Annotated in this window: 90 protein-coding genes, 3 tRNA genes and 2 riboswitches (1 of these 95 cut by a window edge); of the genes, 28 read left to right on the top strand and 65 right to left on the bottom strand. The window is 67.3% G+C overall.

Translation table 11 applies throughout. The features are described 5' to 3' along the window. Positions 1 to 130 precede the first annotated feature (130 nt). From infB to rimP, 4 genes are all read right to left on the bottom strand, one after another. The gene (gene infB / locus ACFQ50_RS03925; protein WP_377994205.1) at positions 131 to 2,992 is read right to left on the bottom strand and encodes a translation initiation factor IF-2; all 2,862 of its coding nucleotides are present in this window, start codon (positions 2,990 to 2,992) and stop codon (positions 131 to 133) included. Positions 2,993 to 3,144: 152 nt separating this feature from the next. Beyond that, positions 3,145 to 3,477, bottom strand: a complete 333-nt coding sequence (locus ACFQ50_RS03920; RefSeq protein WP_377994211.1) for a YlxR family protein — start codon at positions 3,475 to 3,477, stop codon at positions 3,145 to 3,147. 248 nt (positions 3,478 to 3,725) lie between these two features. Further along, the gene (gene nusA, locus ACFQ50_RS03915) at positions 3,726 to 4,703 is read right to left on the bottom strand and encodes a transcription termination factor NusA (RefSeq protein ID WP_377994204.1); all 978 of its coding nucleotides are present in this window, start codon (positions 4,701 to 4,703) and stop codon (positions 3,726 to 3,728) included. Continuing rightward, positions 4,703 to 5,320 (bottom strand): ribosome maturation factor RimP, encoded by a 618-nt coding sequence (rimP, locus tag ACFQ50_RS03910; protein WP_377994203.1) that lies wholly within the window; start codon positions 5,318 to 5,320, stop codon positions 4,703 to 4,705. Before rimP ends, nusA begins: the two co-directional genes overlap by 1 nt. A gap of 87 nt (positions 5,321 to 5,407) precedes the next feature. Between rimP and ACFQ50_RS03905 the strand changes: the two genes are divergently transcribed. The 3 genes from ACFQ50_RS03905 (at position 5,408) to ACFQ50_RS03895 (ending at position 8,614) form a co-directional block, all read left to right on the top strand. Next, the gene (locus ACFQ50_RS03905) at positions 5,408 to 6,640 is read left to right on the top strand and encodes a ferritin-like domain-containing protein (protein ID WP_377994202.1); all 1,233 of its coding nucleotides are present in this window, start codon (positions 5,408 to 5,410) and stop codon (positions 6,638 to 6,640) included. A gap of 89 nt (positions 6,641 to 6,729) precedes the next feature. Continuing rightward, a complete protein-coding gene (locus ACFQ50_RS03900) occupies positions 6,730 to 7,473 on the top strand; it encodes a VIT family protein (protein WP_377994201.1) in 744 nt (247 codons plus the stop codon). A 64-nt stretch (positions 7,474 to 7,537) separates the two neighbouring features. Then, complete coding sequence (locus ACFQ50_RS03895) at positions 7,538 to 8,614, top strand: aminoglycoside phosphotransferase family protein (RefSeq protein ID WP_377994200.1); 1,077 nt, start codon at positions 7,538 to 7,540, stop codon at positions 8,612 to 8,614. A gap of 10 nt (positions 8,615 to 8,624) precedes the next feature. Here the strand turns inward: ACFQ50_RS03895 and ACFQ50_RS03890 are convergent, their stop codons facing one another. The 10 genes from ACFQ50_RS03890 to dxr all read right to left on the bottom strand — a co-directional run bounded on the left by ACFQ50_RS03890 (position 8,625) and on the right by dxr (position 19,305). Continuing rightward, on the bottom strand, positions 8,625 to 10,091 hold the full coding sequence (locus ACFQ50_RS03890) for a pyridoxal phosphate-dependent decarboxylase family protein (RefSeq protein ID WP_377994199.1): 1,467 nt from the start codon (positions 10,089 to 10,091) through the stop codon (positions 8,625 to 8,627). 48 nt (positions 10,092 to 10,139) lie between these two features. Beyond that, positions 10,140 to 10,934: a sulfite exporter TauE/SafE family protein gene (locus tag ACFQ50_RS03885; protein ID WP_377994198.1), complete on the bottom strand. Its 795-nt coding sequence runs from the start codon at positions 10,932 to 10,934 to the stop codon at positions 10,140 to 10,142. Between the two features lie 15 nt (positions 10,935 to 10,949). Beyond that, on the bottom strand, positions 10,950 to 12,761 hold the full coding sequence (locus tag ACFQ50_RS03880) for a proline--tRNA ligase (protein ID WP_377994197.1): 1,812 nt from the start codon (positions 12,759 to 12,761) through the stop codon (positions 10,950 to 10,952). A gap of 287 nt (positions 12,762 to 13,048) precedes the next feature. Next, entirely contained in the window at positions 13,049 to 13,936 is an 888-nt protein-coding gene (locus tag ACFQ50_RS03875) for a GNAT family N-acetyltransferase (RefSeq protein WP_377994210.1), read from the bottom strand. Further along, on the bottom strand, positions 13,899 to 15,065 hold the full coding sequence (gene ispG / locus ACFQ50_RS03870) for a flavodoxin-dependent (E)-4-hydroxy-3-methylbut-2-enyl-diphosphate synthase (RefSeq protein ID WP_377994196.1): 1,167 nt from the start codon (positions 15,063 to 15,065) through the stop codon (positions 13,899 to 13,901). Before ispG ends, ACFQ50_RS03875 begins: the two co-directional genes overlap by 38 nt. Before the next feature lie 39 nt (positions 15,066 to 15,104). After that, positions 15,105 to 15,398, bottom strand: coding sequence for a YciI family protein (locus tag ACFQ50_RS03865; RefSeq protein ID WP_377990890.1), 294 nt, complete (start codon positions 15,396 to 15,398; stop codon positions 15,105 to 15,107). A gap of 25 nt (positions 15,399 to 15,423) precedes the next feature. After that, complete coding sequence (locus ACFQ50_RS03860) at positions 15,424 to 15,945, bottom strand: hypothetical protein (RefSeq protein ID WP_377994195.1); 522 nt, start codon at positions 15,943 to 15,945, stop codon at positions 15,424 to 15,426. Then, the gene (locus ACFQ50_RS03855) at positions 15,942 to 16,652 is read right to left on the bottom strand and encodes a MarR family transcriptional regulator (protein ID WP_377994194.1); all 711 of its coding nucleotides are present in this window, start codon (positions 16,650 to 16,652) and stop codon (positions 15,942 to 15,944) included. Before ACFQ50_RS03855 ends, ACFQ50_RS03860 begins: the two co-directional genes overlap by 4 nt. A gap of 87 nt (positions 16,653 to 16,739) precedes the next feature. Continuing rightward, positions 16,740 to 18,071 (bottom strand): M50 family metallopeptidase, encoded by a 1,332-nt coding sequence (locus ACFQ50_RS03850; RefSeq protein WP_377994193.1) that lies wholly within the window; start codon positions 18,069 to 18,071, stop codon positions 16,740 to 16,742. Between the two features lie 19 nt (positions 18,072 to 18,090). Next, positions 18,091 to 19,305 (bottom strand): 1-deoxy-D-xylulose-5-phosphate reductoisomerase, encoded by a 1,215-nt coding sequence (gene dxr, locus ACFQ50_RS03845; RefSeq protein ID WP_377994192.1) that lies wholly within the window; start codon positions 19,303 to 19,305, stop codon positions 18,091 to 18,093. Positions 19,306 to 19,536: 231 nt separating this feature from the next. Here dxr and ACFQ50_RS03840 point away from each other — a divergent pair, with 231 nt between their 5' ends. After that, the gene (locus ACFQ50_RS03840; protein ID WP_377994209.1) at positions 19,537 to 20,982 is read left to right on the top strand and encodes a lipase maturation factor family protein; all 1,446 of its coding nucleotides are present in this window, start codon (positions 19,537 to 19,539) and stop codon (positions 20,980 to 20,982) included. 81 nt (positions 20,983 to 21,063) lie between these two features. Here ACFQ50_RS03840 and ACFQ50_RS03835 read toward each other — a convergent pair whose 3' ends face one another. From ACFQ50_RS03835 to ACFQ50_RS03805, 7 genes are all read right to left on the bottom strand, one after another. After that, on the bottom strand, positions 21,064 to 21,894 hold the full coding sequence (locus ACFQ50_RS03835) for an HpcH/HpaI aldolase/citrate lyase family protein (protein ID WP_377994191.1): 831 nt from the start codon (positions 21,892 to 21,894) through the stop codon (positions 21,064 to 21,066). Between the two features lie 15 nt (positions 21,895 to 21,909). Further along, positions 21,910 to 22,437, bottom strand: a complete 528-nt coding sequence (locus ACFQ50_RS03830) for a MaoC family dehydratase (protein WP_377994190.1) — start codon at positions 22,435 to 22,437, stop codon at positions 21,910 to 21,912. Then, entirely contained in the window at positions 22,434 to 23,174 is a 741-nt protein-coding gene (locus ACFQ50_RS03825) for a CoA transferase subunit B (RefSeq protein WP_377994189.1), read from the bottom strand. Before ACFQ50_RS03825 ends, ACFQ50_RS03830 begins: the two co-directional genes overlap by 4 nt. A 2-nt stretch (positions 23,175 to 23,176) precedes the next feature. Continuing rightward, complete coding sequence (locus tag ACFQ50_RS03820; protein ID WP_377994188.1) at positions 23,177 to 24,019, bottom strand: CoA transferase subunit A; 843 nt, start codon at positions 24,017 to 24,019, stop codon at positions 23,177 to 23,179. Between the two features lie 72 nt (positions 24,020 to 24,091). Continuing rightward, a complete protein-coding gene (locus ACFQ50_RS03815; protein WP_377994187.1) occupies positions 24,092 to 25,267 on the bottom strand; it encodes an acyl-CoA dehydrogenase family protein in 1,176 nt (391 codons plus the stop codon). Between the two features lie 2 nt (positions 25,268 to 25,269). Then, positions 25,270 to 27,465: an acetyl/propionyl/methylcrotonyl-CoA carboxylase subunit alpha gene (locus ACFQ50_RS03810; RefSeq protein ID WP_377994186.1), complete on the bottom strand. Its 2,196-nt coding sequence runs from the start codon at positions 27,463 to 27,465 to the stop codon at positions 25,270 to 25,272. Positions 27,466 to 27,472: 7 nt separating this feature from the next. Next, the gene (locus tag ACFQ50_RS03805) at positions 27,473 to 29,080 is read right to left on the bottom strand and encodes a carboxyl transferase domain-containing protein (RefSeq protein WP_377994185.1); all 1,608 of its coding nucleotides are present in this window, start codon (positions 29,078 to 29,080) and stop codon (positions 27,473 to 27,475) included. A 144-nt stretch (positions 29,081 to 29,224) separates the two neighbouring features. Here ACFQ50_RS03805 and ACFQ50_RS03800 point away from each other — a divergent pair, with 144 nt between their 5' ends. Beyond that, on the top strand, positions 29,225 to 29,899 hold the full coding sequence (locus ACFQ50_RS03800) for a TetR/AcrR family transcriptional regulator (RefSeq protein ID WP_377994184.1): 675 nt from the start codon (positions 29,225 to 29,227) through the stop codon (positions 29,897 to 29,899). 90 nt (positions 29,900 to 29,989) lie between these two features. On the opposite strand, the gene ACFQ50_RS03795 is transcribed toward ACFQ50_RS03800, so the two are convergent. The 3 genes from ACFQ50_RS03795 to pdhA are packed head-to-tail and all read right to left on the bottom strand — an operon-like array spanning position 29,990 to position 33,584. Continuing rightward, positions 29,990 to 31,402, bottom strand: coding sequence for a dihydrolipoamide acetyltransferase family protein (locus ACFQ50_RS03795; RefSeq protein ID WP_377994183.1), 1,413 nt, complete (start codon positions 31,400 to 31,402; stop codon positions 29,990 to 29,992). Further along, the gene (locus ACFQ50_RS03790; RefSeq protein WP_377994182.1) at positions 31,399 to 32,409 is read right to left on the bottom strand and encodes an alpha-ketoacid dehydrogenase subunit beta; all 1,011 of its coding nucleotides are present in this window, start codon (positions 32,407 to 32,409) and stop codon (positions 31,399 to 31,401) included. The genes ACFQ50_RS03795 and ACFQ50_RS03790 overlap by 4 nt, the downstream gene beginning before the upstream one ends. After that, positions 32,409 to 33,584, bottom strand: coding sequence for a pyruvate dehydrogenase (acetyl-transferring) E1 component subunit alpha (gene pdhA / locus ACFQ50_RS03785; protein ID WP_377994181.1), 1,176 nt, complete (start codon positions 33,582 to 33,584; stop codon positions 32,409 to 32,411). The genes ACFQ50_RS03790 and pdhA overlap by 1 nt, the downstream gene beginning before the upstream one ends. Before the next feature lie 196 nt (positions 33,585 to 33,780). Between pdhA and ACFQ50_RS03780 the strand changes: the two genes are divergently transcribed. The 4 genes from ACFQ50_RS03780 (at position 33,781) to ACFQ50_RS03765 (ending at position 36,211) form a co-directional block, all read left to right on the top strand. Continuing rightward, positions 33,781 to 34,254, top strand: a complete 474-nt coding sequence (locus ACFQ50_RS03780; protein WP_377994180.1) for an Lrp/AsnC family transcriptional regulator — start codon at positions 33,781 to 33,783, stop codon at positions 34,252 to 34,254. A gap of 345 nt (positions 34,255 to 34,599) precedes the next feature. Further along, positions 34,600 to 35,049: a hypothetical protein gene (locus ACFQ50_RS03775; RefSeq protein ID WP_377994179.1), complete on the top strand. Its 450-nt coding sequence runs from the start codon at positions 34,600 to 34,602 to the stop codon at positions 35,047 to 35,049. A gap of 127 nt (positions 35,050 to 35,176) precedes the next feature. Beyond that, positions 35,177 to 35,581: a DUF4383 domain-containing protein gene (locus ACFQ50_RS03770; RefSeq protein WP_377994178.1), complete on the top strand. Its 405-nt coding sequence runs from the start codon at positions 35,177 to 35,179 to the stop codon at positions 35,579 to 35,581. Positions 35,582 to 35,599: 18 nt separating this feature from the next. After that, on the top strand, positions 35,600 to 36,211 hold the full coding sequence (locus tag ACFQ50_RS03765; protein WP_377994177.1) for a hypothetical protein: 612 nt from the start codon (positions 35,600 to 35,602) through the stop codon (positions 36,209 to 36,211). Positions 36,212 to 36,349: 138 nt separating this feature from the next. On the opposite strand, the gene ACFQ50_RS03760 is transcribed toward ACFQ50_RS03765, so the two are convergent. Together ACFQ50_RS03760 and ACFQ50_RS03755 are read right to left on the bottom strand one after the other, a co-directional pair. Beyond that, positions 36,350 to 37,966 carry a cation acetate symporter gene (locus ACFQ50_RS03760; RefSeq protein ID WP_377994176.1) on the bottom strand — a complete coding sequence of 539 codons (1,617 nt, stop codon included), beginning with the start codon at positions 37,964 to 37,966 and terminating at the stop codon, positions 36,350 to 36,352. After that, positions 37,963 to 38,358 (bottom strand): DUF485 domain-containing protein, encoded by a 396-nt coding sequence (locus tag ACFQ50_RS03755; protein WP_377994175.1) that lies wholly within the window; start codon positions 38,356 to 38,358, stop codon positions 37,963 to 37,965. The genes ACFQ50_RS03760 and ACFQ50_RS03755 overlap by 4 nt, the downstream gene beginning before the upstream one ends. A 164-nt stretch (positions 38,359 to 38,522) precedes the next feature. On the opposite strand from ACFQ50_RS03755, the gene ACFQ50_RS03750 reads away from it, so the two are divergent. From ACFQ50_RS03750 to ACFQ50_RS03735, 4 genes are read left to right on the top strand one after another with little or no spacing between them, the layout of a single operon-like run. Further along, on the top strand, positions 38,523 to 39,737 hold the full coding sequence (locus ACFQ50_RS03750) for a sensor histidine kinase (protein ID WP_377994174.1): 1,215 nt from the start codon (positions 38,523 to 38,525) through the stop codon (positions 39,735 to 39,737). Positions 39,738 to 39,752: 15 nt separating this feature from the next. Continuing rightward, positions 39,753 to 40,472: a LytR/AlgR family response regulator transcription factor gene (locus ACFQ50_RS03745; protein ID WP_377994173.1), complete on the top strand. Its 720-nt coding sequence runs from the start codon at positions 39,753 to 39,755 to the stop codon at positions 40,470 to 40,472. Beyond that, entirely contained in the window at positions 40,469 to 40,831 is a 363-nt protein-coding gene (locus ACFQ50_RS03740) for a hypothetical protein (RefSeq protein WP_377994172.1), read from the top strand. Before ACFQ50_RS03745 ends, ACFQ50_RS03740 begins: the two co-directional genes overlap by 4 nt. A 22-nt stretch (positions 40,832 to 40,853) precedes the next feature. After that, on the top strand, positions 40,854 to 42,320 hold the full coding sequence (locus ACFQ50_RS03735) for a cation acetate symporter (RefSeq protein ID WP_377994171.1): 1,467 nt from the start codon (positions 40,854 to 40,856) through the stop codon (positions 42,318 to 42,320). A 28-nt stretch (positions 42,321 to 42,348) separates the two neighbouring features. Here the strand turns inward: ACFQ50_RS03735 and ACFQ50_RS03730 are convergent, their stop codons facing one another. The 6 genes from ACFQ50_RS03730 to rpsB all read right to left on the bottom strand — a co-directional run bounded on the left by ACFQ50_RS03730 (position 42,349) and on the right by rpsB (position 47,287). Further along, positions 42,349 to 42,936 (bottom strand): DivIVA domain-containing protein, encoded by a 588-nt coding sequence (locus ACFQ50_RS03730; RefSeq protein WP_377994170.1) that lies wholly within the window; start codon positions 42,934 to 42,936, stop codon positions 42,349 to 42,351. A 63-nt stretch (positions 42,937 to 42,999) separates the two neighbouring features. Next, complete coding sequence (locus ACFQ50_RS03725; protein WP_377994169.1) at positions 43,000 to 43,923, bottom strand: phosphatidate cytidylyltransferase; 924 nt, start codon at positions 43,921 to 43,923, stop codon at positions 43,000 to 43,002. Then, positions 43,923 to 44,480: a ribosome recycling factor gene (frr, locus tag ACFQ50_RS03720; protein WP_377994168.1), complete on the bottom strand. Its 558-nt coding sequence runs from the start codon at positions 44,478 to 44,480 to the stop codon at positions 43,923 to 43,925. The genes ACFQ50_RS03725 and frr overlap by 1 nt, the downstream gene beginning before the upstream one ends. 97 nt (positions 44,481 to 44,577) lie before the next feature. After that, complete coding sequence (gene pyrH, locus ACFQ50_RS03715; protein ID WP_236807821.1) at positions 44,578 to 45,315, bottom strand: UMP kinase; 738 nt, start codon at positions 45,313 to 45,315, stop codon at positions 44,578 to 44,580. 124 nt (positions 45,316 to 45,439) lie between these two features. Continuing rightward, positions 45,440 to 46,276: a translation elongation factor Ts gene (tsf, locus tag ACFQ50_RS03710; RefSeq protein ID WP_377994167.1), complete on the bottom strand. Its 837-nt coding sequence runs from the start codon at positions 46,274 to 46,276 to the stop codon at positions 45,440 to 45,442. Between the two features lie 126 nt (positions 46,277 to 46,402). Next, positions 46,403 to 47,287 carry a 30S ribosomal protein S2 gene (gene rpsB, locus ACFQ50_RS03705; RefSeq protein WP_377994166.1) on the bottom strand — a complete coding sequence of 295 codons (885 nt, stop codon included), beginning with the start codon at positions 47,285 to 47,287 and terminating at the stop codon, positions 46,403 to 46,405. Positions 47,288 to 47,710: 423 nt separating this feature from the next. On the opposite strand from rpsB, the gene ACFQ50_RS03700 reads away from it, so the two are divergent. Further along, the gene (locus ACFQ50_RS03700) at positions 47,711 to 48,244 is read left to right on the top strand and encodes a M23 family metallopeptidase (protein ID WP_377994165.1); all 534 of its coding nucleotides are present in this window, start codon (positions 47,711 to 47,713) and stop codon (positions 48,242 to 48,244) included. Positions 48,245 to 48,275: 31 nt separating this feature from the next. Here ACFQ50_RS03700 and ACFQ50_RS03695 read toward each other — a convergent pair whose 3' ends face one another. From ACFQ50_RS03695 to ACFQ50_RS03665, 7 genes are all read right to left on the bottom strand, one after another. Continuing rightward, positions 48,276 to 49,466, bottom strand: coding sequence for an acyl-CoA dehydrogenase family protein (locus ACFQ50_RS03695; RefSeq protein ID WP_377994164.1), 1,191 nt, complete (start codon positions 49,464 to 49,466; stop codon positions 48,276 to 48,278). Between the two features lie 109 nt (positions 49,467 to 49,575). After that, a complete protein-coding gene (locus ACFQ50_RS03690) occupies positions 49,576 to 49,902 on the bottom strand; it encodes a hypothetical protein (protein ID WP_377994163.1) in 327 nt (108 codons plus the stop codon). A gap of 127 nt (positions 49,903 to 50,029) precedes the next feature. Next, positions 50,030 to 50,103, bottom strand: a tRNA-Ile gene (locus ACFQ50_RS03685). Positions 50,104 to 50,284: 181 nt separating this feature from the next. Beyond that, positions 50,285 to 51,481: a glycosyltransferase gene (locus ACFQ50_RS03680; protein WP_377994162.1), complete on the bottom strand. Its 1,197-nt coding sequence runs from the start codon at positions 51,479 to 51,481 to the stop codon at positions 50,285 to 50,287. 106 nt (positions 51,482 to 51,587) lie between these two features. Continuing rightward, a complete protein-coding gene (locus ACFQ50_RS03675; protein ID WP_377994161.1) occupies positions 51,588 to 52,496 on the bottom strand; it encodes a DMT family transporter in 909 nt (302 codons plus the stop codon). Continuing rightward, positions 52,496 to 53,119 (bottom strand): CDP-alcohol phosphatidyltransferase family protein, encoded by a 624-nt coding sequence (locus tag ACFQ50_RS03670; protein WP_377994160.1) that lies wholly within the window; start codon positions 53,117 to 53,119, stop codon positions 52,496 to 52,498. Before ACFQ50_RS03670 ends, ACFQ50_RS03675 begins: the two co-directional genes overlap by 1 nt. 55 nt (positions 53,120 to 53,174) lie before the next feature. Continuing rightward, positions 53,175 to 54,056, bottom strand: coding sequence for a phage holin family protein (locus ACFQ50_RS03665; protein WP_377994159.1), 882 nt, complete (start codon positions 54,054 to 54,056; stop codon positions 53,175 to 53,177). Between the two features lie 180 nt (positions 54,057 to 54,236). On the opposite strand from ACFQ50_RS03665, the gene ACFQ50_RS03660 reads away from it, so the two are divergent. From ACFQ50_RS03660 to ACFQ50_RS03650, 3 genes are all read left to right on the top strand, one after another. Beyond that, on the top strand, positions 54,237 to 55,457 hold the full coding sequence (locus tag ACFQ50_RS03660; RefSeq protein WP_377994158.1) for a multidrug effflux MFS transporter: 1,221 nt from the start codon (positions 54,237 to 54,239) through the stop codon (positions 55,455 to 55,457). A gap of 112 nt (positions 55,458 to 55,569) precedes the next feature. Beyond that, on the top strand, positions 55,570 to 55,749 hold the full coding sequence (locus ACFQ50_RS03655) for a hypothetical protein (RefSeq protein ID WP_377994157.1): 180 nt from the start codon (positions 55,570 to 55,572) through the stop codon (positions 55,747 to 55,749). Positions 55,750 to 55,845: 96 nt separating this feature from the next. Beyond that, positions 55,846 to 56,253, top strand: coding sequence for a hypothetical protein (locus tag ACFQ50_RS03650; RefSeq protein ID WP_377994156.1), 408 nt, complete (start codon positions 55,846 to 55,848; stop codon positions 56,251 to 56,253). A 111-nt stretch (positions 56,254 to 56,364) separates the two neighbouring features. Here the strand turns inward: ACFQ50_RS03650 and ACFQ50_RS03645 are convergent. From ACFQ50_RS03645 to ACFQ50_RS03620, 6 genes are all read right to left on the bottom strand, one after another. Then, positions 56,365 to 56,437, bottom strand: a tRNA-Asn gene (locus tag ACFQ50_RS03645). 125 nt (positions 56,438 to 56,562) lie between these two features. Continuing rightward, positions 56,563 to 56,635: transfer RNA gene (locus tag ACFQ50_RS03640), tRNA-Asn, on the bottom strand. Between the two features lie 56 nt (positions 56,636 to 56,691). Then, positions 56,692 to 58,758, bottom strand: coding sequence for a DNA primase (gene dnaG / locus ACFQ50_RS03635; protein WP_377994155.1), 2,067 nt, complete (start codon positions 58,756 to 58,758; stop codon positions 56,692 to 56,694). 72 nt (positions 58,759 to 58,830) lie between these two features. Further along, entirely contained in the window at positions 58,831 to 60,144 is a 1,314-nt protein-coding gene (locus tag ACFQ50_RS03630) for a deoxyguanosinetriphosphate triphosphohydrolase (protein WP_377994154.1), read from the bottom strand. Further along, positions 60,128 to 61,309, bottom strand: a complete 1,182-nt coding sequence (dusB, locus tag ACFQ50_RS03625) for a tRNA dihydrouridine synthase DusB (RefSeq protein ID WP_377994153.1) — start codon at positions 61,307 to 61,309, stop codon at positions 60,128 to 60,130. The genes ACFQ50_RS03630 and dusB overlap by 17 nt, the downstream gene beginning before the upstream one ends. Positions 61,310 to 61,433: 124 nt before the next feature. Next, positions 61,434 to 62,882: a YibE/F family protein gene (locus tag ACFQ50_RS03620; RefSeq protein ID WP_377994152.1), complete on the bottom strand. Its 1,449-nt coding sequence runs from the start codon at positions 62,880 to 62,882 to the stop codon at positions 61,434 to 61,436. Between the two features lie 110 nt (positions 62,883 to 62,992). Between ACFQ50_RS03620 and ACFQ50_RS03615 the strand changes: the two genes are divergently transcribed. The 3 genes from ACFQ50_RS03615 (at position 62,993) to ACFQ50_RS03605 (ending at position 65,473) form a co-directional block, all read left to right on the top strand. After that, positions 62,993 to 63,754, top strand: a complete 762-nt coding sequence (locus tag ACFQ50_RS03615; RefSeq protein ID WP_377994151.1) for an alpha/beta hydrolase — start codon at positions 62,993 to 62,995, stop codon at positions 63,752 to 63,754. A 69-nt stretch (positions 63,755 to 63,823) separates the two neighbouring features. Then, positions 63,824 to 64,639 carry a DUF1295 domain-containing protein gene (locus ACFQ50_RS03610; protein WP_377994150.1) on the top strand — a complete coding sequence of 272 codons (816 nt, stop codon included), beginning with the start codon at positions 63,824 to 63,826 and terminating at the stop codon, positions 64,637 to 64,639. 15 nt (positions 64,640 to 64,654) lie between these two features. After that, a complete protein-coding gene (locus ACFQ50_RS03605; protein WP_377994149.1) occupies positions 64,655 to 65,473 on the top strand; it encodes a lysophospholipid acyltransferase family protein in 819 nt (272 codons plus the stop codon). 69 nt (positions 65,474 to 65,542) lie between these two features. Here ACFQ50_RS03605 and ACFQ50_RS03600 read toward each other — a convergent pair whose 3' ends face one another. The 3 genes from ACFQ50_RS03600 to ACFQ50_RS03590 form a co-directional block, all read right to left on the bottom strand. Beyond that, on the bottom strand, positions 65,543 to 66,505 hold the full coding sequence (locus ACFQ50_RS03600) for a GNAT family N-acetyltransferase (RefSeq protein WP_377994148.1): 963 nt from the start codon (positions 66,503 to 66,505) through the stop codon (positions 65,543 to 65,545). A gap of 2 nt (positions 66,506 to 66,507) precedes the next feature. Next, entirely contained in the window at positions 66,508 to 67,893 is a 1,386-nt protein-coding gene (locus tag ACFQ50_RS03595; RefSeq protein WP_102970794.1) for a glycine--tRNA ligase, read from the bottom strand. A 192-nt stretch (positions 67,894 to 68,085) separates the two neighbouring features. Continuing rightward, a complete protein-coding gene (locus tag ACFQ50_RS03590; protein WP_377994147.1) occupies positions 68,086 to 69,093 on the bottom strand; it encodes a DMT family transporter in 1,008 nt (335 codons plus the stop codon). 33 nt (positions 69,094 to 69,126) lie between these two features. Here ACFQ50_RS03590 and ACFQ50_RS03585 point away from each other — a divergent pair, with 33 nt between their 5' ends. Beyond that, positions 69,127 to 69,360 (top strand): RNA-binding S4 domain-containing protein, encoded by a 234-nt coding sequence (locus ACFQ50_RS03585; protein ID WP_377949912.1) that lies wholly within the window; start codon positions 69,127 to 69,129, stop codon positions 69,358 to 69,360. Between the two features lie 6 nt (positions 69,361 to 69,366). On the opposite strand, the gene ACFQ50_RS03580 is transcribed toward ACFQ50_RS03585, so the two are convergent. Then, positions 69,367 to 70,017 (bottom strand): alpha/beta hydrolase, encoded by a 651-nt coding sequence (locus ACFQ50_RS03580; RefSeq protein WP_377994146.1) that lies wholly within the window; start codon positions 70,015 to 70,017, stop codon positions 69,367 to 69,369. A gap of 94 nt (positions 70,018 to 70,111) precedes the next feature. On the opposite strand from ACFQ50_RS03580, the gene ACFQ50_RS03575 reads away from it, so the two are divergent. The 3 genes from ACFQ50_RS03575 to ACFQ50_RS03565 all read left to right on the top strand — a co-directional run bounded on the left by ACFQ50_RS03575 (position 70,112) and on the right by ACFQ50_RS03565 (position 73,035). Then, a complete protein-coding gene (locus ACFQ50_RS03575) occupies positions 70,112 to 71,005 on the top strand; it encodes an SGNH/GDSL hydrolase family protein (RefSeq protein ID WP_377994145.1) in 894 nt (297 codons plus the stop codon). A 56-nt stretch (positions 71,006 to 71,061) separates the two neighbouring features. Then, complete coding sequence (locus tag ACFQ50_RS03570; protein ID WP_377994144.1) at positions 71,062 to 72,261, top strand: winged helix DNA-binding domain-containing protein; 1,200 nt, start codon at positions 71,062 to 71,064, stop codon at positions 72,259 to 72,261. Positions 72,262 to 72,372: 111 nt separating this feature from the next. Beyond that, on the top strand, positions 72,373 to 73,035 hold the full coding sequence (locus ACFQ50_RS03565) for a hypothetical protein (RefSeq protein ID WP_377994143.1): 663 nt from the start codon (positions 72,373 to 72,375) through the stop codon (positions 73,033 to 73,035). Positions 73,036 to 73,698: 663 nt separating this feature from the next. Here ACFQ50_RS03565 and ACFQ50_RS03560 read toward each other — a convergent pair. From ACFQ50_RS03560 to mmsB, 3 genes are all read right to left on the bottom strand, one after another. After that, positions 73,699 to 75,324, bottom strand: coding sequence for a DUF222 domain-containing protein (locus ACFQ50_RS03560; protein WP_377994142.1), 1,626 nt, complete (start codon positions 75,322 to 75,324; stop codon positions 73,699 to 73,701). 163 nt (positions 75,325 to 75,487) lie between these two features. Continuing rightward, positions 75,488 to 76,972 carry a CoA-acylating methylmalonate-semialdehyde dehydrogenase gene (locus ACFQ50_RS03555; RefSeq protein ID WP_377994141.1) on the bottom strand — a complete coding sequence of 495 codons (1,485 nt, stop codon included), beginning with the start codon at positions 76,970 to 76,972 and terminating at the stop codon, positions 75,488 to 75,490. Positions 76,973 to 77,035: 63 nt separating this feature from the next. Beyond that, positions 77,036 to 77,938, bottom strand: a complete 903-nt coding sequence (gene mmsB, locus ACFQ50_RS03550) for a 3-hydroxyisobutyrate dehydrogenase (protein ID WP_377994140.1) — start codon at positions 77,936 to 77,938, stop codon at positions 77,036 to 77,038. A 137-nt stretch (positions 77,939 to 78,075) separates the two neighbouring features. Here mmsB and ACFQ50_RS03545 point away from each other — a divergent pair, with 137 nt between their 5' ends. Further along, positions 78,076 to 78,984, top strand: a complete 909-nt coding sequence (locus tag ACFQ50_RS03545; protein ID WP_377994139.1) for a LysR family transcriptional regulator — start codon at positions 78,076 to 78,078, stop codon at positions 78,982 to 78,984. A 66-nt stretch (positions 78,985 to 79,050) separates the two neighbouring features. Here ACFQ50_RS03545 and ACFQ50_RS03540 read toward each other — a convergent pair whose 3' ends face one another. The 4 genes from ACFQ50_RS03540 to ACFQ50_RS03525 all read right to left on the bottom strand — a co-directional run bounded on the left by ACFQ50_RS03540 (position 79,051) and on the right by ACFQ50_RS03525 (position 84,541). Next, positions 79,051 to 80,187 carry an alcohol dehydrogenase catalytic domain-containing protein gene (locus ACFQ50_RS03540; RefSeq protein ID WP_377994138.1) on the bottom strand — a complete coding sequence of 379 codons (1,137 nt, stop codon included), beginning with the start codon at positions 80,185 to 80,187 and terminating at the stop codon, positions 79,051 to 79,053. Positions 80,188 to 80,200: 13 nt separating this feature from the next. Further along, positions 80,201 to 81,583: an MFS transporter gene (locus ACFQ50_RS03535; protein ID WP_377994137.1), complete on the bottom strand. Its 1,383-nt coding sequence runs from the start codon at positions 81,581 to 81,583 to the stop codon at positions 80,201 to 80,203. 214 nt (positions 81,584 to 81,797) lie between these two features. Next, positions 81,798 to 82,991 carry a homoserine O-acetyltransferase gene (locus ACFQ50_RS03530; protein WP_377994136.1) on the bottom strand — a complete coding sequence of 398 codons (1,194 nt, stop codon included), beginning with the start codon at positions 82,989 to 82,991 and terminating at the stop codon, positions 81,798 to 81,800. Between the two features lie 12 nt (positions 82,992 to 83,003). After that, a riboswitch (SAM riboswitch) is annotated at positions 83,004 to 83,119 on the bottom strand. 105 nt (positions 83,120 to 83,224) lie between these two features. After that, complete coding sequence (locus ACFQ50_RS03525; RefSeq protein ID WP_377994135.1) at positions 83,225 to 84,541, bottom strand: bifunctional o-acetylhomoserine/o-acetylserine sulfhydrylase; 1,317 nt, start codon at positions 84,539 to 84,541, stop codon at positions 83,225 to 83,227. A 41-nt stretch (positions 84,542 to 84,582) separates the two neighbouring features. Beyond that, positions 84,583 to 84,699, bottom strand: a riboswitch (SAM riboswitch). Positions 84,700 to 84,827: 128 nt separating this feature from the next. On the opposite strand from ACFQ50_RS03525, the gene ACFQ50_RS03520 reads away from it, so the two are divergent. Then, positions 84,828 to 85,466, top strand: coding sequence for a VOC family protein (locus ACFQ50_RS03520; RefSeq protein ID WP_003802054.1), 639 nt, complete (start codon positions 84,828 to 84,830; stop codon positions 85,464 to 85,466). A gap of 135 nt (positions 85,467 to 85,601) precedes the next feature. Here ACFQ50_RS03520 and ACFQ50_RS03515 read toward each other — a convergent pair whose 3' ends face one another. Continuing rightward, positions 85,602 to 86,381, bottom strand: a complete 780-nt coding sequence (locus ACFQ50_RS03515; protein ID WP_377994134.1) for a CPBP family intramembrane glutamic endopeptidase — start codon at positions 86,379 to 86,381, stop codon at positions 85,602 to 85,604. 113 nt (positions 86,382 to 86,494) lie between these two features. On the opposite strand from ACFQ50_RS03515, the gene ACFQ50_RS03510 reads away from it, so the two are divergent. Then, positions 86,495 to 87,175, top strand: a complete 681-nt coding sequence (locus ACFQ50_RS03510) for a histidine phosphatase family protein (RefSeq protein WP_377994133.1) — start codon at positions 86,495 to 86,497, stop codon at positions 87,173 to 87,175. A 24-nt stretch (positions 87,176 to 87,199) separates the two neighbouring features. On the opposite strand, the gene ACFQ50_RS03505 is transcribed toward ACFQ50_RS03510, so the two are convergent. The 5 genes from ACFQ50_RS03505 to tdh all read right to left on the bottom strand — a co-directional run bounded on the left by ACFQ50_RS03505 (position 87,200) and on the right by tdh (position 92,846). Then, complete coding sequence (locus ACFQ50_RS03505; protein WP_377994132.1) at positions 87,200 to 87,988, bottom strand: DeoR/GlpR family DNA-binding transcription regulator; 789 nt, start codon at positions 87,986 to 87,988, stop codon at positions 87,200 to 87,202. Between the two features lie 123 nt (positions 87,989 to 88,111). Continuing rightward, positions 88,112 to 89,323 carry an imidazolonepropionase gene (gene hutI / locus ACFQ50_RS03500; protein WP_377994131.1) on the bottom strand — a complete coding sequence of 404 codons (1,212 nt, stop codon included), beginning with the start codon at positions 89,321 to 89,323 and terminating at the stop codon, positions 88,112 to 88,114. Between the two features lie 11 nt (positions 89,324 to 89,334). Beyond that, a complete protein-coding gene (locus ACFQ50_RS03495) occupies positions 89,335 to 90,465 on the bottom strand; it encodes an NAD(P)/FAD-dependent oxidoreductase (RefSeq protein ID WP_377994130.1) in 1,131 nt (376 codons plus the stop codon). Between the two features lie 53 nt (positions 90,466 to 90,518). Beyond that, the gene (locus ACFQ50_RS03490; protein ID WP_377994129.1) at positions 90,519 to 91,724 is read right to left on the bottom strand and encodes a glycine C-acetyltransferase; all 1,206 of its coding nucleotides are present in this window, start codon (positions 91,722 to 91,724) and stop codon (positions 90,519 to 90,521) included. Between the two features lie 75 nt (positions 91,725 to 91,799). Continuing rightward, positions 91,800 to 92,846 (bottom strand): L-threonine 3-dehydrogenase, encoded by a 1,047-nt coding sequence (tdh, locus tag ACFQ50_RS03485; protein WP_377994128.1) that lies wholly within the window; start codon positions 92,844 to 92,846, stop codon positions 91,800 to 91,802. 138 nt (positions 92,847 to 92,984) lie between these two features. Here tdh and ACFQ50_RS03480 point away from each other — a divergent pair, with 138 nt between their 5' ends. After that, positions 92,985 to 93,893, top strand: a complete 909-nt coding sequence (locus tag ACFQ50_RS03480) for a LysR family transcriptional regulator (RefSeq protein ID WP_377994127.1) — start codon at positions 92,985 to 92,987, stop codon at positions 93,891 to 93,893. Positions 93,894 to 93,971: 78 nt separating this feature from the next. Here the strand turns inward: ACFQ50_RS03480 and gatB are convergent, their stop codons facing one another. The 3 genes in view from gatB to gatC are tightly spaced (at most 3 nt apart) and all read right to left on the bottom strand, a layout consistent with a single transcriptional unit that may run on beyond the window. Continuing rightward, entirely contained in the window at positions 93,972 to 95,480 is a 1,509-nt protein-coding gene (gene gatB / locus ACFQ50_RS03475; RefSeq protein WP_377994126.1) for an Asp-tRNA(Asn)/Glu-tRNA(Gln) amidotransferase subunit GatB, read from the bottom strand. Next, a complete protein-coding gene (gene gatA / locus ACFQ50_RS03470; RefSeq protein WP_377994125.1) occupies positions 95,480 to 97,042 on the bottom strand; it encodes an Asp-tRNA(Asn)/Glu-tRNA(Gln) amidotransferase subunit GatA in 1,563 nt (520 codons plus the stop codon). Before gatA ends, gatB begins: the two co-directional genes overlap by 1 nt. A gap of 3 nt (positions 97,043 to 97,045) precedes the next feature. Next, a protein-coding gene (gene gatC, locus ACFQ50_RS03465) for an Asp-tRNA(Asn)/Glu-tRNA(Gln) amidotransferase subunit GatC (protein ID WP_377994124.1) crosses the window boundary here: on the bottom strand, positions 97,046 to 97,173 show its end. The gene runs 169 nt beyond the window's last position; 128 of the gene's 297 nt are visible here — the last part of the coding sequence; the start codon falls outside the window, past its right edge; it ends in the stop codon at positions 97,046 to 97,048.

Raw genomic sequence — 97,173 nt, 5'->3', positions numbered from 1 at the left:
GCGGGCGTCCCGCGGGGGGTGCGCCCCCCCACACCGCACCCCGCACCCCCGGGGCGGGGCGGGGCCCCCTCTGCGGCGGAAAAGATGGGGCCGCCGGAAATATTCCAACGGCCCCACCCGCGAAACCGACTTAGACGCGCGGCTTCTCGCGCATCTCGAAGGTCTCGATGATGTCGCCTTCGGTGATGTCGTTGTACGAGCCAAGCCCGATACCACACTCGAAGTCCGTGCGGACCTCGGTGGCGTCGTCCTTGAAGCGCTTGAGCGTCTCCACCGTGAGGTTGTCGCCGATGACCTTGCCGCCGCGGCTGATGCGGGCCTTCGTGTTGCGTCGGATGGTGCCCGAGCGAACGATGGAACCTGCGATGTTGCCGAACTTGGAGGAACGGAACACTTCGCGGACCTCGGCGGTGCCCAGCTGGACCTCTTCGTACTCCGGCTTGAGCATGCCCTTGAGGGCCAGCTCGATGTCATCAATTGCTGCGTAGATGACGGAGTAGAAGCGCATGTCCACGCCTTCGCGGTCTGCCAGTTCGGCAACGCGCTCGGCAGGCTTGACGTTGAAGCCGATGATGACTGCGCTGTCGACCGTTGCCAGGTTGACGTCGTTCTGCGTGATCGCACCAACACCGCGGTGGATGACACGGAGCTGGACGCCTTCGCCAACATCGATCTTGAGCAGCGCGTCTTCGAGGGCTTCCACGGCACCGGACACGTCACCCTTGAGGATGAGGTTGAGGGTGTCGATCTTGCCTTCGGCGACGGCCTGGTCGAAGTCTTCCAGGCTGATGCGCTTGCGGCGCTTGGCGAGCTGGGCGTTGCGGTCGGCAGCTTCACGCTTTTCGGCGATCTGGCGGGCCGTACGCTCGTCAGCGGTCACCAGGAAGGTGTCACCGGCGCGCGGCACGTTGGACAGGCCAAGGACCTGGACCGGACGCGACGGCAGAGCGACGTCGAGGGCTTCGCCGTCTTCGTCGAACATGGCGCGGACGCGGCCGTGGGCCGTGCCGGCCACGATCGTGTCGCCGACCGCGAGGGTACCGGACTGCACCAGGACGGTGGCCACGGAACCGCGGCCCTTGTCCAGGTTCGCTTCGATAGCGATGCCTCGTGCAGCCTTGTCCGGGTTGGCCCGAAGGTCCAGCGCGGCGTCGGCGGTCAGCAGCACGGCGTCGATCAGCTCGTCGATGTTCACGTTCTGGCGGGCAGAGACCTCAACGAACATGGTGTCGCCACCGTATTCTTCCGGAACCAGGCCGTACTCGGTGAGCTGACCCTTGACCTTGTCCGGGTTCGCGCCTTCCTTGTCGATCTTGTTCACGGCCACGACGATCGGCACGTTGGCCGCCTGGGCGTGGTTGAGGGCTTCAACGGTCTGCGGCATCACGCCGTCGTCCGCTGCCACAACCAGGATGGCGATGTCCGTGACCTTCGCACCACGGGCACGCATGGCGGTGAACGCCTCGTGGCCCGGGGTATCGATGAAGGTGATGTCGCGTGCCACGCCTTCGTGCTCGTGGCTGATCTGGTAGGCACCGATGTGCTGGGTGATGCCGCCGTGCTCGCCGGCAACGACGTCGGAGTTCCGGATCGCATCCAGCAGGCGCGTCTTACCGTGGTCAACGTGACCCATCACGGTGACGACCGGCGCACGCGGCTCGAGCACTTCGTCGCCTTCAGCCTCGAGTTCGGCCTCGACGTCGATATCGAAGGCGCTGAGCAGCTCGCGCTCCTCGTCCTCCGGTGATACGACCTGCAGCTTGTAGCCGAGTTCCTCGCCGAGGAGGGCAAAGGTGTCCTCGTCCAGCGACTGTGTTGCCGTTGCCATTTCACCGAGGTGGAAGAGCACGGTAACCAGCGCGGCGGGGTTCGCCTCGATCTTGTCGGCGAAGTCCGTGATGGACGAGCCACGGCGAAGCCGGATAACGGTGTTGCCGTCGCCGCGGGGTACGCTCACGCCACCCAGCGACGGTGCGCTCATCTGCTCAAGTTCCTGGCGCTTTGCGCGCTTCGACTTGCGCTGCTTGCCGCGGCCTGCGCCGCCCTTGCCGAACGCACCCTGGGTGCCGCCGCGACCGCGGCCGCCCTTGCCGAAGCCACCGCCGGCCGGAGCACCGCCGCCGGCACCGGGACCGCCGGTGCCGGGAGCGCCGGGACGGCCGGGACCGCGGCCGCCGCCACCGGGACGGCCGGCACCTGCAGGTGCGGGACGCTCGGTGCGGTTAGGCATCATGCCAGGCGTGGGCCGGTTTCCGCCGGCACCCGGGCGGGGACCGCCGGGACGGGGGCCACCTGCACCGGCCGCAGGACGCGGGCCAGGCGTAGCGCCGGTACGCGGCGCACCGGGGCGGGGTCCGCCGGCACCGGCTGCGGGACGCGGACCACCGGGACGCTCGCCATCAGTGCGGCCGCCGCCGGGACGGGGCATGCCCTGGGACGTTGCAAACGGGTTGTTGCCCGGGCGCGGCGGACGTTCGCCGTCGCCTCCACGGCCGCGGGGCATGCCCTGGGACGTGGCGAAGGGGTTGTTTCCGGGGCGGGGGCCACCGGGACGCGGAGCGCCGCCCGGACGTGACGGAGTCTCAGCCTTGGGCGCCGGACGGGCTCCCGGCTTGGCACCAGTGGAGGGCGCAGCAGGCGCTGCAGCAGCCGGAGCTGCCGGGGCGGCCGGAGCTGCAGGCGCCTCGGCCTTGGGGGCCGGTGCCGGCGCGGGAGCCGGAGCAGGCGCCGCAGCCTTGGGGGCAGCGGGACCGGGAGCCGGCGCGGGACGGGATTCCGCCGGCCTGGCCGGGGACTTGGGGGCGGCTGCGGGGGCTTCGGACTTCGAAGCGGCGGCAGCCGGGAACGCGTTGCGGAGTTTCCGCACCACGGGGGCCTCAATGGTGGAAGAGGCGGAGCGAACAAATTCGCCCAGTTCCTGCAGTTTGGTTACTGCATCTTTGGAAGTAATACCGAGCTCTTTTGCAAGCTCATGTACGCGGACCTTGGCCACATTTCTCCTGTCTCGGTCCGCACCGAGCCAGGTACGAACCGTCTACTTCTTACTGCGGGCCCCCGCTGCGGTTACAGCTGAAAGGCCCATTGCAGAGCGCAACAAAGTTGTCATCGTTACGCACTCATCGCTGGGAACTCATCGGGTTTCCATCAGATTTCTGACCCGCTTTCAGGTTGGACGGTTGGTACTGCAGACGCCGGGACGTCCGCAGCGTGCGCTCCTGCCGTTATCCGGCGTTCGACGGCGGCGGTTCCGGTTGACCCGTTGAGGGCCCTTCCGAAGGCTCGCCGCTTGACCGCCAGGGCCAGGCACGCTTCGCTGGGGTGCAGCCATGCACCCCGGCCAGCCATCCGGCGTCGTTCATCCACCACGACGGCGGACGAACCGCCGGTGTCGGAGACAAGCCGGAGCAACTCTGACCGCGGCCCCTGTTTCCGGCATCCGATGCAGGTACGCTGCGGTTGATTCCCGAGTTGTTGCACGTGTGCCACTGCCGAGTATCTTCCTGCCTGTACCTATCTGCCTGCCCGGCCGCCCGCCACTGCCTTTCGGCAGGGCCCGGCGCACGAACACGCTGATGCCGGCCGCTGGGCGCGGCCAAGTTCTATTCTAGCCCCTCACGGGCCCCATACCCGAAACGGGAAACCGAAAGTGCCCGCCGCAGTGGCGCGCATACCGGTCAACCTACGGGCCTGTGCCGGACGGCTCTTCCTCCGTCCGGCCAGTGCTTCTAACCGCGCGGAGCGGCGGCGTCCGAGACGATATCGATCCGCCACCCCGTCAGCTTGGCGGCGAGGCGGGCGTTCTGCCCCTCCTTGCCGATGGCAAGGGAGAGCTGGTAATCCGGCACCACGACGCGGGCCGAACGGGTGGCCTCATCGGTGATAGTGACCGAATTCACGCGCGACGGCGACAGTGCGCTGGCGATGAAAGTGGCCGGATCCTCGCTGAAGTCAACGATGTCGATCTTTTCGTCGTTCAGTTCGGTCATGACCGCCCGCACGCGCGAGCCCATTTCGCCGATGCACGCACCCTTCGCGTTGATGCCCGACGTATTTGCCTTGACCGCGATCTTGGTGCGGTGCCCGGCCTCGCGGGCCAGGGCGACGATCTCCACGGAGCGGTCGGCGATCTCGGGGACCTCCAGTTCGAAAAGCTTCCGAACCAGGCCCGGGTGAGAACGGGACAGGGTGATGGACGGGCCCTTGGTGCCGCGGTGCACGTCGATCACGTACGCGCGCAGCCGGTTCCCGTGGATGTACTTCTCCCCCGGCACCTGCTCCGGCGGCGGAAGCAGCGCTTCCACGGCGCCCAGGTTGACCTGGATCATGTGCGGGTTGTTGCCCTGCTGGATCAGCCCGGCAACGAGTTCACCCTCGCGGCCCTTGAATTCGCCCAGGACGTTATCATCCTCGACGTCGCGCAGCCGCTGCAGGATGATCTGCCGGGCGGTGCTGGCGGCGATGCGGCCGAACCCGGCCGGCGTGTGTTCGAACTCGCCGATGGGGGCGCCGTCGTCGTCGATTTCCGTGGCCCAGATGGTCACGTGGCCGCTCTTGCGGTCCAGCTCCGCCCGGGCCTTCTCGAAGGCGCCCGGCGACTTGTGGTAGGCAACGAGCAGTGCCTGCTCGATCGTGGGGATGAGGAGATCCAGCGGGATTTCGCGCTCACGCTCCAGGAGTCTCAGCGCGCTCATGTCAATATCCATCAGGCCTCCTCAGAAGGTCCATTGTGCTCAGTTTCCAGACCGGCCTCGTCGAGGCGGCTGAACTCAATTTCGACTTTTCCGCTGCGGATCTTGTCGAAAGGAAGTTTTACGGGGTCGCCCTGCCTGGGCTTCATGCCCTTTTTCACGGCGAGTTCGGGGACGAGGGTCACGCCGGCGTCGTCAACGGAGCTGATCCTGCCCGTGACGTTCTCCCCTTGGATCACGTTGACCGCGACCATGCGTCCGCGGGCGCGGTGCCAGTGCCGGGGCTCGGTCAGCGGCCGCCCCACGCCGGGCGATGAAACTTCAAGGTCATACGGCCGGCTGTCCGTGCCGGGGTCGCTGTCCAGGATGTCGGAGAGTTCCTTGGAAATGTCTGCGATGACGTCAAGGCCCACTCCGCCCGTTTCTTCCTGCGGCAGATCCACCACTACGTGGACCACGCGGTTGGAACCTGCGATGTGGATGGCAACATCCTCCAGGTAAAGCCGGTGCGACTGGACTGCGGGCTCCAGCAGCGCCCGGAGGCGTTCAGCCTCGGGATTGTGGACAGCCGCGGGTTCAGCCCTTCCCGCGTCGGTCCGGTCTGATGAAGCTGTGGCTTCTACGTTGCTCACGATGCCGGCCGCCTCCCGTTAGATGATGTTGTGACTACTAGACTAGCGATTTTCCGGGCACCTTGGTGCACGGAGTTCGCGTCGGCCGTGACAACATGGTCTGTTGTGAATGACGACAGGAGCCGAAAGAGAAAGCCGGCCAGCTATCTCCGGTACGCCCTGCTGGCACTTGCTGCGTTCCTGGTGCTAAGCCTCGGTTTCGTGCTGATTCCGCGGGAATCCCCGGCGCCGGCAGCGCCTCCTTTCTCGGAGCAGGCACGCGCCGCAGCCCTTGCGGAAACCATGGACTTGAGGGCGGCCAGCCAGCAGCTCGCGGACGGATCGTCCGGCGCCCGCCGGCAGCTGTTTTCGCACACTGTGACTTTGCTGACTACGCAGGCAAGGGCGCTCCTTCTGCCGGGCGGCGCCACCGCCAGTTCTGCGGTGGGCGCAGGTTCGGCGGCCGGCTCGACGGGAACCGCCGGCGCGTCCGGAACCACAGGGCCCGCCGCCACGGCATCATCGGGCGAAGCAACCTCCGGCACGGCAACACTGCCGGCGCTGGTGTCCGCGCTGTCCAAGAGCGGCAAAGCACGTCTGGTCCATGCCGGGAAGGCCGACGGCGGGATGGCCCGCCTGCTTGCCGCGGTAGGAACCGCTCAGCTGCTTCAGGCGACGGCACTGGCACAGGCTGCCGGGACGCCGCCGCCTGCGCTCCAGGCGCCGGCGGCAACGCAGCGCAACGCGGCCACGGCGTGCTCCGTCGCCAGCCCCTCCGGATCACAGGATGGCGCCCAACCAGTCCCCGGTGGCCAGTCCACCCAAACATCGGAACCATCCGGCCGTGCCACGCTGGCAGCAGCGCTCAACCGGGTGGTCAGGACAGAAGTTGAAACCGTGTACGGCTACCAGGTGGCGCTGACGCGCCTGGACGGGCCGGCCGCGGACCAGGCCGCCTCCCTGCTGGCCACGCACGAAGCCCTGGCTGGCCAGGCAGAGGCGTACACGCGCGTTCACTGCGTGTCCGTTCCTCCCCGTGAACCGGGCTACACCCTGGGCACCTCGTTCCTTCAGAAACCGGCCGCTGGTCTGGCAAGCCTCGAGGCCGGAACTCTTCCAGTATATGGCGACCTCGTGGCCCTGAGCGACGGTGAGACCCGGCAGTGGGCCGTCTCCTCACTGGTCGCGGCTGCCCAGCGGACCACGCGCTGGGGCTCCGATCCGGGACCCGTACCGGGCATTGTGCTGGACACCGCGCTCCTGCCGGAGCTTCCTGAACCGGCTGCGCCTTCGCCGCGCCAGACGGGCGGCGGCGCAGCGGCAACACCCGCCGCACCTTAGCCGCCGGGCCGCCGGCGGCCGGGTTGTACGGAGTCGGCCGATGACATTTCCACTGGCAGGCGGCTGCCCCCAAGTGGTTTGCTGGACTCATGGAATCAGCGGACAAACCGGCGTTGCCCCCTGACGGGCAGCACGAGAATGAGCCCCACAACAACGACATCGTGCACCGCCTGAACTGGCTGCGTGCCGGTGTCCTCGGAGCCAACGACGGGATCGTGTCGGTCGCGGCAATTGTGGTGGGCGTCGCCGGTGCGACCAGCGAGCACGGCCCCATCCTCGCTGCCGGTGCTGCCGGACTCGTCGGCGGTGCTGTATCCATGGCCCTGGGCGAGTACGTCTCGGTCAGCAGCCAGAGCGACAGCCAGAAGGCGCTGATCGAGAAGGAACGGCGCGAACTGGCTGAGGAACCGGAAGAGGAGCTGCTGGAGCTCGCCGCGATCTACCGGAGCAAGGGCCTCAGCGAGGAAACAGCGCGGAATGTAGCCCGGGAACTGACCGAGCACGATGCCCTGGCCGCGCACCTTTCCGCGGAGCTCAACATCGATGAACAGGACATCGTCAGCCCCTGGCATGCCGCCTTTGCGTCAGCCATCGCCTTCACGCTGGGTGCCATACTGCCGATGCTCGCCATCCTGCTGCCTCCGGAAAACATTCGGGTTGCAGTGACGTTTGGAGCCGTACTGCTGGCCCTGGCCGTGACGGGCGCCGTCGGCGCGTGGATCGGCGGTGGCTCGAAAACCCGGGCGGGGGCACGCGTGGTGGTGGGCGGCGGCCTTGCCCTGGCCGCGACGTTCACCATCGGCAATCTGCTGGGCGCCAGCGGCATCGTGTAGGCGTACCCGGCCCGCCCCCTTCCACCTACCCAATCCGCGGGGTCCGCTCTACTACGCTGGTGCTGTGAGCCCGCCAGCAGACGTTCCCATCCCTCCGGACCTGACGCGCCGCTATTCCCGCAGCAGCGCCGGCAGGGCCTGGCTGGCGTCGCTGCCGGAAATGATCCGCGGCCGGCTGGACCAGTGGCAGCTTGAGCTTGACCTTGAACCGGGAGCTCTTCCGTGGAGCGGACACGGCGGTGTTGTGGTGCCGGTCCGCGCGGCAGGATCGGATGCGGTACTGAAGGTGGCCTTTCCGCATGATGAAGCGCTCGTGGAACGCCACGCGCTGGCCCTGTGGAACGGCCGCGGCGCGGTGAAGTTGCTGGCTTCCGACGCCGGAACGTGTTCCATGCTCCTTGAGCGCCTGGACGCGGTCAGGTCGCTCCGGACAGAGCCGATGGACACCGCCGTTGAGGTGTGGGGCGGTCTGATGCGGCAGCTGAGCCTGGCGCCCGACGGCCGGCCCCAGTGGCAGGAATTCGTGCACGTGGCCGCCCGGGCCGAACAGTGGAGCGACGACCTGCCCGCCGAATGGGAACAACTGGGCCGTCCGTTTCCCCGGTGGCTGCTGGAGGCAGCACTCGAGGTTTGCCAGACCAGGGGCGCTGTGGGCCGCCGCTCCTCCGTGGACGTCCTGGTGAACACGGACTTCCACTACCTCAACATCCTGGCCAGGCCGGAAGCGCCCGGGCCTGGACCTGGAAGCACAACGGCCGGAACTACCGTCACCGACGGCTTCGCCGCCATCGACCCCCAGCCGATGGTCGGTGAGGCGGAATTCGCCGTGGCTCCCCTGCTCTGGAACCGGATACCGGACCTGCCCGCATCGGATCCGGCCGCCGGCCTGCTGGCGAGGTGCCATGACTTCAGTGTCGCGGCCGGGCTTGACCCGGAAGTGGCTCGGCAGTGGAGCCTGGCCCGGGAGGTGGACAACGCCCTGCACTACGCCTCGAGGCCGGGCCACGGCGGCGACACGGCTCGCTCGCTGTGGGTGGCCAGCACACTTGCAGGGCGGACCCTGGACGGGCTTCCGGCTGCCCACGACTTGCCCGAACCGGGCGAGGACGCCATGAATGCCTCCCCGCCGCAGGGCCGTTAGGCCCGGACCCCTAGCGGACCGCTTCGACGGCTGCCCGCACGGCCTCCACAGCGGTAGCGACGTCGTCGGCGTCGGTGGTCCAGTTGCTGACAGATATGCGCACCACGTCCCTGCCGTGCCAACGGGATCCGGACATCCACACCCTGCCGTCGGCAATGAGCCGGTCCGCCACGCGCCGGGTGGTGGCGTCTTCGCCGAAAGCCACCGTGATCTGCGTGTATCCGACGTCGTTGAGTACTTCCACCCCGTCAATTGCGGTGAGCTTTTCTGCGAGCTGGGCGGCGGACGAGGCCAGACGGCGTATCTGTTCGGCCACGCCGTCCCTGCCCAGGGACCTCAGCGCTGCCCAGACCGGCACTCCCCTGGCCCTGCGGGAGAGCTCGGAAACCCGCTGGCTGGGATCTCCCGAGCCGTCAGCATCCTGGAGGAGGTAACTGGCGTTCAGCCCCATCGCGCTGCGCAGCGCCTGCGCGTCCTGAACGGCGACGACGCCGCAGTCGTAGGGGACGTTGAGGCTTTTGTGGGCGTCGGTGGCCCACGAGTCGGCCCGCGCCACACCGGCGGTCAGCCCCGCGAGTTCGGGTACCGCCGCAGCCCAGAGCCCGAAGGCCCCATCCACATGCACCCAGGCACCGTGTGCCTTGGACACCGCGACGGCTGCCGCGAAGGGGTCGAAGGCTCCGGAGTGGAGGTTTCCGGCCTGCAGGCACACCAGCACCAGGGCAGGTCCGGGTCCGTGGGCTCCGCCGGGTTGGGCGGCGCCGGCTGGAGCGGCGCCGGCATCAACCGCAGAAGCATGTTCCAGGGCGATCCGGTCCAGGGCACAGTCCAGCTCCGCAGCGTCGATGCGTCCCTGGCTGTCGGCCGGAACCACGGTAGGTCTTCCCAGGCCCAGGTAGCGCAGCGCGAGGTCCACGGTCTCGTGCCGTTCCTCCCCCACCAGGCAGTGGATACGGGGCGCCCCGAAGAGCCCGTCGCGTTCCAGGTCCCAGCCGGCGTCCTGGAGGAGCCGCCACCGGGCGGCCGCCAGCCCGGTGAAGTTGGCCATGGTGGCCCCGGTGACAAAACCGACGTCGGACTCCTCCGGCAGGCCCAACAGCTGCAGCAGCCAGTGGCCGGCCGCATCCTCGATGGCGGCGATGGCAGGGGTGGCGTAGCGGAGCACCGAGTTCTGGTCCCAGGAACTGACCAGCCAGTCGGCCGCCATGGCGGCCGGGAGGGTGCCGCCGATGACCCAGCCGAAAAAGCGTCCGGACGGCATGGCCATGAGGCCCGGTTCGGCGTGGCTGGCCAGGTAGTCCACAACGTCGGCCGGGGCCATGCCGGACTGTGGCAGCGCACCGTCGAACGCTGCGGCAAGTTCCCGGGCTGCCTGCTGCGGACCTACCCGGCGGCTGGGCTGGCTTTCCAGCCAGCGCGTGGCGTGCCGGACGGCTGCGGCCAAGGCGTCCCGGTACGGTTCCGCACCTGCTGACATAGAGGCATGCTACGCCGTCCCGGGACCGCCCGCGAGGACGCGTTCAGCTCAGGCGAAGTTCTCCTGCCAGACATCGAAGGCGAGCTTGACGATCAGGGCAAAAACCACCACGAGGAACACCACGCGCACGAATTTGCTCCCCTGCTTCACAGCAGTGCGCGCACCGAGGTAGCCCCCGGCCATGTTCGCCGCGCCCAGCAGCAGGCCAACCCCCCAGAGCAGGGAGCCGTGCGGGAGGAAAAATATGAGCGCCCCGGCGTTCGTGGCCACGTTGACGATTTTCGCCTTGGCACTGGCCTCCAGGAACGCATACCCCATCGCCGAGACCAGCGCGATCACCAGGAACGATCCGGTGCCCGGTCCGATCAGGCCGTCGTAGAACCCGATGACGGCGCCGAAGGCACAGGCCACCACATAATGCGTGTGACCGTCGTGCCGGAGCTCGGTGACGTGGCCGGCGTCGGGCTTAAGGGCCGTGAACAGCGCGACGGCGACCAGGGCCACCACGATGATCGGCTTGAACACCTCCGCCGGGAGCCGGGTGGCCAGCAGCGCCCCGCCAAAGCTGCCGGTCAACGCGATCACGGCCATCGGCAATGCCGTCCGCAGATCGGGTCTGACGCGGCCGTAGTAGGTCACGGCGCTGGTGGTGGTGCCGAAGATGGAGCCCATCTTGTTGGTGCCCAATGCCTGTACCGGGGTGATCCCCGGCACGAGCAGCAGCGCCGGCAGCTGCAGTAGGCCGCCGCCGCCCACGACGGCGTCCACCCAGCCTGCGGAGAAGCCAGCCACCACTATCAGGACGATGGTGGCGAGCTGGATCGATTCGAACCCGGAAACCACTTAGGGGGTCGGGCGTCAGTTGCTGCGGACGGCGTTGACCACGTAGTCAACGGCCTTGTCCACGGCCACGTTCTCAGCCTCGCCGCTGCGGCGGTCCTTGATTTCGACGACGCCGTCGGCCAGTCCCTTACCGACGGCAAGGATGGTGGGCACGCCCACAAGCTCGGCGTCGCCGAACTTGACGCCCGGGGACACCTTGGGCCGGTCGTCGTAAATGACCTCCAGGCCCGCGCCTTCCAGCTCGAGGGCGAGCTGCTCAGCGGCGGCGAAGATCTCCTCGCCGCGGCCGACTGCCACGACGTGCACGTCGGCCGGAGCCACGGAGCGGGGCCAGACGAGGCCCTTGGCGTCGTGGTTGGATTCCGCCAGGGCGGCCACGGCACGGGTAACGCCCACGCCGTAGGAGCCCATGGTGACCACCACCTGCTTGCCGTTCTGGTCAAGGACCTTCAGTTCCAGCGCTTCGGCGTACTTGCGGCCCAGCGCGAAGATGTGTCCCATCTCGATGCCGCGTGCAGTCTCGAGCGGTCCGGAGCCGTCCGGGGCTTCGTCACCGGCGCGCACTTCGGTGCATTCGATGACGCCATCCCAGGTGAAGTCGCGTCCCGCGACGAGCCCGAACACGTGCTTGCCGGCCATGTTGGAGCCGGTCACCCAGGCCGTGCCGTTGACGACGCGCGGATCCACCAGGTACAGGAGCTTGGCGGCGCCTTCCAGGCCAAGGAGGGGGGCGTTCTGGGACATGCCCGGGCCGAGGTAACCGCGCACGATGAGCGGGTTGCGGGCCAGGTCCTCCTCGCCCGCGGCTTCAACGGCGATTTCACCGGCGACAGGGAGGTAGGCGCCGATGTTGGCCTCGACGCGCTTGAGGTCGACACCCCGGTCGCCGGGGACGCCGAGGACCACGATCTGGCGCTCCCCGGTGGGCAGGGTGACGGCGAGAACAACGTTCTTGAGCGTGTCAGCAGCAGTCCAGGGACCGCCGTCGGCCTCGCTGCGCGGCACGAGTTCGTTGGAGGCAGCCACGAGCGTGTCGATCGTGGGGGTGTTCGGGGTATCGCGGATTTCCGCCGCCGGAGCATTGGTGAAGTCGATCTCGGCCGGAACCACCGTGGTCACGGCTTCGACGTTGGCGGCGTAGCCGCCGGCCGACCGCACGAAGGTGTCCTCACCGACGTCGGTGGGGTGCAGGAATTCCTCGCTCTTGGAGCCGCCCATGGCACCGGCCGTGGCCGTCACGGGAATCACTTCCAGGCCCAGCCGCTCGAAGATCTTCAGGTACGCCGCCCGGTGGGCGGCGTAGCTGGCGTCCAACCCGGCGTCGTCGACGTCGAACGAGTACGAGTCCTTCATGATGAATTCGCGGCCGCGGAGGAGGCCGGCGCGCGGACGTGCCTCGTCGCGGTACTTGTTCTGGATCTGGTAGATGCTCAGTGGCAGGTCCTTGTACGAGGAGTACAGGTCCTTGACCAGAAGAGTGAACATCTCCTCGTGCGTGGGGGCCAGCAGGTAGTCGCCGCCCTTGCGGTCCTTCAGCCGGAACAGCCCTTCGCCGTATTCGGTCCAGCGGTTGGTGGCCTCGTAGGGTTCCTTCGGGAGCAGCGCGGGGAAGTGGACTTCCTGGGCGCCGATTTCTGCCATCTCTTCGCGGATGATCTGTTCCACCTTCCGCAGGACGCTCAGTCCCAGCGGCAGCCAGGTGTAGATGCCCGGAGCCGCGCGGCGGATGTAGCCCGCGCGCACGAGCAGCCGGTGGCTGGCCACCTCGGCGTCGGCGGGGTCTTCACGCAGGGTGCGCAGGAAAAGCTTGGAGAGTCGAAGAACCACGGGTAGGTGTCCGTTTCTGGGGGAAGTGCTGATTGTCTGGGTACTAATCTACCGGCTGGGCAGCAGTACAGGTTTCCGGACCCTGTGGCTGCTGAACAGAAAAGCCACGCCCCGCAGGAGAAGCCCCTGGCCGCTTCCGGCTGGTCATCCCTGTGGTGGCGTGGCTTCGCGGCCGGTCATGCCGCTAATTCTCTGAGACCACCCGAGTCCGAAAACGCGGTTAGAAAGAACCTATGTGATAGCGGTCACCGATTCAAATCCCGTTTGGCCGGGGTCTTGGCCGCCGGCTAGAAGAGAACTGTAGCGAAGGTCCCCACCTGCCGGAAGCCGACGCGCTCGTACGTTGCCCGCGCCCGGGAATTGTAGTCGTTGACGTAAAGGCTGGTGACCGGTGCCATCTTCTGGGCCAGCAGCACAACGGCTGCCATGTAGCCGGCACTCAGGCCGAGTCCGCGGTGGCTGGGATTCATCCACACGCCCTGCACCTGGGTGACCTCGGCGGTGACGGCACCGAGCTCGGCCTTGAACACGACTTCGCCGTCCTTCAGGTGGACCAGGGAGTGACCCTGGCGGATCAGGCCGGCCACCCGCCGGCTGTAGAAATCGCGGCCGCCGAGGTAGGGCGAGTAGCCAACCTCTTCCTCGAACATCGCCGCACAGGCGGGGAGGATGGCGTCAAAATCCGCGTAGTGCCCGTACCCCAGCTCCCAGTTCGGCTCCACGGCCGGGGCGCCGGTGATGGTCATGAGCGGCTGGTCGGGCCGCACCTCGTGGGCAACCTGGCCCAGCTCCTCAAGGTTGCGGTGCAGGGCAAGAACCGTGGCGGCCGGTCCGAAGATCGACGCGTACCGGCGCCCGGAGCGGTGGGCCGCAGCAGCCACCGGTCCGGCAAACCCCGGGTCGAGCTGGACGGGGACCAGGTTGGCGCCTGCCCAGCAGGCGCCAACCAGCACGTCGTCGTCGAAAACGCCCAGAACGTTCGCGCCGCCCGGGGTAGGCGCGGCGGAGTCCGTTGACTCCAGGTGCGCGAGGATGAACACGTTGGCGACGGGATCCGCCCCGGCCAGTTCGCGCAGTTGGCGGGTGTCCGCCACACCCAGTACCCGGACGGTGGCACCGTCCGGCGCGGCGCCGTCCTTATGAGACGCTAACCACGGGGCTACCCTTGACAGCATCTTCGCCATCGGCCTCCCCCATCTCTTCCGCGATACGCATGGCCTCTTCGATCAGTGTCTCAACAATCTGGCTCTCGGGGACAGTCTTGATGACCTCGCCCTTCACAAATATCTGGCCCTTGCCGTTGCCGGAGGCGACGCCGAGGTCGGCTTCCCGCGCCTCACCCGGACCGTTGACTACACAGCCCATGACGGCGACGCGCAGCGGGATCTCCATTCCCTCAAGCCCGGCGGTGACCTGTTCGGCGAGCGTGTAGACGTCCACCTGGGCACGCCCGCAGGATGGGCACGAAACGATTTCCAGCTTGCGGGGGCGCAGGTTCAGCGACTGCAGAATCTGGTTGCCCACCTTGATCTCCTCAACGGGAGGGGCGGAGAGGGACACCCGGATGGTGTCGCCGATGCCGCGCGAGAGGAGGGCACCGAACGCCGTGGCCGACTTGATGGTTCCCTGGAAGGCCGGTCCTGCCTCCGTCACGCCAAGGTGCAGAGGCCAGTCGCCCTTCTCGGCCAGCATCTCGTAGGCCGCCACCATGATCACCGGGTCATTGTGCTTGACGGAGATCTTGAAGTCGTGGAAGCCGTGCTCCTCGAACAGCGAGGCTTCCCAGACCGCGGATTCGACCAGGGCCTCCGGGGTGGCCTTGCCATATTTCTTCAGAATGCCCGGCTCCAGCGACCCGGCGTTCACGCCGATGCGGATGGAGGTGCCGTGGTCCTTGGCCGCCTTGGCGATCTCCTTGACCTGGTCGTCGAACTTGCGGATGTTGCCCGGGTTGACCCGCACCGCCGCGCAGCCCGCCTCGATGGCCGCGAAGACGTACTTCGGCTGGAAGTGGATATCGGCGATGACCGGGATCTGCGACTTCCGGGCGATGATTGGAAGCGCCTCGGCGTCATCGGCCGACGGGCAGGCCACACGGACGATGTCACAGCCGGAGGCCGTCAGCTCGGCAATCTGCTGCAGCGTGGCGTTGATGTCCGTGGTGGGCGTGGTGGTCATCGACTGCACGCTGATGGGGAAATCGGAACCGACGCCGACGGAGCCTACCTTGATCTGACGCGTCTTGCGTCGCGGGGCAAGGACGGGCGGCGGTGCGGATGGCATTCCCAGGCTGACCGAGGTCACGTGGACTCCTTGAATTCGAAAATCGGTGGTGCGGGGCGGCTAGGCTGCGTGCTCAGCCAGGAGACCGGTCACGGGTGCCCATTCGGTGGTTCGCGTGCCGGAAATGACGCCAGCTGCCGCGAAGGGATCCTGCCGGAGGATCTCGTTGAGTGCGGCTTCGTCGGCCGCCTTGAAAATGAGCAGGGCGCCTGCGCCGTCGCCGTAGGGTCCGCTGGCAAGAAGGGTGCCGTCCTGCGCCAGTCCTGCAGTCCACTCACGGTGTGCGGGGCGGGTGGCCGCGCGCGTTTCGGAGGACTCGGCGTCGTATACGTACTCAACAGCAAAAACAGTCATAGAGACACCCTATCCCGCAGCAGGGCTAGCCGAGGAGCACGACCTTTGTGAAGGCGGCAACTCCCGCCGCCCAGAGCATGGAGGCCAGGGTGCCGATGATGAACCGCTCCGCAGCCACGGGCGTTTCCTTGAGCTCCGCGAACCGGCCCAGGCCCTTGATGGCCACCACATACGCGATGGCCACGGGCTGCCCGGCGAGGATGGCCAAGCAGACAGCCAGCCGCTCGAGCACTCCGATGATGGCCCCGCCCCGGAGAATCCGTGTGGCCGGAGCCGCGCCTCCGGGTTCCGGCGCGGCGGCGCTCCCGGCGTCCACCGTGATGTCACCGTTCACCGTGTTGCCCCTATCGTCTGCGGCCCGGCTGTCGGCAGTGGCGGGACTGTCCACGGTCACGTCCGCCGACGGATCGTCAGCGCCGTCCCTGCCTGTGGCGGCGGCATCGGCTTTGTCGTCGATAGTGCGGGCCAGGCGGAAAACCAGCGCTGTGACAGGCCAGCCTACGAACCCGGCCGTCAGCAGGGCGGCTGCGATCCAGACAGCGTTCACGGTTCTCCTCGGTTGTCGTCGCCGTCCTGGTTTCCAGAGATGGGGTTCTCGGGGGTGGGGTTCTCAAGATTGAGGCGGTGGGCGGTCGCCAGCAGCATTTTCACCGCTGGCCTTGCCGCCCATTCTTCCTGCCAGCCCGACCGGAGGACGGCCCGGCTCACCGACTGCTCACTGATTCCCAGTTCCCCGGCGGTCTGTTTCTGCAGTCCGTGGCGTCCAGGACCCTGCTCGGTGCCGGCCCCGCCCTTCGCCCGGAGGGCATCCACCACACGCCACTGGGCCTCAGTCCGCTCCTGCACCAGCCTCCCGACCAGCCGCAGCACCGCCTCGGCGTTGGCGCACGCCTCGGCCGCCTCGTGCCCGCGGCTCCCCGCTACCACGGCCGCGGGGACATGGCTCGCGGCCGACTTGGCCCGTTCCACCGCCCTCCGCGCCGCGACAAACGCGGCTCCGGATCCTTCCCGGGGGCTGGCATCCGGTGGCAGGGTTCCCGGACCCACGCCGATTCCCACGTACCAGTGGCCGCTTCGCAGGGCCTGCAGCGCCACGTCGACCACGAGGGCCGGGTCCTGCAGAACCCCCTGCACTTCGTCGCCGACGGAGCGTTCAAAGCGGACACCGGGATGGCCAGCGAGGGCTCCGAGGAGCTCGGGCACACGGTCCACGTCATTGGTGCTGCCACGCTGGTCGATGGTTAGAACGTACATGACTAAACCGTATCCGGCTTATATTCACAGATCAATCATTTCGAGCTGATTTTTGATAATCAGCCGGAAAGAGCTTATAAAAAAAGATCAGCCGAAGAGATTCACCGGCTTAACGATGTCCGCATAGATCAGCAGCGCGCCCATTCCCATGAGCAGCGCGGCCACCACATAGGTCACCGGCAGCAGCTTCGCGATGTCAAACGCGCCCGGGTCGGGTTTGCCGAACAGCTTCGCGACCCGCCGCCGCACGGCCTCGAAGAGTGCGCCGGCCACGTGGCCGCCGTCGAGCGGGAGCAGCGGGATCAGGTTGAAAACGGCAAGGGCAAAGTTCAGCCCGGCGAGGAGTCCCACCAAGGCGGCAAGCCGCGCCTGGGCCGGCACTTCCTCCATTGCGGCCACCTCGCCCGCCACGCGGCCCACGCCCACCACACTGATGGGGCCGTTGGGGTCGCGGGGTTCTTCGCTGAACGCCGCCTTGGCAACTCCAACTACCCGGGCCGGCAGGTTGAGCACCACCCCGGCCACCTGTTTGATGTTCTCCCCTGCCATGGGCAGGACGGACGACGCCGGCTGGGGAACCAAGGCGGTCTGCGCACCGATGCCCAGGAAGCCGACGTCCTGGTACAGGAGCTTTCCGGCGTCGTCCTTCGCCTGGCGACCGTCCGCCCCGACCACCGGGCGTGCGGACAGCACGGGGGTGACGGTGCTGGTCACCGGCGAGCCGTTGCGCACCACGGTGATGGACACTTCCTTGCCGGCGGAAGCACGGATCCAGCCCGTCAGCTGGTCCCAGCTGGTGACGGTTTTCCCGTCGAAGGCGGTGATGACGTCGTTGGGCTTGAGCTGGGCTGCAGCTGCCGGTGTCGGCTTGCAGTCCGCCGAGTTTGGATCGACGGTCTCCCCCACCTTCACCTGGCACTTGGAGACATCGGCGATGGTGGTGGTGGGCTCGGAAATGCCGAAGCCCATGAGGAGCACCGCCGTGAGTACGAGGCCGATCAGCAGGTTCATGGCCGGGCCGCCGAGCATGATGATGATCTTCTTCCAGACCGGGAGCCGGTAGAACACGCGGTGCTCATCCCCGGGTCCCACATCCTCGTGCGCCATGGAACGGGCCTCGCTGGCCAGCGTCTGGAACATGCCGGTGCTGGACGGGCGCACGGAACCGTCCACCTTGTTGGGCGGGTACATGCCGATCATCGACACATAACCGCCAAGCGGAAGCGCCTTGAAGCCGTACTCGGTCTCACCCTTTTTGGTCGACCAGATGGTGGGACCGAAGCCGATCATGTACTTGGTGACGCGCACCTTGAACAGCTTGGCGGGCACCAGGTGGCCCACCTCATGCAGCGCAATAGATACCGCGATGCCGACCGCCACAAAGACGACACCAAGGATAAAGAGAATGACGGGACTCATGCTTGAGATCTGCTGCTTCCTAGAGACTGCTCACTGCTAAACGTTCGTGGGTGCGCGCACGTGCCCATTTCTCAGCATCGAGCACGGATCCGACCGTCAGCCCGGAGGAACCCGAGTGTTCGCTGAGGACGGCCTCGATGGTGTCCACGATGTCCGTGAACCGGATCCTGCCTGCGTGGAAAGCCACGACGGCTTCCTCGTTGGCGGCGTTGAACACTGCGGGATAGGTGCTTCCCAGTCCCGCGGCGTCCTTGGCAAGCCGGACGGCGGGAAAGGCTACGGCGTCCAGCGGCTCGAACGTCCAGCTGGTGGCACGGGTCCAGTCGCAGGGCGTGGCCGCGCTGGGCACCCGGTCCGGCCAGCCCAGGCCCAGCGCAATCGGCAGGCGCATGTCCGGCGGCGACGCCTGGGCAATGGTCGAACCATCCACGAACTGCACCATCGAGTGGATCACGGACTGCGGGTGGACCACCACGTCGATCCGGTCCAGGGGAATGTCGAACAGCAGGTGCGCCTCAATGACTTCCAGGCCCTTGTTCACCAGGCTGGCCGAGTTGGTGGTGACCATCAGGCCCATGTCCCAGGTGGGGTGGGCCAGCGCTTCTTCGGGGGTCACGGCGAACAACTCTTCGCGGGTACGGCCGCGGAAGGGCCCGCCCGAGGCAGTCAGGATGAGCTTGTCCACCTCTGCGGCGGTCCCGGAGCGCAGGCATTGCGCGATGGCCGAGTGCTCGGAGTCAACCGGCACGATCTGCCCCTCCGCTGCGGCGGCCTTGACCAGCGACCCGCCAACGATCAGGGATTCCTTGTTGGCCAGCGCCAGGGTTGCGCCGGATTCCAGTGCGGCGAGCGTGGGCGCCAGCCCGATCGAGCCCGTAATGCCGTTGAGCACCACGTCCGCCTTCACGGCAGCGATCCTGGCCGAGGCGTCGGGGCCGGCGATGATCTCGGGACGGTACTGTCCGATCCCCGCTGCGCGCGCGGCGTCATTGATCAGGTCCCGGAGGCGCCCGGGATCGCCGTCGGCGATGCCCACGGCACCGGCCCGCGTATGCACGGCCTGCCGGGCAAGAAGTTCGAGGTTGCCGCCCCCGGCGCTCAGCGCCACAACCTCGAAAAGGTGCGGGGCGCCGTCGACGACGTCAATCGCCTGGGTGCCGATGGAACCGGTGGACCCGAGAATGACGATGGTGCGCGGCTGGCTGGCTGGACGGCTGGAGCCGGAAGTCTGCATGCCTTAAGTATCTCGCACCGCCGCCGGCCGCCGAACGCGGAGCGCTTCCACGGCCGGCGTAGCTGGGTGTTGATCGAATTGCCATAAAGGGCCGCAGGAGGGACTTGCGGAGCGGCCATTTTTGGCAATGTGGTGAGCATCCTCCGAGCCGCAACACCAACGGCAGGGAAGCCCATCCAGGGCAACCGGCAGCACCTTGACGCGCTTCCGGGCCGGGGTAACGTGGTGCCCGTGGACTGGGCCGCGTGGTTCGATGCGCCGGACTATGAATTCGCCCGGCAGGTGCTGCAGCGCGGTGTCGCCGCACTCTATCTCGTTGCGTTCCTCTCCTCCCTCAACCAGTTCCCCGCACTTCTCGGCGAGCGCGGCCTCCTTCCGGTTCCGGACTACCTCAAATCGTTCAGCCGGATGCGCAGGCCAACCCTGTTCCGCTGGCGTTACTCAGACCGGCTGTTCCGGGCCGTCTGCGCAATGGGGCTGGCCATCTCCGGCCTCCTGGTTCTCGGCCTCCCCCAGCTGGGCCCGCCATGGCTGCCGCTCATCGCGTTCCTGGCGCTGTGGCTGCTCTACATGTCGGTGGTCAACGTGGGGCAGACGTTCTACGGGTTCGGCTGGGAGATGCTGCTGCTGGAGGCCGGCTTCACCGTGGCCTTCCTGGGCTCCGACCAGACCGATCCGCCCCGGACCATCCTGATCCTCGTGGCCTGGCTGGTGTTCCGGCTGGAATTCGGTGCCGGCATGATCAAGATCCGCGGCGGCCGGGAGTGGCGTGACCTCACGGCCCTGTACTACCACCACGAGACCCAGCCGATGCCGGGCCCCCTAAGCCGGCAGGCGCACCTGCTGCCGAAGCCATTCCACCGGCTCGAGGTGGTGGGCAACCACTTCGCCCAACTGGTGGTGCCGTTCTTCCTCTTCGCGCCCCAGCCGCTGGGCAGCATCGCGGCGGGCGTCATCATCTTCACCCAGCTGTGGCTGGTGTCCAGCGGCAACTTCGCGTGGCTCAACTGGATCGCGATCGTGCTGGCCTTCGCCGGCGTCAGCGACTCCGTGGCGCATGCGGTGCTGCCGATCATTCCGCTGGACTGGCACACCACCGGGGAGACGCCGCTGTGGTGGCTGCTCATCACGCTGGCCGCCTCGCTGCTCCTGGTGGTCCTCAGCTACTGGCCCATCCGCAACCTGTTCTCCCACTACCAGCTGATGAACGCCAGCTTCAACCGCTGGCAGCTGGTGAACACGTACGGCGCGTTCGGCACCGTGACGAAGCAGCGCATCGAAGTGGCGGTGGAGGGCACCCTGGACGACGAACCGGACGACGCCGCCGACTGGCGCGAGTACGGCTTCAAGGGAAAACCCGGCGACGTGCGCCGGCTGCCCCGCCAATGGGCTCCCTACCATCTGCGGCTGGACTGGCTCATGTGGTTCCTGCCCCTGCGCACCATCCACGAGGAATGGTTTTACGCTTTCCTGGGCAAACTGCTGGAAGCTGATACAGCGATGCTGCGGTTGCTGCGCCGTGACCCGTTCGACGGCGAACGCCCCCGCTGGGTACGCGCCCGCACCTACCTCTATCGCTTCGCCACCCGGGCGGAGTTCCGGGAGACCGGCCAGCGCTGGATCCGGACGCCGCTCTACGAGGCGATCCCGCCCATTTCCCTGCGGGCAGGGAAATGATGGCGTTCCAAAGATAGCGGGGCCGACGGCGGCCTGCCGGGCCCTGATACACGGCTCACGGCAGGCTACCGGGCCCTGGGGCTACTTTGATCTGCGCAGCACCGACTCCGCGTGCCGAAGGATGGGGCCGTCGATCATCCGGCCCTGGTACTGGAACACGCCCGCCCCGGCTTGCTTTGCTGCCTCCAGCAGGTGCGTGGCGGCGGACACCTCCTCGCCCGAGGGTGCGTAGGCGGCCCGGACGGCGGCCACCTGGCTGGGGTGGATGCAGGCCTTGGAGCCAAACCCGGACGCCGCGGCGTCCCGGGCTTCCGCGGCGAGCCCGTCAAGGTCGGGGATGTTCACGTAGACCGCGTCCACGGCCTGCTTGCCGGCTGCGCCCGCTGCCAGGAGCACCGAGGAGCGGGCGTGCAGCGCAACAGCGCGGTAGCCGCCGTCGTCGTTCCTGCTGGACGTGCCGCCGAGGAACGCAAGCAGGTCCTCCGCCCCCCACATCATGGCCACCACGTTGGGTTCGGCGGCAATGGCGGGTGCGTGGACCACACCCGCGGCCGTCTCGCACAGGGCTATCACGTGGAAGTCCGGAAGGGCCCGGAGTTGGCTGGCGCTCTCCGCCTTCGCCAGCATGACGGTGCGGTAGGGGGTGTGGGCCAGGCAGTGCAGGTCCTTTTCGAAGTCCTCGGTGCCGGCCGGGTTGATCCTGATGATGGTGCGGCTGGGATCCAGCTCCGGGCCCTCGCCGGAGCCGCCGAGCTGGGCCAGGATGGCGCCCCGTGCCCGCTGCTTGTCCGGCGCCGCTACGGCGTCCTCGAGGTCCAGAATGACGGCGTCGGCGCGTTCGGCGGCCTTTTGGAAGCGTTCGGGACGGTCGGCAGGGCAGAAAAGCAGGGCGGGGCCCATCACAAAAGTCATAGACTCATTGTCCGATTATTTGCCCCGCTGCGCCTCTATATGCGCATCGCGCGTCCACATGAGGCAGCTCCGCGTGGCCAGCGCCACCACCGTTCCGCCCTGGTTGCGCCCCGTGTGCTGCATGGTGACTACGCCCTGCCCCGGCCGTGAGCCGGACAGCCGTTTCCCGGTAATGACGGTCTCCGTATAAAGCGTGTCACCGTGATAGAGCGGGTGCGGGAAGGAGACGTCCGTCAGCCCCAGCTGCGCAATGATGGTGCCCTGGGTCAGCTGGCCGACGGACTGCCCCACCACCGTCGCCAGCGTGAACATCGAGTTCACCAGCCGCTGGCCGAAGGGCTGGCCCGCGCTCCAGGCCGCGTCCAGGTGCAGCCCCTGCGTGTTCATGGTCATGGTGGTGAACAGCACGTTGTCCGTCTCCGTGACGGTCCGACCGGGTCGGTGGGCGTAAACGACGTCTTCCTCGAGCTCCTCGAAGTAGAGCCCGCGCTGCTCGATGACACGCGCACCGCCGGTGGTTGAGCCTGTCGAAACCGCGCTCATACGGTGAGTTCCTGGTCTTCCTCGAACAGCTCCGCACCGGTGGCCGCGGCAACATCCTCCGCCGACACGTTCGGGGCCAGTTCGCGCAGGACCAGCCCGTCGGGGGTGACGTCCAAGACAGCGAGGTCGGTGATGATCCGGTCCACGCAGGCCTTGCCCGTCAAAGGCAGCGAGCAGCGTTCCACGATCTTCGGTTTCCCGCTGCGGTCCACGTGCTCCATCATGACGATCACCTTTTTGGCGCCAAAGACCAGGTCCATTGCCCCGCCCATCCCCTTGACCATCTTTCCGGGGATCATCCAGTTGGCGAGGTCCCCGTTGGCGGCCACCTCCATGGCGCCGAGCACTGCCACATCCACGTGGCCGCCGCGGATCATGCCGAAGGACTGCGCGGAGTCGAAGAACGCGGCGCCCTTGTTAACGGTGACGGTCTCCTTGCCGGCGTTGATGAGGTCCGGGTCCACCTCGTCCTCGCCGGGGTAGGGGCCGACGCCAAGGATGCCGTTTTCGGAGTGCAGGACCACCTCAACGCCGGCCGGGATGTAGTTGGGAATCAGGGTGGGCATGCCGATGCCGAGGTTCACGTACTGGCCGTTGCTCAGCTCCTGGGCCACCCGGGCGGCGAGCTCGTTGCGTGTCCAGCCCTTGCCCTCGGGGTGGGAGGATGCTGCACGCCGGTACTCGTGACGGACGGCCTCGGGGCGCGGGGGCGCCCCCTGCGAGCTGTTCGACTCCATGGCTACGCTCCTGCCTGTTCGCTGGTTCCTGTGCTTCCTGCCGTGCCGGTGGTTTGTGCCGTGCCGGTGCTGCCCGGCTGGGCTGCGGATGCCGCGGACAGCGCCACCGTCCGCTTCTCAATGCGTTTCTCGGACTCGGGCACCACCACCACCCGCTGGACGAAGATGCCGGGCAGGTGGACGTGCTCGGGATCCAGTTCGCCCGGTTCCACGAGTTCCTCCACCTCCGCGATAGTGATCCGTCCTGCCATGGCGCAGAGCGGGTTGAAGTTCATGGCTGTGGCGTGGAAGACCAGGTTCCCGTGGCGGTCGCCCTTCCAGGCGTGGACCAGGCCGTAGTCAGGGGTCAGTGATTCCTCGAGGACGTAGTCGACGCCGTCGAAGCTCCGCACTTCCTTGGCCGGGGATGCGATGGCGATGCCGCCGTCGGCGTCGTACTTCTGCGGCAGGCCGCCGTCGGACACCTGCGTCCCCACCCCCGCCTTCGTGTAAAAAGCGGGGATGCCGGCGCCGCCTGCGCGCAGCTTCTCGGCCAGGGTGCCCTGCGGGGTGAGGACCACCTCCAGTTCGCCGGCGAGGTACTGCCGGGCGAACTCCTTGTTCTCCCCCACGTACGAGCTGACAGTCCGGCGGATCCTGCCGTCCCGGAGGAGTATTCCCAGCCCCCAGTCGTCAACGCCGCAGTTGTTGCTGACAGTCTCCAGGTCCCTGGTGCCATGGCGGTGGAGGGCATCGATGAGCGCCACCGGGATCCCGCACAGTCCAAAACCCCCGACGGCGAGCGACGCGCCGTCGGATATGTCGGCGACCGCTTCGTCAGCGCTGGCAACAACCTTGTCAATCATCGTTGATCCTTTCGGCGTCTCCACAGACCTTCGACAAACACAGACTCCCGGCAGACACGGCCACCGGGGCCGCTAGAGCCCCAGTTCCCGGGCGATCAGCATCAGCTGGACCTCCGTGGTGCCCTCCCCGACCTCCAGGATCTTGGAGTCCCGGTAGTGGCGCGCCACGGTGAACTCATTGATGAAGCCATAGCCGCCGAATACCTGGGTGGCATCCCGCGCGTTGTCCATGGCCGCCTCGCCTGCGACCATCTTAGCTATGGCCGCCTGCGTCTTGAACGGCTTGCCGGCGAGCATCCGGGCGGCCGCATCGTAGTAGGCAAGACGGGCCGTATGGGCCCGTGCCTGCATGCGGGCGATCTTGAAGGCGATGGCCTGGTGCTTGCCGATATTGGTCCCGAAGGCGCTGCGGTCCTTGGCGTAGCGGACCGACAGATCCACGCAGCCCTGCGCGGCGCCGGTGGCCAGGGCCGCGATGGCGATCCTGCCTTCGTCCAGGATGGACAGGAAGTTGGCGTAGCCGCGGCCCCGCTCCCCCAGCAGGTTCGCCTCGGGTACGGTGACGTCCCGCAGTGTCAGCGGATGCGTGTCCGAAGCATTCCAGCCCACTTTGTTGTAGGCCTTCTCAGCTTTGAAGCCGGGCGTGTCGGTGGGCACCAGGATGGTGGAGATCTCCTTCCTGATGCTGCCGTCCTTGCGTTCCTGCTGGCCTGTGACGGCGGTGACCGTGACCAGCTTGCTGATGTCCGTTCCCGAGTTGGTGATGAATTCCTTGTTGCCGTTGATGACCCAGTTTTTGGCGTCTGCGTCGCCTTCGAGCCGGGCCGTGGTCTTCGTGCCGCCGGCGTCGGAGCCCGCCTCCGGCTCGGTCAGGCCGAAGCCGGCGAGCGCCTTGCCGGATGCAAGCAGCGGCAGCCATTCCTGCTTCTGTGCCTCCGTGCCGAAGCGGTAAACGGGCATGGCGCCGAGGGACACCCCTGCCTCCAGCGTGATGGCGACGGACTGGTCCACCCGCCCCAGCTGTTCCAGGGCGAGGGCCAGGGCGAAATAGTCGCCGCCCATGCCGCCGTACTCCTCCGGGAACGGCAGTCCGAACAGCCCCATGTCCGCCATCTGCGCCACCACCTCGTAGGGGAAGCTGTGTTCCTCATCGTGCTTGGTGGAGACGGGGGCCACCACCTCGTCGGCGAACTCGCGGACGGTCTTGCTGAGGTCCTGGTATTCCTCGCTGAGGTCAAAATCGGCCACGGCTAGGCCTCCTTACGTTCTTCTGTTGGATCCTGGGTTGCGGAGCCCGCCGTTTCGGGGCCGGCTGGCTGGTCCGCGTGAATGGTGGCAACGACCTGGTCGGCCTTGACCAGGTCCCCTGTGGTGACGGTGATATGGGCGGTGCCGGCGACCTCGGCCACGAGCTGGTGCTCCATCTTCATGGCCTCCACGGACAGCAGCACCTGTCCCGCCGTCACCGGGTCGCCGTCGTGCACAGCGACGGAGACGACGGTCCCGGGCATGGGTGACCGGACTTCCGGATCGGCTGCGCCCTCTTCCCGTTCGACGGCGGCAAGCACCCGCGCCAGGCGGGACTCGCGGGTGAGCACCTCCAGCCGGCAAGCCCAGCCACCGCTGCCCAGGAAGAGCTCCGTCGGCACCGTGTTGTCGGGACCCGGGGGTACGGGCCCCTTGTGCACCGGGGCGAGCGAGTACACCCGGGCTTCGTGGCCCAGAGTCAGCTCTGCGTGGTGGCGTTCCGGGAAACGAAGTGAGGCCGTGCGCTGCGGTCCGCCGTCGACGGCCACTGCCGCGGTGCCTTGCCCTACTGAGCCGTACACCTCAACCGTGGCGACACCGCCGCCGGGCGTCCCCAAACTGATGCGCAGTGGGGCTTGGGCGCCAAGCCTCCACCCGTCGCGGCGCTTCCACGGGTTTGTCCCGGCGGCCTGGGCGTCTTGCTCCTGCGCAGCAGCGACATAGACGGCAACCGCTGCTACCTCCATGTCGCCTGCACGGCGGAAGGAGAACTCCGGCATCTTGCGCTCGATAAGGCCGGTGTCGAGGCGGCCGGCGCGGACGTCGTCGTCATCGATCAGCAGCCGCAGGTATTCCACGTTGGTATCGATGCCAAGGACGGTGTACCCGGCGAGCGCCTCGTCCAGGGTGTCAAGGGCGGCGGCGCGGTCCTCACCCCACGCGATGACCTTGGAGATCATCGGGTCATAGCTCGAAGAGATTTCGAGGCCCTCCAGCAACGCCGAGTCCACCCGGACGCGTCCCCGGGCTGTTTCGGCTTCGACACGGACGGGGGCGCTGGAGCGCCGCGCCGGCCCAGGCATCTCGTCCAGCAGGAGCACGGTTCCCGACGACGGCAGGAAGTTCTTCTCGGGGACCTCGGCGTACACCCGTGCCTCCACCGAGTGCCCGGCGAGCACGACGTCGTCCTGCTGGACTGTCAGCTCCTCGCCGGCGGCGGTGCGCACCTGCCACTCGACGAGGTCGATGCCGGTGACCATTTCCGTCACGGGATGCTCCACCTGCAGCCGGGTGTTCATTTCCATGAAGAAGAACTCATCCGGGGACTCGTCCGAAACGAGGAACTCCACGGTGCCGGCGCCGGTGTAGTGGACGCTGCGGGCGGCGTTGCAGGCGGCCTCACCGATCTTCGCCCGGACGGCCTCGCCGTCGGGCAGCGACTCCAGGAGCGGGGACGGCGCTTCCTCGATGACCTTCTGATGGCGCCGCTGCAGGGAGCATTCACGTTCCCCGAGGTGGATGACGTTTCCGTGCGTATCGGCCAGCACCTGCACCTCGATGTGCCGCGGGGACCTCACCAGCCGTTCCAGGAACAGGGTGTCGTCTCCAAATGCGCCCGCAGCCACTCGCCGCGCGGTGGCCAGGGCGGACGGCAGGTCCTCCGGGCGCTCCACGGCATGCATTCCCTTGCCCCCGCCGCCGGCAGAGGGCTTGATGAGCAGCGGAAAACCCACGCCCGGGGCGGCCGCCATCAGTTCCTCGTCGGTCATGCCGGGCTCGGCGATGCCCGGGACCACGGGAACGCCGTACCCTGCCACATGGTTCTTCGAGCGGATCTTGTCGCCCATGACGTCCAGGGCCTCCACCCCGGGGCCGATGAAAGCGATGCCGGCGGCCTCCAGTGACCTGGCGAAGTCCGCGTTTTCGCTCAGGAACCCGTAGCCGGGGTGCACCGCCTGGGCGCCGGTTTCCTGGCAGGCCCTGATGATCGCGTCAATGTTGAGGTAGCTCCGGGCCGCCGCGGCGGGGCCGATCCGGACGGCGGCGTCAGCTTCGCGCACGTGGCGGGCACCGGCGTCGGCATCGCTGTAGACCGCAACCGAACGGATGCCCATGGCACGCAGGGTTCTGATCACCCGGCAGGCAATCTCGCCGCGGTTGGCCACGAGGACGGTATGGAACATTGTTTCGTTGGTCATCTCGGGCTCACATTCGGAAGAGGCCGAAGGAAGTCTCCGGCAGCGGGACGCGGGAGACGACGTCGAGGGCCAGACCCAGTACGGTGCGGGTGTCCGCGGGGTCGATCACGCCGTCGTCCCAGAGCCGCGCCGTGGAGTAGTAGGGGCTGCCCTGGTCCTCGTACTGCTGCCGGATGGGGGCCTTGAAGGCTTCCTCATCCTCGGCGGACCACTCCTGCCCGGCCGCCTCGAACTGGTCGCGCTTGACGGTGGCCAGGACACTCGAGGCCTGGTTCCCGCCCATGACCGAGATCCGGCTGGCCGGCCACATCCACAGGAAGCGCGGTGAATAGGCCCGGCCGCACATTGAGTAGTTGCCGGCACCGAAGGACCCGCCGATCACCACTGTCAGCTTGGGCACGCGAGTGGTGGCCACCGCGGTGACCATCTTGGCGCCGTTCTTGGCAATCCCGCCCTGCTCGTAGTCCTTGCCCACCATGAAGCCGGAGATGTTTTGCAGGAAGAGCAGCGGAATGCCTCGCTGGTCGCACAGCTCAATGAAGTGGGCGCCCTTGAGTGCCGACTCGCTGAACAGCACCCCGTTGTTGGCCACGATGCCCACGGGATGTCCGTGAAGCCTGGCGAATCCGGTCACCAGGGTGGGGCCGTAGTTCTTCTTGAACTCGTGGAAGCGGCTGCCGTCCACCAGCCGGGCGATCACCTCGCGCACGTCGTACTGCGCGTTAACGTCGGTGGGGACGGCGCCGTAGATCTGGCCGGGCTCGGCAACGGGTTCGACGGCGGTGTCCACCTCCCAGGCCGGCGCAGCGGGCCCGGGCAGCGTGGCGACGATGTCGCGGACGATCTGCAGGGCGTGCTCATCGTTTTCGGCGAGGTGGTCTGTGACGCCGGAGATCCGGGAGTGCACGTCGCCGCCCCCGAGCTCTTCAGCGCTGACGATCTCGCCGATGGCGGCCTTCACCAGGGGCGGGCCGCCCAGGAAGATGGTGCCCTGGTTGCGGACGATGACCGTTTCATCGCTCATCGCCGGAACGTAGGCGCCGCCTGCGGTGCAGGAGCCCAGAACGGCGGCGACCTGGGGAATTTTGGCCGCGGACATTCTGGCCTGGTTGAAGAAGATCCGGCCAAAATGCTCCTTGTCCGGGAAGACCTCGTCCTGTTTGGGGAGGAAGGCCCCGCCCGAGTCCACGAGGTAGATGCACGGCAGCCGGTTTTCGAGCGCGATCTCCTGGGCCCTGAGGTGCTTCTTCACCGTCAGGGGATAGTAGGTGCCGCCTTTGACGGTGGCGTCGTTGGAAATCACCAGCACGTGGCGACCGTGCACCAGGCCGATGCCCGCGATGATGCCGGCTCCCGGTGAATCGTCGTTGTACATGCCGTTTGCCGCCAGCGGGGCGATCTCCAGGAAGGGGCTGCCGTCGTCGAGAAGGCGGTCGATGCGCTCCCGCGGAAGCAGCTTGCCACGCGCCATGTGCCGCTCGCGGGATCTTTCCGGCCCGCCCAGCGCCGTGGTGGCAAGACGTTTCCGCAGCTCATCCGCGAGCGCGCGCTGCGCGAGGCTGTTGGCCTCGAATGCGCTGCCGGCGGTATCCAGCCGGGTGGCGAGTGTCTCCATTGACCGCTTCCATTCCCGGGCACCTCCGGCGGCAGTCCTGCCGCATTTCGGTTAGTGCCTCGTAACTGAGTTTAGGTTAGTCTCTAGTAACTGTGATGTCCAACACAGGATGTTGGTAGAGTTCTTGGGTTCCGAGGAGGAAATGTGCCCACCACAGATCACGGAGAGCTCGCTGCTCCTGTCCAGGCAGCAGCCGGCACTGAGACATCCGTCCGTACGCAGCGCAGCCGGGCGAAGGAGTCACGCCGGCAGGCCCTCCTGTCCGCCGCAGCCACGCTCTTCGCTGTCAACGGGTTCAACCGCGTGTCCCTCGAGGACCTCGGCGCCGCGGCAGGCGTGAGCGGGCCAGCCGTGTACCGCCACTTCCCCGGAAAGCAGGCCGTGCTGGGTGCGCTGCTGCTCACCGTCAGCCAGGACCTGCTCGACGGCGGCCGCCACGTGGTTGCCGACGCCGCCGATCCGTCCGCGGCACTGGCCCGGCTGGTGCAGTTCCACGTGGACTTCGCCCTCAGCAACCCCGACGTGATCCGGGTGCAGGACAGGGATTTCAGTAACCTGACCAGCGAGGACCAGGCACAGGTGCGGGCCCTGCAGCGCAGCTACGTGGAGGTCTGGGTGGACGTGCTCGCGGGCATCCACGGCACAACGGACACGGCCGACCTCCGCATGCGCGCCCACGCGACGTTCGGCCTGATCAACTCCACACCGCACTCCGTCCGTAACCACGGCCGGCGGATGGCCATCAAGTCCGCCCGCCCGCTCCTGGAGAACATGGCGCTGGCGGCGTTGCTGGTGACTGCCAGTCCGCTGGCCGAGTAACCCTGCTGGCCCATATTGGCTGCAGGCTGCCCGCCGCTCACGGATGCGAGCGGTAGGCAGCCCGCAGAAAACGGAGCCGAAACCCTGTGGTTAGGTCATCGCGAAAGCCATAGCGGGGTCCGCGAGCAGGGCGCCGATGTCGGCCAGGAACCTGGATCCCTGCTCGCCGTCCACCAGCCGGTGGTCGAAGGACAGGCTCAGCGTCATGACCTGCCTCAGCGCGACCTCACCCTGGTACTCCCACGGGGTTTTCCGCACGGCGCCCGTGGCGAGGATAGCGGCCTCCCCCGGGTTGAGAATGGGTGTGCCGGCGTCGATGCCGAAGACACCGATGTTGGTGATGGAGATGGTGCCGCCGGAGAGGTCTTTCGGGCCGGTCTTGCCGGCCCTGGCACTATCCGTCAGGTCCGCGAGCGCCGTGGAGAGCTCGACGAGCGTCAGGCGGTCGGCATCCTTGATGTTGGGAACCGTGAGGCCGCGCGGCGTGGCGGCCGCGATGCCGAGGTTCACGTAGTTGAACTGGACGATCTCCTGGTTGGCCTCGTCCCACCTGGCATTCAGGCCGGGATTGCGCCGCAGGGCGATCAGGACAGCCTTGGCCACGAGGGTCAACGGCGTGAGCTTGTGGCCGGCAAAGGCCTTGCTCTCCTTGAGCCTGGCCAGCAGTTCCATGGCCGGAGTGACGTCGACCGTCAGGAACTCCGTCACATGCGGCGCCGTGAAGGCGCTGCTGACCATGGCGGCGGCCGTGAACTTGCGGACACCCTTGATCGGCGTACGCACTTCACGATCACCCTGTGCCTGCTGGGGTGCCGTTTCCTGTGCTGCGAGTTCCTGGGCTGCCGCGGGAAGGTCCCCGCCGCCCACGAAATGGCTCACGTCCTCACGGGTGATCAGGCCGCTGGGGCCGGTCCCCGCAACCCTCTCCAGGTCCACGCCGAGGTCTTTGGCAAGCTTGCGGACGGGTGGCGTGGAGCGGGGCCGCTCGGCGGAATTGGTCTCCGGGGATGTGGTTTCGACAGGCTCAACCGCCGGGGCTTTGGTTTCTGCAGGCCTGGTTTCGACAGGCTCAACCGGCGGGGCTTTGGTTTCGACAGGCTCAACCGGTGGGGCGGGCTCAACCAGCGTCCGCTGCCGGCGGACGGGACGGCCGGTGCTTTCGACGACGGCGCCGTACCCCACGAGGTTGGGTTCCCTCTTGGGGAGCGGCGCCTCAGCCGCACCGGCGGCGCCGGGCTGGTTACCGGCGTCGTCCTTTACCTCGAACGAGACGATCGGCTTGCCCACCTCCACCACGGTTCCCGGCTGTTCGTGCAGGGCCGTGATCACGCCCGCGAACGGTGAGGGCAGTTCCACCACTGCCTTGGCGGTTTCCACTTCGGCGATGATCTGGTTCAGGCTGACGGTGTCCCCGACCCCCACTTTCCAGCTGACGATTTCGGATTCGGTCAGTCCTTCGCCGAGATCGGGCAGCCGGAATTCCTTGATCATGGTGGCGGTCATCCTTCCAGCCCGCTCAGCGAATTCGGCCGGCCCAGCGCGCGGTCCACGCCGTCCAGAATCCGGTCCAGGTTCGGAAGGTGGTGCATCTCCACCTTCGAATAGGGGTAGGGCACATCAAACCCGGTGATGCGGACGGGTGCCGCCTCCAGGTGGTAGAAGCAGCGCTCGGTGATGCTGGCCGCAACCTCCGCGCCCAGCCCGCCCGACTGGCCGGCCTCGTGCGTGATCACCAGCCGTCCCGTCTTGCGGACCGAGGCCTCCACGGTGGCGAAGTCCACGGGGGCCAGCGACCGCAGGTCGATGACCTCAACCGAGACGCCCTCGTCCGCGGCGGCTGTGGCGGCATTGCGGGCTGTCTTGACCAGCGGTCCGTAGGCAATGAGTGTGACGTCGCTGCCGTCCGCCACCACCCGGGCCTGGCCCATCGGCGGGGCTGAATTGGGATCCAGCGCCTCGTCCACCTCGCCTTTGTCGTGGTAGCGGCGCTTGGGCTCAAAGAAAATCACGGGGTCATCGCAGGAGATGGCCTGCTGGATCATGGTGTGGGCGTCCTGCGGGCTGGCGGGGGTGATCACGCGAAGGCCGGCCGTGTGGGCGAAGTAGGCCTCGGGCGACTCGGAGTGGTGCTCCGGAGATCCGATGCCGCCGCCGAAGGGGATGCGGATGGTGATGGGCATCTTCACGGCGCCCCGGGTGCGGTAGTGCATCTTCGCCACCTGCGAGACGATCTGGTCGAAGGCGGAATAGACAAAACCGTCGAACTGGATTTCCACCACCGGCCGGTAACCGCGGTAGGCCAACCCCACAGCGGTGCCGACGATCCCGGATTCGGCCAGGGGCGTATCAATGACCCGGTGCTTGCCGAAGTCCTTCTGCAGACCGTCGGTTACGCGGAAGACACCGCCCAGCGTGCCGATGTCCTCGCCCATGAGGACCACTTTGGGATCATTCTCGAGGGATTTGCGAAGGCCGGAGTTTATGGCCCGCGCAAAGGTCAGCTGCGTCATCAGCGTGCACCTTCTTCTTGGGTTGCCGCTTCGGGATCACCGAAGCCGGCAAGGTAACGGGAGTACTGGTCCTGCTGGCGGTCCAGCCAGGAGTTGGGGGTGCTGTACACGTGCTTGAAGACGTCCAGGGGTTCGGGATCCGGCATGCCGACGCAGCTTGCACGCAGCTCCCGGGCGACGGCGTCCGCCTTGGTCCGCACGGAAGATTCGAACTCCTCGGTGAACAGGCCTTTCCGGTCAAGCAGCGCATGGACGCGGCCGATCGGGTCCTTTGCCGCCCAGTCCTCGAGTTCGTTGGCGTCGCGGTACCGGGTGGGGTCATCCGCCGTCGTATGCGGTCCCATCCTGTAGGTGACGGCCTCGATGAAGGTGGGACCGCCGCCGCGGCGGGCGCGGTCGAGGGCAACGCGCGTGGCAGCCATGACCGCCAGCACATCGTTGCCGTCAACGCGCATGCTGGGCATGCCAAAGCCGGTCCCCCGATCCGCAAGATGGGTATGGGACTGCAGACGCACAGGTTCGGAGATGGCCCAGTGGTTGTTTTGGCAGAAGAACACCAGCGGCACCTGGTAACTGGCCGCAAAGACCATGGCTTCGTTGACGTCCCCCTTGCTGGTGGCTCCGTCGCCGAAGTACGCAATCGCCGCGGAATCGGCGCCGTCGTTCTGGATTCCCATGGCGTAGCCGGTGGCGTGCAGCGTCTGCGCCCCAATGACGATCTGTGGGATCGCCATGTTGACCGTGTACGGGTCCCAGCCGCCGGAGGCAGCACCGCGCCAGACACGCAGGATGTCCGCCAGGTCCACCCCGCGGCAGTAGGCCACGCCGTTCTCGCGGTAGCTGGGGAAGATAAAGTCGTCATCGCGCAGCGCCCGCACGGATCCCACCTGTGAGGCCTCTTGGCCCAGCAGCGGCGGCCAGAGGCCCAGTTCGCCCTGGCGCTGCAGCGCGGTGGCCTCTTGGTCGATCCGCCGGATCACCACCAGGTCCTCGTAGAGCGAGCACAGCTGCTCGTCTGACACGTCCTTGACCCAGGGATCATACTCCGGATGGCTGACGCGCTCCCCTGCGGGGGTAATCAGCTGAACCATGCTGTGGCCTGCGCCACCCTGGTGCCCTGTCTTGTTGTCCCGGCCGGCGGCTGTTCCGCCCTGGCCCGCATCGTCTGTCACCACTGTTGCCGCAACCTTCTGACGTCGTGTAACCATCCCGCGGCAGGACTCGTGATTCCGCCGCATTCCGGCCTCCCGGGCGCCTTTGCCCCGGTTAAGTGTGACCATACTCACAATGTTCAGGTGGTACAACCGCCGCGGCAAAAACTGAGCACAATGCACTGTCTGGCGGCTCCAGACCGTGCTAGCCTTGCGCATTATGCAAGCTTTGGATGGCACAGACACCCGGCTGCTCTCCGCCCTGGCACAGGATCCGCGCCGCACCGTGGTGGCCCTGGCCCAGAAGCTCGGCCTCTCCCGCAACACTGTCCAGGCGCGGATGGCCCAGCTCGAGAAGAAGCACGCTTTCCTCTCGTTCGAGCGGCGCATCAACCCGGCGTCCCTGGGCTATCCGCTGATGGCTTTCATCTCTGTGCATGTCCAGCAGCAAAAGCTCGGTTCCCTCGCCGAGGAACTGGCGGCCGTGCCGGAGATCCTCGAGGGCTACGGACTCACGGGCTCGGCCGACCTGCTGCTGCGCGTGGTCGCCCTGGACGCCGAGGACCTCTTCCGGATCAACGGGAAGATCCTGGCCTGCGACGGCGTTGAGAGGACTGATACGGCCCTGGCCATGGGTGAACTGATACCTTTCCGTATCCAGCCATTGCTTGAGCGCAACTCAGCTGAAGACTGACCGCAGCGGGCGGCCGTAACCACGGGACAACATCGCCGTTCCGGGCCGCCGGCCCTATAGGCTATTCCACAAAAGTGACCGGGCGCCGGCTGTGCCCTGTAAGTTGGAGCGCCGCTGGTGCGGTGCCGGAAAGGCCCACCCTTGAGCAATCCCCCGCTCCCCCCGCAGCAGCCCGGCGCACAACAGCCCGGTCCCCCGCATGCTAGTCCTGCGCAACCCGATCCCCCGCATGCTGGTCCCGCGCAGCCTGGCCCCTACCAGCAAGGCCCGCAGCAGCCCGGCCCCTACCAGCAGGGTCCGCAGCAGCCACCTGGCCGGCGGGCGCTCACGCCTTCGCCGTTCGGTTTGCCCGGCCTGCCCCCGGCCAGGAGCCGCAAGGGCGTCTGGATCGTCGTTGGCATCGTGGCAGGTGTGCTGTTGCTGGTGGTCGTCGGCGTGCTGCTCCTGGTGAACCTCGTGGGCGGAGCCACGCGGCAGGCCGGGGACCTGGCGGACAGCTTCACCAAGCTGGTCATCGCCGGCGAGACGGACAAGGCCTACAACGACTACATGGACCCCAGCCTCAAGGAGCAGCTGAGCCGCGAGGAATTCGCTTCCGGCGTTAAGAGCCTCCAGTTGGATCCGTCCTGCACCACGGCTTATGACGACCTCAAAGTCAGCACCCAAAATGGCAGCAGCATCGCGGATGTCGCGGGGCTCATCAAATGCCCGGGCAAGGACATCGAACTCGTGTACCGCTTCGCCGGCAAGGACGGCCTGAAGCTGGTCACCATCAAGCTCCGGCCAAAGGCCTGACTCACATACAAACGCCCACCCATCCAAGCGCGCATCGGACCCGAATTGCTTCCGAGAGCCCCGACCAGGGCTCCGCAATCTGGCCGGGGCACCAGCCCCGGCCGGCAACCGGAAGGAATTTTGGGCCATGCGCAACTCACCGAACCGACTTATCGCCACAGTCTTCGGAGCCGTCTACCTGCTGGTGGGCCTGGTCGGCTTCGCCGTGACCTCGGGAGTCGGCTTCTTCTCCAATGAAGGCGCCAACCTGATCATCTTCGAGGTCAACCCGCTGCACAACGTGATCCACCTGGCCATCGGCGCCGCGCTGCTCTACGCCGGGATCAAGGACATCCAGCTTTCGCGCACCGTCAACACAGCAGTGGGTGCGGTGTACCTGCTGGTCGGCATCCTCGGCCTGTTCCTGCTCAGCTCGCCGCTCAACATCATTGCCCTCAACGGTGCGGACAACGTTCTCCACCTGGCGAGCGCCGTCCTGCTGCTCGGCGTCGGCCTGTCTTTGGACAAGGTCCCCGCCACGGCCCGCGCCTAGACGTCCCAGCGCCTCAAGATGACGACCAGCCAGGCCATCCCGGCAACCCCGGGACCCGCGGCAACGCAGGAACTGTCCCGGTCCGATGCCGTGCGGCTCTTCGCCGGCTTTGCCGGGCTCGGCGCCGCAGCGGTCAACCTCGCCGTGGCCTCCAGCCTGTTGGCCGCCGCCGACCCCGCCCTCCCGGTGAGGGCGGCCGGCGCCGCGGCCGCCCTGCTCTGGGGATCGGCCCTGCTCGGGTGGACCGTTGCCGGGCTGGGCAGGAGCCGGTTCCCGCTGCCGCGGGCCTCCACCGTCCTGCTGCCCGCCGCTGCCGCCGCGCATGTGGCTGCCATTGTTCTGGGCGCAGGCAGCGGCATGGCGGGCCTGGGCATCAGCCACCTCGCCGCACTTCTGCTGACCCTGATGATCATCGCGGCCACGTCCTGGCTCGGCCGCACGTCCCCCACATTTCCCGGCGGATCCGGCCAGACCGCGTCGGCCCGGCTGGGTGCCGGGCCGCTGCTCGCGGCCGCCTTCGCCGGGGCGCTGCTGGTGGCCGCCATCACGACGCCGGGACTCGCCGCGTCGACGGCGGGCCAGTTCGCGGTGCCGCACAGTGGTCACACCGGAGGCCACCACTCGCCTTGAGCGGCAGGCTTACCCCCGACGGCGACTGGCACCGCCGCCGACTGGCACCGACGGCGGACAATCCACAGCCAGGAGCCCCCGCGCACATGAACTGGTCACGTGCGCGGGGGCTCCTGCCCTGTGTGGCCGAGGTTAGCTTCAGTGCTCCACGGCCTTCTCCGCGCCTACCCCGGTCAGTGACCGGACCTCCATTTCGGCCTGCTTGCTGCGGTCCTCCTGCTTCTTGTCCAGGACCGTGCCGAGCCAGCCCAGCAGGAAGGCAAGCGGGATGGACACAATGCCCGGGTTGCTCAGCGGGAAGACGGCGAAGTTGGCGCCCTTGATCATGGAGGTGGCGCCGCCGGACACCACCGGTGACAGCGCGATCAGGATGATGGCCGACGCGAGCCCGCCGTACATGCTCCAGATGGCGCCCTGCGTTGTGAACCGGCGCCAGAACAGGGAGTAGATGATGGTGGGCAGGTTGGCGGAGGCCGCCACGGCGAACGCCAGGGCCACCAGGAACGCCACGTTCTGGCCATTGGCAAAGATCCCGCCCAGGATGGCGAGGATGCCAATCACAATCACAGTGCGGCGTGCCACCTTAACTTCGGTGCCGGCGTCGGCCTTTCCCTTTGCGATGACGTTGGCATAGATGTCATGGGCGAACGAGGCGGCGGCGGTGATGGTGAGGCCGGCAACCACGGCGAGGATCGTGGCGAAAGCCACGGCCGAGATGAAGCCCAGCAGCAGCGGGCCGCCCAGGTGGAAGGCCAGCAGCGGCGCCGCGGAGTTGACGCCGCCCGGGGCGCCCTTGATGGTGTCCGCCCCCACGAGGGCGGCGGCGCCGTAGCCGAGGACCAGCGTGAAGATGTAGAACAGGCCGATCAGCCAGATGGACCACACAACCGACTTACGGGCTTCCTTGGCGGTGGGCACGGTGTAGAAGCGCATCAGCACGTGCGGCAGGGCGGCCGTGCCCAGCACCAGGGCAAGGCCCAGGGACATGAAGTCCAGCTTGGACGTTTCCGTCTTGCCGTACTGCAGCCCGGGGTTGAGCACGGCCGGGTTGTTGGCCGCGTCGACCGCGCCGCCCAGCAGGTTGGACACGTTGAACCCGTAGATGGCCAAAACCCAAAGGGTCATGACGGCGGCTCCGGCGATCAGCAGGATGGCCTTGATGATCTGCACCCAGGTGGTGCCCTTCATGCCGCCAATCAGCACGTACATGATCATCAGCGCGCCGACGACGATGATCACCAACGCCTGGCCGCCCCAGTCCCCGATGCCGAGCAGGAGTGAGATCAGGCTTCCGGCGCCGGCCATCTGGGCCAGGAGGTAGAAGAAGCAGACGGCCAGCGTGGAGATGGCAGCCGCGATGCGCACCGGACGCTGCCGCAGGCGGAACGAAAGGACGTCGGCCATGGTGAACTTGCCGGTGTTCCGGAGCAGCTCCGCCACCAGCAGCAGGGCCACCAGCCAGGCGACCAGGAAGCCGATGGAGTACATGAAGCCGTCGTAGCCGTTGATGGCGATGGCCCCGGTGATGCCCAGGAAGGAGGCCGCTGACAGGTAGTCGCCCGCGATGGCGGTGCCGTTCTGGGAGCCGGTGAAGGAACGGCCGGCGGCGTAGTAGTCGGCGGCCGTCTTGTTGTTGCGGCTGGCCCGGAGCACGATGACCATGGTGACGGCGACGAACAAGGCGAAGATGCCCATGTTCAGGAGTGTGGTGTCCTTGAGCGCGGCGACGTCGACCGCTGTGGGGATGGTGATCATTTTGCTTCTCCGCTTGCTGGACTGCCCGGTGCGCTGCTGCCGGATTTGTCGTACTCGTGGCCTTCAATGCCGTGCCGGATGTCTGCGGCGATGGGGTCCAGGCGCCGGTTCGAGTAGCTGACGTACCAGCCGGTGATGGCGAACGTGGTCACGAACTGCAGCAGTCCCATGATGATGCCCACGTTGATGTTGCCCCACACCTTGGTGGACATGAAGTCCACGGCGTAGGCGGCAAGGATGACGTACGCGAAGTACCACAGCAGAAACGCGATCGCCATCGGGAACACAAAGCTGCGGTGGCGCTTGCGCAGTTCCTTGAACTGCTGCGAGGCCTGGACTTCCTTAAAGTCCGCGGACGGCGCCGCGTCCTTGGTTCGGGCATCGTTACCCATCATTCCTCCTCATTGAGACTGTCTTCCACACGGCCGCACCCCACCGGCCAATGTGACTGCCATCACTGTGCGCCGCTGCGTGGACGATAAGCCAGTGATTGCGCGCCGCCGGTCGGCCAACGGCGGCGACGCTGCGCCAAACGGCACGCGCTACGCTGGGCAGCATGCCGGATTCCCCTCTCTCTTCCGCAGCCGCCGTGGCCGTTATCGCGTTGGCGGTGGCCGTCGTCGTCGCCGTCGGACTCAAGGTGCTGCGTTCCTTCCGCGAGCTGGGCACCGACGCCGAGCGGGCCACCTACAACACCCTGCACGCCGCCTCGAAAGCCGGGCGGCACCTGCGGACCGGCCTGAATCCGGCGGGCGCCGCCAAGGCCAGCCGCCAGCTGCGGGCCCTGCTTGGATGTGAAGCGCTGGCCATCCTGGATGTGTCCGGCGTGCTCGCCTGGGACGGGACCGCGGAGGAACTGCGTCCCGGGCTGATGGGGCTCGCCGCTGACGTGCTCTCCAACGGGAGGACCCAGGTTTTCAACGCCGCCGACCTGTTGCTCCACTCCCCCAGGTCCGGGCCGGTCTCCAAGTCCGGGTCTGTCGCCGCCGCCGTCGTGGCTCCCGTCCGGGCGGGCTCGCGCGTGGTGGGAGCGGTGGCAGCCTTCGCCCCTCAAACGGGGGCAGGGCTGGTACGCGCCACCACCGAAGTGGCCGACTGGGTGGCCGCACAGGTTGAGCTGGCCGAGCTGGACGCCTCCCGGACCCTGCTCATGGAGGCGGAGGTGCGGGCCCTCCGCGCCCAGATCAGCCCGCACTTCATCTACAACTCGCTGAACGCCATAGCTTCCTTCATCAACACCGATCCGGCCCGGGCGCGGGAACTGGTGGTGGAGTTCGCGGACTTCACCCGGTACTCGTTCCGGCGGCACGGGGATTTCACCACGCTCGCCGAGGAGCTGCGGTGCATCGACAGGTACCTGCTGCTGGAGCGGGCCCGGTTCGGCGAGCGGGTGCAGGTGAGCCTGCGGATCGCGCCGGAGGTGCTGGGCACCGTGATTCCGTTCCTGAGCCTGCAGCCGCTCGTGGAGAACGCGGTCCGGCACGGCCTCGAGGCAAAAGAGGGGCCGGGCCACATCACCATCTGTGCCAACGATTCGGGCGCGTTCGCGGAGGTCACCATCGAGGACGACGGCGTGGGGATGGACCCGGTGCAGCTGCAGTCCATGTTGGCCGGCCACACGGACGGTGAGCACGTGGGCCTGCGGAACGTCGACGCCCGGCTCCGGCAGGTGTACGGCGACGAGCACGGCCTGGTGATCGAGACGGCTCCCGGCGAGGGCACGCTCATCACGATGCGGGTGCCCAAGTCCCAGCCGGACCACGATGCCTGAAGATAACCTAGGACCATGATTAACGTTCTCGTCGCCGACGACGAGCTGCCCGCGGTCGAGGAGCTCGCCTTCCTCCTGGGCCGGGATGAGCGGATCGGCACCATCCTCCGTGCCTCGTCCGGCGCCGAGGCGCTGCGGGCGCTCGAAGCAGAGGCGGTGGACGCCGTCTTCCTCGACATCCACATGCCGGCGGTGTCCGGCCTGGACATCGCACGCGCCATATCCCGCAGCAGCCGGCCTCCCGCCGTCGTCTTCGTCACCGCGGACGAGGACTGCGCCCTGGAGGCGTTCGAGCTTGCGGCCGTGGACTACCTGCTGAAGCCTGTTCGGGCCGAGCGGCTGGCCCGCTCCGTGGGCCGGATCAGTGAACTGATCCGCGACGGCGGTGCCGCGCCGGAGATGATCACCGTGGACCAGGGCGGCACCACCAGAATGATCCGGCGCGACGACGTCACGTACGTCCAGGCGCAGGGTGACTATGCCCGGCTCCACACCGCCGATGCCAGCTACCTGATCCGCGTGCCGCTTGCCGACCTGGAACAGCAGTGGGCCGACGCCGGTTTCATCCGCACGCACCGGTCCTACCTGGTGGCCCTCGCCCACGTCTCCCACCTCAAGCTCGCCGCCGGCCGCCCCGGCGTGTCCGTGGGGGACGCAGAACTGCCGATCAGCCGCCGCCACCTGCCGGCCGTCCGCGAGAAGCTTGAGGCAACCAGGATCCGGCCGCAGGCATGACGCGCGTCAGGGTCACGGCGCCCCGTTCGGCATACCGCGGTTCGGCGGACTCCCCGGCCGAACCGCGGGAGTCTGCCGAGGAGTCCGCCGTCGGCCAGGTCTTCGTCCGCTCGCTGATCCGGTCCCAGCTCCGGCTTGCCCTGGTGGTGGCCGGCGGCTTCCTGCTGATCCTCGGCGCGTTTCCGCTGCTGCTTGCCGCCATACCGGGCCTGGCGGAGGTCCGGATTGCCGGAATCCCGTTCGATTGGCTTCTGCTGGGCGCCGGGATCTACCCCGTGACCGGAATCAGCGCCTGGCTGTACATCCGCAGCGCGGCCCGCAACGAGGCACGGTACCGCGACCTCGCCGGGGAAAAGTGATGCAGCGGCAAGTGATGTTCCGGTGAACCCGGCGGTGGGCATCGCGGCGGTAGCCGCCGTTTCTGTGGCGACAGCGGTGATCGGCTTCTACGGTCTGCGGATCTCCCGCACCACCGGCGACTTCTATGTCGCCTCCCGAACGGTGCCGCCGTGGTGGAACGCGTCAGCCATTGGCGGCGAGTATCTGTCGGCGGCCAGTTTCCTGGGCGTGGCCGGCCTGATCCTGCTGTCCGGCACGGATGCCCTGTGGTATCCGGTGGGCTACACCGCCGGGTACCTGATGCTACTGCTGTTCGTGGCGGCGCCGCTGCGGCGCTCCGGGGCCTACACCATCCCGGATTTCACCGAAGCCCGGCTCGATTCGCGGGCGGTGCGCCGCGTAACCAGCGTGGCTGTGGTCATCGTGGGCTGGCTCTACATCGTCCCGCAGCTGCACGGCGCTGCCCTGACGATCCGGACCACCACCGGGCTGCCGGCCTGGGCCGGCTCAACCGCCGTCGTGGTGGTGGTGTGCCTCACCGTGGTGGCCGGGGGCATGCGTTCGATCACCTTCGTCCAGGCCTTCCAGTACTGGCTGAAGCTGACGGCCCTGGCCGTGCCACTAATCTTCATCCTGCTGGTGCTGTCAGGCAACGGTTCGCCCTCGCTGGCGGAAGCAGCCACAAACCCGGGCGGAGCGGATCCGGCCAGCCCCTACCAGAGCATCTCGCTCCTCGTTGCCCTGCTGTTCGGAACCTTGGGGCTGCCGCACGTCCTGGTCCGCTTCTACACCAACCCGGACGGACACACGGCCCGGCGGACCACGCTGATCGTGCTGGGCCTGTTGTCCGTGTTCTATCTCTTTCCGACGGCGTTCGGCCTGGCCGGCAGGCTGTTCGCCCCGGACCTGGCGCGGGCAGGGCAGGCGGATGCCCTGGTACTGCTGCTCCCGGGCCGCCTCGTTGGAGGCCCGGCCGGCGAGCTGCTGTCCGCCCTCGTCGTGGCGGGGGCCTTTGCCGCATTCCTGTCCACGACGTCGGGGCTCGTCGTCTCGCTGGCCGGCGTGATCAGCCAGGACGTCCTCGGCGGGAGCGTGCGCGGCTTCAGGGTGGCGGCACTGATCTCGATCACCGTTCCGCTGGGCCTGGCGCTCATGACGGACTCGCTGGCACTGGCCGGCAGCGTGGGCCTGGTGTTCGCCTTCACGGCGTCCACGATCTGCCCGGTCCTGCTGCTTGGCATCTGGTGGCGGGGCCTGACCGATGCCGGTGCCATTGCCGGCATGGTGACCGGTGGCCTGCTGTGCGGCGGCGCCATGGTGGCGGGGACGGTGCTCGGCGTCACGGGGACGCCGCCGTGGCTGGCGCAGCCCGCGGCCTGGACAATGCCGGCGGCCTTCACCGTGATGGTCCTGACATCGCGTGCCACCAGTTCCCGGGTGCCGCGGACCATCACCAGGGTGATGACCCGCCTGCACACGCCGGAGCGGCCGCTGGCCACGGAACGCTGAGCTGTCGGGCCGGCGCCCGGCCGGGCCGTCAGTCGATGGCGGCCATCAGCTCGACCACCCGGTCGAGGAAGGCATCCACCTGGGTCTCCTCGTATCCGTCCTTGCCGACGGCGGGCCGGAAGACGGCCCGGCGGACGTTGTCAACGCTGAGTGGCTTGTCGTGCTCCAGGTAACCGATCAGGTCCCGGCACAGGGTGTCCACGTCCCTGGTGTTGTAGCTGCGCGCCCTTTTCTTGACCGGGCGGCGGAACCTCTCGCCGTCGGGCCGGTGAAGGCGGCCGCGGAGTGTTCCGGACAGCTGCCCGATCTGCCGCAGCCAGGCGTCCTCGCCCCGTTCGGCGATGAGGTCGTCCCGCTCCCGGCGGGCGAAGGCGTCTTCCAGCCGGTCGAGGGCGGCGTCCACGGCGGTGGCCGAGTATCCGCCTTTGACGGGGTCGAAGGACACGGACCGGACATCAGCGCTTTTTATGGGGTGGGCGGCAGCCTCGGGCGTTTCGAGTGATACGCGGGCCTGCTGGAGGAACTGGTCCACCTGCTTGGCGTTGTAGCCGTAGTCGGTCCGCGCCACGCGTTCGAACGACGCGGGAATCTGACGCTTGCTGTCCACTCTCACCATGTTTCCTTCGATACTTCTTCGGCGGGTCGTAACCGCATTATTCTAGGGCGTTGTTCGGAAACCTCAGGCTCCGGAGAACAGAACGAACAGCATGAAGGCCACCGGCGAGGCGAACACGATCGAGTCCAGCCGGTCCATCACCCCGCCGTGTCCCGGCAGGATGCTGCTCATGTCCTTGACGCCGAGTTCGCGTTTGACCATCGATTCAGCGAGGTCGCCGGCGGTGGCGGCCGCGACCATGCCAATCGCCAGCACAACGCCCACCCACCAGGGTTTGCCCAACAGGAAGATGCTGGCCAGGACACCGACAAGCATGGCGCCCGCGATGGACCCGGCAAAACCCTCCCAGGACTTTTTCGGGCTGATCTTTGGCGCCATGGGATGCTTGCCCAAACGGGCGCCCACGAGGTAACCAAACGTGTCGTTGGAAACCACCAGGAGCAGCAGGATGACAATCTGCCAGGCGCCCTCCGGCACTGTTCCGCCGGGCCACGGGCCCACCGGGGAAGCACCGCCTTCGACGTGCAGCGGCAGTGCCGCGAAGCTGATCAGGAAAGGCACCCAGGCGAGGGTGAACACCCCGGCGAAGATGCTGCGGGCCGATCCGGTTGCGCTTTCCACGGAGCGCCAGAGCAGCACCGCCACGCTGCTGGCGAGCATCGCGAACAGCAGGCTTTCCAGCCCGCCGAAGTAGGCCGAGAACGGCATCGCCACGGTGCCCACCATGACCGGGACGATGGGCAGGCGTGTGCCGTTCGCTTCGAGTGCGCGGAAGACCTCCCACACGCCGAAGACGGCGAACGTGGTGACGACGGCGACAAAGCCGAGCGGCAGGAAGAGCAGCCCGCCGAGCACCGCGAGGAGCATGGCCAGGCCCACGGCGATTGCAGCCGGCAGGTTGCGCCCCGCCCCGGGGGTGGGGTTGGGCCTTGGCTGGCGGGTCCGGGTTCGGGCCCGCGCACCGGGGGCCTGCTGTGCCTGGCCCATCAGACCTCGAGCAGCTCAGCTTCCTTGCGCTTGAGGAGCTCGTCGATTCCCTCGACGTGCTGCTTGGTGATCGCGTCGAGTTCCTTTTCGCCGCGGGTACCCTCATCCTCGCCGGCTTCGCCGTCCTTGACGAGACGGTCCAGGGTTTCCTTGGCCTTGCGGCGGATGTTGCGGATGGACACCTTGGCGTCCTCGCCCTTGGACTTGACGATCTTGACGTATTCCTTGCGGCGTTCCTTCGTCAGCTCCGGAATGGTGATGCGGATGACGTTGCCGTCGTTGGACGGGTTGGCGCCGACCTCGGAGTCGCTGAGGGCCCGCTCGATGTCCCGCAGGGCCGTCTTGTCGAACGGTGTGATCAGGATGGTGCGGGCGTCCGGGATAGCGAAGGAAGCCAGCTGCTGCAGCGGGGTGGGTGAGCCGTAGTAGTCCACCAGCACCTTGTTGTAGAGGCCCGGGTTTGCCCGCCCGGTGCGGATCGAGGCGAAGTCTTCCTTGGCTACCTCAACAGCCTTGTCCATCTTGTCCCCGGCTTCGAGCAAGGTTTCTTCGATCACGATCTCTCCTCAGAAATTGGTTCCCGGCCACCCGGGCATTTCACAATCCTGGTCCCGCCCAATGGGCGGAACCGTCCTAGAAATATCCTAGCTGTAACTAGGGCGTGACCAGCGTTCCCAGCTTTTCGCCGCGGATGGCGCGCGTGACGTTGCCTTCGCCTTCCATGCCGAACACCACCATGGAGAGCTTGTTGTCCTTGCACATGGTCATTGCGGTCTGGTCCATCACGCGGATGTCGCGGCGGAGGGCGTCGTCGTAGCTGAGGTTCTCCAGCTTCTCCGCCGTCGGGTCCTTCTTCGGGTCGGCGGTGTACACACCGTCCACGCCGCTCTTGGCCATCAGCACCACGTCGGCGTGCACCTCGAGGGCACGCTGGGCAGCCACGGTGTCCGTGGAGAAGTACGGCAGGCCTGCGCCCGCACCGAAGATGACCACGCGGTTCTTTTCCATGTGGCGGATGGCGCGGCGCGGAATGTAGGCCTCGGCCACCTGGCCCATGGTGATGGCGCTCTGGACCCGGGTCTCGACGCCGGCCTGCTCCAGGAAGTCCTGCAGCGCGAGGCAGTTCATGACGGTTCCGAGCATGCCCATGTAGTCGGCACGGGAGCGGTCCATGCCGCTCTGGGACAGTTCGGCGCCGCGGAAGAAGTTGCCGCCGCCCACCACGATGGCCACCTCGACGTCGGGAACGGCTGCGGCGATCTGCTTGGCTACTGCGCGGACGGTGTCCGGGTCGACGCCCAGTTTGCCGCCGCCGAAGACTTCACCGGACAGCTTCAGGAGGACCCGGCGCCTGCTCTTCTCTGACTGGACGGGAGTGTTGACGGCTTCCATGGTGCCTTCCGGTTGGTGAACTCTGAGCTAGGTTATCGCGCATCCGGCCAGCGCTCACATTCTTATGTGGCCGGTGCATGCAAAAGGGGCGGCCACCGAAGTGGCCACCCCCTTGCGTGTCAGACTAGGAGCCGACGCGGAAACGCGTGAACGCGGTTCCCTTGACGCCGGCCTCTTCGAGGACCTGCGCCACAGACTTCTTGGCGTCCTTGGCGAAAGCCTGGTCAACCAGGACCTCACCCTTGTAGAAGCCGGTAACGCGGCCTTCGACGATCTTGGTCATCGCAGCTTCGGGCTTGCCCTCGGCCTTTGCGGTTTCCTCGGCGATGCGGCGCTCGGACTCGACGAGCTCGGCCGGAACGTCCTCGCGGGAGAGGTAGTTCGGGGCCATAGCGGCGACGTGAACAGCAACGTCGTGCGCGGCGGTGGCAGCTGCTTCGCCTTCGCCGTCAACAGCGAACAGGACGCCGACCTGGGCCGGGAGGTCCTTGGAGGTCTTGTGCAGGTAAGCGTCGACCGTGGCGCCCTCGATGCGGGAGATGCGGCGGACAACGACCTTCTCGCCGAGGATAGCGCCTTCTTCGACGACAACCTCGGACAGCGGCTTGCCGTCAACGTCGGTGGCGAGCAGGGTCTCGAGATCGGCAGCGCCGGACTCGACGGCGATGGCCAGGACCTTGTCAGCCAGCTGGATGAACTTGTCAGCCTTGGCGACGAAGTCGGTCTCGCAGTTGACCTCGATCATTACGCCGACGCCGCCGTCGACCTTGGCAGCAACCAGGCCTTCAGCGGTGGAGCGGCCTTCGCGCTTGGTGGCGCCCTTCAGGCCCTTGATGCGGATGATCTCGATCGCCTTCTCGGCGTCGCCGTTGGCTTCGTCGAGAGCCTTCTTGACATCCATCATGCCGGCGCCGGTGCGCTCGCGCAGAGCCTTGATATCAGCGGCAGTGTAGTTCGCCATGTGAACCCCTCTGTCTAGAAAATTTTTGTGTGTACGGACCGACAGGACGGCAGCTCACTGGGTGAGCGGCCATCCTGTCAGTTGCCCGGGCGCTGCGGACAGCGACCGGAAATCCCGATGAAGTTGTTACTTCGCGGAGTCGGTGCCCTCGGCGTCAGCCGGGGCTTCCTCAGCGGGAGCAGCTTCGGCAGCCGGAGCAGCCTCAGCGGCGGGAGCAGCCTCGGCAGCCGGAGCTTCCTCGGCCTTGCTGCCTTCGAGGAGCTCGCGCTCCCATTCAGCCAGCGGCTCTTCCGGAGTCTCGGTGGTGCCGGTTGCGCGCTGGTTGCGGGCGATCAAACCCTCGGCAACGGCGTCAGCAACAACGCGGGTCAGGAGGTTCACGGAGCGGATGGCGTCGTCGTTGCCCGGGATCGGGAAGTCGACCTCGTCCGGATCGCAGTTGGTGTCCAGGATGGCCACAACCGGGATGTTGAGCTTCTTGGCCTCGTCTACAGCCAGGTGCTCCTTCTTGGTGTCAACAACCCACAGCACGGACGGTGCCTTGGTCAGGTTGCGGATACCGCCGAGGTTGGACTCGAGCTTCGTCAGCTCGCGGCGCAGGAGCAGCAGTTCCTTCTTGGTGTAAGCGGAACCGGCGACGTCGTCGAAGTCGATCTCTTCGAGTTCCTTCATGCGCTGGATACGCTTGGCAACGGTCTGGAAGTTGGTGAGCATACCGCCGAGCCAACGCTGGTTGACGTACGGCTGGCCAACGCGGGTGGCCTGCTCGGCGATGGCTTCCTGAGCCTGCTTCTTGGTGCCGACGAACAGCACGGTGCCGCCGTGGGCAACAGTGGCCTTGACGAACTCGTAGGCGCGGTCGATGTAGGACAGCGACTGCTGGAGGTCAATGATGTAGATGCCGTTGCGCTCGGTGAAGATGAAGCGCTTCATCTTCGGGTTCCAACGGCGGGTCTGGTGTCCAAAGTGGACGCCGCTGTCAAGCAGCTGGCGCATGGTTACGACGGGCATGCCGACGCTCCTTCCGGCAGGTCATTCATGAGAGCGGCCGCGGCCGCTCTTACCCTGCCAATAGTTGACGGTTATTTAGCCTTGCCCGGGCGGGCACAGACTCCTGGCATCCATTGCACATCTCATCAGGACCGTTGCCGGGCCTGACCGCAAGAGGCACAATCCTCCGCAGCAGGAAGCAATTGCTTACCGGTTGTGGAGGGCTGGATACGCGTAGTCAGATGCTGCTCCCCCGCACTCCTGAATGGGGCGTGCTGACGCGACCCACTAAGATGGAATGCGTTGAGGGCACAGCAAACTGCTCCACCAAGTGTACTACAGCGGCCCGCGGCAAATGCACCGGTTCTGCCGCGCCGGGCGGCGTTTTCCACATAGGGCGAAGGCCCCGTTCCGGCAGGCGGATCGGGCGCCCATGCTGGGGGCATGAAAGCTTACGCGATGGCGGCGCTGCTCCTGCTCACGACGGCGGCCGCCGCACCTTCCGCCGCTCCGGCACCGCCCGCCGTTCCGGCAGCTTCCCAACTTCGGGCCAGTTCGCCCGCCCCAGCCGGATGGAGCTGGCCGCTTGCGCCGCGGCCGGCGGTCCTGCGCCCGTTCGATCCCCCGGGCAAACCGTGGCTGAGCGGGCACCGGGGCGTGGACCTTGGCTCAGCGTCCGACGCCGGCCCGGTCATCGCCCCCGCATCCGGAACCGTTAGCTTTGTCGGCGTCGTCGTGGACCGGCCGGTCATCACTATTGATCACGGCAATGGCCTCCGCAGCAGCTTCGAACCGGTGCGGAGCACGCTCAAGAAGGGCGCTTCAGTGGCCAAGGGTGCCGTGGTGGGCACCCTGCTGGCCGGCCACTGTGGCCCGTCCCCGTGCGTGCACTGGGGCGTCCGCCGCGGAGAGGAGTACCTCAATCCGCTGTCCTTCATCCTGGATCTGCGGCCCTCGGTGCTGCTGCCCCTGAACTGAACTGCCGGGACGGCTGCGTAAAGACGCCTGCTTAGACGATCGCGGAGATGCCGGTGATGGCCCGGCCCGCCACGAGAGTGTTCACTTCGTGGGTGCCCTCGTAGGAGTAGATCGCCTCGGCGTCGGCGAAGATCTTTGCCATCTCAAAGTCCGTCACAATGCCGTTTCCGCCGAGGAGGCTGCGGCCGATGGCAACACTCTCCCGCATCCGCGCGGTGGTGAACGCCTTAGCCAGGGCCGACTGTTCGTCCCTGGCCAGGCCTGCGTCCTCGAGCTGGGAGAGCCGCACCATCATGCCCATGGAACTGACCGCGTTCCCCAGGATCTGGACCAGCTGGCTCTGCACCAGCTGGAACGAGGCCAGCGGGCGCCCGAACTGGTGCCGCTCCACGGCGTAGCGCCGTGCCACGTCGAAGGCAGCGAGCTGCTGGCCCACAGCCTGCCACGCAACGGCGAGGCGCGTGACCTTCAGGACCTTGTTGGTATCGCGAAAGCTGTTGGCGTGCGCCAGCTTGAAGAAGTCCGGCACCGCCACGTTATCGAGGGTGATGTCGGCGTTCTGCACCGTCCGCAGCGAAATCTTGTTCTCGATCTTCGCCGCACCGAAGCCTGGCAGTGCCGTGTCCACGAGAAATGCCTTGACCTGGTTGTCGGCCACATCGCGGGCGTAGACCATCACCCAGTCGGAGAATGTTGCGTTGCCGATCCAGCGCTTGGCGCCGTTGAGGATCCAGCGGTCGCCGTCCCGCCTGGCAGTGGTGCGCGTGCCGCCGGCGACGTCGGATCCGCCCAGGGGTTCTGTCAGGCCGAAGGCCCCGATCTTGCGCAGCGAGTAGACGTCCGGCAGCCAGGCATCCTGCTGCTCCCGGGATGCCAGGGCCTCGATGGAACCGGTGAAGAGGCCATCGTGCACGCCCATGAAGGTGGCGATGGACGCGTCGGCGCGGGTGACCTCGGCGTGCACAATGCCGGCGAAGAGATTGGAATAGCCCTGGCGCCGCACCGGGCTGACGAGGTCGAGCTCTGCCAGCTTCGGAATCAGGTCGAGGGGAAATTCGCCGCGGTTCCAGCAGTCCACCGCAATCGGCCTGACTTCCCGGGCCAGGAAGGAGCGGACCTCGGCCAGCCTGTCCTGCTCCTTGGAACTGAGCAGCTGCTCGAAGGCGAAGAAGTCGCCGTCGGCGTAGGGCAGGCTGTTGATGTCAGGTGCAGCGGCGGACATGGCGCTCCTTCGCAGAGACCGGCGGCTGCGGCCAGGGAACCCGCCACCGGAAGTATGTTACTGGTCAGTAACATATCCCAACTGAACGGAGAAAGGAAAGCAGTGGCCATCAGTCCTCCTCCCTGGCCACCCGCCCTTCCTCCTGCCGGAACATGCCTGCGAACAGCAGGGCGAGCACCCCCACGAGGTAGGCGACACTGGCGACGATGAACCAGCTCAGCAGGGCGTTCTCTACCCTGGTCACAACAATCGCCAGGCAGGCGGCGAGTGCAAGGAGGTTGGCAAGCACGGCAGCTTCCCGCCAACGCGTCAGTCTCCGCCGCCATTTCCGCCGCGGGATGTTGGATGGCGACAACCGGTCCTCGAGCGCCAGGAAAACGAGAAGGGCGGGGATGACCTCCGCCAGCGCGCCGGCGGAGGAGACGTCGATCGTCATGGCCGAACACTATGCCCGCACCGGCCAGGCAGGAAGAGGACCCGTGGCTCTAGAAGAAAGGCAGAAAGAAAACAGCCCGCAAAGGAAGGGCCCTGACCCGCGGTGACGCGGATCAGGGCCCTGACGGTAGGGCTACTCGGACTTGAACCGAGGACCTTAGGATTATGAGTCCCGCGCTCTAACCAGCTGAGCTATAGCCCCGTGCACCGGCCCCCCTCGGCGGGGGCGCCGTACGCCCGGCCAGCGCCGGCCCGTGCGGGGCCCGTCGTCGGCGGGGCAGATTTACTCTAGCAAACCGGCGGGGGGCTTCAGACCACATCAGTCAGCCCTGACGCCCGGCAATCGTGACACCAGCTGACCTTGAAGCCAGCTGATCCTGACGTTAGACGACCTTGTCCTCGTAGTTCGCCCCGTAGTACAGGTCCTCGAACGTCTGCAGGGTCCCCTGGATGCTGTGCGGTTCCACCATGCACCGGCTGGCGTTGCCCATGGCTTTCCGTTCCTCGGCCGGCAGGCGGAAAATCCGGGTCATTTTCCCGGCCAGGTCGGCATGGTCGTTCGGCGTGAACAGGTAGCCGTTTTCGCCGTCGCGCACCAGGTGCGGGAGGGCCATGGCGTCCGCAAGCAGCACGGGCGTCGACGCGGACATGGCCTCCAGCGTGACCAGTGACTGCAGTTCCGCGGTCCCGGGCATGCAGAACAGGTCGGCCCGGATGTAGGCCTCACGGAGTTCGTCGTCGCTGGCCAGGCCCAGGAACTTCACCCGGTTCTGCAGTCCGAGCCGTTCCACGAGGGCCTCGAGTGCCGGGCGCACCTCACCGCCGCCTACGATTTCAAGATGGACATTCAGGTCGGCAGGGGTGGCAGCCACGGCTTTTATCAGCACGTCGACGTGCTTCTCCTCAGCCAGGCGGCCCGCGAACAGCACGGTCGGGTGTTCGTGCGGCTCAATGACCTCGTCGGGCTTGGGCTCGTATGCTGCCGAGTCGATGCCGTTGGACAGCGGGAGCACCTTGCGCAGGAAGGCATGCTGGTGCATGGCCTTGGCGGCCAGCGGCGTGGGCGTGGTGACGACGTGCGCCTGGCCCATGACCTTCCCCATGTCCTTCCAGGAGATCTTTCCGATGATGTCCTTGAACCACTGCGGGAACGGCAGGAACGGGTTGAGGTTCTCCGGCATGAAGTGGTTGGTGGCAACGATGCGGACGCCGCGCTTCACGGCCTCATACAGGACGTGCTCGCCGATCATGTAGTGGCTCTGGATGTGCACCACGTCCGGCTGGACCTTGTCGAACAGCAGGCTGATTTCCTTCTTGATCTCCCACGGGAGACAGATCCGGAAGTACTCGTGCGTGAAAACGCTGTGCGAGCGGAGACGGTGGACGGTGGCTTCGTCGCGGAACTCCGTAAAGCTCTTGCCCTTGTCCTGCCGGCAGGCCAGCACGTGGACGTTGTGTCCCCGTGCCGTCATGCCCTTGGCCAGCCGGTAGCCGAACTGGGCGGCTCCGTTAACGTGGGGCGGGTACGTGTCCGCCGCGATGAGGATGGTCAGGGGACGCTGGGCGTCGGGCATGGTCACGTAGAAAGCTCCTGGTGGTCATGGTGGTCGGCTGCGGCTGACCACACCGGCCGGCGCCGGCACGTGATGCGCCGGCACATTCTTGCCTGGTCCGCAGTAAAACCGGCTAGTGGGACGCCCTGCCCGTGGCCTTCCGAACGTCCTTCTTCCGTTTGGTGACCTCGGGATGGTGTCTTGAAAGGGCGATTACCCCCACGATAGCAAGGGTTGCCGCCGTACCCATGGCAATCGCCTGAACGGCGTGGACATCGGGGCGCAGCTCGCCAAGGATCGTGATGCCGATCGCGATGCCCACAATGGGATCGACCACGGTGAGGCCGGCGATCACCAGATCCGGCGGACCGGTGGAGTATGCGCTTTGAACGAACCAGGAACCCAGTCCCCCGGCCGCGGCGATGGCCACCACCGAATACCACGGCACGTTCAGCAGGAACAGGCCGTTCGGGTCCAGCAGGTGTTTGCCGATGATCCGCGTCAGGACGGCCACGAAACCAAACAGGATGCCGGCACCCAGGATGTAAATGAACGCGCTCATGCGGTGCTTGAACATGGCGGCGAGGCTGCCGAAGATGCCCACCGCCAGGGAAAGCAGCAGCACAATCGTGAGTTCATCCTCAGGCGTGACGTGGTGGCTTTCCTGCGTGACATTGACGGCCAGCAGGACGAACAGTGCCGATCCCGTCACGCACGCGGTGATTGCCACCACGGTGGCGCGGTTAATGCTCAGGCCCTGGTCTTTGGTGTTGACCACGGTGGTGATCACCAGGGCAATTGCGCCGATCGGCTGAACCACCGTCAGCGGTGCTGTGACCAGCGCCACGGCGTTCATCGCCATCCCCAGGCACAGCAGGAGGAGGCCGAAGACCCACCTGGGGTTCCGCAACAGGCGGAGGAATCCGTTGGAGCTCAGCGCCAGGCCGCCGGTATCCGCCTTGACCGCACTGCCCTGGCGCTGGGCACCAAAGGCGAGGCAAAAGGCGCCCATGACCGCGAGCAAAACCGCAACCCAGACCATCAGCCGTTCCCGCCGTCGTCGGCCGCCAACATTTTTCCCTTGCGTTGGATCGCCCAGAAATAGTTGTAGGCAGCAATCCAGTGGCCGACGAGCCCCAGCCCCAGAACCACCCAGGCGGCGACAAACCATGCTCCGGCGAACGGAACGGGCAGCTTGGACAGCACCAGGAGCGGAGTTCCGAGCAGGAGCAGGCCGGTGCGGGCCTTGCCCACGAGGCTGACGGGAAGGTCAGGGTGGCCACGGAAGTAGAACAGCGACATGCCCAGCAGGACGGCGTCGGGAACCACCAGCGCTGCCAGGTACCACCATTGAACGACGCCGGCGATCACCAGGGTGACCGCTACAGCAATCATGGCCAGCCGGTCCGCGATGGGGTCCAGAACGCGTCCCAGTTTGGAGGTCTGGTTGAAGCGCCGGGCAACGTAACCGTCCACCCAGTCAGTGCTGCCCATGATGGCCAGTACCAGCACGGCCAATCCATATTCCTTCTGGGCCAACACGAGCCAGATGAAGATCGGCACGCCCATGAAGCGCAGTACCGTGAGGAGGTTGGGGACGGTGTAGACCAGATCGCGATCGACATGCGGCTGCCCGGGACGGGAACCAGCGCCGATGAATCTCATCAGGCCTCCCTCTCCGCGGCCGGCGGCCTCTTACAGTCTTCGTTCAGGGCAAGGCTCAGCTCTTGAAGAGTTTCCGCAGCAGGGTGAGCAGGACGGCGGTGGAAGCGGCGAGGGCAAGGAGCGGCTTCCACCGCGCCTCGAGCTGTCCGGGCAGGGAGCCTTCCGGCGCACCGGAACGGGCCGACGCCGACAGGGCGGCAAAGTGTTCGGCCGCACGTTCGCGGGCTTCCTGGAACTTCTCGTTGCCTTCCGCGGCGCGGTGCCTGGCGATGCCGAGCAGGGCCTGGGCCTGGGTCTTGACGTCCAGTTCCTCGCCAAGCTCATCGCGCACACCGGTCAGGTGTTCGCGGCGCTGCTTCAGGCGGCGGCGGAGTTCGGGCTCGGTGGCCACGGGAACGTCCACTGCCTCGGCAGCCTTCTTCGCTTCCCTGTCCGCCTTCTCCTTGGCCTTCTCCGCGGCCTTTGCTTCCGCGGCGGCCTTCGCCTGGGGCGAGTTGGGATCAAGCACGGCGGCGTCGAAGTCCGAGCCCTCCTTGGCGATGCCCAGGTCGTGCTTGAGGCCGCGGACGGTGTCTTCCGGAATCAGCGGCATGGCCTGCTTGAACTTCCGGAGGCCGATGAGCCCGCCAATGAGCGCAATGAGCAGGAAGACCGCGCTGACCAGCAGAGCTGCCAGCCACGCGGGCATGATGGTGGCCAGCCCCATGATGGCGGCGACGACCATACCGGTGATGAGCAGGGCAAGGAAAACGGCGGCCACCCCGAAGAAGGCACCGGCGACACCAAGCTGCTTGCCTTTGCGCTTTGCCTCAATCTTGGCCAGCGCGATCTCATCGTTGAGTTGGCGGGGCACAAGCTTGAACACGAGTTTCAGGGTTTTTGGAAGCGCAGTGATACGCAGTCCTTGGTTGGTCCGCCCGCTGTGACGCCCGCTCATAGGTTCCGCCTAACTGGTTCCGTCGTCGATTTTTCTTCGCTGCCGAGGGGGTTTCCGGTGCATCCGCGCGCCCCCGCTGACAAAACTATCATTCAGGGTCTGCCGGAACTTCTGGAAATAGCCCCGGCGAGCCCTCCAACGCTGTAAAAGTCTGATCTGTCAGCCCTAGGATGGTTCTCTGTGACCACCACCAACCCGGGCGATGCGCTCAGCCGCCGGCAGAAATTCCTCTACATCCTTCTACTCGGCGCCCTGACCGCCCTCGGGCCGTTCACGGTGGACCTCTACCTCCCCGCGTTCCCTGCCCTGGAGGCGAGCCTCAACGTCTCGGAGGCCGCCGTCCAGCTGACCCTGACCGGCACCACCGTGGGCTTTGCCCTGGGGCAGTTGGTGGTGGGGCCCTTCAGCGACAAGTTCGGGCGCCGGCTCCCGCTGATCCTGGCGACCGCCCTGCACATCGCCGCTTCGCTCGGCGCGGCGCTTTCCACCGACATCGCCACACTCGGCGTGTTCCGGGTCCTGATGGGCATCGGCGCAGCCGGCGGCGGCGTGGTGGCGATGGCCATGGTCCGCGACCTGTTCAGCGGCTATGCCATGGTCCGGATGTTCTCCCGGATGGCATTGGTCAACGGGCTCGCGCCCATCCTGGCGCCCGTCATCGGGTCCCAGCTTCTCCTTGTCATGCCGTGGCCGGGCATCTTCGTGTTCCTGGCCTGCTACGGCACCGCGGTCATTGTCGCCGCGATCGTGCTGGTCCGGGAGACGCTGCCACGGGAGAAACGGGGCCAGTCCGGCCTGACGGCCCGGCAGCGGTACGGCGTGCTCTTCTCCGACCGGATCTTCGTGGGACTGCTGATGCTGGGCGGAATGAACTTCGGCGGCCTGTTCACGTACCTGTCGGCGTCCCCGTTCCTGTTCCAGGACGTCTTCGGGTTTTCACCGCAGCAGTACGGCCTGCTCTTCGGTATTAACTCGCTGGGCATCGTTGCGGGGGTCCAGACCAGTTCCCGGCTGATCAGGCGGGTCCCGCCGCAGTGGATCCTTGCATGCTCCACCGCCTGGATGTTCCTGATGGCCGTGCTGATCGTCGTGTTCGACCAGCTGGGGTTCGGGCTCTGGGGGGTCATGGTTCCGCTGTGGTTCTACATCCTGGGCACCGGTTTCACGTTCCCTTGCGTGCAGGTCCTGGCGCTGGCCAGCCACGGGGCCCAGGCCGGCACGGCTGCGTCCCTGCTCGGCGCGTCCACCTTCCTGATGGCGGGCATCATCTCCCCCGTCGTGGGCTGGCTGGGAGGACACTCCGCCACTCCCATGGGCGCCGTCCAGGCCTGCTGCATCTTCCTCGCAGCGGCCGCCCTGTGGCTCGTGGTCCGGCCCCGGACTGTGCCTTCCATCCACTGAGTCCTTCCACCCGCCGAGTTTCCGCCGGGTTGCCGGCGGAATTCTTAGGCCGGGCCAGCAGGGAGGCGCATCCAGCCACGGGCGCTGCGGCCACGGCGGGTAGGCTGGCACCATGACCCGCAAACCCCACCGCAACGGCCGAGGACTGTTCCTCGGCGCCATCCTCGGCGCCGTGGCGGGCTTCTTCGCCGGCAGGATGATGGGCAACGCAGCGCTGGGCATCCTGCTGGGCGCCGTCGTCGGTTCTGCGCTCCTGTACCGCGTCAATCCCGGGCCGTGGAACAGACCCTGACCCGCCGCTTCCCCGGAGCCACGCGGTGCCTCCTGGCCGGGGCGATCGACGCCGGGCCATCTGTTCGCCTGGGTACCTGAGCGATAAAGTTGTTACGTGCCCCACTGGCAGGATCATCCCCCACTCCCGGCCACGTGGCAGCGGTGCGACTCCGGCATTCTGCCGTTGTGGTGGGACCGGCTGTGTACACAGACCAGTGCGCAGTCGGCAGCGCTCTATGCGGCAGGACTTTTCACCGAGGACCGGCGCCGGCCCATAGCCCAGTGGTTCAACCCGGCTTTCAAGGCCGCCCTGCTGGTGGCCCCCGAGACCTCCCCCGAATGGCCCGTCCAGCGGTTCGGCATCTTCTATGCACCGCCCGACGGCGGCTTCACGCGAGTGCACTCCTCTCCCCACGAGTGGCACCCCCGAGAACCGCGGAAGTCCCCCACGGAGCGGGAGGCGTTCGAGGCTGCCATAGCCGAGGCAGAGCGCTTCCTGCAGGTGGAGATGGATTTCGTCTGACACTGCCGTTTCTGACATTGCCCGTCCGTCGTTGCCGCCTGGCCGGCCGCCGAGTCACATAAAACAAAAAAGTCCCGCGGCCGGCTCTGGGGCCAACCGCGGGACTGTGCGCTCCTCCTGCTGGACTTGAACCAGCAACCCTTCGATTAACAGTCGAATGCTCTGCCAATTGAGCTAAGGAGGAATGAAGCAGGTATGACATTAGCAAACGTTCGGCCGCAATGTGAAATCGGCGCCAACACTGGGCGCAAATACCCCTCCGGGGTATAAAAAAGTCCCCGTTCCGGAACCCGGAACGGGGACTGTGCGCTCCTCCTGCTGGACTTGAACCAGCAACCCTTCGATTAACAGTCGAATGCTCTGCCAATTGAGCTAAGGAGGAATGAAGCGGGTACTAGCCTAGCAAACACCCGGCCCGGAAACGAAATCGGCGTTTTTCTAGTTGTCGGAGCGGAGCGCGCGGCGCTCCATTTCAAGCATCATGAGCTCCCGGTTCAGCTGCTGGAACTCCTCGGGGTGGGCCGCGGCATCCAGCCGCTGCAGCTGCCCCAGCTTGTCCGCCTTCACACGGGTGATCTGCAGCTCGAACAGCCTGGCGAGGATGTCCCGGCAGTACTTCTGCACCGCTTCCGCGGTATGGGCCGGCAACGGAACCACCGCGAGCTCCGAAACCAGCGGCTGCAATGGCTCGGGTACCTCCTGCCGCAGGGCTTCCACCCATTGCACGGCGTCGCCGGAGAAGCCGGGAGCCGTGGCACGGATGGCATCGTGGATGGCCTGGTAGGCGGGCGTAGCGAACCGGGCGGTTGCGAACCGTTCCCAGGCTTCGCCGCCCAGCATTGCCGGCTCCTGCAGCGCCACCTCGAGGGCCTGCCGCTCCATGGATGCCACCGGGTCCCGGGGATCCGGACGGTGGAAGGACGGCAGGACGCCCGACGGCGGGAGCGCCGCTACGCCGGGCACGTTCTGGCCGCTGCCCTGGGCTGCGTTGTAGCCGGCACCGTTTGATCCAGCCCCGTTTGATCCGGCCCCGTTGTATCCGGCACCGTTTGATCCGGCCCCGTTGTATCCGGCACCGTGGGAGCGGCGCGCCGCCCCGCCGGCTTGCGCTCCGCCACCCGCTGCACCGGGCGCCTGAGCCCCGGCCGCCGGTGTACCCGGTGCCCCGCGTTTGGCGGCGGCCGCCACAGCGCGGCTGACGTCCTCAATGGGCATTCCCAGCCATCCCGCCAGTTCCCGGGCATAGCCGGGCCGGATTGCCGCGTCCCGGATCTGGGCCACGACCGGTGCGGACTCCCGCAGGGCGGCCACGCGGCCTTCGACAGTGTCCAGGTTGTGGCGCCGGAGCGAGGCCTTGATGGCAAACTCGAACAGCGGCTTCCGCGAGCTGATCAGATCGCGGACGGCGGCGTCACCACGCGTCTGGCGAAGGTCGCAGGGGTCGGCCCCGGTGGGTTCGACGGCCACGTAGGTCTGGGCCACGAAGCGCTGATCCTCTTCAAAGGCCCGCAGGGCCGCCTTCTGGCCGGCTGCGTCGCCGTCGAAGGTAAAGATGACCTCTCCCCCGGTGCCGTCGTCGGACAGCAGGCGGCGGGCAATCTTGATGTGGTCGGCGGCGAACGCCGTACCGCAAGTGGCCACCGCCGTCGGAATGCCCGCGAGGTGGCAGGCCATGACATCCGTGTAGCCTTCCACCACCACCAGCTGCCGGTCCCTGGCGATATTCCGCTTGGCAAGGTCGATCCCGTACAGCACCTGGGATTTCTTGTAGAGCGTGGTTTCAGGGGTGTTGAGGTATTTGGGGCCCTGGTCGTCCTCGTAGAGCTTGCGCGCGCCGAAGCCAATGGTGTCGCCGGCGATGTCCCGGATGGGCCAGATCAGGCGGCCCCGGAAACGGTCGTAGATCCTCTGCTGGTTGCCGTGTCCCCCGGCGGAGAACATCCCGGTGAGCTTCAGCTCGGGATCGGTGAATCCACGGCCGCGCAGGTGCTTGAGCAGCGCGTCCCAGCCCTGCGGTGCGTAGCCGACGCCGAATTGATCGGCTGCTGCCCGGTCGAACCCACGCTGCTGGAGGAACTTCCGGCCCTCGGCCGCGCCTGCCGTGAGCAGCTGGGCGCGGAAGAACTCGTCGGCGATCTTATGGGCGTCCAGGAGCCGCTGGCGCTTGCCGACTTCCTCGCGGCTGGGACCGGTGCCGCCGTCCTCGTAGCGGAGCTCGTACCCGATCCGCGCGGCCAGCTTCTCCACCGCCTCGTGGAAGGAGGTGTGGTCCAGTTTCTGCACGAAGGAGATGACGTCGCCGTCCTCGCCGCAGCCGAAGCAGTGGTAGCGGCCCACCTGCGGGCGGACGGTGAACGACGGCGAGCGCTCGTCATGGAACGGGCACAGGCCCTTGTAGGAGCCGAGGCCGGCGCCCTTGAGCGTGACGTAGCCGTCAACGACTTCCTTGATGTCCGTGCGCTGGCGGACTTCATCGATGTCTTCCCGTTTAATCAGCCCAGCCACGAAGCAATCCTAGTCTTTGGCAACGCGGCAGGATCCCCGGATCCTGCCCTATGTGGACTGGTGCGTCCAATCTCACCACAGGGACGGCAGGCTGCCCACGAGCCGTTCGTACATGGCCAGCGCGGAGCCGTCCGTCAGCGATGCCACCTGGTCGATAACCACGCGGAGCCGGGCGCCGTCGTCGGGCGCTTCCCGCCAGTCCGCCGCGAACATGGGCTCGAGGTGGCGGTCCCCGGAAGCGTTCAGCGCCGTCACCAGGGCGTGGAGCACCTCGCGCTGGCGTTCGTAGATGGGCTGCCGGTGGTCCGTGGTCATCACGAAGGTGGTGGCCAGGCCCTTCATCACCGCGATCTCCAGGACGGTCTCCTCCGGAACCATGAGCTCGGCGTTGTACCGGGTCAGGTTCGCAGGGCCGTAGACGGCGCGGGTGGTCTCCAGCGCGCTTTGGCAGAACCGGCCGATGAGCTGGCTGGTCATGTCCTTCAGCGCCGCCATGGACTTGCGGCTGCCGTCCGCCTCGCGCACCCAGACGTCGGTGGCCTCCAGCCTTGCCAGCGCTGCGTCGATGGCAGCAGGATCGTTGTGCGGCAGGTACCACTGCCTGGCGTAGCCCACCACGCGCGCCCGGTGGTCCGGGTTGTCCATCCAGCGCAGCTGGAAGTGGCCGGCCACGATCGCGTCCTCAACGTCGTGAACCGAGTAGGAGATATCGTCCGCGAGGTCCATGACCTGCGCTTCGAGGCAGGAGCGCCGTTCGGGGGCGCCTTCGCGGATCCAGCTGAAAATGGGCAGATCGTCCTCGTATGCGCCGAACTTGCTAGTGCGCTGGCCGTGGATTACCGGGGCGTCCAGGGCGGACCACGGGTACTTCGCGGCCGCGTCCAGGCTTGCCCGGGTCAGGTTGAGTCCGGCAGGCCTGCCCTCCGGGTCGAGGACCTTCGGTTCGAGCCGGGTGAGCAGGCGCAGGGTCTGGGCGTTGCCTTCAAATCCGCCGATCGCGTGGGCCATCTCGTTGAGCGCCGATTCCCCGTTGTGCCCGAACGGCGGGTGGCCGAGGTCATGGCTGAGGCAGGCGGTATCCACCACATCGGGATCGCAGCCCAGGGTGCGGCCCAGTTCACGGCCCACCTGCGCCACTTCGAGGCTGTGCGTCAGCCGGGTGCGGACAAAATCGTCGGTGTCCGGTGCCACCACCTGTGTCTTGGCACCGAGCCGGCGCAGCGCCGAGGAGTGCAGCACGCGGGCGCGGTCGCGCTCGAAGTCCGAGCGGTACGTGCTCTTGGGCGGTTCCTCCACCCAGCGGGCGGAATCGTGGGCTTCGTAGCCCGGCAGGGCCTGCGGGGTGGTGCGGGCGTCCGCCAGCCGGATTTCAGCCACCTGACACATCCAGTTCCGCCGCGGCGATGTCGCGCGACTGGTCCTCGTTCAGCTGGCGGCTCAGCAGCCAGTCCTTGGGCAGGGCCGGTCTCTTGGGCGAGCCTGCGCGGCCGCGCGGCCCTTCGGAATCGATGCCGGGATACGGCAGGTCCATGTCCAGCTGCGCCAGCAGTTCGCGGAGCACCTCAAGCGTCGGCACGGTGGCCAACTGGGCCCGCAGTTCGCCGCCCACCACGTAGCCCTTGAAGTACCAGGCCATGTGCTTGCGGATCTCCCGCAGCGCCTTGTATTCGTCGTTGCCAAAGGTTTCCACCATGAGCTCTGCGTGCCGGTACACGCCTTCGGCCACCTCGCGCAGTCCGGGCCGGTGCCGCTTGTCGCTGCCTTCGAACGCCGCCTGCAGGTCGCCGAACAGCCAGGGCCGGCCCTGGCAGCCGCGTCCCACCACGACGCCGTCGATGCCGGTCTCGCGGACCATGCGGACAGCGTCCTCGGCCGACCAGATGTCTCCGTTGCCGAGCACCGGGATGTCCGGCAGCGCCTCGCGGAGACGGGCGATGGCGGACCAGTCCGCCTGGCCTGAGTAGAACTGCGCCGCTGTGCGGCCGTGAAGGGCGACGGCGGCAACACCGGAGTCGCGCGCGATCCGACCGGCGTCGAGGTACGTCAGGTGGTCATCGTCGATGCCCTTGCGCATCTTGATGGTCAGCGGGATCCCGCCCTTGGACGCCTCGCGGACGGCCGTCTGGACGATGGAGGTGAAGAGGTCGATCTTCCAGGGCAGGGCCGACCCGCCGCCGCGCCGGGTGACCTTGGGCACGGGGCAGCCGAAGTTGAGGTCGATGTGGTCCGCCCGGTCCTCCTCCACCAGCATGCGCACCGCGGCGCCGACTGTTACGGGGTCCACGCCGTAGAGCTGGACGGAACGGACTTTCTCGTCGTCGTCATGCGAGATAATGCGCAACGATTCCGGCGTACGCTCCACGAGGGCACGGGAGGTGACCATCTCCGCCACGTACAGCCCGCCGCCGTATTCACGGCAGAGCCTGCGGAAGGCAGTGTTGGTGATTCCGGCCATGGGCGCGAGCACCACCGGGGTGTCCACGGTGATGGGGCCGAGTTTCAGCGGCGGAAGTTCCAGCCGGGGGGCGGGAGGCGTTGCTACAACAGTCACCCGTCCATTGTCTCAAAGTCGGGCAAATCGGGCAGAATTCCGGGCAGGATGCCCACGGCGGCAACTCATCGCCCTCGATTTAACCCAGCTGTATTAGATCCCGATGCGTCTAATCACGCTGCCGCTAATCACGCTGGGCGGCACGCCGTCCCCGCCGGGTAGCCGGCGGCGCATCCGTTTCGGCACGTTCCCGGCCAGCCACCGCCGCCGCGGCCGCAAGCGCGCCGGTGTCATCGACGTCGTCGGCCGTTATGGCGGCATGGCCGCCCGGCCGGTGACCAGCATCTGACGGGCGTGGCAATTCAGCTGACCCGGGCAGTGCGGCCGACCCGGGCAGTGCAGCCGGCCGCACACCCGTGGCCTTGACTACCAGCACGGCGATCAGCGTGGTGACCGGAATCGCCAGGACCAGGCCGATCGAGCCGACCAGCGTCCGGATGACCTCCTCGGACAGTTCGGCACTGGTCAGCGCCTCCCCCAGCGGACGGTTGTAGAGCATCACGATGATGAGGATGGGCAGGGCGGCGCCGGCGTAGGCGAAGGCAATCGTGTAGACGGTGGAGGCGATGTGGTCGCGGCCGATCCGCATGGCCGACGAAAAAAGCTTCCGTGCACTCGTGTTGGGTGCGAGTTCGTACAGTTCCCACACCGCGGAGGACTGCGTGATGGTGACGTCGTTCAGCACGCCGAGCCCGGAGATGATGAGGCCGCACAGGATGATGCCGGAGATGGAGATGTTGTCCGAGATGTTCACGAGCGTGGCGGCGTCGTGGCTTCCGACGCCTGCGAGGTTCGCCGCATCGGTGGCCCAGGCCGCAAGAAGCGAGGTGATGCCGAGCCCGAAGATGGTGCCCAGCAGCGCCGTCGAGGTCCGCGCCGAGAATCCGTGCGCGAAGTACAGGACCCCGATCATGATCACGGTCGAGCCGACGAGCGCCAGCAGAAGCGGCGGCTTGCCCTCCACGAGGCCGGGGAGCATGAAGCTGACCAGCACGAAGTAGGCGCCGACGAGGCCGATCAGGGCACGCAGCCCCCGCCAGCGCGCCACGGCCACCACCACGACGGCGTAGAGGATTGCCAGCAGGATGATCGGCGTGGTGCGGACAAAGTCCACGAAGATGTACGACGGCGACCCCTGGGCCGCCGGGGCATCGGCGCCGGTGGCGGCCGCCTGGGCGTGGGACAGGTTGAGGTATCGGATGTTGTCACCCACCTTCACGCCGTGCGACTTGGCGATGTCCGGGTTGATGACCACCTTGACCGGGTTGCCGCCCTTGTCCGGCTCGGTGAAGGCGAAAGTGCACTGCGAGCCGCCGCCGGTGTTGCCTTGGGCTGTACCGTCCTGGGCCGCCGCGTTGTCCTGCGCTGTGGCCGGCGTGCAGCTCTCCGTGACCACGCGCTGGATCCGCCCGGTGTCGAAGGTGACGCCAGGAGCGGCGGCATACGGGTTGGCCAGGGTCAGGCCTTCCCTGTTACCCGAGGGCCACAGCGCCGCCATGGCGGCGAGCGTCAGGAGGGTCAGCGGAATCAGCACCGCAGCCAGAATCCTGTTTGCTTTCCTCCGGGCAGCCATCGCTTCCGCCGTTGGCTCCGAATGCCCTGTATGACCGTGGGAGTGACCTGCACCCATCAGCAGCTAGACCTCATGCTTGAACTCTACGGCGGCGGCCATAGGGTTGATAAATGGACGACGAAGTGTCGGAGGATGCAAGAGTGAGGCAACACCGGACCCACCACCAAGCGGCGCTGACGGTTTTGGCACCGTCCGGACCCGCCCGCGGCGTGGCCCTGGTGCTGCATGGCGGCAAGTCGCACAGCTTCCAGCCTGTCCAGGCCAGGCATCTGAGCCCTGCGCGGATGGTGCCGTTTGCCCGCCACCTGCACGCGGCCGGCCGGAAACACGGTCTGGCGGTCTGGATTCTACGGAACAGTGTGCGCGGCTGGAACGGCGAGGACATGACGCCGCTGAAGGATGCCCGCTGGGCGCTGGCCAGGATCCGCGCGGAGCACCCCGGCGTGCCCATCTACCTGCTGGGGCATTCGATGGGCGGCCTCACCGCGATCTGCGCCGCTGACGAACCGGACGTGGACGCCGTGGTGGCGCTGGCCCCGTGGCTCGATGATGCCACCCCCGCCTCCGCTGTCACCGGGCGGAAGGTCCTGATCGTGCACGGGGACGAGGACCGGTGGACGAGTCCGTCGGCCTCACTCCGGTTCGCGCGCCGGGCGGCGCCGGAAGCGGCGGAGTTGCGGTACGTCTCGCTCCGCGGGGCCGGGCACTTCATGCTGCGTCGGGTCGGACTGTGGCACAGGCTGGCCACCGGGTTCCTGATGAAGGCCTTCACCGAACGGACCGGAGTTCCCGGGGCGGGGTCCCCAGCCTCCGCCGCCGCCCTGGACAGGGTGCTTCCCCCGTCCGGGGAGGCATTGCCGTTGGTCCTCTGAGAATTGGTGTCCCGTGAGAGTTGTGAAGGGCAGTGGTGAGGTGGCGATTCTCGTGACCGGACCGGCTTCATGAGCCCGTTTCCGCTGGCGGCGTTCCTCGCCAGCCTGCCCTGGGCGGCGCTGGGTGTGGTGCTGGTGCTTGCCGTCACGTACGCCGTGGCCATCCATCCCGCGGCCGGTGGCCAAGCGCGGCACTCGGTGATGGACGTGGCCTGGGGCCCGGGCTTCGTCGTGATTGCGGTGATCTCCTTTGTTCTCTCGGCCGGGGAGGGCGACGGCGGCAGGCGTGCGCTTCTGCTGGTGCTGACGGGCATCTGGGGAACCCGGCTCGGCACGCACATCGGCCGCCGGGCCCGCGGCGGCCATGAGGACCCCCGCTACGTGGCGGTGCTCAAAGGAGCGCCCGGGTCCCGGAACGCCTACGCTCTCCGTCGCGTCTACCTGCCACAGGGCCTCGTGATGTTCTTCGTCTCGCTGACCATCCAGGTGGGAATGTTCGCCACCGGTCCGTTGGGGCCTCTCGCCGCGGCGGGTTCGGCGGTGTGGCTGACCGGGTTCATCTTCGAGTCCGTCGGCGACAGGCAGCTGGAGCAGTTCAAGGGCGACCCCGCCCAAAGGGGAACCGTCCTGAACACCGGCCTGTGGCGCTACACGCGGCACCCCAATTACTTCGGCGACGCCGCCGTCTGGGCGGGGCTGTTCCTCATCGCTGCCGAGTCCTGGCCCGGCGTGCTGACAGTCCTCTCCCCCGCACTGATGATCTGGACGCTGGCCGCCAAGACCGGGAAGCCGCTCACCGAGAAGGCCATGTCGGGCCGGCCTGGCTACCGCGAATACGTGGAGTCCACCAGCGGTTTCTTCCCATGGCCGCCGCGGCGGCACTGACGCGGGGACACTCACATGCCATGGACCCCAGCCGCCAGCGACCGCTTCTACCGCCTCCTCGTCCGGACCGGCCTGTTCCTGCAGTGGCTGTTCCGGATCCGCCTGATGGTGACCGGGCAGGAAAACCTGCCGGACAGCAAAGTAGGCGCCGTCGTCGCCATCACTCACTTTGGCTACCTGGACTTCGCGGCCGCCGAACTCGTGTTGTGGCGCCACAACCGCGGGCAGCTGCGGTTCATGATCCATCAGGGAGCCGCGGACCACTGGCTCGCGGGTCCCTTCATCAGCGCAGCGGGCCAGGTGGTGGTGGGCTACGGTTCGCGGACCGGCGCCTATGACGCCGCCGTGGCAAGTCTGCGCGCCGGTGAGTATCTGGCCGTCATGCCCGAGGCCGGCGTCAGCCGCAGCTTCAAGGTCCGGGAATGCAGGACGGGGGCGGTGCGGATGGCGGCCGAGGCGGGCGTGCCGCTGATTCCGGTCTCGGTCTGGGGCGCCCACCGGATACTGACCCGCGGCAAGGGCCTTCCGCTGCACCGCATCCGGCGCGCGCCGGTCCGGGTGCATATCGGTGAGCCGTTCCATCTGCCCGCGGACCTGGACCCGGAGCGGGAAACGTCGCGGCTCCGCAGGACGCTCCAGGCGGGAATCGACGCCGCCATCGCCAGCTTTCCCGTGGCGGCGCGGCCCGGCGACTGGTGGATGCCGGCGGACCTCGGCGGCGGCGCCATCTCCGAGGCGGAACGCCAAAGGCTCGATGCGGCTGATCTGGCGAGGGACCGGCGTCGTACTTCCCGAACAACAGCGGCCCCAAGGGTGAATCCCCCAGCCCAGTAGCAGCACAGGGCGTTCCCAGGTCTGGGAACGCCCTGTGCTGCTACATAGATGGGCTGCTAGATAGATGGGTCAGTCGGAGACGACGGACGTCTCCGCGCCCTGGCGGCGGGCCTTGCCCGCTTCCATCAGGGGCCCGACGACGGCGCGCAGCGCTGCCATCGAATCGTCCACTTCCATGAGCACCGGGTACTGGTACGCGATGAGGGCCAGAAGGTCACGGACCGCTGCCTGGGCCTCCTCGGCGTCCAGCTCCGGCTCGTGGCCGAGGAACACATCGGACGGGTGATCGGAACTGCCCTGCGCATAGCTGATCGCGAAGGCCTGGATCCTGCCCTTGCGGCTGGCCGGCACACCTGATCCGAAGGCGCTGGCTTTCGGGCCGCGCAGCACAATCGCGCCGTGCGCGCCGCTGAGCTCATCAAGGAACAGCCGCTGCACGGTGCCGATGCCCAGTTCGCCCGGGCTGTCCCAGCCGTGGACGGACGAGTAGTACCGGCCCACGACGTCGGAAAGCTCCACCGAACCGGTGGCCAGGTCCTCGATGCGCTCCGACGCCGCTTCCTCGGAACCGTCGCCGAAGACCGGGAGTTTCAGGGCCGCCGGCTCCACCACGACGAGCCGGGTGTGCTGGATGGGGGTGAGCCCCGCCGCCTCCGCGAAGGCGGCGCCGGTGGTGCCCGGCTCCACCTTGCAGCGCAGACGGGTAACGCCCGACGGCGATCCCTCCGCCTCACGGCGCAGCATCATGAGCAGTGTGGAACCGATGCCGGCCCGGCGGTGGTCCCTGGCCACTTCGACGTACACCCACAGCCGCTCCGGGTGCAGGCTGGCCTCGTGGACAACACCGGCGGCAACGGGGATGGCCACGCCGTCAACGAGGTCCTCGGCCACGATGCAGCGCCGCCACGGCGCGTTGCCGGAGGGCGCGAGGGTGCCGCGGAACTGCCCCGCCTGGTCGGTTTCCGGGTCGCCCCAGACTTCAAGCAGGGCGAGGTCGTCGCCTTCGCGCCATTCGCGGTATTGGATCGCCACGGCTAGGCGCCGATCAGCCGTGCGGCCAGGTAGCCCTCCACCTTGTCCAGGGACACGCGTTCCTGGCTCATGGTGTCGCGTTCACGGATGGTGACCGCCTGGTCTTCGAGCGTGTCGAAGTCCACGGTGATGCAGAACGGGGTGCCGATCTCATCCTGGCGGCGGTAACGGCGGCCGATGGCGCCGGCGTCGTCGAAGTCGATGTTCCAGTTCTTGCGCAGCTGGGTGCCCAGGTCCTTGGCCTTCGGGGAGAGGTCCTCGTTGCGGCTGAGCGGCAGCACCGCGGCCTTCACCGGGGCGAGCCGCGGGTCCAGCTTGAGCACGGTGCGGACGTCCACGCCGCCCTTGGCGTTGGGGGCCTCGTCCTCGGTGTAGGCGTCGATGAGGAAGGCCATGAAGGACCGGGTCAGGCCGGCGGCGGGCTCAATCACGTACGGGGTGAAGCGTTCGTTGGTGGCCTGGTTGAAGTAGCTGAGGTCCGTGCCGGAGGCCTTGGCGTGCGTGGAGAGGTCGAAGTCCGTGCGGTTGGCGATGCCTTCCAGCTCGCCCCACTCGGAGCCCTGGAAGCCGAAGCGGTACTCGATGTCCGTGGTGCCCTTGGAGTAGTGGCTGAGCTTTTCCAGCGGGTGCTCGAAGAAGCGCAGGTTTTCCTCGCGGATGCCCAGGCCGGTGTACCAGGACATGCGCTCCTTCATCCAGTACTGGTGCCACTCTTCGTCCGTGCCCGGCTCCACGAAGAATTCCATTTCCATCTGCTCGAACTCCCGGGTGCGGAAGATGAAGTTTCCGGGCGTGATCTCGTTGCGGAAGGACTTGCCGATCTGGCCGATGCCGAACGGCGGCTTCTTCCGGGACGTGGTGAGCACGTTGTTGAAGTTCACGAAGATGCCCTGCGCGGTTTCGGGGCGCAGGTAGTGCAGGCCTTCCTCGCTGGCCACCGGGCCCAGGAAGGTCTTCAGGAGGCCGGAGAATTCCTGCGGCTCGGTCCATTCGCCGCGGGTTCCGCAGTTGGCGCAGGCGATGTCCTTGAGGCCGTTCTCGGCGGGGCGGCCCTTCTTCTCCTCGTATTCCTCTTCGAGGTGGTCGGCGCGGTAGCGCTTGTGGCAGGAGAGGCACTCGACGAGCGGGTCGGAGAAGACGTCCACGTGGCCGGAGGCTTCCCATACCTGGCGGGGCAGGATGACGGAGGAGTCCAAGCCCACCACGTCCTCGCGGCCGCGCACCACGGACTGCCACCACTGGCGCTTGATGTTTTCCTTCAGCTCGGCACCGAGGGGTCCGTAGTCCCAAGCGGAACGCGAGCCTCCGTAGATCTCGCCAGCCTGGAAAACGAAGCCTCTCCGCTTGGAAAGGGAAATGACCTGGTCGAGGACGGATTTTGCTGCCATGGGGAACTCCAATTTCTACAGGGCCGCTGGGTGCGGTCCGCGGTGTCTCTGGCCCTGGACCGCGGCTGGATGCCGGGCGGGGGCGTGTGCAAGGGAAAAACTGTGCAGGAAGCTGCGAGTCCTAGCCTACCGGGACCTGCCTCCGGAAGGTGCCTCACCTCAGGAAGGCACCCTCACCTCCGAAGGGCGCCCCTACCTCCGAAGGGCGCCCCTGGGCCAGGGCAACGTGGCCACGACGATGGCCGCCAGGGTCAGCAGGGTCCCCAGAACCGTGGCTGCCTGCACCACGGTGCCCGGCGTGGGCACCAGCAGGTCCAGGCCGAGCGACCCCAGCAACTGCCCGGCGATCATGCCGAGTCCCGTCACCAGCACGCCGAGGCTGCGCACCAGCAGCGCACCCAGGCCGATGAACACGCAGCCCATGGGCCCGCCGAGGTAGTACCACCACTCCCCCGGCAGCGGGTTGGCCGGCCCGGCGACGGCCACCTTGACGGACCAGGCAACCCACAGCACGCAGGTGCCGGCGATGAAGTTGACCAGCGTGGCCGCGATCGGCGTCCCGTAGTGCACGGTGGCGGTGCCATTCATGGCTTGCTGGAAGCTCATGAGGAAGCCTGCAAGAACCGGCAGGATGATCGGCAGCAGGAGCGCCGTGGGATCGGCCGCCCCGGCGCCCGCGGCGCCTGCACCGGCCGCGCCCGCAGCACCGCCGGCGAAGCGCGGTGAAACGGCCCACGAGACGGCGGCAATGGTGAGGATGCAGCCGATGACGCGGATGCCGGTCACTGACTTCTTCCCGGCCGGGCCGATGCCCAGGCGGTCCACTAGCAGGCCGCTGAGCGTTTGTCCCGTGACGGTGGCCACGGTAAAGAGGGCGATGCCCAGCAGCCCCACGGTGAAGGACTGCGCGAAGACGAAGAAGGCGCCGATGCCCCCGGCGAGCGCGTAGTACGGCGGGAAGCGGCGTTCACGCAACGCGGGCAGGATCCGGGCGAGGCCCGCCCTCCCGCGCGGAGCCAGCAGGGACACGATGACCATCACGATCAGCCCGGTGCTGAAACTCACGACGGCGGCGGCGATGCCGTCACCGAGGCGGGCGCCAAGGGCCCCGTTGATGCGCCCCTGGACGGGAATCGCAAGGCCGGAGGCCACGGCCATCGGAAGGCCCACGGCAAGGGGCAGCCGGGGTGCATGGGTCATTCGTTTCACCTTACGTCAGGCATGATTACTGGTATGAGTAACCCGGAAATCGAAGAGATCCCCATCCGCGACACCATGATCCGCCTGGGCCAGCTCCTGAAGCTCGCCAACCTCGTGGAGGACGGAGTGGAGGCAACGGAGCTGATCAAAAACGGCCTGGTCAAGGTCAACGGTGAGATCGACGACCGGCGCGGCCGGCAGCTTCACAACGGGGACACGGTGACGGTGAACGGCCAGACCGTCCGGATCAGCGCCCCCCAGGGTTAAAAAAAGCTACTGCTTCAGCACCTCGTGGGTGAGGAACTCGGACACGTGCCCGACTTCCTGGGCGTTGATGCCGTGCCACATGCCCGTGTAAAGGACCTTGGTCAGCTTCACGTGCTTGCGCACCCACCCCATCGTGTACTCGATCTTGTCCGGCGTGATGACCGGGTCCTGCTGGTCCCGGCCCCAGAACAGCGGCACCGTTCCGTCCAGTTCGGCGTCCCTGAACCCGCCGTCGGAATCCGCATTGACCACAAAACCTGAAAGCCCGACGACGGCGGCAAAGTCAGCGGGCCGCTGCCGCAGCAGCGTGGTGGCCATGGCCATCCCCATCGAGAACCCGAGCAGCGTGACGGACGGGTGGTTGGCTTTGACCGTGTCCAGCCAATCCAGGACGTACACCGAAGCTGCCTTGACGGCGTCGACTGAATATTCGATCGAGCCGGTCAGCGGGAACCAGGAAAAGCCCGGTCCCATGGCGATGGGTGCCCGGACCGAGGCCACCGCGAAGTCGTCCGGGAGCATGTCGGCCAGGCTGAGGAGGTCCTGCTCGTTGGCGCCGTAACCGTGGAGCAGGACCAGCAGTGGTTTGCCGGCCCTGGCTTCCTCGGGCTTGGACCACAGAACAACGGGGGCAGGAAAGGAGTCGGCTAAAGTCATGGCTCCATTCTTACAGTTACCCACAGGTAACAACCTACGGTGGCGTAGCCAAGCGGTGACGGTACAGGATGGGAGGGTGAGCGGAACCGAGCCCATGCAACAAGCCCCAGAGCCCATGGTAGGAACGGATGAGCCTGCTGCCCGCCACCCCTGGAGCCGGTACGTGGCCATGGGTGATTCCTTCACCGAAGGAATCGGCGACCCCGAACCCAGCAGCCCGGGCGGCTACCGCGGCTGGGCAGACCGGGTGGCGGAAGAGCTTGGACGGGGCCATGAGGATTTCGCATACGCAAACCTCGCCGTGCGGGGACGGCTGCTGCAGCAGATCGTCGACCAGCAGCTGGCGCCCTGCCTGGCCCTCAAGCCTGACCAGGTGACGCTTTCCGCCGGCGGCAACGACCTCATCCGGCCCGGCGGCGACCCCGATGCCCTCGCCGAACGGCTCGACCCGGTGGTGCAGATCCTGGCGATGAGCGGCCCCACCGTGGTGCTGTTCAACGGCCCGGACACAGGATCGTCGGTGCTGGGCCGGATCCGCAGCAAGGTGGCCATCTACAACGAGAACCTCCGCACCATCGCCGCCCGGCACGACGCGGTCATCGCCGACATGTGGTCCCTCCGGCAGCTGAAGGACCCGCAGATGTGGAACGAGGACCGGCTGCACTTCTCGCCGTTGGGACACCACACCATTGCCGCCATGGTGCTCGAGGCCCTGAACGTCCAGCACAGCCTCGAGCCGCTCGCGCCGAAGCCGCTGCCGCCGCGCAGCTGGCGCGAGGCCCGCAGCGAAGACCTCGTCTGGGCACGGGAGTATTTTGTGCCGTGGGTGGTCCGGCGCCTGCGCCACAGGTCATCCGGCGACGGCATCAGCCCCAAGCGGCCGACGCCGGGACCCGTCTTCGGTCCGGGGGTTCCGTTGGGTTCGGGCGAGGGGCCGTTGGGTTCGGGCGAACGGCCGTTGGGCCTGGGTGATCCCGTCCGGCAGTAGTTTGGCTGAGGTGCCGAGGGTGACTGAACTGCCAAAGGTGAGGAGCGGCGTCGGGCATGGAACCACGTGAGGTGCTGCGGACCCGGCTCGCCGGCCAGCAGCTGTGGGAGCGCCGGGCAGCGACGGCGGAGGAAGCCCTGAAGAACCTGCTGGCCGTACAGGCGCAGGAGTTTCCCTATGCGCGCTGGTCCCTGGCCCAGCGGACGACGGGTGCCACCGTGGAGGATGTGGAGCAGGCGGTTGCCGACGGACGGATTCTCCGGACCCATATCCTGCGGCCCACCTGGCATTTCGTGCACCGCGACGACCTGCCGTGGTTGCGTGCCCTTTCCGAGCCCCGGCTGCACCAGGCAAACGGCGGCACGTACCGCAGGACCGGAATCGACAATGATGCAGCTTCCAGGAGCGCCGACGTCCTGGCGGAAGCGGTGGCCGGCGGAGTGCACCTCACCCGCGAGCAGTTGGCCGCCAGGCTGCAGGGTGCCGGCTTCCCGGGCAAGGGACTCGCCCTCGCGTACCTGATCATGCATGCCGAGATCAGCGGGGTGCTGGTGAGCGGCACGCCCGTCCGAAGTGCCGGCGGAGCGCTGCGGCAGACGTATGCAGCCTTCGATGAGCGCGTGGCCGGGGGCGCCCCGGCCGCTGTGCTCTCGCGGGAGGAGTCGTTGGCGGCCCTGGCGCTGAGGTATTTCGGGAGCCGGGGGCCTGCCACTGTCCGGGACTGCGCGGACTGGTCCGGACTCACGATGAAAGATGTGCGCAAGGGGTTGGCGCTGGCGGAGGAGATTGCTCCGGGCGCCATCGTTGCCGCCAGCTTCGACGGCGCGGAATTCTATCTCCGGCCGCCGGAGTGTGGCCCGGAGGCGTTGGGGCTGCGCAAGGAAGCGGGGCGCGGGGCACCAACGCAGCGCGGCGGATCAACGCGGCCCCGTCATGGCCTGCCGCAGATCGACCTGGTCCAGTGCTACGACGAATACATCATGGGCTATTCCGTCTCACGGCATTATTTCGGCGGAACCGCGCCGGCCTATCCCTTTGGCGACAATCCCATGCATGTGGTCCTGCTCGACGGACTGCTGGCGGGCTCCTGGCGGCATTCGCTGGTCCGGCGGGGGTCCGCCACAGAGCGCTGCGAGCTGGACATCCGTATGTCCCGGCCGCTGGGGCATGCCACCGAACGGGCGCTCGACGTGGCGGTGGCCAGGTACGGGGACTTCCTTGGCATGCCGACACTCCGGATCCCGGTGGGCACCTGACGTCCCCTGCAGCGTTCCCGTGCGGCTGTCCCGTGCAGGCGTGCGCTCCGGACGCTGGCGCGCTCCCTCACAGGACTAAGCTGGAATGGACACTCACTGAGAGGCCCCACCGTGCTCGACTTGTTTTTCTGGATCATCATTCTGGCCGTCCTGGTTCCCATGGGCATGCGGATGTACCGGAGGTCGGTCCAACGGCGGAACCAGGGGCCCGGCCTGCCCGGGCAGTACCCCGGTCAGTTTCCCGACCAGTTCCCTAACAACGGCGAGGACCAGTTCGGCAACCAGCCGGGCAGCCCGTTTGGTGGCCCGTTCCAGAACCGCCCGGACAACCGGCCGCGGGACGGCTACACGCAGCAGGACTACTTCGGCGGCGGACTTGGATTCCCCCAGCGCAGTGGACGTGAAGAGCTTCCGCCCCTGAATCAGCCCTACCCGGATCAGCAGTACCCGCCATACCCCCAGCCTGGCCCGAACCAGTCATATCCGAACCAGCCGTACCCCAGCCAGACCGGCCCCGGCGGAGCTGGTGTTCCGCCTTGGCAGCAGGGACCGGTTCCCTACGAGGACAGCCCGGAATACCGGGCCAACCCGCCCCAGCCACAACAACAGAGCCCGGCCCCGACCACTGGGGCAGCCCCTGCAACTCCCCCGCCGCCGTCGGCTCCGCAGGGGTTCCGTGCACGGAAACTGGCTGAGCTGGACCAGCAGTACAGCGACGGCAAGATCTCCATGGAGGAGTACATGGCCCGGCGCAACGACATCATGAACGGCTAGCCGGCGACGGTCATGGTCACCGGGCCGCCGTTGCGGGTCGAGCGCTAGCGTGATGGGTCGAGCCTGAGCGTGATGGACGACGCCGTCTGCGGTCCGCCGCACGGACCCGGCTCACGTGCCGGTTGCCAGTCTATTGGCACCTTCCTTTCCGCGAGGGTTTTGCCCGCGGAGTCGAGTGTCCGGACAGTAACAGTCCCGGGATTATCCGTCTCAAATCCAAAACGCCAAGATTCCGCGCCGGTTTTCTCAACTGTGATTCGGCGTTCGACCGGTCCAAGGCCCGGGGGGAACCCGAGACCATTGGCCCCGGTTGGAGTAGCGGTGGCGGTTGGAAGAACGGGTTCCGGGGCTGGCCGGGCCGTTGCCTGCGAACACGCGTCCGGAGTGCACAGCTGCACCCAGGCCACGTTTCGGGTGTCCCCGTCCAGGATCACATTGACCGAGTTGATCCAGGCCATTGCCGGGCACGTGGCCCCGCATCCCGTCACCGGCAGGAGCACCGGCAGTAGGAGTGCGAGGCATGCAGTGGGTCTCAACCGCGGCATGCGGACAGCTTAGATCCGGCCACGCCCGGAAGATAGGTGCCCAATACGGTGCGCCTTCGGACCGGTCCCTGATGGCTGGCTGACCGGCACGGGCGGAACCCCCGCCCCGGAAGTCCGCCTACGCTACAAGCGGATCCTGATGACGCGCACGGTCGAGGGATCTGGCGCGCTGAAGCAGCTCCCGCTTGCGGCCACGGCGAGTCGCCATAGCCCGGGTCCCCGCCCGGAGCGGCGGTGCAGCCGAGTGGTAGGTGTCGGGTGACCGGGGATCAAAATTGTTGGCCATGGCAGGGTCATTGAGCCTGGCCATTATCTGTGGTGGCCAGTGTGGGGGTTCCCAGTCGGGTTGTTCGCTGGGGTAATGCCTGCCGGTGGGTGAGGTCCAGCCGGGTGGGTCGTTGGCGCTGGCAGCGGTGGGTGTCCAGGTAGAGCCGTGTTTGAGCCGGTGATGTTTAGGGCATGGTTGGCCGAGGTTGCTGATCCCGGTGGGTCCGCCGCGTGCCCAGGCCAGGAGGTGGTCGGCGTCGTTGTCCAGGGAGTGGTTGTTGCAGACCGGGAACGAGCACTTGGCGTCCCGGAGCCTCAACCATTGCCTGAGTGGTTTGGGGATCCGGTAGCTGGTTCGTCCGATTTCCAGGGGCACGCCGTCACGGGGGTCGGTGAGCACCCTGCGGAATGACGATGCCCCGTCGGCGACGAGCGCACGGGCCATGGAGGGCGGGATCGGCCCGTAGCCGTCGAGCATGGCCGTTTCCTCGGTCAGGCCGAGCAGGGACAGCGCCGGCACGGTGATCAGGACCTGCGCCGCGGGCGAGGGCACACCGCTGGCCGACCGGGAACCGGCGGGACCTTCGTCACCGGCGCCGTTGCCGGCTGCTGCGGTGCCGGCCGGCGTGTGTTCGAGGCCTGCGGTGAGCAGCCAGGTCGCGGCGACGTCGGCGCGGAGCTGGGTGAGGGTCCTGGCCTCGGCCGGTCCCTGCATGGCCCGGGCTGCGGCGGTGCTGCGGTCCCAGATCCCCGCAGCCTGGTCCGCGGGCAGGTAGGCCGAGAACCAGGCCATGCCATCCTGATCCGGACAATATTCCACCCGCCGGTCCGCCGCGCTGCGGGCGTGGCGTTTTTCGATGCTGACCGGGTGGTGCCGCTCCCGCCAGGTGCGGACCTTCGCCCGGAACCGGCACGGGACGAGGTCGCCGGCTTGCATACCCCGCGCCGCGTTCGGAGCGGCGGAGTCGAGGAAATGCGCCTCCAACGCTGCCGCCCCGGCGGGGTCAAGATTCACGGTCTCGTCCACCATGATCCGGGCGTGCTGCCACGAAATGGTGCCGGCCCGGAGCGCGGACAGCGTCAGCGGCAGGTCCGTGGTCAGCACATGGGCCTCTGACAGCAGCGCACCCGCGGCGCGTTCGCTGATGGTCAGGACACCGGCCACTTCGGCGGTCACGGCCATGTCCCTGACGGTGCGGTCCTGCGGGGAAGCGGCCGGCGGCGTCATGGCTTTCTCAGCGTTGGCGTAGCCGGCGACGAGCTGCACCTTCAGGGCCGCGAGGCGGGCCTCCACTTTGGCCAGCTCGGCCAAACCGTCAAGGTGGGCGTCGGCCTGGTCCCGCAGCGGATCAGCCGCGCCCGACGCCTGGCCACCCGTCACGGGGACGTTTCCCGTGGCGAGATCAACGAAAGCAGCCAGTGCAGAAGTAGAGGCCTCGATGGCCTCCATCGTCTCCACAGCTGCACTGCTTTCCATACCCGAAGCATCTCACCGGCCACTGACAATTTAGCGACATGGGGTTGCACCCGGAAAAGGGACAGCCCGCGGCCCGCTGCTTGTGGCTGCGGGACGCGGGCTGAGGCGCAGGCCGGTCGTAACCGGCCCAAACTCAAGGTCTGATGTAAACCGAGTTTCGAGTTTAGTCGATCTGCGGGAACCCCAGGTCAATCACCGAGGTGGACGGATCCGGCCAGCGGGTGGTCACCACTTTGCCCCGGGTATAGAACCGGATGCTGTCCGGGCCGTACATGTGGGTGTCGCCGAACAGCGAGTTCTTCCAGCCGCCGAACGAGAAGGTGCCCACCGGTACAGGGATGGGGACGTTGACGCCCACCATGCCGGCATCGACGTCGAACTCAAACTGCCGCGCCGCCCCGCCATCGCGGGTGAAGATGGCCGTGCCGTTGCCGAACTCGTTCTCGTTGACCAGCCGGACGGCGTCGCTGTACGTGTCGACGCGGACCACCGACAGGACCGGGCCGAAGATCTCGTCGTCATACACCTTCATGCCCGGCTTCACGTGGTCCACCAGGCTGACGCCGATGAAGAAGCCGTCCGAATCGAACTGCTGCGAGCGGCCGTCGACGACGACCGTGGCTCCCTCGTTTTCGGCTCCCGCCACGTAGGAGGCCACGCGGTCCCGGTGTTCCGCGGTGATCAGCGGCCCCATCTGGGAGGCCGGATCGGTTCCCGGACCGATCTTGAGGCCAGCCATGCGGCTGGAAATCGCCTCGACAAGGTCGTCGGCGACGTTGCCCACCGCCACGAGGACGCTGACGGCCATGCAGCGTTCGCCCGCCGAACCGTAGGCCGCGGAAACCGCGGCGTCGGCAGCCATGTCCAGGTCGGCGTCGGGCAGCACCACCATGTGGTTCTTCGCGCCTCCCAGCGCCTGGACGCGCTTGCCGTGATCGGCCGCCCGCTTGTAGATCGACTGCGCGATGGGCGTGGAGCCGACGAAGCTCACCGCTTTCACGTCGGGGTGCTCGAGCAGGACGTCAACAGCTTCCTTGTCCCCCTGGACCACGTTCAGCACGCCGGCCGGCAGCCCCGCTTCGGCAAAGGCCTCGGCGATGAAAATGGCGGCCGACGGATCCTTCTCACTCGGCTTCAGAAGCACGGTGTTGCCGCAGGCCAGGGCGCTGCCGATCATCCACAGCGGCACCATGGCCGGGAAGTTGAACGGCGTAATGCAGGCCACGACGCCCACCGGCTGGCGGACGGAGTGGACGTCGATGCCGCTGGAGACCTGCTCGGAGCGCTCACCCTTGAGCATGTGGGACAGGCCGGTGGCGAACTCGATGTTCTCGAGGCCCCGGGAGATTTCACCTTCGGCATCGGAAAGGACCTTGCCGTGCTCACTGGTGAGAATCGCCGCGAGCTCGGGCTTGCGCTGGTTCAGAATCTCGCGGACCCGGAAGAAAATGTTGGTGCGCTTGGCCAGGCTCGTGGCCCGCCACGCCGGGAGCGCGGCGCGGGCGGCTGCGATGGCTTCCCCGGTCCGCGACGCCGAGGCGAGCGCCACCTGCTTCTCCTGTTCGCCGGTGGCAGGGTTGAAGACGGGGCCGAAGCGGTCTGCGTCGCTGACGCGGCTGCCGTTGATGAAATGGGGAATGGTTTCCACGGGAAGTCTCTTTTCGTGCGTTGCTTGGAGGTGTGACTGGAGATTGTGTCCTGAAGGGCCGGGCTACCTGGCCGAGTCCAGCGAGCCGTCGGCGAGCTTGATGATCATCGAGCAGTCCTTGCCCGCTTCGCCGGCGTCGATGAGCTGCTGGAACAGCTGCTGGACATGCTTGCCGATCTCGAGCGGCGTCCCGGTGTCCTCGGCGGCACTGATGGCGAGGCCGATGTCCTTGTTGGCCAGTTCGGTGGTGAAAGTGGGTGCGAAGTCATTGTTGGAGGCGGCCGTGGCCACCACGCCCGGCACCGGATACCAGGTCCGCAGTGCCCAGGAATCGCCGGAGGAAACGGACGCGATATCCCAGAAGACCTGCTTGTCCAGGCCCAGCCGGTCTGCCAGGACGGCACCCTCGGCGGTGGACGCCAGGTTGATGAAGAGCATCAGGTTGTTGCAGATCTTGGCCGCCTGGCCGGTGGTGGCGCCGCCGGTGGGAATGATGTTGGCTGCCATCGGGCCGATGAAGCCGGTGGCGTCTGCGACCGCGCCCGCTTCCCCGCCCACCATGAAGGTCAGCGTCCCTGCCCGGGCCCCGCTCATGCCGCCGGACACCGGGGCATCCACGAAGCGGAAGCCGGCGGCAGCGGCGGCGTCGTGCAGTTCCTGGGCGGACGCGATGTCGATGGTGGAGGAGTCCACCAGCAGCGTGCGGGTGTCCGCATGGGCCAGGACGCCGTCTTCGCCGAGGTACACGGCGCGGGCGTGCTCACCCTTGGGCAGCATGGTGAACACCACGTCCGCGCCGTCGGCGGCCTCGGCAATGCTGCCTACCGGCTTGACGCCGGCCTCCTCGGCGGCGGCGAGCGCCGCGGGATTGAGGTCAAAGCCACGGACATCGTGCCCGGCCTTCGCCAGGTTCGCGGTCATGTTGCCACCCATGTTTCCGAGGCCGATCCAACCGATGACTGCCATTCGTAAGCTCCTTTGCTACGGATCCGGCCGCCGGGGCCGGAAGGTCCGTGTCCACGATCACACCCTGCTAGAGTGCAATCAAGGGGAAAAAATACAGACAGTATGTGCACTGATGCACACAGAAGGAAAGGCTAGCCGTGGACCTGAGGCGGCTTCCGAGCCCGGACGACCTGCTGATCCTGCTGACAGTTGCCCGCCTGGGCAGGTTCAACGCGGTGGCGGAAACGCTCGGCACCACCCACACCACCATCTCCCGCCGGATCCTCGCCCTGGACAAGCAGCTGGGCGGGCGCACCCTCGAACGCAGCCCGCACGGCTGGGAACTGACCCAGCTGGGCGCGTCCGCGGTGGAGGCGGCGGAAGCCATCGAGAGCACGCTCGGATCGCTCTCCGGCCTCATCAGCCAGGACCAGAGCGCCCTGTCCGGGCTGGTGCGCGTGGCGACGACGGACGGGGTTGGGGCCGTGTTCGTCACCCCGGCACTGGTCCGGCTGCAGCAGGAAAATCCGCAGCTGAACATCGAGATGCTAAGCGCCACGCGGAAGGTCAGCCAGAACAGATCCGGCGTGGACCTGGAAATCGTGGTGGGCCGGACCGACGTCAGCAACGCCCAGACCATCTTCCTGAGCAATTACTACCTGCGCCTCTACGCCAGCCCCGGCTACGCCGCGGAACACGGACTGCCGGAAACGCTCGACGACGTGGGGCAGCACGGCTTTGTGTCTTACGTTGAGTCTGCGCTCCAGGTGGCAGAATTGGGACACCGCTGGTCCTCGCAGCTGCCGATGCCCAGCTCAAGCTTCCAGGCCACGAGCGTGTTCGCACAGGTGGAGGCGGTGCGGCAGGGCGCGGGCATCGGGCTGCTGCCGAACTTCATGGTGGCCGGGCAGCCGGGCTTCGTCCCGGTCCTCGCGGACGACTTCCAGCGTCAGCTGCCCATCTGGGCGGTGGCACGCCCCGAGTCCCTCCGCTCGGCCGCGGTTCAGGCCGTCATCGCATCACTCAAGGAGGAAGTGAAATCCCGGGCAGGACTGCTGGCGGGCTGACGCACCGGAGAACCGGCACGCCAGCACCGCCGACGCCGCAGCAGTGCGGCCGCCGGGCCACGCACCTCAGGCTTGGAACAGCCGCCGCACCACCTGCCCGGACGCCAGCGCATCCAGCCCCTCGTTGATCTCGGTGAGTGGCCTGGTGTCCGTGTGCAGCAGCTCCACCGGCAGCTTGCCCTCGCGCCAGTAGCCCAGGTAGAGCGGGATGTCCCGCCCGGGAACGGCGTCGCCCATGTACGAACCCAGCAGTCGCTTGCCGGCCCCGGCGAACTGCAGCGCGGGGACCGTCAGCTCGGCTGACGGATGGGGCAGGCCGACCGGAACCACGGCGCCGCCCCGGGTCACGTGCCCCAGGCAGGCGGCGATCACGCCGGCGGAGCCGACGGCTTCGATGGCGACGTCGACGCCGTCGCCCGCGGCATCCGCGATGAGCCTGGCTGCGTCCTCGGGCGTTCCCACCGCTGTCGCGCCGCAGTCGAGGGCGAGCTGGTGCTTGCCGGGATTGGGGTCGATGGCGATCACGCTGCCCGCCCCGGCGAGGGCGGCGGCCATGACAGCCGAAAGCCCCACCGCCCCGAGCCCGAAAACGGCCACCGACTGGCCGGCCGTGACAGCGGCAGTGTTCAGCACGGCTCCCATGCCGGTGAGCACAGCGCAACCGAACATCGCCGCGACAGTGTCAGGGACGTCGTCGTCAATCACCACCACCGACTCCCGGGCCACCACGGCATAATCGGCGAAAGCCGAGACGCCCAGGTGGTGGTTGATCCGCTCCCCCGCCGGTGTCCGCAGCAGCGCCTCGCCGTGCAGCAGGTCGCCCGAGCCGTTGACCTCGGCCGCCCGGTGGCAGAGCGCGGGGCGGCCGGACCTGCAGGCGCGGCAGTCCCCGCAACTCGGCACGAAGACCAGCACCACATGGTCGCCGACCGATACATCGGAGACGCCCCCGCCGACAGACACCACCCGCCCCACCGCCTCGTGGCCCAGTGCCATGGGCAACGGCCGGACCCGGGAACCGTCCACCACGGAAAGATCGGAATGGCACAGGCTGGAATACGTGATCGCCACACCAAGCTCGCCGGCGCGCGGCTCCGGCCGCTCCAGCTCCTGCACCACGAGGGGCCGGGCCTCGGCGTAGCTGGGCTTCTGCGATGCAGTAGCCGTATGGGGGACGGTGGAGTAGAGGACTGCTGCTTTCATGGGAAAGCCGGATCTACTTCTTGCCGGCCGCGAGCAGGTCGGCGGTGCCCCGGGCGTCCGCTGCGTCCACGTCGTGGAGCGAGACGCCGCGGGTTTCCTTGAGGAAGAACACCGCGACTGCGGTGACGGCGCAGGCGATCAGCAGGTAGATGGCCACCGGAACGGAGGACTTGTAGGTGCCCAGAAGCGACGCTGCGATGATCGGGGCCAGCGAACCGGCGACGATGGAGGTCACCTGGTAGCCCAGCGAGACGCCGGAGTAGCGCATCCGGGTGGGGAACATTTCCGCCATGATCGCCGGCTGGCCGGCGTACATGAGTGCGTGGAACAGCAGGCCGATCATGATGGAGGCCAGGATGATCACGTCGTTCTTGGTGTCCATCATCGGGAAAGCGAAGAAGCCCCAGGTTGCGCCCAGGATGGCGCCGGCCATGTAGACCGGCTTGCGGCCGAAGCGGTCAGACAGCTTGCCAACCAGCGGAACGGCGGCGAAGTGCACGGCGTGGGCAACCAGCAGCAGGAGCAGGATCCGCGTCGTGTCGGCCTGGACCACGGTCTTGAGGTAGGTGATGGAGAACGTCACCACCAGGTAGTAGAGGATGTTCTCCGCAAACCGCAGGCCCATGGCGGTGAAGACGCCGCGCGGGTAGCGCTTGAATACCTCGGCAACACCGTAGCCCTTGTGCCCGGCCTCGACCTCTTTACGGGCTTCGAGGAAGATCGGGGCGTCGTTGACCTTGGTGCGGATGTAGTAGCCGATCACGACGATCACCGCGGAGAGCCAGAACGCCACGCGCCAGCCCCAGCCGAGGAACGCTTCCTGGGTCAGCGTGGAGGACAGGATGAACAGCACGGCCGTGGCGAGCAGGTTGCCCATGGGCACGGCGGACTGCGGCCAGCTGGCCCAGAAGCCGCGGGACTTGCTGGGGCTGTGCTCGGCCACGAGGAGGACCGCGCCGCCCCATTCGCCGCCGACGGCAAAGCCCTGGGCAAACCGCAGGAAGACCAGGAGCGCGGGCGCCCAGTACCCGATCTGCTGGAACGTCGGGAGGCAGCCCATGAGGAAGGTGGAAACACCCACCAGGATGATGCTCAGCTGCAACAGCTGCTTGCGGCCGAACTTGTCGCCGAAGTGGCCGAAGACGATCCCGCCGATCGGGCGGGCAACGAAGCCGACGGCGTACGTGAGGAAGGCGGCGATGATGCCGTCCAGCTCGGTGCCGGCGTTGGGGAAGAAGGCCTTGCCGAAGACCAGGGTGGCGGCCGAGGCGTAGAGGAAGAACTCATACCACTCCACGACGGTGCCGGCCATGGACGCCGTGACAACTTTTTTGAGGCCTGAGGCCTTGACGTCGGTTTCTTCTGCACGCCTTACGGCGGAGCTTTCCGTACTCATTGCGAACTCCTTCGGCGTCTTCCTCGACACCACGGGGACCAGTCGGTGGCGAATGGGTGTGATGCGCACCACGAACGCCGGATTCAACGAGTATGGTCTGCCAATGACGCAAGCTCAACGCCAAATAGTGCAGGGCGCATCTGCATAAATGCACACGTACGCCGGCGGCGTTGCCACGATGCGGCCGGCTCCGGTCGCAAGGACGGCTCCGGAATCAGTTGAGGAAATGTTCCCTGAGCTGGGCGTTCAGCTGGCCGATCTCCGTGAGGAAGCCATCGTGGCCGATCGGCGAATCGATCATGTGCACGTCCACATTCCCGGGCAGCGCCTCGGCGAGTTCCATCGACTGGGCGGGAAAGTACAGCCGGTCCGTCTCGACGGCGGCCACGAAGAAGTTGGCGGTGACCCGGGCCAGGGCTTCCTTGAGTGTCCCCCGCCCGCGGGTGACGTCATGGCTCATGAGTGCTTCCGTCAGGGCGATGTAACTGTTGGCGTCGAAGCGCCGGACCAGCTTGTTGCCCTGGTGGTCGAGATAGCTCTCCACCTGGTAACGTCCGCGGCCCGCCAGGGCATCGGCCTGCAGCGGCTCTTCAGCGGCCTGGGCGTTCCTGCCGAACCGGAAATCGAGTTCGTAGGCGGACCGGTAGGTGATGTGGGCAATCCGCCGGGCGAGCGCCAGGCCCTCTTCGGGTTCCGGGCCGCCGTAGTAGTCCCCCCCGTTGAAGTGGCGGTCCTGCCGGATGGCAAGGGTCTGCGCCTGCGCGAAAGCGATTTGTTCGGCGGTGCTCCTGGCACCGACGGAGATGACGCCGCAGCGGCGCACCCGCTCCGGGAAAGTCACTGCCCATTCGAGCGCGCGTGCCCCGCCCATGGATCCGCCCACCACGGCGTGCCAGCTGCCGATGCCGAGCCGGTCGGCGAGCCTCGCCTCGGCAACGGTGGAGTCCCTGAGCGTCACCAGCGGAAAGCGCGAGCCCCAGGGCTTGCCGTCCGGCGCGGTCGACGACGGTCCGGTGGACCCGTAACAGCCGCCCAGGATGTTGATGGAAATGACAAAGAACCTGTCAGTGTCCGCCGGCGCACCGGGCCCGGCGAGCTGTTCCCACCAGCCCTCCTCGTCACCGGCGCCACGCGTCACGTGCGTGCTGCCGGTGAGGGCATGCTGGACGAGGATGGCGTTGGAGCCTTCCGCGTTGAGCGTTCCCCAGGTTTCATAGGCCAGGGTGACGTCGGGCAGGAATCCGCCGGCCTCGAGCTCCAGGCTGCCAATATTCAGGTACTGGACCGTGCCGTCGGGAAGAACCGTGCCGTCGGGAAGAACCGTGTCGCCGGGAACTGCTCGGCTGGAAACTGTGCGGCTGTGCGTCTTGCCGGCGGGAACGTCGGTGCTGCTGACGGAAATCGTCATGGGTAAACCTCTTCTACGCGCTTGCCCGCCGGCAGCTGTCCGGCAGGCCAGGTCTTCACCCGGGGCACCCCACCGCGGAAGGAGGGTTGCCGGCCAGCAAGCCGGGGCTGTCGCTGGCACTCATGACCTGTTGCCCAGTTTACGAAACAGGCGGACATCTGCGCGAAGAATGTGACGGCTGTGTGACTCCCGGCCCGCTCAGGGGCCGGGAGTTCCACCTGCGGCACCTGGAATCAGGCGCCCTTCGCCGCGCGGAATCCGGCCTCGAGGTCGGCCAGGATGTCGTCGATGTGCTCCAGGCCCACGGACAGCCGGACCAGGCCAGGGGCTACCCCGGCCACGCCCTGCTGTTCCGGAGTCAGCTGGCTGTGCGTGGTCGACGCCGGGTGGATGACCAGGGAGCGGACGTCACCGATGTTCGCCACGTGGGAGTGCAGTTCCAGGGCGTCCACGAAGCGCTTGCCTGCCTCGGCTCCGCCCGCCACGGTGAAGGACACCACCGCGCCGGTGCCCTTGGGCCCGTACTTCAGGCCACGCTCGTACCAGGGACTGGACGGCAGGCCGGCGTAGGCCACCGACTCCACATCGCCCCGGGCTTCCAGCCAACTGGCGACGGCCACCGCGTTGGCCACGTGGCGCTCCACGCGCAGGCTCAATGTTTCCAGGCCCTGTGCGATGAGGAACGCATTGAACGGGGACACCGCGGAGCCCAGGTCGCGGAGCAACTGGACCCGCGCCTTGAGAATGTAGGACAGGTTGGCTCCCAGGGCACCGCCTGCGCCGAGGTCGCGGGCGTAGACCAGGCCGTTGTAGGTGGGGTCCGGCGTGTTGAAGCCCGGGAAGCGTTCCGGGTCCCTGCTGAAGTCGAAGTTGCCTGAATCCACGATGACACCGGCAATGGCGGCCCCGTGTCCACCCAGGTATTTGGTGGCCGAGTGCACCACGATGTCCGCGCCCCACTCGAGCGGCCTGATGAGGTAGGGCGTGGACAGGGTGTTGTCAACGATCAGCGGCACGCCGGCCTCGTGCGCGGTCCGGGAAACACCTTCGATGTCCAGGACGTCCTGCCGGGGGTTGGACACCACCTCCGCAAAGAACAGCTTGGTGTTCGGCTGCACGGCGTCGCGCCACTGCTCCAGGTTGTCCGGGTCGGCCACGAAGGTGACGGACACGCCGAACTTCTTCAGGGTGTGTGCCAGCAGGTTGTAGGTGCCGCCGTAGAGGCTGGGGCTGGCCACCACGTGGTCGCCGGCCTCGGCGACGTTGAGGATGGCATACGTTTCGGCGGCCTGGCCGGAGCTCAGGAGCAGCGCGGCAAGCCCGCCTTCCAGGCTGGCGACCCGCTGTTCGACGGCGTCCTGGGTCGGGTTGCCGATCCGCGTGTAGATGGGCGCGATCTCGGCCAGCGCGAAGCGGTCGGCCGCGCTTTCAGCGCTGGGAAAGACGAACGACGTCGTCTGGTAGATCGGCAGCGACCGCGCGCCGGTGGCGTTGTCAGGCACCTGGCCGGCATGGATCTGGCGGGTTTCGAATGACCATGCGTTGGACATGCAGGCTCCTCTGCTTAGGGGCATGTGCTGGTCCCGGCACAGGCCCGCGCTTGCCGCGCGGCGGGCGCCGCGTAGCCAGGTCTTCACCCGGGGCACCCCGCCGCGGTGGAGGGTTGCCGGCCAGCGAGCCGGGGCTTTCATCGCTGGCACTCATGACCTGCGATCAGTGTAGGAATGGCCCTGTTACGCGCACAGCTTTGTGACGAACTTCGTCAAAGTATGGACTTTTTGCAAGGTTAGGCGACCCTAAGCTGAGAGGCCCGTCACAAAGTGCCAAGATGAGGGCATGCGCATGGATCACGTCTCTTACGCCTGTGAACACGATGGCCTCGCGGCCACCACCGAACGTATCTCCTCTGCCCTCGGCGTCGAAGCCGTAAAGGGCGGGGTGCACCCCCGGTTTGGAACCCGGAACATGATTATTCCGCTGGCCGGCCACAAGTACCTGGAAGTTGTTGAGGTCCTGGACCACCCGGCGTCGGACAAGGCACCGTTCGGCCAGGCCGTCCGCGCCCGGTCCGCGGCGGGCGGCGGCTGGATGGGGTGGTGCGTCGAAGTTGACGACCTCGCCCCCTTCGAGGAGCGCCTTGGCCGCTCCGCCGTCAACGGCAACCGCAAGTTCCCCGACGGCCGGGAGCTGGTCTGGAAGCAGATCGGCATCCTGGGCCTGATCGCGGACCCGCAGGTGCCGTACATGCTGAAGTGGGAGGGCGATCCGGGCCTGCACCCGTCCAACGCCTATGACAGCAACGTGAAGATGTCCAGCCTCACGATCGCGGGCTCTGCCGAGCGCGTGACCGAGTGGCTCGGCGAGCCCGTCGAACGGCCGCTTGAGGACGTCGCCGTGAACTGGGTGGCCCCGCACGGTACGCCGGGCATCCTCTCCGTCACGTTCGAAACCGCAGCAGGCGCCGTCACCATCTGACGCGCTTTCTGCCCTCCACTTCGGCCGCCATCAGCGGGTGCCAACGACGTCACCCGCCGATGGCGGCCGAATCATTTTTAACGGCCGGGCACTAACCCGGGCCGGATCATCCGGGCCGCCCACCGCGGGCCCGGACTAGCCCAGGCCGACGGCTTTGCCGAACAGGCTGAACCCCACGAACGCGACGATGTCCAGCAGCGCGTGCGCGATCACCAGCGGCATGACCCGCCGGGTCCTGGTGTAGACCCAGGCGAAGACCACGCCCATGACGGCGTTTCCAATGAATGGCCCGAACCCCTGGTACAGGTGGTAGCTGCCGCGGAGCATTGAGGACACAAAGATCGCCAGGGGCATGGACCAGCCGAACTTGTTGAACCGGTCCAGCAGGTAGCCCACCACAATGACCTCCTCCACGATCGCATGGCGCACCGCAGACAAAACCAGCACGGGCACCGTCCACCAGTAAGCGTCCAGTCCGCTGGGGATGATGGCGGTGGTAATGCCCAGGGCCCGCCCGGCAGCGTAGAGGCCCAGCGACGGAATGCCGATCACGGCGGCCAGCCCGAGACCCTGCAGCAGGTCCTTGCCAGGCCGGGCGAAGTTGAACCCCAGCTTCCGGAACGCGGAGCCGGAGTCATGGCCGGACCCGGACTTCGCCTGGCGCTGGTCGGTCAGGAAGAAGATCACCAGCAGGACCGGCACCAGGGCGAAGATGATGTCCAGCAGCTGGTAGGTCAGGTCGAAATACTCGCGGGTGCTTTGCGACCTGTTCAGCGTGGACGTCCCCTGCGCCAGTGGTGCCCGGGTCATTTTGTCCAGTAGCTGCACCACCGAGTAGACGGCGGACTGTCCCAGCGACAAGCCAAGGACGATCCATACTTCAAACCGCAGCCGACGGCGGGAGGGAACCAACATGTTCCTATCTTGCCTGCACCTGCTGGTACTTTCCTGTCAGGCTTCCCGGTTCCTGCAACCGTCTGGCCAGTCGGTTCCTGTCCGGCCGCGGGCTCACCCTATGCTGGGGAACTATGAGCGCTCCCGGGAAAATCATCATGATCCGGCACGGCCAGTCGGCGGCCAACGCGGACACCTCCATCTACAACAGGGTGCCCGACTACCGGATTCCGCTGACGGAGCTGGGGCTGGAGCAGGCGAAGGCCGCCGGGGAGCGCATCCGCCGCGAGCTGGACGGCCGGCAGGTGAGCGTCTACGTGTCACCGTACCTGCGCGCCTACCAGACCCTCGAGGCGCTGAATCTTGGCTCCCTGACGGAGCGGGTGATCGAGGAGCCGCGGCTGCGCGAGCAAGACTGGGCCAACTTCCAGATTTCCGGCGACATCGAGGACCAGAAAGAACTCCGCAACGCCTACGGCCACTTCTTCTACCGTTTCCGTGAAGGCGAGTCCGGCTCCGACGTCTACGACCGGATCTCCTCCTTCATGGAGACGCTGTACCGGCACTGGTCCAAGCCGGACTACTCCCCCAACGCACTGCTGGTGACGCACGGCCTGACCATGCGCCTGTTCTGCATGCGCTGGTTCCACTGGTCGGTGGAGTACTTCGAGTCGCTCAACAACCCGGAAAACGCCGAGATCCGGATGCTGGTGCAAAACGGCGCAGGCAAGTACGAACTCGACACCCCCTTCACCCAGTGGGTGGACCGCCGGGTGGACGAAACCGTGCTGGACGCCCCGCCCGTGGTCTTCTAGGCACCGCCGCCTGTGCGCCTGGTGTTAGGCGCCGGCCACGATCACTTCGGTGCCGCGCGCCTCGAACGCGGCCTTGTCCGCCGCGGAAATACCGGAGTCGGTGATGAGCCGGGTGAAGTTGTAGCCGTCCATGGTGGCGAACGCCCGGCGGCCCACCTTGGAGGAATCCGCGATCACGTAGGAGACGCTGGCGCGGCTGGCCAGCAGGGCGTTGACCGTTGCCTCGGCCTCGCCGGTGTTGGTGGGCCCCACCTCGGCGTCGACGCCGTTAACCCCGATAAAGGCGATGTCCAGCACCACCTTCTGCATGATGATGTCCGTGTACGGGCCCACGAGCTCATAGGACCGGGTGTTGAGGATGCCACCGGTCACCATCACCTTGATGTTGGGCCGGACGGCAAGCTGCGAGGCAATGTTGATGGCGTTGGTGACCACCGTGAGGGTGGGCTGGTTCGACGGCGAGTTGAGGTCCTCGCGGGTGGCCAGGATCTGCGCCAGGGCCGTGCTGGTGGTGCCGCCGCACAGCCCGATCACCATGCCTGGGGCGATGAGCGCCGAGGCGGCGAGGGCGATCTCCTGCTTGGCCACGGCGTGGTCGTCCCGGTTGTACCTGCCGGGAAGATCGTAGGCCAGGGCGCCGGTGGTGGCGCCCCCGCGGGTGCGCGTCAGCAGCCGGCGCTTGGCCAGGCTGTCCAGGTCACGCCGGGCGGTTGCCGGTGATACGCCGAGCCGGGTGACGATCTCCTCGACTTCCACCTGGCCGGCCTCGGCAAGCAGATCAAGGATGGCCGTCAGTCGGTCGGTGCGGGTCATGCAGGGCCTTTCAAGATCCAAAAACGTCACGAAAAATGACGCTTTTTGATTGTATCAGACCCCTAATGATCATTTTGCGTCACTGTCCACCGCGGACTACACGGGTTATGGTCCCGCCCGACACTACCGTGCGCGCACCCCTGCACGCCAAACCGCGTGGGTGAGCGGCATGCCCGGCCGGTAGGCCAGGTGGGTGGCGGAGGGGGCATTGAGGACGTGCAGGTCTGCCCGGTGCCCGACGGCGATGGAGCCCACCGCCCGCTCGCCGTCGGCGTCGTTTCCGGACTCGCGCTGCAGCGCTAAAGCACCGCCGTACGTTGCCGCCCGGACGGCCTCATGGACACTCAGGCCCATCTGGAGCACGGCTGTGGTGACGCAGAACGCCATGGAACTCGTGTAGGACGTGCCGGGGTTGCAATTGGACGCGAGCGCCACGGGCACGCCGGCGTCCAGGAGCTGCCGGCCGGGGGCCAGCGGCTGGCGGGTGGAGAGGTCGCAGGCCGGCAGGCAGGTGGCCACTGTTCCCCGCCGGCCCGTTCCTGATGCGGCATCCCAGCCGGACCAGCCGGCGGCGAGGCCGGCGATGTCCTGCTCCGAAAGATAGTTGACGTGGTCGACGCTCGCCGCGCCGAACTCCACCGCGAGGCGGACGCCGGCGCCGTGCCCCAACTGGTTGCCGTGCACCCGCAGCCCGAGTCCGGCGTCGTGGCAGGCCTGCAGCACCGCGCGGGACTGCTCCTCCGAAAAGGCTCCCTTTTCGCAAAATACGTCGGCCCACCGGACATAGGGGCGGACCGCGTCCAGCATCGGACCGCAGGCAAGTTTGGTGTACTCATCGGGATCGACGCCGGCCGGCACCAGGTGCGCGCCCAGGTACGTGACCTCGTCCGCCACTCTTGAGGCGATCCGTGCGCTCCTCGCCTCCTGCTCAACGTCCAGGCCGTAGCCGGTCTTCGTCTCCAGGTACGTCGTGCCCTGCGATACGGCTTCGGCAACGCGGCCCTGGGCCAGCCGCGTGAGGTCGTAGTCGCCGGTGTTCCGGGTGGCCCCGGTAGTGACAGCAATGCCGCCCGCCCTGTACTCCTCCCCCGCCATCCGCGCCTCGAACTCCGCCGTTCGGTCGCCGGCGAAAATGAGGTGTGTGTGGGAGTCCACCCAGCCGGGCAGCACGGCCCGGCCGCCCGCATCCACTGAGTCGTCGGCCGCCGGGGCGGCGGACGCCTGGCCGATCCACGAGATCCGCTCCCCCTCGACCACCACAGCCGCGTCCTTGAGGACACGGTGCTCCGCGTCCTGGGTCATCAGTTCGGCAATGTTGGTGATCAGGGTGCTCATGGATCCATTCTTCAGCGCCGGATGGACCAGCGCGTCGCAGCCAGCGCATCCGCTGTCCGGGATTCCGGACCGGCATCCCGCCCGGTGCTGGTTTCCAGCCCGGCACTGGCACCTGGACCTGCCAGGATCTGGGCCGCGGCCAGTTCCGCGATGCCGGACGACGTCTGGAAGCCATAGCCGCCCTGGCCGGCAAGCCAGTAGAACCCGCGGGCTTCGGCGTCGAACCCTACTACCGGGACGCCGTCGGCCGCCTCGGTGCGCAGGCCGGTCCAGGCCGTCCGCACGGAACCGATCCCCAGCGTCGTCAAGGTATTGAGCCGCGAGATGAGCCGCTCGACGTCCCCGGGACGGGGACGTGCGTCCTCCGCCGGGCTGGCAACATGTTCCGACGGCGAGATCAGCACGTCGCTGCCTTCCCGGCGGAAGTAGAAGGAATCGTCGGCGGCAGCCACCATCGGGCTGCCCTCCGGCAGAGAATGGTCGACGCCGACAATCGCCGCCGTGCGCCGGTACGGCTGCAGGCCAATCTTCTCGACGCCGCTCAGCACCGCCAGCTCATCGGCCCAGGCACCTGCCGCGTTGACCAGAACGCCGGCCGAGAAGCCCTCCTGCCCGGCGCCGATCTCCCAGCCTGATCCCAGCCGCTGGGCGGAATGGACGCGGGCGCCGGTGATGACGTCCACACCGGCGGACTCGGCGCGCGCCCGGTGCCTTTCGAGCAGCACCGGGGCGTCGCACCCGAAGGACCCCGTGTCCAGGCCCGCGGCGGAGAAGGACTCCGGTTTCAGTGCCGGGCAGAGGCCAAGCGCTTCGTCGTGGCCGATCCGGCGCATCTCGCCGCTGGACTCGGCCCGGACCGTCTCCTCGTCCCCGATCAGCATAAAGCTCCGCGGGGACAGCACGGGGTGGGGCCGCCCGGCATCGTCCGCCGCGATCAGCTCCAGGGTGCGGACGGTGAGTTCCTGCACCACCGGCGGGCCGTAACTGGGAATCAGCTGCCGGGCCGAGCGCGAGGACGTATGGTACGCCAGCTGCTGCTCCGCCTCCACGAGGGCAACCGTGCACTTGCCGGCCAGCGCAGAGGCAAGGGACAGCCCGGCGATCCCGCCGCCCACAATGACCACGTCATAGGTTGATGCCATGGGCTCAATCTTTACAGATGGCCCGAACCTGCGCAGCCACCGCGCCTACTCGGTCACTGCGCCTGCGCCGCCACCGCGTCCCGGCTCTTGACGAAAGCCTGGACGCAGGTTTCCACATCGTCGGCGCTGTGCGCGGCGGACAGCTGGACCCGGATGCGGGCGGCACCGCGCGGCACCACGGGGAAGCTGAAGGCGGTGACGTAGACCCCGTGCTGGAGCATCTGGTCGGCCACCTTCGCGGCCAGCACGGCATCGCCGAACATGACCGGCACAATGGCGTGCTCGCCGTCGAGCAGTTCGAAGCCTTCCTCCGTCATCCGGCGGCGGAACAGCTCCGCGTTCCGGAACAGGCCGGCCCGCAGCTCCCCGGAGGTCTGCACGAGCTCCAGGGCCTTGATGGTGGCCGCCACGATGGCCGGTGCGAGGGAGTTGGAGAAGAGGTACGGGCGGGCCTTCTGCCGGAGCATCGCCACCACTTCGCCGCGGCCGGACACGTAGCCGCCCGAGGCGCCCCCCAGTGCCTTCCCGAAGGTTCCGGTGAAGATGTCCACGCGGTGGGCGACGCCGGCATGCTCGGGGGTCCCGGCTCCGGTGGCTCCCATGAACCCGACCGCGTGGGAGTCGTCCACCATCACCAGGGCGTCGTGCTTCTCGGCGAGGTCGCAGATGGCCTCCAGCGGAGCAAGGTACCCGTCCATGGAGAACACGCCGTCGGTGACGATGATCTTCCGCCGGGCATCCTTCGCCTCAACCAGCTTGGCCTCGAGGTCTGCCATGTCCTGGTTGGCGTAGCGGAACCGCTGTGCCTTGCAGAGCCGGATGCCGTCGATGATGGATGCGTGGTTCAGGGCGTCGGAGATGATGGCGTCCTCGGGGCCGAAGAGCGATTCGAAAACACCGCCGTTGGCGTCGAAGCAGCTGGAGAACAGGATGGTGTCCTCCGTGCCCAGGAACTTTGAAACCCTGGCTTCGAGTTCGAGGTGGAGGTCCTGGGTGCCGCAGATGAACCGGACGCTGGCCATGCCGAAGCCGCGCTCATCCATGGCGGACTTGGCCGCGGCGATGATCTCGGGGTGGCCGGCCAGGCCCAGGTAGTTGTTGGCGCAGAAGTTCAGGACGGGCGAGCCGTCCTCGCCGATCTGCCCGGCCGTGATGTGGCTGGCCTGGGCGGAGTCGATGTGCCGCTCCGTCTTGTAGAGGCCGGCGGTGCGGATGTCGTCCAGCTCGGCGCGAAGCTGGTCTTTGATTGCTGAGTACATGGCGGGTTCTCCTCGGCTGGGAAAGTTGTCAGAAACTGTGAATGGAGGGGCCGGATTTTCTGGCCGTAGTGCAGGTCAGACGTCCGACCAGTCGAGCACCACCTTGCCGCCGACACCGGCCTTCGCGATTTCGAAGCCCTTCTCCCACTGGGTGGCCGGCAGCACGTCGGTGACCACGGCGGAGATGCTGGCGTGCACCGCCGGGTTGGAGGACAGCATGGCGCTCATGGCGTACCAGGTCTCAAACATCTCGCGGCCGTAGATGCCCTTCAGCGTCAGCATGTGCGTTACCACCTTGCCCCAGTCGATGTCGATGGACTGGCTGGGAAGGCCCAGCATGGCGATGCGTCCGCCGTGGTTCATGTTGTCGATCATCTCCGGCAGCGCCGTGGGATGGCCGGACATTTCCAGCCCGATGTCGAAGCCCTCGCGCATGCCAAGCTCCCGCTGCGCTTCGCGGACCCGCGTCTTGGAGACGTCGATGGCGAGGTCCACGCCGAGCTGCCGGGCAAGTTCCAGCCGCGGGGCCGAGACGTCGGTGATGGCGATCTTGCGGGCCCCTGCGTGGCGGGCAACGGCGATGGCCATGAGGCCGATCGGTCCGGCGCCGGTGATCAGCACGTCCTCACCCACCAGCGGGAAACTTAGCGCGGTGTGCACGGCGTTGCCGAAGGGGTCGAAGATGGCGCCGAGCTCGGGCGTGACGGAGGGGTCCTGGTGCACCCAGACGTTCGTCTCCGGGATGACCACGTATTCGGCGAACGCGCCGTCCCGCTGCACACCCACGCTCACCGTGTGGATGCACATCTGGCGGCGGCCGGCCCGGCAGTTGCGGCAGATGCCGCAGACAATGTGCCCTTCGCCGGAAACGCGGTCTCCGACCTTGACGTCGCGCACGTCCTCACCTGTTTCCACCACCTCGCCGTAGAACTCGTGCCCGGCGATCAGCGGGGCTTCGATGATGCCCTGCGCCCAGGCGTCCCAGGACTGGATGTGCAGGTCCGTGCCGCAGATGCCCGTGGTCAACACACGGATCTTGACGTCCCCGGGGCCCGCCTCCGGCTCGGGACGGTCAACGAGTTCGAATCCGGCGTGGGCGCCGGCCTTGTAGAGGGCCTTCATTGGCTTCCTAACTTTTGGGCATGAGCGGCACTGTCATGCGGCGGAATCTCCCTTCATTAGAGCCACTTCAACGCATTAGCACAAGGGGAAATTTCTCAATCGACGATTAAGGAATCGCTAAGGAATAGGATGGACCCCATGGAGATCCACCAGCTCGAAATGCTGCGGGAGCTTGGCGCGCTGGGAAGCGTCAAGGCCGTCGCCGATACCCTGCTCGTCACACCTTCGGCCGTCTCCCAGCAGCTTGCCCAGCTGCAGAAAAGCGTGGAGGTGCCGCTGACGCGCAAGGAGGGCCGGAACCTGGTCCTCACGGAAGCCGGCCAGGTGCTCGCGGACGCGGGTGCCGCCGTCGTGAGCGCCATGGCCGACGCGCGGATGGCGATCGGCGCGTACCACAGTTCCACCGTGGCGCCGGTGACTGTGTGTGGCTTTCACAGCGCCGGCCAGGCGCTCTTTGCGCCGCTGGCGCGTCTTCTGGACGGGCCGGACAAGCCGAAGGTGCTGCTCTCCGACGAGGACGTGGCGCAGCAGGATTTCCCCGCGCTGACGGCGCGTTACGACCTGGTCCTGGCGCACCGGATGGACCACAGCCCCAAGTGGCCGGAGGAAAGGGTGGCGGTGATTCCGCTGGCGCATGAGCCGCTGGACGTTGCGCTGCCGGCCGGGCACCGGCTGGCCGGCCAGGCGGCACTGACGGCGTCCGACGTCGTCGGCGAGCCCTGGGTGACCAGCCGCGCCGGCTACTCCCCCGCGGACGTGCTGTCCGCCGTCGCCGCCGTGTCCAGCCGGGAGCTGAACATCGTGCACCGGATCAACGACTACTCCACGGTGGCTGCGCTGGTGGCCTCGGGCAGTGTGATCGGCCTGCTGCCGCGCCACACGGCCCGGCCCGTGCTGAACCCGGACATTGTGCTGCGGCCGCTGCGCGGGATCAGCACGCGGCGGCGGATCGATATCCTGGCGCGCCCGGAAAACCTGAAGCGTGCGTCCGTCCGGGTGGTGTGCGAGGCGCTGCAGGACATCATGGCCCGCCTCAGCCACGGTTAAAACGCAACTGGGTCGCAGCTGTTGTCGTTATGAGCCCTCAAAACGACGTTAACTGCGACCCAGTTGGGTTAAAACCCGCTAAACGGTGACCCCGAGCTTCTCCAGGATCAGCTCGCGCACGCGGCCGGCGTCGGCCTGGCCGCGGGTGGCCTTCATGACGCCGCCGACGATGGCGCCGATGGCCTGCACCTTGCCGCCGCGGATCTTCTCCGCGACGTCGGGCTGCGCGGCCAGGGCTGCGTCGATGGCTTCCAGGAGCGGGCCGTCGTCGGAGACGACGGCCAGGCCGCGCTTCTCAACGACCTCGGCCGGGGTGCCTTCGCCGGCGAGGACGCCGTCCAGCACCGCGGAGGCCATCTTGTTGTTGATCTTGCCCGCTTCCACCATCTTGCTCAGCTCAACGATGGTGGCCGGCTCGACGCCCAACTGGCCGGGATCGACGTCGGCGTTCTTGGCGCGGCCCACGATCTCACCCATCCACCACTTGCGCGCCACGGAAGCCGTGGCGCCGGCGGCGATGGTTTCCTCGATCTCGTCCAGCACGCCGGCGTTGACGACGTCGCGGAACTCCAGGTCCGAGTAGCCCCAGTCCTGCTTGAGCCGCTTGCGGCGTTCGGCCGGCGGCTCGGGCAGCGTCGCGCGGAGCTCTTCCACCCATTCCCGGGAAGGAACAACGGGAACCAGGTCCGGCTCAGGGAAGTAGCGGTAGTCGTCGGCGTCGGACTTGGCCCGGCCCGACGTCGTCGTGCGTGTGTCCTCGTGCCAGTGGCGGGTTTCCTGGATCACCGGCTCGCCGGAATCCAGGACGGCGGCGTGGCGCTGGATCTCGTAGCGGACGGCATGCTCGACGGCGCGCAGCGAGTTCACGTTCTTCGTCTCGGAGCGGATGCCGAAGCGTTCGCGGCCGTGCGGGCGCAGCGAGACGTTGGCGTCGCAGCGGACGTTGCCGCGCTCCATCTTGGCGTCCGAAACGCCGAGGTTCTTGACGATTTCACGCACGGCGGCGACGTACGCCTTGGCGAGCTCGGGGGCGCGGGAACCGGCTCCCTCGATCGGCTTGGTGACGATCTCCACGAGCGGAACGCCGGCACGGTTGTAGTCCACCAGCGAGTATTCCGCACCCTGGATGCGTCCGGCGGAGCCGCCCAGGTGGGTCAGCTTGCCGGCGTCCTCCTCCATGTGCGCGCGCTCGATCTCGACGCGGAACACGGTGCCGTCCTCGAGTTCGATGTCCAGGTAGCCGTCATACGCGATCGGCTCGTCGTACTGGGACGTCTGGAAGTTCTTCGGGGTGTCCGGGTAGAAGTAGTTCTTCCGGGCGAAGCGGCAGGATTCGGCGATCTTGCAGTTCAGCGCCAGGCCGATCTTGATGGAGGACTCCACCGCAGCCTTGTTCACCACGGGCAGGACGCCGGGCATGCCCAGATCCACCTCGTTGACGTTGGTGTTGGGCTCATCGCCGAACACGTTGGGCGCGGAGGAGAACATCTTGGTCTTCGTGTTGAGTTCAACGTGGACCTCGAACCCCAGGACGGGATCGTACTTCTCCATGGCTTCTTCGAAGCTCAGGGTCGCGTCAGCGGTCATTATTTTGCCTCCTGGGTTTCGACCAGCTCAACCAACTGCGGTGCCTTGTCCAGCAACGGGCCGCCCCATTTGGCTTCCAGCAGGGATTCCAGGACAGCGCCCACCCGGTAGAGGCGGGCGTCCTCGCGGGCCGGCGCCAGCAGCTGGATGCCGACGGGCAGCCCGTCCTCGTCGGCCAGGCCGCCGGGCAGGGACAGGCCGGGGACGCCGGCCATGTTGGCGGGAATGGTGGCGACGTCGTTCAGGTACATCGCCAGCGGGTCATCCAGTTTCTCGCCCAGCTTGAACGCCGTGGTGGGCGCCGTGGGGGAAATCAGGACGTCGGCCTTGGCGAAGGCGGCCTCGAAGTCACGCTGGATCAGGGTGCGCACCTTCTGGGCGGAGCCGTAGTAGGCGTCGTAGTAGCCGGCCGACAGGGCGTACGTGCCCAGGATGATGCGGCGCTTGACCTCGTCACCGAAGCCGGCGGCGCGGGTGGCGCCCATGACGCGCTCGATGGTCAGCGGCGGCTCCTCGGGGAGCACGCGCAGGCCGTAGCGGACGCCGTCGAACTTGGCCAGGTTGGAGGAGGCCTCGGAGGGCATGATCAGGTAGTAGGCGCCCAGCGCGTACTGGAAGTTGGGGCAGGACACCTCAACGATCTCCGCGCCCGCCTCCTTGAGCAGCTCCAGCGACTCGTTGAAACGGTTCTCGACGCCGGCCTGGTAGCCCTCGCCGTGGAGCTCCTTGATGATGCCGATCTTCATGCCGTCCACGTGGCCGAGGCGCGCCGCAGCCACGAGGTCGCCCAGCGGGTCCGTCAGCGAGGTGGAGTCGTGCGGGTCGTGGCCGCCGATGACCTGCTGCAGCAGGGCCGAGTCCAGGACGGTGCGCGAAACCGGGCCGATCTGGTCCAGCGAGGACGCCATGGCGATGGCGCCGTAGCGGGAGACCCCGCCGTACGTGGGCTTGACGCCAACGGTGCCGGTGACGGCGCCGGGCTGGCGGATGGATCCGCCGGTGTCCGTGCCCAGCGCCAGCGGCGCCTCAAAGGCTGCGACGGCGGCTGCCGACCCGCCGCCCGAACCGCCGGGGATGCGGTCCAGGTCCCATGGGTTGCGGGTGGGGCCGAAGGCCGAGTGCTCGGTGGAGGAGCCCATGGCGAACTCGTCCAGGTTGGTCTTGCCCAGGATCGGCATCTTCGCGGCGCGCAGCTTCTTGACGACGGTGGCGTCGTACGGGCTGTGCCAGCCTTCGAGAATCTTGGAGCCTGCCGTGGTGGGCTGGCCGATGGTGACGATCAGGTCCTTGACGGCGATCGGAACGCCGGCGAGCTCGTGCAGCTCCTCGGCGGCCTGCCCGCCGGCGGCGCGGATGGCGTCCACCTCGGCGGCGACGGCGAGTGCTTCCTCGGTGTTGACGTGCAGGAACGCGTTAACGCCGCGTTCTGCCCCGTCGACTGCGGCGATGCGGTCCAGGTGCGCCTGCGTGACCTCGACGGCGGTGACCTCGCCGGCGGCGAGCTTCGCGGCCAGCTGGGCCGCGGAAAGACGGATGAGTTCCGTGCTGTTAATTTCAGTCATGTTCTAGTCCTCGTCCAGGATTGCCGGGACCTTGAAGCGGTCTGCGTCCGAGTCCGGAGCGCCGGAGAGTGCCTGCTCCGCGGTGAACGTGTGGCCCACCTCGTCCTCGCGGAACACGTTGCTCAGCGGAA

The sequence above is a fragment of the Arthrobacter sp. NPDC056493 genome, assembly GCF_042795115.1.
Classification (GTDB): Bacteria; Actinomycetota; Actinomycetes; order Actinomycetales; family Micrococcaceae; genus Arthrobacter.
The sequence above is the reverse complement of the archived record's forward strand: the minus strand, read 5'-3'. Positions and strand labels throughout refer to the sequence as shown.

Excerpts from the sequence above, each read along its gene's own strand:
- nusA (WP_377994204.1), bottom strand. The coding sequence starts at position 4,703 with ATGGATATTGACATGAGCGCGCTGAGACTCCTGGAGCGTGAGCGCGAA.
- ACFQ50_RS03900 (WP_377994201.1), top strand. The coding sequence starts at position 6,730 with ATGGAATCAGCGGACAAACCGGCGTTGCCCCCTGACGGGCAGCACGAG.
- ACFQ50_RS03890 (WP_377994199.1), bottom strand. The coding sequence starts at position 10,091 with ATGTCAGCAGGTGCGGAACCGTACCGGGACGCCTTGGCCGCAGCCGTC.
- ACFQ50_RS03875 (WP_377994210.1), bottom strand. The coding sequence starts at position 13,936 with ATGCTGTCAAGGGTAGCCCCGTGGTTAGCGTCTCATAAGGACGGCGCC.
- ACFQ50_RS03865 (WP_377990890.1), bottom strand. The coding sequence starts at position 15,398 with ATGACTGTTTTTGCTGTTGAGTACGTATACGACGCCGAGTCCTCCGAA.
- ACFQ50_RS03855 (WP_377994194.1), bottom strand. The coding sequence starts at position 16,652 with ATGTACGTTCTAACCATCGACCAGCGTGGCAGCACCAATGACGTGGAC.
- ACFQ50_RS03850 (WP_377994193.1), bottom strand. The coding sequence starts at position 18,071 with ATGAGTCCCGTCATTCTCTTTATCCTTGGTGTCGTCTTTGTGGCGGTC.
- dxr (WP_377994192.1), bottom strand. The coding sequence starts at position 19,305 with ATGCAGACTTCCGGCTCCAGCCGTCCAGCCAGCCAGCCGCGCACCATC.
- ACFQ50_RS03835 (WP_377994191.1), bottom strand. The coding sequence starts at position 21,894 with ATGACTTTTGTGATGGGCCCCGCCCTGCTTTTCTGCCCTGCCGACCGT.
- ACFQ50_RS03830 (WP_377994190.1), bottom strand. The coding sequence starts at position 22,437 with ATGAGCGCGGTTTCGACAGGCTCAACCACCGGCGGTGCGCGTGTCATC.
- ACFQ50_RS03825 (WP_377994189.1), bottom strand. The coding sequence starts at position 23,174 with ATGGAGTCGAACAGCTCGCAGGGGGCGCCCCCGCGCCCCGAGGCCGTC.
- ACFQ50_RS03820 (WP_377994188.1), bottom strand. The coding sequence starts at position 24,019 with ATGATTGACAAGGTTGTTGCCAGCGCTGACGAAGCGGTCGCCGACATA.
- ACFQ50_RS03810 (WP_377994186.1), bottom strand. The coding sequence starts at position 27,465 with ATGACCAACGAAACAATGTTCCATACCGTCCTCGTGGCCAACCGCGGC.
- ACFQ50_RS03805 (WP_377994185.1), bottom strand. The coding sequence starts at position 29,080 with ATGGAGACACTCGCCACCCGGCTGGATACCGCCGGCAGCGCATTCGAG.
- ACFQ50_RS03795 (WP_377994183.1), bottom strand. The coding sequence starts at position 31,402 with ATGACCGCCACCATGATCAAGGAATTCCGGCTGCCCGATCTCGGCGAA.
- ACFQ50_RS03790 (WP_377994182.1), bottom strand. The coding sequence starts at position 32,409 with ATGACGCAGCTGACCTTTGCGCGGGCCATAAACTCCGGCCTTCGCAAA.
- ACFQ50_RS03780 (WP_377994180.1), top strand. The coding sequence starts at position 33,781 with ATGCAAGCTTTGGATGGCACAGACACCCGGCTGCTCTCCGCCCTGGCA.
- ACFQ50_RS03770 (WP_377994178.1), top strand. The coding sequence starts at position 35,177 with ATGCGCAACTCACCGAACCGACTTATCGCCACAGTCTTCGGAGCCGTC.
- ACFQ50_RS03765 (WP_377994177.1), top strand. The coding sequence starts at position 35,600 with ATGACGACCAGCCAGGCCATCCCGGCAACCCCGGGACCCGCGGCAACG.
- ACFQ50_RS03760 (WP_377994176.1), bottom strand. The coding sequence starts at position 37,966 with ATGATCACCATCCCCACAGCGGTCGACGTCGCCGCGCTCAAGGACACC.
- ACFQ50_RS03755 (WP_377994175.1), bottom strand. The coding sequence starts at position 38,358 with ATGGGTAACGATGCCCGAACCAAGGACGCGGCGCCGTCCGCGGACTTT.
- ACFQ50_RS03750 (WP_377994174.1), top strand. The coding sequence starts at position 38,523 with ATGCCGGATTCCCCTCTCTCTTCCGCAGCCGCCGTGGCCGTTATCGCG.
- ACFQ50_RS03745 (WP_377994173.1), top strand. The coding sequence starts at position 39,753 with ATGATTAACGTTCTCGTCGCCGACGACGAGCTGCCCGCGGTCGAGGAG.
- ACFQ50_RS03740 (WP_377994172.1), top strand. The coding sequence starts at position 40,469 with ATGACGCGCGTCAGGGTCACGGCGCCCCGTTCGGCATACCGCGGTTCG.
- ACFQ50_RS03730 (WP_377994170.1), bottom strand. The coding sequence starts at position 42,936 with ATGGTGAGAGTGGACAGCAAGCGTCAGATTCCCGCGTCGTTCGAACGC.
- ACFQ50_RS03725 (WP_377994169.1), bottom strand. The coding sequence starts at position 43,923 with ATGGGCCAGGCACAGCAGGCCCCCGGTGCGCGGGCCCGAACCCGGACC.
- pyrH (WP_236807821.1), bottom strand. The coding sequence starts at position 45,315 with ATGGAAGCCGTCAACACTCCCGTCCAGTCAGAGAAGAGCAGGCGCCGG.
- tsf (WP_377994167.1), bottom strand. The coding sequence starts at position 46,276 with ATGGCGAACTACACTGCCGCTGATATCAAGGCTCTGCGCGAGCGCACC.
- rpsB (WP_377994166.1), bottom strand. The coding sequence starts at position 47,287 with ATGCCCGTCGTAACCATGCGCCAGCTGCTTGACAGCGGCGTCCACTTT.
- ACFQ50_RS03700 (WP_377994165.1), top strand. The coding sequence starts at position 47,711 with ATGAAAGCTTACGCGATGGCGGCGCTGCTCCTGCTCACGACGGCGGCC.
- ACFQ50_RS03695 (WP_377994164.1), bottom strand. The coding sequence starts at position 49,466 with ATGTCCGCCGCTGCACCTGACATCAACAGCCTGCCCTACGCCGACGGC.
- ACFQ50_RS03690 (WP_377994163.1), bottom strand. The coding sequence starts at position 49,902 with ATGACGATCGACGTCTCCTCCGCCGGCGCGCTGGCGGAGGTCATCCCC.
- ACFQ50_RS03675 (WP_377994161.1), bottom strand. The coding sequence starts at position 52,496 with ATGGTCTGGGTTGCGGTTTTGCTCGCGGTCATGGGCGCCTTTTGCCTC.
- ACFQ50_RS03670 (WP_377994160.1), bottom strand. The coding sequence starts at position 53,119 with ATGAGATTCATCGGCGCTGGTTCCCGTCCCGGGCAGCCGCATGTCGAT.
- ACFQ50_RS03665 (WP_377994159.1), bottom strand. The coding sequence starts at position 54,056 with ATGAGCGGGCGTCACAGCGGGCGGACCAACCAAGGACTGCGTATCACT.
- ACFQ50_RS03655 (WP_377994157.1), top strand. The coding sequence starts at position 55,570 with ATGACCCGCAAACCCCACCGCAACGGCCGAGGACTGTTCCTCGGCGCC.
- ACFQ50_RS03630 (WP_377994154.1), bottom strand. The coding sequence starts at position 60,144 with ATGTGTCAGGTGGCTGAAATCCGGCTGGCGGACGCCCGCACCACCCCG.
- ACFQ50_RS03620 (WP_377994152.1), bottom strand. The coding sequence starts at position 62,882 with ATGGCTGCCCGGAGGAAAGCAAACAGGATTCTGGCTGCGGTGCTGATT.
- ACFQ50_RS03615 (WP_377994151.1), top strand. The coding sequence starts at position 62,993 with ATGGACGACGAAGTGTCGGAGGATGCAAGAGTGAGGCAACACCGGACC.
- ACFQ50_RS03610 (WP_377994150.1), top strand. The coding sequence starts at position 63,824 with ATGAGCCCGTTTCCGCTGGCGGCGTTCCTCGCCAGCCTGCCCTGGGCG.
- ACFQ50_RS03605 (WP_377994149.1), top strand. The coding sequence starts at position 64,655 with ATGCCATGGACCCCAGCCGCCAGCGACCGCTTCTACCGCCTCCTCGTC.
- ACFQ50_RS03595 (WP_102970794.1), bottom strand. The coding sequence starts at position 67,893 with ATGGCAGCAAAATCCGTCCTCGACCAGGTCATTTCCCTTTCCAAGCGG.
- ACFQ50_RS03590 (WP_377994147.1), bottom strand. The coding sequence starts at position 69,093 with ATGACCCATGCACCCCGGCTGCCCCTTGCCGTGGGCCTTCCGATGGCC.
- ACFQ50_RS03585 (WP_377949912.1), top strand. The coding sequence starts at position 69,127 with ATGAGTAACCCGGAAATCGAAGAGATCCCCATCCGCGACACCATGATC.
- ACFQ50_RS03580 (WP_377994146.1), bottom strand. The coding sequence starts at position 70,017 with ATGACTTTAGCCGACTCCTTTCCTGCCCCCGTTGTTCTGTGGTCCAAG.
- ACFQ50_RS03575 (WP_377994145.1), top strand. The coding sequence starts at position 70,112 with ATGCAACAAGCCCCAGAGCCCATGGTAGGAACGGATGAGCCTGCTGCC.
- ACFQ50_RS03570 (WP_377994144.1), top strand. The coding sequence starts at position 71,062 with ATGGAACCACGTGAGGTGCTGCGGACCCGGCTCGCCGGCCAGCAGCTG.
- ACFQ50_RS03560 (WP_377994142.1), bottom strand. The coding sequence starts at position 75,324 with ATGGAAAGCAGTGCAGCTGTGGAGACGATGGAGGCCATCGAGGCCTCT.
- mmsB (WP_377994140.1), bottom strand. The coding sequence starts at position 77,938 with ATGGCAGTCATCGGTTGGATCGGCCTCGGAAACATGGGTGGCAACATG.
- ACFQ50_RS03540 (WP_377994138.1), bottom strand. The coding sequence starts at position 80,187 with ATGAAAGCAGCAGTCCTCTACTCCACCGTCCCCCATACGGCTACTGCA.
- ACFQ50_RS03535 (WP_377994137.1), bottom strand. The coding sequence starts at position 81,583 with ATGAGTACGGAAAGCTCCGCCGTAAGGCGTGCAGAAGAAACCGACGTC.
- ACFQ50_RS03530 (WP_377994136.1), bottom strand. The coding sequence starts at position 82,991 with ATGACGATTTCCGTCAGCAGCACCGACGTTCCCGCCGGCAAGACGCAC.
- ACFQ50_RS03525 (WP_377994135.1), bottom strand. The coding sequence starts at position 84,541 with ATGTCCAACGCATGGTCATTCGAAACCCGCCAGATCCATGCCGGCCAG.
- ACFQ50_RS03520 (WP_003802054.1), top strand. The coding sequence starts at position 84,828 with ATGCGCATGGATCACGTCTCTTACGCCTGTGAACACGATGGCCTCGCG.
- ACFQ50_RS03515 (WP_377994134.1), bottom strand. The coding sequence starts at position 86,381 with ATGTTGGTTCCCTCCCGCCGTCGGCTGCGGTTTGAAGTATGGATCGTC.
- ACFQ50_RS03510 (WP_377994133.1), top strand. The coding sequence starts at position 86,495 with ATGAGCGCTCCCGGGAAAATCATCATGATCCGGCACGGCCAGTCGGCG.
- ACFQ50_RS03505 (WP_377994132.1), bottom strand. The coding sequence starts at position 87,988 with ATGACCCGCACCGACCGACTGACGGCCATCCTTGATCTGCTTGCCGAG.
- hutI (WP_377994131.1), bottom strand. The coding sequence starts at position 89,323 with ATGAGCACCCTGATCACCAACATTGCCGAACTGATGACCCAGGACGCG.
- ACFQ50_RS03495 (WP_377994130.1), bottom strand. The coding sequence starts at position 90,465 with ATGGCATCAACCTATGACGTGGTCATTGTGGGCGGCGGGATCGCCGGG.
- ACFQ50_RS03490 (WP_377994129.1), bottom strand. The coding sequence starts at position 91,724 with ATGTACTCAGCAATCAAAGACCAGCTTCGCGCCGAGCTGGACGACATC.
- tdh (WP_377994128.1), bottom strand. The coding sequence starts at position 92,846 with ATGAAGGCCCTCTACAAGGCCGGCGCCCACGCCGGATTCGAACTCGTT.
- ACFQ50_RS03480 (WP_377994127.1), top strand. The coding sequence starts at position 92,985 with ATGGAGATCCACCAGCTCGAAATGCTGCGGGAGCTTGGCGCGCTGGGA.
- gatB (WP_377994126.1), bottom strand. The coding sequence starts at position 95,480 with ATGACCGCTGACGCGACCCTGAGCTTCGAAGAAGCCATGGAGAAGTAC.
- gatA (WP_377994125.1), bottom strand. The coding sequence starts at position 97,042 with ATGACTGAAATTAACAGCACGGAACTCATCCGTCTTTCCGCGGCCCAG.